Below are 113,708 nucleotides of genomic sequence, written 5' to 3' on the forward strand. Positions count from 1 at the left end.
GCGGCGCGTCGCGCCGCCGCCGCGGGGGCGACCAAGCGCACCTCCGCCCCGCAGCCCCGCCGTTTCACCGGCCGGGCGACCGCACTGTTCGCGGTGTTCGTCGCTCTCGCGCTCGCGTACACCTACCCGGTCCGGGTCTACCTCGGGCAGCAGGCGGACATCGCCCGGATGGAAGCGGAGCAGCAGGCCCAGCGGGAGCACATCGGTGAGCTGTCGGAAGAGGCGAAACTCTGGCAGGACCCGGCCTTCATCACCACGAAGGCCAAGGAGCGCTTCTACATGGTCCGGCCCGGCGAGCAGCTGTTGGTGATCCTCACCGACCCCGAGGGCGCCGCCCGGGACGCCGGCACCACCGCCCAGCCGGCACAGAAACCGGCTGAACCCTGGTACGACATGCTCTGGTCCAGTGTCCAGGCCGCCAACGAGGAAGGTCCCGCACGTTGACCGTCGTACCCCCCGAGCGGCCGGCGGCCGGTCTGGTCCCCCCACCTGCGCGCGAACCGGCCACCGAAGAGGACCTGGCCGCGGTCGGCGCCCAACTCGGCCGTACGCCGCGCGGCACCCGTGCGGTCGCGCACCGCTGCCCGTGCGGTCGCCCCGACGTGGTGGAGACGACCCCACGGCTCGCCGACGGCACCCCGTTCCCGACCCTGTTCTACCTGACCTGCCCGCGCGCGGTCGGCGCGTGCAGCCGGCTGGAGTCGGCCGGGGTGATGAAGGAGATGGCCGACCGGCTGGCCGAGGATCCGGAGCTGGCCGCGCAGTACCTGGCCGCGCACGAGGACTATCTGAGCCGCCGGGACGCGATCGGTGAGGTGCCGGAGATCGGCGGCATCTCCGCCGGTGGCATGCCGGGTCGGGTGAAGTGCCTGCACGTGCACCTCGGTCACGCCCTGGCCACCGGCCCCGGCGTCAACCCGTTCGGTGACGAGACGCTCGAACTGATCGAGCCCTGGTGGCTCGGGGGTTCGTGCGTGGACCTGCCTTGAGCACGGATCTTGTCGTCCGGCGGGCGCGGACCGCGGACGTACGCGGCATCCGCGAGCTGATCGACACGTACAGCCCCGGTGGGCGGTTGCTCAGCAAGGCCACGGTCACCCTGTACGAGCACGTCCAGGAGTTCTGGGTGGCGGTCCGACCCGCCGACGGTGCGGTCCTCGGGTGCGGGGCGCTGCACGTCATGTGGGAGGACCTGGCCGAGATCCGTACGGTGGCCGTCCACCCCGACTGTCGGGGGCGCAAGATCGGCCACCAGATCGTCGCGGAGCTGCTGGGGGCGGCACGGGAACTGGGCGTCACCCGGGTGTTCTGCCTGACCTTCGAGACCGGGTTCTTCGGCTCCTTCGGCTTTGTCGAGATCGACGGAGCGCCGGTCCCGCAGACCGTCTACGAGCAGTTGCTGCGCTCGTACGACGAGGGTGTGGCGGAGTTCCTCGGGCTGGAGCGGGTCAAACCGAACACCCTGGGCAACGTACGGATGCTGCTCCGCCTCTGACGTAGGGTGACTGCCGTGACGACCAGAGTGGCGGGGATCGACTGCGGCACCAACTCCATCCGGCTGCTCGTGGCCGACCTGCCGGATCCGGGGGCCGACCCGACCGCACCGCTGGTGGACGTGAGCCGCCGGATGGAGATCGTCCGGTTGGGTCAGGGCGTGGACCGGACCGGTCGGCTCGCCCCGGAGGCGATCGAACGTACCCGGGTGGCGCTGGCCGGCTACGCGGCCGAAATCGCCGACCTGGGCGCGACCCGGGTACGGATGTGCGCCACCTCCGCCTCCCGTGACGCCAGCAACGCCGACGAGTTCCGGGCGATGGTGCGCGACACTCTCGGCGTGGCGCCGGAGGTGGTCACCGGCGACGAGGAGGCCCGGCTCTCGTTCACCGGCGCCGTACGCGGACTTCCCACCGACGCCCGTTCCCCGTTCCTGGTGGTGGACATCGGTGGCGGCTCCACCGAGTTCGTCGTCGGCGATCGGGACGCGGGGGAGCGGGTCCTGGCGGCGATCTCGGTCGACATCGGCTGCGTCCGGATGACCGAGCGGCACCTGCACGACGACCCGCCGACGCCCGACCAGATCGCCGCGGCCGAGGCGGACATCGCCGCCGCGGTGGACCGGGCGTTGTCCGTGGTGCCCGGTCGGGAGGCCGCCACCCTGATCGGTCTGGCCGGTTCGGTGACCACGGTGGTGGCGATCGCGCTCGGACTCGACTCGTACCAGCCGGAGCGGGTCCATCACGCGCGGATCTCGTACGACGAGGTGGCGAAGGTGACCGCGGACCTGTTGTCCCGGTCGTCGGCCCAGCGGATGAAGTACCCGGTGATGCACCCCGGCCGGGCGGACGTGATCGGCGCGGGTGCGCTGGTCCTGCGGGTGATCATGGAGCGTGCCGGCATGCCCTCGGTCGTGGCCAGCGAGCACGACATCCTCGACGGCATCGCCTGGTCGCTCGCCGACGCGGGCTAACCAATCGACGTACGGTCTCAGCCTTCAGTCAGCTCTGGCCGATGCTTACGGATCCATGTCTCGACGTCGGTCTTCCGCCACACCTTGCCCATCTGGAGCACCTGAAAGGGCTCGGGGAAGTTGCGGTGTGAGGTGATGACGTGGACGCGCTGCTTGCTGATCCCGCCCAGCATGACGCGGATCTCATGCGCTCCCACCAACTCCATGTCACCGACGCTAGAACGTTGACCCGACTCCTTGAATCAGGTCAACGAACCGGGCACCATCGAACTCGGTATCGCGCAGAAATTGGGTGGCTCGGGGCGGAGGAGGCAGTCCGACCCCAGCCCGACGGGAAGGGGCCCCGGCTCATGAGCAACCTGGCGGCGTGCTGCTGGAACTCTCCCTCGGGGAGGATGTCGAGCGCTGGCCGATTGACCTCGCGCAGTCGCGTGCTCTCGTGCCCGTATTGTCGGGTTTGTTGAGTCAGGCGGACGCCACCTGGCTGCGGGCGGCCTGAACGCCGTTTCTTCGTACATCGTCTTTGATGTGCGCACATCAAAGACGATGTACGAGGATTTGCCGATACTGCTTCCAGCAGCGGTGACCGGAGACGTGTGTCGACCGGGGCGATCTCGGGAGCCGGGCCTGATCGCGGCGTTCACCGTTTACGCGACCACCACTCCTGGGCGCTCCAGTCCTGGCAGCGTCGTTCGGTCATCAAGCCAGGGTAAGAGCTGCGGTCGCGTTCGCGCGGTCCGAGGACCGGAACTACAACGCTCTTGACGGTATCTCGCAATGCACACTACTCTCCATCGCGTGGACACTACCCAGCTGCTCAAAGGCGTGCTGGATCTCGCGGTCCTGGCCGTCCTGAAGGAAGAGGACGGTTACGGCTACGACATCATGCGTCGTCTGCGTACCGCCGGTCTGGACGAGATCGGGGACGCGTCGGTCTACGGCACCCTGCGCCGGCTGTTCCAGGCCGGACTGCTGACCACCTACGTGGTGCCCAGCGAGTCGGGACCCCATCGCAAGTACTACGCCCTCAACGCGGCCGGCCGCGACCAGCTCGACCGGTCCGGCAAGGTGTGGCGGGCCTTCGCATCCACCATGGACCAGCTCCTCGACGAACGGGGGCGTACGGCATGACCGCGCGCAACGGGGAGGGCGCCACCCAGCGAAGCGAGGAAGGCATGACCGAGCAGGAGATCGCGGACTACGTGGAACGGGTCCGGCGGGCCCTGTCCGACCTGTCCCCGGAGGACCGGGACGAGTTGCTCGAAGACCTGCCCGAGCACCTCGCCGAGGTGGCCGCCGACGGCACCGGTGCGCTCGTCGACCGGCTCGGCACGTCCGAGGCGTACGCGGCCGAGTTGCGTGCTGCGGCCGGGCTGCGGGCGCCGGATCCGTCGCCGGACCTGGACAGACGGGTCGCCACCGCCGTCCACCAGCTCCGTGGCCGGCTGCGGGTGCTCGACGGCCGGGTCGGGCCCGTGATCGGGTACGCCAAAGCCAGCGAGTTCCTCCGCCTGCTCCGTCCCGCCTGGTGGGTGCTCCGCGGTTACCTGGTGGCGATGCTCGTCACGGTCATGCTCACCGGCGACAGCTTCGGGCTGCTGCCCCGGCTGGGCGGCAACACCCTCGCGGCCGTACTGCTGCTCGGTCTCTGCGTGGTCGGGTCGATCTGGCTCGGCCGGCGTGCCGCCCCGCGGCGGGGTTGGCGGCGGCACCTGATGCACCTCGGCACGGTGGCCCTGGTGCTGTTCGGTCTGATCGGTTTCGCCGACGTCGACCAGCGTGGACAGCAGACCAACTACTACGCACCGTCCTACAACGAGGACCCGTACTCCGGGGTACAGGACGTCTACGTCTACGACCGGCAGGGGCGGCTGGTCGAGGGCGTACGACTGTTCGACCAGGACGGTCGACCGATCCGGTTGGGACACCCGTGGTGCGACGACCTGGTGCAGTTCCCCGTCGAGCCGGGGGACGTCGTACGCGACCCGCTGCGCCAGCCGTACCCGTACTGCCCGGAGGGTGCCCCGTTCCGTTTCTCGACCGGACCGGTCCCGTCCCCCACCACCCCGGCACCAACCCCCACGGGTACGCCGACACCGTCCGAGGCCCCGACGCCGACCGGAACGGGCACGCCGACGCCGACCGGGAGTGCCCCACCCGTCGGCCCGAGCGCCACGACGGGCTGAGTGGGCACACCCGAACCTGCTGGTCCGGGTCCTGTCGACGGTGCGTCGGCAGGACCCGGACCGTTTTCCGGTCGCGCGGTCGGCAACATCGGGCTGAAAGGTGGAGGGAACCGGGCAGCGGGATGTCGGGGGCGCTGTATACCGTGTCCCCCGCACTTGATCATCGAGTGCGGATCGAGTTACCCCCATCTCGGAAGGAAAGTCAGTGACGGACCAGGCACCCCCGCCGCCCGCATCCCCGGCATCGCCCCCGCCGGGAGCGTCGGTGCCGCCGCCGGTCGACCCGGGCGCACCCGCGCCGTTCCCGGCCGCGGCCGGCGACCCGGGTGCGCCCGTGCCGGTTCCCGCGGAGCCGGTCAAGAAGAAGAGCCCGATCAAGAAGATCGTCAGCGTGCTGGCGGTCATCGTGATCGCGGTCGCGGTGAAGTTCGGTGCCGGCGCCCTGCTCGGCGGCGAGGACAAGGCGGCCGAGGCGAAGGTCGGCGACTGCCTCGCCTCGCTGCCCGAGGTGGCCGAGGGTGAGGAGAAGGAGGCCCCGAACGCCAAGGTGGTCGAGTGCACCTCGACCGAGGCCGCCTACAACGTCGTCGGCCGGGTCGAGAACCAGACCCAGGAGCAGGCGGCGAACACCACCGAGTGCGACCAGTACGCCGCCGAAGGCGAGGAGTACTCCATCTACTACGCCATCCCCACCGGTGGCACCGGGTACGTGCTCTGCCTCAAGCCGAAGAAGGCCTGAGCGGACGGACGGCGGGGTGTACGTCCACCAATACGGGAGGCGTACGCCACGCCGTCTTCCCCGGTGACGGTCGGGCATGGCAGGCTACCCGCACACAACTGAGCGATAACTGTGCGACCAGCCAATGATGACTGACCGACAGGAGGCCGGCTGATGGGCGAAAAGGTGAGCTACCGGAGTAACGGTGGCACCAGCGAGGGATACCTGGCCCTACCCACCAGCGGGGCGGCCGGGCCGGCTGTCATCGTGATCCAGGAGTGGTGGGGACTCGTCCCACACATCACCGCCGTTGCCGACCGGTTCGCCGAGGCCGGCTTCGTCGCGCTCGCGCCCGACCTCTACCACGGCGCCTCGACCAGCGAGCCGGACCAGGCCCAGCGGCTGCTGATGGGCCTGGCGATGGACCAGGCCGGCCGGGACATCGCCGGGGCCGCCGACTACCTCGCCGACCGACCCGAGGCGACCGGCCAGGTGGGCGCGGTCGGCTTCTGCGCGGGCGGCAGCCTCGCCCTGTGGTCCGCGACGCTCTCCCCGCGGATCGTCGCGACCGTCGGGTTCTACCCCGCGCTGCCCTGGGAGCGGATGCGCCCGGAATGGTCCGACTACACCGGCAAGGCGGCCGTCATCCACTGCTCCGAAGAGGACGGCACGTCGGCCGACGAAGGCGTACAGGCCGCCCAGCGGGCGATCAAGGCGGCCGGTGGCGAGTGCTCCCTGCACGACTACCCCGGCACCCGGCACGCGTTCTTCAACGACGACCGGCCCGAGGTCTTCGACCGGCAGGCGGCAGCCAGCGCCTGGGCCCGTACGCTCGAATTCTTCCGGAGCCGGCTTGGCTGAGACCCGTACCGCCGAACAGGTCCTCGCCCGCGCACAGCGGGCGGGCGACCTGCCCGACCTCGACGGCGCGGTCGCCGACTGTTTTGCCTGCTCCCGCCTGGTCGCCTGGCGGGAGGAGGTGGCCCTGGTCCGCCGGGCGGCGTTCCGGGACCAGGAGTACTGGGGCCGACCGGTGCCCGGCTTCGGTCCCGCCGACGCCCGGATCGCCATCCTCGGCCTCGCCCCGGCCGCACACGGCGGCAACCGCACCGGTCGGGTCTTCACCGGGGACCGGTCCGGGGACGTGCTCTTCGCCGCGATGCACCGGGCCGGGCTGGCCAACCAGCCGACCAGCGTCGCGGCCGACGACGGGCTGACCCTGCGGCACACCAGGATCTTCGCCGCGGTCCGGTGCGCACCCCCGGACAACAAGCCCACCCCGGTCGAACGGGACACCTGCGCGCCCTGGCTGCACCGGGAGGTGCAGTTGATCAGACCCACGCTGCGCGTCGTGGTCGCCCTGGGCGCCTTCGCCTGGGACGCGTGGTGGCCGGTGCTCCGCCAGGTGTACGGCGTTCGCCCGCCCAGTCCTCGTCCCCGCTTCGGCCATGGGGCACACTGGTCCGACGGAACCGCTCCGGACTTGCTTGGCTGCTACCACGTCAGCCAGCAAAACACCTTCACCGGACGGTTGACACCAGCGATGCTGGACGAGATATTCACCCGGGCCAAGGGTCTGGCCGGGTTGGACTGAGACATCGGCGACAGTTCGGGGGCGGTAAGCGGGATGGCCAGTTCCGCTCTGCGCAGATGGTGGCCGCTCGCGGCGGTGGCGCTGCTGCTCGCCCTCGCCGCGCTGTCGACCGCCCAGTCGTCGCTGCGGATCGACCGGCTGGAGCAGACCGAGCGGACCCCGCCGCCGCTGGAGGTCCTCCCGGAAACCCGACCCCCGACGACGCAACCCCCGCTGGAACTGGCCCCGGCCGCCCCGTTCACGGTGCCCGCCTGGCTGATCAACGGCGCGATCGGTCTGGCTGCCCTCGCACTGGTGGCGCTGCTCGTCGTGCTGGCGCGGCGACTGCTCCGGGACCTGGCCCGGCGGCGGCGCGCGAAGATGCCGGCCGCCGCCCAGGCCTCGGCCGAGCAGACCGCCGAGGCGGTGGTCGCCGCCCTCGACGCCGGACTGGTCGACCTCTCCGACTCCGACACCGACCCGCGTCGCGCGGTGATCGCCTGCTGGGTGCGGCTGGAGCAGGCGGCTGCCGCCGCCGGGATGCCCCGACGGGTCGGTGACACCCCGACCGACCTGGTGACCCGGCTGCTGCGCGACGGCACCGGCGTGGTCAGCGCCGAGGTGCTGGCCGCGTTCGCCCACGTCTACCGGGAGGCCAGGTACGCCACCCACAGCGTGGACGAACAGATGCGGGCACAGGCCCGGTCGGCGTTGCAGCGGCTGCGTACCGAACTGACCGTGGGGGTGACGTCGTGACCGAACGTACCGCCAGCATCGACGACCTGCTGGGCAGCGACGAGCTGATCCGGCTCCGGGAGGAACCGGAGGAGCCGCCCGGCCGGCGACGCCGGATCGGCCCGTGGATCTGGCCGGTGCTGATCGCGGCCGGGTTCACCGCCGTGACCGTGGTCGGACTCCGCATGTTCGCGCTCGGGATCTCCGTACCGGCGGTCTTCGCCGCCTGGCTGGCCCTGCTGCTGCTGCGTCAGGCCACCGCACGGGTGAAGGCGCCGGCCCACCGTACGGTCCAGCCGATGCGCTCGTCCGCCGCCGACGACGGCATGTACAACTTCGGTGCCCTCGACGGCCTGCGCGGCGTGGTCGACCGGTGGGAGAACAAGCTGGTCTGGTCCCACGCCGAGCCCGGCCGGTACGCCAAGGGCGTGCACCCGAGCCTCGGTGAACTGGTCGACGAGCGGCTGCGCCAGCGGCACGGAGTGACCCGGGCCAGCGACCCCGCGCGAGCCCGTGCCCTGCTCGGCGAGCAGGTGTGGAAGTTCCTCGACAGCCCCCCGAAGCGGACGCCTCCGCCGCGTGACCTCGCGGTGATCGTCGCTCAATTGGAGAAGCTATGAACGACGCGGACCAGGTCCAGACGACGCCCATCTTCGAGGTGGCCCGACTGGCCCGGGCGGTGCTGGACCAGGTCTGCACCGTGGTGGTCGGCAAGCGGGACTCGCTCGAACTCGTCCTGGCCGGCATCCTGGCCGGCGGCCACGTACTGCTGGAGGACCTGCCGGGGCTGGGCAAGACGCTGACCGCCCGGTCGTTCGCGCAGGCGCTCGGGCTGGACTTCCGCCGGTTGCAGTTCACCCCCGACCTGCTTCCCGCGGACGTCACCGGCTCGTTCCTCTACGACCAGCGCAGCGCCGACTTCACCTTCCGGGCCGGACCGATCTTCACCAACCTGCTGCTCGCCGACGAGATCAACCGGACCCCGCCGAAGACCCAGTCGGCGCTGCTGGAGGCGATGCAGGAGAAGCAGGTCTCGGTCGAGGGCGTCACGTACCGGCTCGACCCGCCGTTCCACGTGCTGGCCACCGCCAACCCGATCGAGTACGAGGGCACCTACCCGCTGCCGGAGGCGCAGCTCGACCGGTTCCTGCTGCGGGTCTCGTTCGGCTACCCGACCCGCGAGGAGGAGGGGGAGGTGCTCCGCCGCCGGATGTCCCGCCGCCAGGAGGAGGCGGAACTGGCCCCGGTGGTCAACGCCGCCCGACTGCGCGAGATGCAGGCCGCCCTGGAGGACGTGGTGGTCGAGGACTCCGTCGGCCGCTACATCGTCGAGCTCACCGCGGCGACCCGTGAGCACGCGTCGGTGCTGGTCGGGGCCTCGCCCCGAGGTTCGCTCGCGTTGCTGCTCCTGGCTCGGGCGAAGGCCGCCCTCGCCGGCCGCGACTACGTTGTCCCGGAGGACGTCAAGGAGGTGGCGGCGCCCGCGCTCGCGCACCGGATCACCCTGCGCCCGGAGATGTGGCTGCGCCGGGTCGACCCGTCCTTCGTCGTCCACGAGGTGCTCGACCGGACCCCGGCTCCGGCCAGCGGCGCGCTGCCCAGTTACGCCGCCGGAGCACGCGCGGTATGACCAGCAGCCCCGGGCCACTGCGGGCCGCCGTACCGCAGCCGCGTCGCCGCCCGGCGGTGGGCGCGCAGGAGCAGGCGGAGCGCGTGGAGCCCGTACCGCAGTGGTGGACGCCGACCCGGGCGCTCGGCCGGGCGGTGCTGCTCACCGGCGTACTTCTGCTCGCCGGGGTGCTCTTCGGCCGGGTCGACCTGGTCGTGCTGGCCGCGCCGTTCGCGCTCGGGACCGCGTACGCGCTGCGCCGCCGGCCCACCGAGGCGCCCCGGATCGCGATCTCGGCCGAGGACGGGGCACTGGTCGAGGGGAGCGACATCACCGGGGCGGTGACCATCGGCAACCCGGACCTCGCCGGTTACGACCTGGCCGTGGTCCGTACCCGGGTCTCGCCCTGGCTCAAGCTCACCGAGGTCGGCTTCGCCGGACCGGGCGGAGTCGACCGGCCGCTCGCCCTGGGCGTGTCACCCGGTGAGGCGGTCGACCTGGACCTGCGCGGGGAGGCCCTGCGCTGGGGTCGGCACCCGCTCGGCCCGGCCGGTGTCCGGGCGGTCGCCTGCGCCGGACTGCTGGCCAGCCGGCCGGTGCTGATCGACCCGGAGTCGGTCCGGATCTACCCGAAGACCGAGCCGTTCGATGCCGACGAGGCCATGCCCCGGGCCGCCGGCCTGGTTGGCGGGCACCGCTCCCGCCGGCCCGGCGAGGGCGGCGAGCTGGCCGGCGTACGGATCTTCGGCCCCGGTGACCGGTTGCGCCGGATCGACTGGCGGGTGTCCCTGCGGGCCCGGCAACTGCACGTGGCCGCCACCCTCTCCGACCGGGACGCCGAGGTGGTGCTCCTGCTCGACGTGCTCGCCGAGGTCGGCCAGTCCGGCGGCGTACGGGGCACCGCCTCGGTGCTGGACACCACCGTCCGGGCCGCCGCCGCCGTCGCCGAGCACTACCTGCACCGGGGGGACAGGGTCTCTCTGCTCGAGTACGGCCCCGCCGCCCGCCGGCTCCGTCCCGCCACCGGCCGGCGGCAGTACCTGATCGCGCTGGAGTGGCTGCTCGACGTCACCGCCGCGAACTCCGAGAACGAGCTGTACGAGCAGGTCTTCGGTCCGCAGTTGCTCTCCTCGAACGCGCTGGTGGTGGTGCTCACCCCGCTGGTCGACCCCCGCTCGGCGGCGATGCTGGCCCGGCTGGCCCGGTCCGGCCGGTTCGTGGTCGCGGTGGACACCCTGCCCGAGCTGACCACCCCGCCCCGGCGCGGGCAGTGGACCGAGGTGGCGCACCGGCTGTGGCGGCTGGACCGGGAGAACACCATCGGCCAGTTGCGCGAGCACGGCGTACCGGTGGTGGCGTGGGCCGGCGCGGGCAGCCTGGACCTGGTGCTGCGGGACGTGGCCCGCCTCGCCTCCGCTCCCAGGGCGGTCGGCCGATGACCGAGCCCGTACCCGGAAGGTGGATCCGTTGAACGCCATCTCGGAGCGGATCCGGTCCGTCTACACCATGATCGTCCGGGCCACCCTGGCCCCGCTGCTGCTGCGTTGCGCGATCTTCCTCAGCGGGCTGGCCGCGTTCGTGCTGGCGTACCCGGTGCCGATGCTGGGCGGTCCGGGCATCCTGCTGATCCTGATCGCGGCGCTGCTGCCGGCGGTCGCCCCGGGCCGGTCCTGGCCCACCCTGACCGCGCTCGCCACCGTTGCCGGCTGGGTGGCCCAGACGAGCTACTACGGCGAACCGGTCGCGCTGTGGCGGCTGCTCGGGCTGGCCACGTTCCTCTACCTGACGCACAGCCTCTGCGCCCTGGCCGCCCAACTGCCGTACGACGCGGCGGTGGCACCCGAGGTGTTCGCGAGCTGGGTGCTGAACGCATTGGCGGTGGTGCTCGCCACCGCCGTACTGGCGGTGCTGTTGATCGCGCTGGCCGAGCGGTGGGACCAGGGGAGCTTCGTGGTCGTCGCGATCGCCGGGATGGCCGTGGCGGTGCTGGCGTCCTTCCTGCTGAGTTGGCTGCTCCGGCGCCCCCGGCCGGAGTGACCCGGGTCGCATCCGGAGCGGGTGGCGCGACCCACCGTGGCGTTCTCCATCACAACAAGGGCATCTACCGCACACAAATTCTCAGACCGGGGAAAGATAGAAGGGTGAAACAACGGATCCTCGTAGTTGGCGCTGGGCACGTCGGGTTGTACGCGGCCCTGCGGTTGTCGAAGAAGCTCCGCTCGTGGGAGGCCGAGGTGATGGTGGTCGATCCCCAGCCACACATGACCTATCAGCCGTTCCTGCCCGAGGCGTCGGCGGGCAACATCTCCCCCCGACACGCGGTGGTGCCGCTGCGGCGCGCACTGAAGAACTGCACGATCGTCGCCGGTGAGGTGACCCGGATCGAGCACGCCCGCAAGACGGCGACCGTGCAGCCGATCATCGGACCGCCCCGGGAGATCCCGTACGACCACATCATCGTGGCGCCCGGGTCGGTGTCCCGGACCCTGCCGATTCCCGGCCTGCGCGAGCAGGGCATCGGGTTCAAGACCATCGGTGAGGCCATCTACCTGCGCAACCACGTCCTGGACCGGCTCGACGTGGCGGCTGCCACGACCGACCCGGAGACCCGGCGCAACGCGCTGACCTTCGTCTTCGTCGGCGGTGGTTACGCCGGGATCGAGGCGTTGGCCGAGATGGAGGACATGGCTCGGGACGCGCTGAAGTACTACCCGGAGATCTCGGCGGAGGAGATGCGCTGGGTGCTGGTCGAGGCGACCCTGCGGGTCCTGCCGGAGGTCGACCGGGACATGGGCGCGTACACCGTGCAGCAGTTGCTCAAGCGCAAGATGGACATCCGGCTGGACACCCGGTTGGAATCCTGCGTGGACGGCGTGGTCAAGCTCTCCGACGGGGACAGCTTCCGGGCCGACACCATCGTCTGGACCGCCGGGGTGAAGCCGTCGCCGGTGCTGGACCAGACCGACCTGCCGCGTGACGAGCGGCGCCGGGTCACCTGCCTGCCGACCCTCCAGGTGGTCGACGGTGACCGGGTGCTGGACGGGGCGTGGAGCGCCGGGGACTGCGCGGCGGTCCCGGACCTGACCGGCCCGCCCGGCACGTTCTGCTCGCCGAGCGCCCAGCACGCGGTCCGTCAGGCGGTCGTGATGGCGGACAACATCCGCGCGGTCCTCCGCAGCCGCCTGCCGAAGAACTACAAGCACAAGCACGCGGGCAGCGTGGCCAGCCTGGGCCTGCACAAGGGCGTCGCCCAGGTGTACGGGATCAAGCTGACCGGCCTGCCGGCCTGGGCCATGCACCGGGCGTACCACCTGGGGCGGATCCCGTCGCTGAACCGCAAGATCCGGGTGCTGGTCGACTGGCTGCTCGCCTTCTTCCTGCGCCGCGAGGTGGTCGCCCTGGGCCAGCTCCACGACCCCCGCGAGGAGTTCGTCGAGGCGACCCCCAGGATCACCCCCCGCGCCTGATCTGACAGGGAGGGCCCCGAGTCGTCGCCGCAGCGACAACTCGGGGCCCTTTCCGTCGGCGTCGTGGCCGGCTCCCGCTCTCAGCCGACCTTCCAGGTCCAGGCGTCGGCGATCCGGGTCCCCGGACCGAACAGATCCTCCAGCGCGGTCCGCAGGCTCTCCGGGTGCGGTGCGTCGCTGGCCAGGACCACGCAGGAGGCGTTCCAGAACTCCACGTCCTGTCGGGCCCGCTGGCGGTGCTCGTCGGTGATCTCGGGTACCACCCCGGTCTTGGCGACCTCGGCCAGCAGGGCGGAGGTCGCCTGCTTGTACGTGCCCATCGACGCCTTGCCCCGAGCCGAGTACGGCCCGATGAAGAAGCCCTCCGGCATCCCGAACTCGGCGTTGGCGGCGGCCCCCCAGCGCATCGCCCACGGCTCCTTCGGGGTGGGCAGCGGGACCGGCACCATCACCCCACCCGGCGGGACGCAGTCGCGCCAGTGCTCGCCGGTGATGAACGTCGGCAGCGCCGGCCGGGCGGCGGTCGGCAGCGGCGCGGGGAAGATCGGCAGCAGGGCGGCGACGACCACGGCCGGCACCAGGATCCGGGGCGGCCGCGTACCGGTGCGCAGCGCCCGGTCCAGGGCGAGCACCAGGACGGTGGCGACCAGGGGGATCAGCGCCAGGGCGAACCGCATCGGCAGCGCGCCGTCCACCACCGGCAGGCCGAGCAGCAACGAGTACGGTCCGGGCACGCTGGTCCGCTCGCCGTTGACCACCAGGTCGGGGCCGAGGGAAAGGGCCGCCATCAGTACGCCGGAGACGGTCACGGCGATCAGCAGCGGGCGTCGGGCCGGGTAGCGGAGCAGCCAGACCACCGCGGCGAGGGTGACGAGCAGCAGCGGCCAGCCGAGGAAGGTGTTGTACTCGGCCGGGCCGGTGGTCAGCCGGGCGGCCTCGTTGCTGCCGCCGATCGACAGCGGCGAGATCGCCACCCAGCTCGCCAGGTCGGCCGAGAAGTAGTAGGGGCTGAACATGCCGTTCGGCACGCTCTGTGGCCCGGCGAACTGGAACCAGAGCGGGTAGGCCAGCGCCAACCCGGCGAGCCCGACGGCGACCGCCAGACCGGTGGCGAAGCCGGGCAGCACCCGGCGCAGCAGTGCCCGGTCCGTGATTCCGTACGCGATGGTCATGATGATCAAGGTGAGTGCGGTGAGGAAGAGCACTTCCTCACCGACGAAGACCTGGGCGGTGACCGTCGCGGCCAGTCCTACCCCGGAGGTGACCACCCGTCGGCGGTCCGGTCCGGGGCGGTCCGGTCGGCCGTTCGGGTCGGCGGCGCGGACCAGCCGGACCACCAGCCAGACCATCACCGGCACCAGCCAGAGCGCGGTCATGTGCAGGTGGCTGTTGGTCTGCGAGATCATGCCGGGGGCGAAGCCGCAGAAGCCGCCACCGAGCGCGGCGGCCAGCCGGTGGGTGCCGAGGACCCGGCGGAAGAGCAGGTACCAGGCGACCGCGGTGATCCCCAGGTTGCCGGCGACCAGCAGGGCGAAGGTGGTGGCCACCCCGAACACGAGGGTGATCGGGGCGAACAACACACCCAGCGCGATGACCGTGGTGTTGGCCATCAGGTTCACCCCGTCGGGGGCGTTGAGCCGGTCGGTGAGCAGACCGAAGTCACCCAGCAGGGCGCGGGCGTCGGTGGCCAGGAACCACTCGTACAGCACCTGGTCCTCGGGGTTGAGCGCGAGCGTACGGGCACCCGGATCGGGCCACATGCCGTGCGTCAACCATCCGGCCAACAGCAGGAAGAGAAGGCAGATCCCCAGGTCAGGTGCGTACGGGCGGATGGCTTCGAGCCACCGGGCCCGGCGGGACCGGGGTACGCCGGATGTCGTGTCCGCTGTGTCCTCGCTAAGTTCGGTGTCCTGCGCTGCGGGGGCGGGGCTGGTCACGGCCTTGACCCTAGTGCCGATCGGTCGACGGGGTGCGCCCGGTGGGTCGGAACCCGCTACCGTGACAGGCGTGAGGGTGTATGAGCCCTCCCGAACCGCCCGCCCGGGTGGTGGAAAGGCAGACACGGCCGCCTTAAAAGCGGCTGCCGCAAGGCATGCGGGTTCGACCCCCGCCCCGGGCACCAGCGTTTGCCATACCATCTGGGTATCTGGATCCCACAAAGTTCGCCAGGACCCATTACCCTTGAGCGCGGCACGGTCTCACCGTGTATCGACCCCCTGAGGGAGGCCTGAAAGTGAAGACTTCCAACCCGGTGCTGGCCCGGCTCGGCCAGGCGGCCGAGCGCGAGCGGGCCGCCGGGTACGCCCCGGCCGGCCCGCACGGGCAGCCCGGCTACGGGCAGCCGTACCCGACCACGGCGGGAGCCTACCCGGCCGCACCCCCCACCGTGCAGCCGATGACCATCGACGACGTTGTCGTCAAGACCGTCACCCTGCTCGCCATCACGGGTGCCGCCGCCACCGCCGCGTGGGTGCTGGTGCCGGACGCGCTGATGGGCGTGGCCTGGATCGGTGCGCTGGTGGTCGGGCTGGTGCTCGGCCTCGTGATCAGCTTCTCGCGGATGGCGAACCCGGCACTCGTGGTCACGTACGCCGTGGTCGAGGGTGTCCTCGTCGGCGCCGTCAGCAAGGCGTACGAGTCGTTCTACGACGGCATCGTGCTCCAGGCGGTGGTCGCCACCTTCGGGGTGTTCTTCCTGATGGCGATCCTCTACCGGGCGAAGGCGATCCGGGCGACGCCGAAGTTCGTCCGGGGCGTCATCGCGGCGATGGTCGGACTGTTCGCGGTCATCCTGATCAACCTGGTGCTGTCGCTCTTCGGTTTCGACACCGGCCTGCGCAGCGGCGGACCGCTGGCGATCGGCTTCAGCCTGATCTGCATCGTGGTCGCCTCGCTCAGCTTCATCCTGAGCTTCCACGAGGTCGAAGAGGGCGTACGCCTGGGCCTGCCCCAGCGCTACTCCTGGACCGCCGCGTTCGGCATCCTGGTCAGCCTCATCTGGCTCTACTTCGAGGTCCTGCGCCTGATCAGCTACTTCCAGGGCGACGACTGACCCCGCCCCCAGCACCACGCCGGACGCCCGCCCCCTCCGGGGGCGGGCGTCCGCCGTCTCTGCCTCCCGCCCGCCTCAGGGCGTTGATCATGAAGTTAGCGCGCCTGTGGGCGTCGAAAACCGTCGCTAACTTCATGATCAACGAGGCTCGTCGGGTGGGCGGTGGGGTGCGGGGTGGGGTGGGTGGGGGGGGCTAGGTTTGGGGGATGAGTGGGGTGGGGGAGTTGGGGCAGGCGGTTGAGCTGTTGGTCGGGCAGGTGGCGCACTGGATGGCGCCACGGTGGGCGGCCACGGCCACCACGGGCAACGTGTCCCGGGCCGACCTGATGCACCGGCTGGTCCAGCAGGTCGCGAACCTGGCCGCCGATGCCGAGAGTGAGCCACGGCGCACCGTGCCCCGGCTCGACAACGATCTCGCCCTGCCCGACCAGCTCCGGGTGGTCGCCGCCGATCTGATCGCCGCCGACCCGCCGGAGCCGGTGCTGGCCGAAGCCGCCACCGAGGTCACCGCCACCCGCAGCGCCCTCTGACGGCAAGCACCTGCCGGCCCGACCGAGCCTGGCGAGCACCTGCCGGCCCCAACCGAGCCGGGCGATGACCTGCCGGCCGAGCCGGGCGAGCGCCTGCCGGCCGAGCCGAGCCGTGCGACGACCTGCTCGGCCCGGCCAGCCGAGACTTTCGGGGACCTGCTGGGTGCTCAGCTGAGGCGTTCGAGGACCAGGGCCATGCCCTGCCCGCCGCCGACGCACATGGTCTCCAGCCCGATGCTCTTGTCGTGCCACCGCAGCGAGTTGATCAGCGTCCCGGTGATCCGGGCGCCGGTCATACCGAACGGGTGTCCGACGGCGATCGCGCCGCCCATCACGTTGAGCTTCTCCAGCGGGATGTCCAACTCCCGGTAGGAGGGGATCACCTGGGCGGCGAACGCCTCGTTGATCTCCACCAGGTCGACGTCGTCGATGCTCATCCCGGCCCGCTTCAGCGCCTGCCGGGACGCCTCGACCGGGCCCAGCCCCATGATCTCGGGTGAGAGTCCGGTGACCCCGGTGGAGACGATCCGGGCCAGCGGGGTGATGCCGAGGTCGCGGGCGCGCTGTTCGCTCATCACGACCACCGCCGCCGCACCGTCGTTGAGCGGGCAGCAGTTGCCGGCGGTGATCCGGCCGTCGGGGCGGAACACCGGCTTGAGCCCGGCCACGCCGTCCATGGTCACCCCGGCGCGGGGGCCGTCGTCGGCGCTCACCACGTCGCCCGAGGGCAGGGTCACCGGGGTGATCTCCCGAGCCCAGAAGCCGGCCGCGATGGCCTGCTCGGCGAGGTTCTGGCTGCGTACGCCGAACTCGTCCATGTCCGCGCGGGTGACGTCGTACACCTGGGCCAGATTTTCGGCGGTCTGACCCATCGTCAGGTAGATGTCGGGCAGTTCCCCGTCGAGCCGGGGATCGGTCCAGGGCTCGGCCCCGGCCTGGGTACGGGCGGCCGACCGGGCCTGGGCCGCGGCGAACCGGGGATTCTGCCAGCCGCCACCGACCAGTGCCTGGGCCTCGGAGGGCAGTCCGTCGGAACTGCCCCGGGCGAACCGGGAGACGCACTCGACCCCGGCGGAGACGAAGACGTCCCCCTCGCCGGCGGCGATGGCGTGGAAGGCCATCCGGGTGGTCTGCAGCGACGAGGCGCAGTAGCGGGTCACGGTGGCGGCCGGCAGGGTGTCCAGGCCGAGCAGGGTGGCCACCACCCGGCCCATGTTGAAGCCCTGTTCACCGCCGGGCAGGCCACAGCCGAGGTAGAGGTCGTCGATCTGGGTGGGGTCGAGTTGGGGTACCTGGTCCAGCGCGGCCCGGACGATGGTGGCGGCGAGGTCGTCCGGCCGCAGGTCGCGCAGGGAGCCCTTGCCGGCTCGGCCGATCGGGGAGCGGGCGGTGGCGACGATGACGGCGGTGCGAGACGGATCGGTCGACATACCTCTAACTTAACCGGCCGGTAACTTACGGCGGAAGTCATCGAGGCTGTGATGATGCCGGCTGGAGCCGAGGGCGCCCCGTCAGTGCTGCCGGGTGACCGCCGCCGCCTCGGCCACGGCCGGCAGCAGGGCGTGGGCCCACACCCGGTACCCGTCCGCCGAGGGGTGGTAACCGTCGTGGCAGAGGGTCCCGGCGTCGGCCCGGAACACGGGACCGGTCTCGGCGGCCAGGTCGACGGCGACGCCGCCGGCCGCGAGCACGGCCCGCGCCTGAGCCCTGGCCGTACGCCGACCGAGCAGGCCGGTGACCTGGCGCAGCGGTTGCGCGATGGCGCGTACGGCACCGAGGTCGGGGCAGGTGCCGACGACCACCTCCACCCCGGCATTGCGCAGCCGGCGTACGGCGGCACCCAGGTAGGCGGCCGTCTCGCCCGGTCGGCGCAGTGCGGTCACGTCGTTGGCCCCGATCAGGATCACCGCCACGTCCGGGCGTTCCCCGAGCAGTGCCCGCGCCACCTGGGTGGCCAGGTCCGTGGCCCGGGAGCCGGACACCCCGACGCTGGACAGGTGCACCAGACGGTGGCCCTCGCCGGCCAGGTTCCCGCTGGTGGGGCCCGTACCGTCGGCCAGGAGCCGGGCGAGCTGACCGCCGACGGTGTCCTCGACCCGGTTCACCCCGACGCCGAGCGCCGACGAGTCGCCGAGCAGGACCAGCCGGAGTACGGGCGCACCGGTCCGACCGACCACGGAACGCAAGCCCAGTCCCAGTTCCGGCTGGGCATAGCGTCGGTTGCGGGCCAGCAGCACCTCACCGGCGAGCAGGGCGGCGCCGCCGACGGTGCCGGCGATCAGGGTCAGGGCGGCGCTCCGGCCGAGCTGGCCGGCGGTACCGCTCCGTTGGCGCCCGGTCCCGCTCGCTGTCATGCTCGTTCCTCCACTGTGGACGGCTCGACTCCGGTCGTGGTCGCCCCGGTCGAGCCTGCTTCATGGGCGGGCGCGGCCGGCTCCTCGCCGCGCTGGTGGCCGAACCAGGCCCGGCGTCGGCGCAACTGCGCCCAACGCCCCGCCGGACCGCGTTCGCGTCCGCCGACCTCGGTCCCGCTGACCTCCGTACCGGCGTTGCGGGCCGCCTCGTGCGCGGCGGCCGGCAGCGAGCGGACCCCCTCGCCCTCGGCGAGAGCCGGCCGACGCTCCTCGGCCGCGCCCAGCGCCACCAGGACCGTCGGCAGCAGTGCCGCAGCCGCGACCGCGTAACCCTCGGCGGACGGGTGGAAGTGGTCCCAGGCGAACATCCGGGTCGGTTCGGCCGCGAACCGGGGACCGAGCAGGTCACCCAGGGACACCGTCGCGCCACCGGCCTCGACCACGGCCACCGTCTGCGCGGCGGCGAGCTGGCGACTCCAGCGCCGGGCAAGCCACCGCAGCGGCGGCTTGATCGGCCGGATCGCACCCAGGTCCGGACAGGTGCCGACGACCACCTCGGCGCCCGCGCCGCGCAGGTCGCGGACCGCGTCGACCAGATAACGTACGGCGATCGACAGCGGCGTACGCGCGGTCACGTCGTTGCCGCCGACCAGGATCACCGCCAGGTCCGGCTCCAGTTCGAGGGCCGCCTCGACCTGCGGTGCCAACCCGGCCGAGCGGCTGCCCACCACGGCGAACCGGTGCAGTCGTACCGGCCGGCGCAGGCGGCGGGAGATACCGGTGGCGAGCAGGGCGCCGGGCGTCTCCCGGGGGCGGTGTACGCCGTACCCCGCCGCGGACGAATCGCCCAGGATGACCATGGTGAGGGGCTTGCCCGGGAACCTCGCCCCGTACACCCCGTCACCGCGCGGCGGCGGTGCCTGCGCGAGCGGGATGATCCGTCGGGCCTGCCGGGCCTGGCCGATCAGCACCGCCCAGGCGGCGGCCGTGGTCGCCGCCGTCACCCCGGCACCGAGGATCGTCAGCTTCGCGACCCGGCGCACGGTGTGCCACGGCGCCTGTTGCCGCGTCACCGAACCGGCCGTACTCATCAAGCGCCCCCCGCCTTCGCGGACATCCTGCGGCCTTCGAGGCTATCTCGGTGGGTCGTTTCGCGCTGTCAGTGTTTTGGCTCCTCCCGGGTCGGGATGCGGCGGGTGTCCCTTTCCTCGCGCTGCGGAGAAGTTGCCCCCATGTGCATCATGGGCGGAAGGAGGGTGCGGACATGGCGAAGACACTGAAGCGGACCGCGGCGTTTGCGGCGCTGGCCCGGGCGTTGACATCCGGGACGCGGGGCGGCCCGTCGCTGGGGGCCCGGCTGGGGGCGCTGCCCCGGATGATCCGCGCGACGGCCCGCGGCGAGTACGACGGCGGCCTGCGGTTGGCCCTGATGGCGGCGGCGACCGCGTACGTGGTCTCGCCGATCGACCTGGCACCCGAGCTGTTGCTGGCGGTTTTCGGACTGGCCGACGACGCACTCATGGTGACCTGGTTGGCCGGCAGCGTGCTCGCCGAGACCGAGCGCTTCCTGCTCTGGGAGGCCCGTCGGGACAGCGTGGTCCCCGGCCACGTGGTGCCGTGACCCCACGTAGGCTGATCTACGCAGCCATCGGGGCTGACCTGGCACAGCCACGGACCATCACCCGGCCACGAGCCGGACGGGCCACGCGGAAAGGCACATCGAGGTGCGCTACTACGACAATGTCGTCGACCTGATCGGGCACACACCCCTGGTGCGGTTGAACCAGGTCACCGCCGGTATCTCCGCGACGGTGCTCGCGAAGGTGGAGTACTTCAACCCCGGTGGCTCGGTGAAGGACCGGATCGCGCTGCGGATGGTCGAGGAGGCAGAGCGGGCCGGCCTACTCAAGCCCGGCGGCACCATCGTCGAGCCGACCAGCGGCAACACCGGTGTCGGGCTGGCCCTGGTCGCCCAGTTGCGGGGCTACAAGTGCGTGTTCGTCTGCCCGGACAAGGTCAGCGAGGACAAGCGCAACGTGCTGCGGGCGTACGGCGCCGAGGTGGTGGTCTGCCCGACCAGCGTCGCGCCCGAGGATCCCCGCTCGTACTACAACGTCTCCAACCGGCTCGCCGAGGAGATCCCGAACGCCTGGAAGCCCGACCAGTACTCCAACCCGGCGAATCCCCGGTCGCACTACGAGACGACCGGACCGGAGCTGTGGGAGCAGACCGAGGGGCGGATCACGCACTTCGTGGCCGGGGTCGGCACCGGCGGCACGATCTCCGGGATCGGCCGCTACCTCAAGGAGGTCTCCGGCGGCGCGGTGAAGATCATCGGCGCTGATCCGGAGGGTTCGGTCTACTCCGGCGGCACCGGCCGGCCGTACCTGGTCGAGGGGGTGGGGGAGGACTTCTGGCCGACCACCTACGACCGGACGGTCGCCGACGAGATCATCGAGGTGTCGGACAAGGCGTCGTTCGACCTCACCCGGCGGCTGGCCCGCGAGGAGGGTCTCCTGGTCGGCGGGTCCTGCGGCATGGCCGTGGTGGCGGCGCTGGAGGTGGCCCGCAAGGCCGGTCCGGACGACGTTGTCGTGGTGCTGCTGCCCGACGGCGGGCGCGGTTACCTGTCGAAGATCTTCAACGACGAGTGGATGGCCCGGTACGGGTTCCTGGAGACCGGCAACGCCGAGCCGACCGTGGCGGACGCCCTGGCCAGCAAGCCGGGCGGGGTGCCGGAGCTGATCCACGTGCACCCGACCGAGACGGTCCGGGACGCGATCGACTACATGCGCGAGTACGCCGTCTCCCAGCTCCCGGTACTCAAGGCCGAACCGCCGGTGGTCACCGGTGAGGTGGCCGGTTCGATCGCCGAGCGGGACCTGCTCGACGCGCTCTTCACCGGCCAGGCACACCTGCACGACACGATCGAGCGGCACATGGGGCCGCCGCTGCCGATGATCGGCGGTGGGCAGCCGGTGAGCGAGGCGGTCAACCTGCTGGAGAAGTCGGACGCCGCGCTCGTACTGGTCGACGGCAAGCCTCGGGGCGTACTGACCCGGCAGGACCTGCTCGCCCACCTCGGCGCCCGCTGAGCGTCGGTCAGCGGCTCAGCTCCGCCGGGACGGCGATCACGTCGACGAAGGCTCCCCGGCGGAGCAGAGTGACCGGCAGGCGGCTGCCGATCGCCGGCCCGAGCATCAGGCGTTGCAGCCCCTGCCCGCTCTGCACCGGCCGGCCTCCGGCCGAGATGAGCACGTCACCGAGGTAGATCCCGGCGCTGCCGGCGGGGCTGCCCGGCACCACCTCGACCACCCGCAGGCCCCGGCGCTGACCGGTGCGTTCGGCCACCGCCGGGGGCAGCGGGACCGGCACCCCGGCGACGCCGAGCCAGGCCCGGCGTACCCGCCCGGTGGAGACCAGGTCGCCGATGATCTGCCGGGTGGTGGAGTTGATCGGTACGGCCAGCCCGAGCCCGTAACCGGCCACGGCGGTGTTCACCCCGATCACCCGTCCGGCCGAGTCGGCCAGCGCCCCGCCCGAGTTGCCGGGGTTGAGGGCGGCGTCGGTCTGGATCACGTCCTCGATCAGCCGGACCAGCCGGCCGTCGCGGGCGGGCAGGGACCGGCCCAGGCCGGAGACCACCCCGGCGGTGACCGAGCCGGCCAGCCCCATCGGGTTGCCCACGGCCACCACGAGCTGGCCGATCCGGAGCTGGTCGGCGTCGCCGAGTTCGGCCGGCGGCACGCTGGTCGACCGGACCCGGAGTACGGCCAGGTCGGAGAGGGGGTCGGTGCCGACCACGTCGAACCGGGATTCGGCGCCGTCGGCGAAGGTGGCCGTACCGCCCTCGGCTCCGTCGACCACGTGGGCGCTGGTGAGCAGGAGACCGTCGGCGGTGAAGGTGACCGCGGAGCCCGCCCCGTTGCCCCGCGCGGAGCGCACCGCGAGTGCGGCGACGCTCGGCAGGACCCGGGAGGCGACCCCGGTGACCACCCGGGAGTACGCGTCCAGGGCATCGGCTTCGGTGGGAGGTGGCTGGATCTGTTCGCCGTCCATGTCGCGGACAACGTCCAGCGGTGCACTTCGATGCCCGACCGGGCTCCGCTGACAGCGAACACCGCGGGGGACGCGCGGGCGGTTAGGGCAGGTCCCGGACGTAGCGCAATTGCGGTACGAGGGCGGAGCCGACGTGTTCGGTCCGTTCGACCCCGTCGGCGGTCCACCCGCCGCGCCGGTAGAACTCCTGGGCGTGCTTGTTGCCGGCCAGCACCCAGAGGGCGGCCCGGTGCCAGCCGCGCCCGTGCAGGGTGCCCAGGGCGTCGACCATCAACGCCCGACCGAGGCCCCGGCCCTGCTGGTCCGGCTCCAGGTGGATGGCGCAGAGTTCGCCGTACCCGGTCGGGTCGAGTTCGTGCGGTCCGACGTAGTTGAAGCCGACCAGCCGGTCACCGGCGTCGACCACGGTCATCAGGTGGGTGTCCCGCTCCCACTTCCAGCGTTCGCTCCACCACTGGCCGAGCAGGTCTCCGGAGTCCGACGCGAGCGCCTCGGCGGGTACGAAGTCCCGGTAGGCGGCCTGCCGGGAGCGCGCGTGCAGCCCGCCCACGGCCATCAGGTCGTCGGCGGTGGCCGGGCGCAGGGTGACGGTCACCCGGCCGAGGATAGTCGGGGCACCCGTACCCGCCCGAGGTCCTCGGCCACCACCAGGTCGCCGGTGAAGTGTTCGCGTGCCTCGGCGGCGAACCGGGCCGGGTCGGGGTAGCGCTGGGAGAAGTGGGTCAGCACGAGTCGGCGTACGCCGGTTTCGGTGGCCACCCGCGCGGCCTGCGCCGCGGTCAGGTGGCCGGCCTCGGCGGCCAGCGCGGCGTCCTCGGTGAGGAAGGTCGACTCGATCACCAGCAGGTCGGCTCCGTCGGCGAGGTCGTACACGGCGTCGCAGAGCCCGGTGTCCATGACGAAGGCGAACCGCTGCCCCCGGCGCGGTTCGCTGACCGCGTCCAGGGGCACGCGGCGCCCGCCGGACTCGATCTCCCCGGCGCGGATCAGCTCGCCGATGGCCGGCCCGGAGATGCCGTACGCGGCCAGCCGTTCCGGCAGCATCCGGCGCCCGTCCGGCTCGACCAGCCGGTAGCCGTACGCCTCGACCGGGTGATCGAGTCGGCGGGCGGTGATCGTCGCGCCGCTGATCGGGATGGTCTGGCCGTCGGATTCGATGGGTTCCGGGCGGACGTCGGCGGTTTCGTGGAAGGCGCTGGCGTGCCGCAGCCGGTCGAAGTACTCGGTGCCGCCGGCCGGGAAGTGCACCGGGACCGGGTGCGGTACCCGGTCCAGGGAGAGGCGCTGGATCATCCCGGGCAGGCCGAGGCAGTGGTCGCCGTGGAAGTGGGTGATGCAGATCCGGGTCAGGTCGGTGGCCGAGACCCCGGCCCGCAGCATCTGCCGCTGGCTGCCCTCGCCGGGGTCGAAGACGATCATCTCGTCGTCCCAGCGCAGCAGGTAGCCGTTGTGGTTGCGCTGCCGGGTCGGTACCTGGCTGGCGGTGCCCAGGACGACCAGTTCACGGGTCATCTGGGGCCTCCGGGGTCGAAAAGGTGCGCCGGATATGGAACGACCCCCGGGGCTTCCGCGCGGTGCGCGGGCCGGCTGGACAAAGCCGGCACCCCGGGGGTCGGGTGGCTGTCTCGGATTCGCCGCACCGCTGCCACACGGTCTCGACGATGTTGCACTGTCAAGGACAGCGGCTAGCGGACAGCCACCTCACGAGTCCCGTTGCTACACAAAGCTTGGACCACCTCCTCTCACGTGTACGGCCACGTTAACCACCTTCGGGCCGGTCCGCCAATGGTTTTAGATCACTGATCAGACGCTTGCGCGGGCGACGCCGACCGGGCAGCTCATCGTTCGCGGCCGGGACCGCCGACTGCCCGCTCACCCGTCACCGGGTTGCGGGGCGCGGCCGAACCGTCGGACCTCCTGGGGCCAGCCGCACGCTTGCGCGAGCTTGCCGGCCCACATTCGGGCCGTTTCCTCGTCGGCCACGTCCACCACGGTCAGCCCGCCCAGCCACTCCTTGGTCTCGACGTACGGGCCGTCGGTGAACATCACCGTGCCGCTCGTGGCGTCGGCACTGGATACGGGGCCGTCCACTTCCAAGCCCCCGGCGAACAGGTACGCCCCGGCTGCCTTGATCTCGTCCACGACCGCCGCGGCGAGTGGGCCGCGCTCGCGAAACCACTCCTCGGTGTGGTCACCCACCCACTGCTGGTTGAAGTAGATGAGGTACTCGGCCATGTCTGCTCCCTCGACTCGGGCGGACCTTTGTCCGCCTCCATCCTCGCTACGAACGGCGCCGGGCGGATGCGACACGTCAGGCCGGAAATTCCCCCGTCGATGTTGGCAGGGGAGCGCTGGTGCGGACTAGTGGAGGTCGGACGGCACCCGGGCGACGCCGACCGGGCAGCTCATCCCGTTCGGGCCGTGGTTGCAGTACCCGTTCGGGTTCTTGGTCGGCGCCAGGTACTGCTGGTGATAGTCCTCGGCGTAGTAGTAGTCGCCCAGTTCCCCGATCTCGCTGGTGATCTCGGGCAGGCCCGCCTCGGCCACCACCGGGGCGAACGCCTCGCGGGACGCCTGCGCCACCCGCGACTGCTCGGGTGTGGTGGTGTAGATCGCCGAGCGGTACTGGGTGCCCACGTCGTTGCCCTGGCGCATGCCCTGGGTCGGGTCGTGGTTCTCCCAGAAGACCTTGAGCAGGTCCTCGTAGCTGATCTCGGTGGGGTCGTAGACCACCTGTACGGCCTCGGTGTGCCCGGTGAAGCCCGAGCAGACCTCCTCGTACGTGGGGTTCGGGGTCTGGCCGCCGGCGTAACCGACGGAGGTGGAGATCACCCCCGGAAGCGTCCAGAACAGTCGCTCGGCGCCCCAGAAACAGCCCATGCCGAAGACGGCCGTCTGGCTGCCCTCGGGCCAGGGACCCTGCAACGGCGTCCCGAGCACGACGTGCCGGTCGGCCGCCGAGATCGGGAAGTCGCGTCCGGGCAGCACCTGGTCGGGGCTGGGCAGGCTGGCCTTCATTCGCCGTAGGAACACGGTAGGTCTCCTCTCATACCTCTGCCCTGTGCAACCACGCGCCGGTCAAGATCCTTACCCGGCTCGTCCGGCACCCGGGGGTACCCGCCGACGGGCGGCTCAGGCGGTCGGTGGCGGGCGAGGAGGGCCGGTCAGGCGGGCGGGAGTGCGGCGGCGATCCGGGCCGCGTAGCCGGTCGCCGCGTCGGCGTCGTCGTACGTGGTCCGGGGCCAGAAGAAACCGCGCAGGCCGTCGCCCTTGGTCCGGGGGACCACGTGGGTGTGCAGGTGCGGGACGGACTGGGACACCCGGTTGTTCAGGGCGACGAAGGTGCCGCCCGAGCCGAGTCCGGTCTCGACGGCGACGGTGATCCGCTGTACCAGACCGAAGTATCCAGAAAGCGAAGAAACAGGCAAATCGGGCAAAACCTCATAATGCTCTCGGGGTACGACCAGTACATGACCCCGGAAAACCGGTCTGGTGTCCAGAAACGCCATCCCGGCCGGCTCGTCGGCGACGGTGAAGGCCGGCACGGAACCCGCGACAATGCCACAGAACACGCAAGGCTTCACCGGGGCAGACTAACGTCACCCCAATGAATTACGGCTTCGAGACGCTCGCCATCCACGCCGGTCAGGAACCTGATCCACGCACCGGCGCGGTAGTGCCACCCATATACGCAACCAGCACCTACGCCCAGGACGAGGTCGGGGCGCCGCGGCTCGGTTACGAGTACAGCCGGTCGGCCAACCCGACCCGTACGGCACTGCAGGAGTGCCTCGCCGCGATCGAGGGCGGCCAGGTCGGGCTCGCCTTCGCCAGCGGCCTCGCCGCCGAGGACACCCTCCTGCGTACGGTCTGCCGCCCCGGCGACCACGTGGTGATCCCGGACGACGCGTACGGCGGCACGTACCGGCTCTTCGCCAAGGTCCTGCACCGGTGGGGGCTGAACTGGACCGCCGCGAAGCTCTCCGACCCGGAAGCCGTACGGGCCGCGATCCGCCCCGGCCAGACCAAGGTCATCTGGGTGGAGACGCCGACCAACCCGCTGCTCAACATCGCCGACCTGCCGGCCCTCGCCTCGATCGCCCACGAGGCCCAGGCACTGCTCGCGGTCGACAACACGTTCGCCTCGCCCTACCTGCAACAGCCGCTGGTGCTCGGCGCCGACGTGGTGGTCCACTCCACCACCAAGTACCTCGGCGGCCACTCCGACGTGATCGGCGGGGCGCTGATCACCGCCGACCGCGGCCTGGGCGAGGAGCTGACGTACCACCAGAACGCGATGGGCGGCGTACCCGGCCCGTTCGACGCCTGGCTCACCCTGCGCGGGATCAAGACTCTCGGCGTACGGATGGACCGGCACTGCGACAACGCCGAGCGGATCGTCGACTACCTCTCCGCGCACCGGGCCGTGGCCGAGGTTCGCTACCCCGGCCTGCCCGACCACCCCGGGCACGAGACGGCGGCCAAGCAGATGCGCCGGTTCGGCGGCATGATCTCGTTCCGGGCGGCCGGCGGCGAGGCGCAGGCGGTCGACATCTGCAACCGGACCAAGCTCTTTGTGCTCGCCGAGTCCCTCGGCGGGGTGGAATCGCTGATCGAACACCCCGGCCGGATGACACATGCGAGTGCTGCCGGCTCGCCGCTTGAAGTTCCCGCCGATCTCGTGCGACTGTCTGTCGGCATCGAAACGGCTGACGACCTGCTCGCCGATTTGGAGCAGGCGCTCGGCTGACCTTTCGGGAGGGGTGGGGAGTGCAGGAGCTCATGCCGTCCTGGGTCGGCGCGACCGCGAAGCAGATCGCGCGGGCGGTCCGCCGTGGTGACGCGTCCGCCACCCAGGTGGTGGCGGACCACCTCGACCACATCGCCCGCAGCGACGGCGAACTCGCCGCGTTCCGGGTGGTACGGGGTGGCGAGGCGATCGTCGAGGCGGAGAAGGTCGACGAGCAGGACGACCTGGCCAACCTGCCGCTGGCCGGGGTGCCGATCGCGGTCAAGGAGAACACTCCGGTCGCCGGCCTGCCCACCTGGAACGGCTCCGCCGCGGCCCGTACCGCGATCGCCGAGGACGACCACGAGGTGGTCCGGCGGCTGCGTGGTGCGGGCGCGGTGATCGTCGGCGTGACCCGGATGCCGGAACTGGGCCTCTGGGCGTTGACCGACGACGAGGGCTCGGTCACCCGCAACCCGTGGCAGCTCGACCGCACCCCGGGCGGCTCGTCCGGTGGTGCGGCGGCTGCGGTCGCCTCCGGTCTGGTGCCGATCGCGCACGGCAACGACGGGCTCGGCTCGTTGCGCATCCCCGCCGCCTGCTGCGGGCTGGTCGGGCTCAAGCCCGGCTCCGGTGTGGTGCCCTGCCAACTCGGCGCGGACGACTGGTTCGGGCTCACCGAACACGGCATCCTCGCCACCACCGTCGCCGACGCGGCCGTCGGCTTCTCCGTACTCGCCGGCCGGCGACCGGACAAGCTGGTGCCGCCGCAGCGCCTGCGGGTGGCGGTCTCGCTGCGTTCACCGGTGGCCGGCGTACGCGCCGACGCGCCCAACACCGACGCGGTCGCCACCGGTGCCCGGCTGCTCGCCGCCGCCGGGCACGACACCGTCACCGTCGACCCGGTCTACCCGACCTCGCTCGGGTTGCGCGGGATCGCCACCTGGCTGGCCGCCGCCTCCCGTGACGTCGAGGAGGCCGGACTCGACCGGCGGACCCTGCAACCGCGCAGCCGGCGGCACACCGGACTGGGCGCCTGGGCGTACCGGCGGGGCTACGTCCGGGAGTCCGACCGGGCGGGGTGGCGGGAGCGGTCGATCGGGTTCTTCACCGACAACTCGGTCGACCTGCTGCTCACCCCGGCGCTGGCGGCGACCCCGCCGCGGGCGGAAGGCTGGGCCGGCCGGTCCTGGCGGGCGAACATGATGACCAACATCCGGTACGCCCCGTACGCCGCCCCGTGGAACATGGCCGGCCTGCCGTCGCTGGTGGTCCCGGTCGGCCTGCGCCCGGACGGGCTCCCGGTCGGGGTGCAACTCGTCGGCCCGCCCGGCTCGGAACTGCTGCTGCTCGGCGTGGCCGGCCAGTTCGAAATGGCCGCCCCCTGGCCCCGCCACGCCCCCAACTGGCCCCGAGTCCCACAACCCACCCCCTAACTCGACCCCCACCCCCACCCCCACCCCCACCCCCACCCCCACCCCCACCCAAGATCCGCGCTCATGTAGAGAAAGAGTGGTTGTCCGGCGGCGGATAGCCACTCTTTCTCTACATGAGTTCCCTAGCGCCGGGGGGGTGGTGGGGGGTGTGATGGCGGGCATCGGCGGGGCGCCCCGGGGGGCGGGGCCGGGACGGGGTGCGACGATCTGGACATGACGGACCTGGTCGGCCTCGCCGACGTGCACGCCGCGCGCGAACTGCTCGCCGGCATCACCCGTACCACCCCGCTGGAGCCATCCCGGCCGCTCAGCGCCGCGCTCGGCGGGACGGCCTGGCTCAAGTGCGAGCACCTCCAGCGGGCCGGGTCGTACAAGGTGCGCGGTGCGTACGTGCGGATCGCCCGGTTGTCCGAGCAGGAGCGGGCGCGCGGGGTGGTCGCGGCCAGCGCCGGCAACCACGCCCAGGGGGTGGCTCTCGCCGCCGGCCTGCTCGGCATCAACTCGACCGTCTTCATGCCCGTCGGCGCGCCGCTGCCCAAGGTGGCGGCGACCAAGGGGTACGGCGCCCGGATCGAACTGGTCGGTAACACCGTGGACGAGTCCCTCGTCGCGGCCCGCGACTTCGCCGACCGCACCGGAGCGGTGTTCATCCACCCGTTCGACCACCCCGACGTGATCGCCGGCCAGGGCACCGTCGCGCTGGAGATCCTGGAGCAGTGCCCGGACGTGAAGACGATCGTGGCCGGGGTGGGCGGCGGCGGGCTGGTCTCCGGGATCGCGGTCGCGGTGAAGGCGCTCCGTCCCGACGTACGCGTGATCGGGGTTCAGGCGGCCGGCGCGGCGGCCTTCCCGCCCTCGCTGCTCGCCGGCCGGCCGGTACGGCTGCCGGCGTTCGCCACCATCGCCGACGGAATCGCGGTGGGACGCCCCGGCGATCTCACCTTCGCGCACGTAAGCAAGCTGGTCGACGAGGTGGTGACGGTCTCCGAGGAGGACATCTCCCGGGCCCTGCTGATGCTGCTGGAACGGGGCAAGCAGGTGGTCGAGCCGGCCGGCGCGGCCGGGGTGGCGGCGCTGCTGGCCGGCGTGGTGGAGGTCGAGGCGCCGGTGGTGGCGGTGGTCTCCGGCGGCAACATCGACCCGCTGCTGCTGCTGCGGGTGATCGAGCACGGGCTCGCGGCGGCCGGGCGTTACCTGCGTCTGACGGTGCGCTGCAACGACCGGCCGGGTCAGCTCGCGCTGCTGCTCAGCCAGATCGCCGAGCACCGGGGCAACGTGGTCGACGTGGTGCACCAGCGACACAATCCGCACCTGCGCCTGGGCGAGGTCGAGGTGGCGCTCTCGGTGGAAACCAGGGGAGCGGAGCACTCCGACCGGCTGATCAGCGCGCTGCGGGCCAGCGGTTACCAGGTGGCCTTCGGTGAGGCGGCCGGCTAGGAACGCCGGTCCTAACCGACTCGGCCGTCACCGGCGCGGTGCCGTTCGACCGGGATCGGGGTGGTCCCGACCCCGGTCGAATCGTGATCGAGAGGTCGACCGGTCAGCCGGCGAACGGCTCGAAGGCGACCACGGTGACCTTGATGTCCGCACCGCTCGGCGCGGTGTACGTGACCGTCTGGCCGGCACGGGTCCCGAGGATGGCCTTGCCGAGCGCGGACTCGGGGCTGTAGACCGTCAGGTCGGTGGTGGCCGCGATCTCTCGGGAGCCGAGCAGGAAGGTCTCCTTGTCCTCCTCGTCGTCGTCGAAGTGGATCGTGACGACGGTGCCCGGGGCGACCGAGTCGGCGTTCGGCGCCTCACCCACGGAGGCGGTACGCAGCAGTTCCTGGAGGTAGCGGATGCGATGCTCCTGCTTGCCCTGCTCCTCGCGGGCGGCGTGGTATCCGCCGTTCTCCCGCAGATCGCCTTCTTCGCGCCGGGCATTGATCTCCGCGGCGATCACCGGCCGGCCGGCGATCAACTCGTTGAGCTCGGCCTGCAGGCGGTCGTGCGCGTCCTGGGACAGCCAGGTGGCGGGCGCCTCGCGGTCGGTCGTGGACACAGACGATCTCCTTGGGTAAACGGACTGCTGCGGACAGGAACGAAGTACCAAGTTACCAGTGCGATACACACCGGACGGGTGATGATTTATTGCCGAACTGAACCGAACGGCCCCGATCGGCTCACAGACGGTGTTCGAGGGCCTCGGCTGGCGGCGGTTCGGAGCTGGTCCGACCCGGCTCAGTCGGCCGCCCGGCAGCGCAGTACCTCGCCGAGCAGGGCCTTGCCCGTGGTGGTGAGCTGGTGCTCGACCACCGGCTGCCGCTCACCGGCCGGGGCGTCGACCCGTACCTCTTCGCGGGCGACCTCGGCCCCGTCCCGGGAGCGGGCGCGTACCGCGCAGATCGCCGAGCCACCGGCCGGCACGGTCACCCGGAAGACCAGCCGCAACTGGCTGTCGGTAATGTCGGTGTAGGTGATCACCTGGGCGTCGTAGGTGGGGTCGCCGTACTGTCGGTAGAGCCGGGCGGAAGCCAGGCCGAGGACGGCCACCAGGGCGACCACCAGCAGTGCGCGCAGCCAGGGGCGGCGGCGTCGGGGCGCGCGTCGGTGTCCGTACCGGTCAGCGGGGAAGACCGGCGCGTCGGAAGAACGAGTGGCGTTCGTCTCGGTCACCGGGCACATCTCCTGCGGGGCGTTGTCGGTGGCATCGGCCAGAATGGCAGAGTCCATCTTCGCAAACGGTTACCGAACGATACCGGCAGGTCAGCCGGTCGAGCCGCGGGGGCTCGGCGGCAGCACGGACGAGGAGCATTTCGTTGGCAGAGCAACTGCGTCTCATGGCCGTACACGCGCATCCCGACGACGAGTCGAGCAAGGGCGCGGCGACCATGGCGAAGTACGTCGCCGAGGGCGTGAGCGTGCTCGTCGCGACCTGCACCGGCGGTGAGCGGGGCAGCGTACTGAACCCGAAGCTGGACCGGCCGGACGTCTGGGCGAACATCGGCGAGATCCGTCGGGCGGAGATGGACGCGGCCCGGGGCATCCTCGGTGTCGAGCAGGCCTGGCTGGGCTTCGTCGACTCGGGGCTGCCCGAGGGCGACCCGCTGCCGCCGCTGCCCGAGGGGTGCTTCGCGCTGCAGGACGTCGCCGTCGCGACCGGTTCGCTGGTCCGGCTGATGCGGGAGTTCCGTCCGCACGTGGTGACCACCTACCCGGAGGACGGCGGTTACCCGCACCCCGACCACATCATGTGCCACAAGATCAGCGTCGCGGCCTTCGACGCCGCCGGTGACCCCGAACAGTTCCCGGAGCTGGGGCCGGCGTGGCAGCCGCTGAAGCTCTACTACGACATCGGCTTCTCCAAGGCGCGCTTCATGGCCCTGCACGAGGCGGTGCTCGCGGCCGGGCGGGAGTCGCCGTACGAGGAGTGGCTCAAGAACTGGGAGGACCGCCCGGACAAGGGGCCGCGGGTCACCACCCGGGTGGAGTGCGCGGAGTACTTCCCCGTACGCGACGACGCGCTGCGGGCGCACGCCACCCAGATCGACCCGGACGGCTTCTTCTTCCAGGTGCCGATGGAGATCCAGCAGCGCGCCTGGCCGACCGAGGACTTCCAGTTGGTCAAGTCGTTGGTGGAGAGTCCGCTGCCGGAATCCGACCTGTTCGCCGGCGTACGTGAGACCGCCCGTGCCCGTTGACCTCGCCGGGGCGTACTGTTATGGCAGCTCGCCTATCGAAGGATCCCAGTCATGCTGACCGCTGTTGACGTGCTTGCCGCGAACAACTTCGGGGACACCCGAACCGGTGGCCTGGCCGGCCCGATGGGCCTGTTCCTGATCGTGGTGCTGGCCATCGCCACGGTTCTGTTGATCCGCAACATGAACGCGCGACTGCGTCGGCTGCCGGACCGGTTCCCGGACCAGCGCACCGACGAACCGGGCGGCCGGGTCGATTCGTCCGTTCCGGGACCGGTCGAGGCGGACTTGGCAGAGGAATCTGATGGAAGCGCTCCCAGGGCCTCCCACCTGCGCAGTAACGGGCACACGACGACATGATCGCGGCTAAACCGGCCAGGCGCCCCCTGTTGCGCCAAACCGGTTTGGCTTAGCCTTCCGCCGGGGACCAAAAGTCCCCGCACCGTGCGCGGGAGGGGGCGCCGATGAGAGTCAGACCCGACGCCCGAGGCGGTGCGCGGCCCGAGCAGGCGCCGCGTCGTTGGACGGCGGGCGGAGGCGGCCCGTGACATCCGGCCGGCCGGCCGCCTCACGGACGGCGGCCCTGGTCGGCATCTCGGGCACCCCCCGGCGGATGCTCATCCTCACCGCAGCCGTGCTCGCCGCAGCCCTCGCCGCCGCCGTGGTCGGTCTCGCCGTGCCGGCGGACCTGCCGCCGGACGACCCGCTCGGCTCCGTCCATCCGCTCGCCCGGCTGGCGATCGTGGCCGGCGTGTTCGCACTCGCCCAGTTGGCCCGGCTCCGGTTCCGGGTCGCCTCCGGCACCGTCAACGTCACCTGGGGCGAGGCCGCGCTCGTCATCGGCCTCTACCTGGCGCCCGCCGGCTGGCTGCCGGTCACCGCCCTGGTCGGCGCCGGACTCGGCTGGGGACTGCTGTCGATCTTCCCCGATCGGCGGTCGTTCGTCGAGGTCGTGCACATCGCCGCCTCCCTGACCGCCGCCGTCGCGCTGGCCACCGCCGTCGCCACCGCCCTCGGCGAACCGCTCGGTGCCCCGCTGACGCCCGCGCTGACTGTCGCGCTCGTCCTCGGTTCGCTGACCTACCTGCTCGCCACCGGCTGGCTCGCCTCGCTCACCATGTCGCTGCGCCACGGGCTGCCGATGGGACCGCTGCTGCTGCGCGCACTCCGGGGCAAGCTGCCGATGTTCGTCGGCAACGTACTGGTCGGCCTGGCCGTGATCACCATCCTCGAACACAGTCTCCGCTGGCTGCTGCTCCTACCACCGCTGTGGTGGCTGTTGCAGCAGACGTACAGCCAGCGGCTGCGTACCGACGACGAGCGGCGTACGTGGCGGGCCTTCGCCGAGGCCACCGGGGCGCTGAACCAGCTCGACGAGCGCGGGGTGGCGACCGCCGGGGTGCACGGCGCGCTCGCCGTGTTCGGCGCGGACCGGGTCGACCTCCACGTCGCCCGCAGCGGTAACCGGTGGCGCCGCTACCGGGGCGGTGGCGGCGAGCCGGTCTCGGACCAGGATCTGACGGCGCCACCCGAGCCGGAGACCGACCCCCACCTGCTGTCCCGGACGCTCGAGGTCGGGGCCAGGCCGGTCGGCGAACTCCGGGTACGGTTCCCCCGCTCGGTCCGGCCCGGCGAGCGCGAGCGGGATGTCCTGTCCGCGTTCGCCGACGCCCTGGCCGCCGCGCTGCACGACGCCGCCACCCACCAGGAACTGCGGATCATGGCCGCCCAGTCGTCGTACGAGGCGGTGCACGACCCACTGACCAAACTGGTCAACCGCGCGGCGATGCTGAGCAAGGGCGACCTCGCGCTGCACCGGCTCGGACACGACCACCCGGTGGCCCTGCTCCTGCTCGACATCAACAACTTCAAAGAGGTCAACGACACCCTCGGGCACGCCGCCGGGGACGAGTTGCTCCAGGTGACCGCCCGCCGGTTGCAGGAACTGCGCCGCGACGGTGAGGTGCTCGGCCGGCTCGGTGGTGACGAGTTCGCCCTGCTGGTCACCTCCCTCCCGGCGACCCCGCTGCCGACGCCCGCCGTGCCGGCGCTGCAACTGCCGGTCGCCACGGAACTCAGCGTCTTCGGCGAATGGCCCGCCTCGCTGCCGTACCCGCTGCGCCGGGCCCGGGAGATCGTGGAGGAGCTGGCCGCCCCGACCGAGGTGGCCGGCGTACGGATGTCGGTCGAGGCGTCGGTCGGTGTGGTGGTGGCCGGTGCCGGCACCGCCGACATGACCGAACTGCTGCGCCGGGCCGACATCGCGATGTACCAGGCCAAGGCGGGCGGCGGCAGTGTCGCCAGCTACGACAGCAGCCAGGACGCGGCCAGCACCGACCAGCTCGCGCTCCTCGCCGAGCTGCGTGAGGCGCTCGCCGCCGACGACCAGCTCATGCTCGCCCTCCAGCCCGCGGTCGACCTCGCCACCGGGGCGCCGACCGGGGTGGAGGCGCTGATCCGGTGGCGGCACCCGCGCCGGGGCCGGCTCGGTCCGGTCGACTTCGTCCGGACCATCGAGGGCAGCGAACTGCTCGGCCCGTTCACCCGGTACGTGGTCGACAAGGCCCTCGCGGTGGCCGCCGACTGGGCCCGGCACGGACTCGACGTACCCATCTCGATCAACCTCTCCGCGCGCAGCCTGCTCGACCCCCGGCTCCCCGCGGAGGTGGCCGAATCCCTGCGCCGCCACCAGGTCCCGGCCCACCGGCTGGTCCTGGAGATCACCGAGACGGTGGTGATGAGCGAGCTGGGCGTGATCGACGAGGTCCTCTCCGAGCTGCGGGCGATGGGGATCCAGCTCGCCGTGGACGACTTCGGCACCGGCTTCTCGTCGCTCACCTTCCTGACCCGGATCCCGGTCGACGAACTCAAGGTCGACCGGTCCTTCGTGATGGCGATGGCCGACTCGCCGGAGGCCGCCGCGATCGTCCGGTCGACCGTCGGGCTGGGCCGTGAACTCGGCCTGCGGGTGGTCGCCGAAGGCGTGGAGACGGCCGACCAGCGGGCCGCCCTGGCCGAGCTGGGCTGCACCGCCGCGCAGGGTTACCACTTCTTCCGCCCGATGGGGTCCGACAAGATCGTCACGGTGTTGCAGACCCAGCTCGACAACTCCCAGCAGGCCCGGATCTTCCCCCTGCACGCCGACGGCGCCTCCTAGAGCCGGGGGACACCCGCCCGCCGCCGGCCGCCGGTGGATATGGTCGTCGGGTGAATCGACTGGCGAGCGCGACCAGCCCGTACCTGCTCCAGCACGCGGAGAACCCGGTCGACTGGTGGCCGTGGTCCGACGAGGCGTTCGCCGAGGCGAAACGGCGCGACGTACCCGTGCTGATCTCGGTGGGGTACGCGGCCTGCCACTGGTGTCACGTGATGGCGCACGAGTCGTTCGAGGACCCGGCGGTCGGGAAGCTGCTCAACGACAACTTCGTGTCGATCAAAGTGGACCGGGAGGAACGGCCGGACGTCGACGCGGTCTACATGACCGCCACCCAGGCGATGACCGGGCAGGGCGGCTGGCCGATGACCGTACTCGCCGCGCCGGACGGGACGCCGTTCTTCTGCGGCACGTACTTCCCCCGGGTCAACTTCGTCCGGCTCCTGGAGTCGGTCACCACCGCGTGGCGGGACCAGCGCGAGGCGGTGTTGCAGCAGGGCGCCGCCGTGGTCGAGGCGATCGGCGGCGCGCAGGCCGTCGGCGGCCCGACCGCCCCGCTCACCGCCGAACTGCTCGACGCCGCCGCGCAACAGCTCGGCCGGGAGTACGACTCCGTCAACGGCGGGTTCGGTGGCTCCCCGAAGTTCCCGCCGCACATGAACCTGCTGTTCCAGCTCCGGCACTACCAGCGCACCGGTTCGGAGCGGACCCTGGAGATCGTCCGGCACACCGCCGAGGCGATGGCCCGGGGCGGCATCTACGACCAGCTCGCCGGTGGTTTCGCCCGCTACTCGGTCGACGCCCACTGGACCGTGCCGCACTTCGAGAAGATGCTCTACGACAACGCCCTGCTGCTCCGGGTCTACACCCAGCTCTGGCGGCTCACCGGGGACCGGCTGGCGCAGCGGGTGGCGGGGGAGACCGCGGCCTTCCTGCTGGACGGTCTCGGCACCGAGGCCGGCGGGCTGGCCTCCGCCCTGGACGCGGACACCGACGGGGTCGAGGGCGCCACGTACGCCTGGACCCCGACCCAACTCGTCGAAGCCCTCGGCACCGACGACGGCCGCTTCGCCGCCGACCTGTTCACGGTCACCGACGAGGGAACCTTCGCCCATAATCCGGCCTCCGCGCCGTTGGACGGCGCTCCGGACCGGATGAAGGGCGTCGAACACGGCACCAGCGTGCTGGAACTCGGCCGCGACATCGACGACGTCGACCCCGAGGTGGCGGACCGCTGGCAGCGCGTACGCACCGAGCTGCGGGCCGTACGCGACCTGCGTCCCCAACCGGCCCGGGACGACAAAGTGGTGGCGGCCTGGAACGGGCTGGCCGTCACCGCCCTGGTCGAGTACGCGACCCTGACCGGCGACCCGGCGACCGCCACGGCGGCGGTGGACATCGCCGAGGTGCTGGCCGGGCGGCACATCGTCGACGGGCGGCTGCGCCGGGTCTCCCGGGACGGGAAGGTCGGTGAGCCGGCCGGGGTGCTGGAGGACTACGGAGCGGTGGCGGAGGCGTTCTGCGCGGTGCACCAGCTCACCGGCGAGGGCCGCTGGCTGACCCTGGCCGGAGAACTGCTGGACGTCGCTCTGGCCCACTTCTCCACCGGTCAGGGCGGCTTCTACGACACCGCCGACGACGCCGAGAAGCTGATCGCCCGCCCGGCCGACCCGACCGACAACGCCACCCCGTCCGGCCTGTCGGCGGTGGTGGCGGGGCTGGTGGCCTACTCGGCGTTGACCGGTGAGCCGCGCTACCGGGAGGTGGCCGAAACGGCGCTGGCGACGGTGGCACCGATCGTGGCCCGGCACGCCCGGTTCACCGGGTACGCCGCCGCCAGCGGTGAGGCGCTGCTCTCCGGCCCGTACGAGGTGGCGATCGTCACCACCGACCCGGCGGGTGACCCGCTGGTGGCGGCCGCCCGTCGGCACGCACCGCCGGGGGCGGTGATGGTCGCGGGGGCCCCGGACCAGGCGGGGGTGCCGCTGCTGGCGGACCGGCCGATGCTGGACGGCGGCTCCACCGCGTACGTCTGCCGCGGTTTTGTCTGCGATCGCCCGGTCCGTACCGTCGAGGACCTTGTCGCCCAGCTTTCCCGGCGGTGACCGACGTGCGCCGCCGCACCCGGACGCCGGGTGCGGCGGTCGGTGGCGGAACCGCCCGCTAGGCTTGCCGGCGTTATGGATTCCCGAACCGGTCTGCCCGTTGTCGGCATGGTGGGGGGCGGCCAGCTCGCCCGGATGACCCACCAGGCCGCGATCGCCCTCGGCCAGTCACTGCGTGTACTCGCGCAAGCCCCGGAGGACGGGGCCGCGCTGGTCGCCGCCGACGTCCGGTACGGCGACCACACCGACCTCTCCGCGCTGCGGATCTTCGCCAAGGGCTGTGACGTGGTCACCTTCGACCACGAGCACGTGCCCAGCGAACACATCCGCGCCCTCGCCGCCGAGGATGTGAAGCTCTACCCGTCGGCCGACGCCCTGCTCTACGCGCAGGACAAGCACGCGATGCGGGAACGGCTCGGCGCGCTCGGTGCGCCCGTACCGCGCTGGCGGCCGGTGAATGAGCCCGCGGACCTGACCGCGTTCGGTGACGAGGTCGGCTGGCCGGTGGTGCTGAAGGCCGCTCGGGGCGGCTACGACGGCCGTGGGGTCTGGGTCGTGGCGAACGGCACCGACGGGGCCGCCCAGGTGACGGAGCTGCTCGACGGCGGCACCCCGCTGATCGTGGAAGAGCGGGTGGCGTTGCGCCGGGAGCTGGCCGTACAGGTGGCGCGCTCGCCGTTCGGGCAGGTCGCGGCGTACCCGGTGGTGGAGACCGTGCAGCGGGACGGGATCTGCGTCGAGGTGCTCGCCCCGGCACCGGACCTGCCGGAGCCGCTGGCCCTGGCCGCCCAGCAGTTGGCGATCGACATCGCCACCACGCTCGACGTGGTCGGCCTGCTCGCGGTGGAACTCTTCGAGGTCGCCGGTCCGGACGGGGGTCCGGCACTGGTGGTCAACGAGTTGGCCATGCGACCGCACAACTCCGGGCACTGGACCATCGAGGGGGCTCGGACCTCGCAGTTCGAGCAGCACCTGCGGGCGGTCCTGGACTACCCGATGGGCGACACCGCGCTGACCGCGCCGGTGGTGGTGATGGCCAACGTGCTCGGCGGGGCCGAGGGCGGGATCTCGATCGACGAGCGGCTGCACCACCTCTTCGCCACCGACCCCGGCGCCAAGGTGCACCTCTACGGCAAGCAGGTCCGTCCCGGCCGGAAGATCGGCCACGTCACGGTGCTCGGTGACGATCTCGAACAGGTACGCGCCCGCGCGGCGCGCGCCGCACAGTGGCTCCAGGAGGGGCGATGACGGCTGCGCAGGCAGCGACCCGGGTTGGCCTGATCATGGGCAGTGACTCGGACTGGCCCACCATGAAGGCCGCCGCCGACGTCCTGGACGACTTCGGGATCGGCTACGAGGTACGGATCGTCTCGGCGCACCGTACGCCGGTCAAGATGATCGAGTACGGCCAGCAGGCCGCCGGCCGTGGCCTCAAGGTGATCATCGCGGGCGCGGGTGGGGCGGCGGCCCTGCCGGGCATGGTCGCCTCGGTGACCCCGCTGCCGGTGATCGGTGTCCCGGTGCCGCTCAAGCACCTGGACGGCGTCGACTCGCTCTACTCGATCGTGCAGATGCCGGCCGGCATCCCGGTCGCCACCGTCTCGATCGGCAACGCCCGCAACGCCGGGCTGCTCGCCGTACGCATCCTCGCCACCGCCGACGACGCGTTGCAGGCCCGGGTCGTCGCCTTCCAGGAGTCGCTGGAGGCCCTGGTAGAGCAGAAGGAAAAGGCCCTCCAGGCCAACCTCGCCGGCTGACATCGCCCTTTCCGGGGCATCCGCCCAGGAGCCGGAGTCCCAGAGCGACGGCTAGACGGATCGACGGCACAACCCCCTCTGCCGCCACTCCTCCCACCCCACCCCACCCCCCTCCTCCCTCCCTCCCCCGCGCACGAACCCCTCTTCGTCGATCTAGGGCAAATACGTGCTAGTGGATCTCCGATCACCACCATTTGCCCTAGATCGACGGTGAGAGGGGGAGGGGGAGGGGGTTAGCGCATGCCGCGCAGGGCGCCGCGGAGGCGCTCCTGGGCTTGCGTACGCCGTTCGTTGCTGGCCCCGAGCACCAGTAGGACGATGCCGACCGGGATCAGCACCAGCCACGGCCCGAAGACGGTCAGCAGGTGCAGGGTGGCGATGACCGTCACCGCCGCACCGATGATCACCGGAGCCTGCTGGCGCCGCCACGAGCCGAAGATCAGCACCGCCACCCCGCCGAGCAGGAGCAGGATCTGGCGCAGGTCGCCGCCCTCGCTGCCGAGCACGATCACCAGCGTGGGCAGGAACGCGGCGACCAGCGCCGGCCCGTACGCGACCCAACTGCTCAGGTCCGGGCGGTGGCGCAGCTCCAGGATCCCGACCAGCAGCGCGAGCGCCGCGAACGGCAACGTGTACGCCTCCGGCAGGGCCACGTCGGCGACGCTCATCAGCAGCCACCAGGCGCTGATCTCGCAGGCCACCGCGGCCCAGAACAGGATCCGCCGGGCGATCACCCGCCGCCCCGGACGGGTGGCCGCCACCCCGAGTACGGCACCCCAGGCGGCGAGCAGGGCGGCGATGTGCCGGGGCGAGTCGAAGGCCAGCGCCCCGGCGATGAGGGCGGCACCGTACCCGGTCCACTCGACGGTGGCCGCCTCGCGCAGCGACTCGGGCTGGCGCAGCCGGGGCAGGGTCGCGGCGAGCAGCAGCAGCGCCGCACCGACCGCCAGTACGCCGAACGCGGACCAGACCGGGTCCAGCCCGGCGACCAGCCCGACGGTGAAGACGAAGAGCTGGGCCATCACCGAGGCGAACAGCCAGCCGAGGATCCTGGCGGCCTGGGTCCGGCCGGCGAACGCGGCGATCCCGCCGACGACAACCGCGGCGCCCAGCGTGAACAGGGTCAGCTCCCGGGTGGCCAGGGCACCGGCCAGCCCGGCACCACCGGCCGCCAGCCCGATGGCGAAGACCAGGATCCGGGCGAGCCGAAGCGACCGGGCCCGTTCCACGTCCGGCGGCGGCGGGGTGAGCGCCAGCCCGAGCATCGCGATGGTGAAGACGGCGAGCGCGGCCATGGTGCTGTTCGGCCAGCCCAGCCCGACCGAGATCGGCGCGATCAGCACGGTGATCGCGGCCCCGGGCAGGACCACCGGGATGGCCCGGGCGGGTCGTCCACCGGTGAATCCGGTGGCGGCCAGAGCCGCCGCCACGGTCAGCAGCAGCGCCGCGAGGACGTGGGTGGGGTCGACCGCGCTGCCGGTCGGGTTCGCCAGCGTCTCGGGCGCACCGTCCCAGATCCCGTAGAGCACCTGGTACGGCTCCACCAGCGCGGCGACCAGGACCGGTCCCAGGGTCGCCACGGCAACCAGGGTCGGCAGTACGGCGGCGGCCATCGCACCCACCGCCGGGCTGATCGCCCAGCGCCCGCGCGGTTGGTCCGGCATCCGGCGTACGGTGCCGCCGAGCATCACCGACCAGCGCCGGATCGGCCGGATCCCGGAACCGGGCGGTGGAGTGGCCGACCGGGCCAGTTCGGCGAGTACGCCCAGCAGCGCGGCGGCGGCGGCGTAGACGCCGGTGGGCAGGTCGGTGGGGATCGAGGCGCAGGCGGTGATGGTCGCCCCGCCGACCACACCGAGGGTCGCGTACGGCAGGTAGCGCGGCACCCAGCGGCGGGCGAGGGTGAGCAGGGCGACGCCCAGGCTCGACGCGGCCAGGGCGCTGGTCAGCACGATCTCGGCCGGGGAGCCGAGGGCGGCGGCCAGGGCGGCGAACGCCCCGGGCAGGGCTAGCAGCGCGCCACCGGTTGCGGCGCCGCCGATCTGACCGAGGTGCGGCGGCAGGTCGTCGACGGGTTCGGGACGTCGGTCGGGGTCCCGGTCGGTGTCGTCGTACCCGAGGTCGTCGTCCGGTTCGCCGGTCTCCGTACGGGCGGTGTCGGGTGCGGCGGCGTAACTGCCGAGCACCCGGGCGAGCACCGCCACCACGAGCCCGACCAGGGCGACCACCCCGAGTGCGGCTGCCGTGGTCCAGGGCCGGACCAGGCTGGCTCCGACCGCGTGCAGGGCCACCACGGCGGCGACGGTGGCCCGGGTCAGGCCGGCGCGGGGGTCGGCGGCAGCGGCGGCGGCCATCCCGTACGCGATCGCCACCGCCCCGCCGACGACGATCGGGGACCACCAGGGCAGGTCGAGGGCGGCCGGGGTGCCGATGGTGGCGAGCCCGACGCAGACACCGGCGACGTCGTACTTCCACGGGCGCGGCAGCGCGGCGGCGGCTGCGGCGGCGAGCAGGACCAGGGCGATCGGTGCCTGCCAGGCGCTGTCGCCGGTGCTCCCCATCGGCCACGCGTCGAGGTCGGCGGCCCAGATCCGGCCGGGGGTGGCCAGCACCCGCAGTCCACCGCTGAGCGCGGTGTAGCCGGCGATCAGGGCGATCACGCCACCGCTGAGTGCGATGCCGAGGATCGGGCCACGACGCCAGTCCTCCGGCAGGGCGCGTACGCCGACCGCGACGACCAGGACGAGCCCGGCGGCGGCGGCCAGTTCGGCGCCGGGGGCGAGGATGCCGGCGATCCGGGCCAGCGCGCCGACCAGGCCGGCGGTCGCGGCGGCGGCGGCGAAGTCGGAGCCGTCGAGGAGCCGGTCGGCGCGCCGCCCGGAGTCGATCGACGGGGCGAGGAAGAGCAGGACGGCGGCGACCATGAGCAGGGCGCCGACCCAGGCGTCGGCGACCGTGGCTCCGGGTGCGCCGAACGCGGCGGCGGTGACGGCGAGCGCGCCGAACCCGGTGCCGAGGGTCAGCGGGAGGCTGATGTGACGTTGCGAGACCTGGGCGATGGCCGCGTACCCGAGGGTCGCGCAGACGGCCAGGTAGCTGGCCGCGAGCACCGGCTCGGTGGCGTCGCGCAGGGACATCGCGGTCGGCGTCGGGTCGACCGGTACGGTCGCGGCGACAAACGCGGCGACCGCGCCGGGCAGGGCGAACGCGGCTCCACCGGCGGCCCAGGAGGTCACCAGGTGGGCCGATTCGCCGAGGGAGACGGCGGGCAGGCGCGGCGCCAGGCTGATCAGCAGCCCGGCCACGGCCAGGGTGAACAGCACCGCCGCGGTGAGGCTGGGCCGGGCCGCCGCCGCTCCGGCTCCGGCCAGCCCGAGCACCGCCGCCGCGCAGGTGTGCGCGAGCGCGGCCCGGCGGGTGTCGGCGGTGAGGCCGACGACGCCGATCCCGATGGCGACGAGGACCGGTGGCCACGGCGCGGCCATCCAGGGGAGCCCGAGCGAGGCGGGGGCGGCCAGTGCGGTCAGCGCGGCGCCGGTGACGGCAAACTCGCGGCGTACCTCGGCCGGGAGGGCGAGCACGGCGGCGATGGTGAGCAGGAAGGCGGTCGCGGCGAGTTGCCAGGCGGCCGGGCCGACGGTGTCCGCGAGGGTCGTCGCGTAGTCGTCGAGGTCGGCCCGCCAGACCGGCAGGGCGGCCTGGATCGGGGCCAGTGCCGCGCGCAGCGCGCCACCGGCGACGACCACACCGATGACCACCAGCGCGACCGCCGAGGCGAGCTGTGGCCCGCGTCGGGCCGCCGCCGGTACGGCGCGTACCCCGAGGCCGGTGAGGGCGACAACGACGGCGATGAGGAGCAGGGCCCGGCCGGGTAGCGCGACGGCGGCGATCCGACCGGCCGCGCCGATCACCGCGAGGGTCAGGATGCCGGCGGCGAGCGCGGGCAGCGGTGCCCGGCCGATCATGAGGGCGCCGGCCAGGCCGATCGCGGCGGCCAGCACCAGCACCACACCGGCGCGGAAGGCTCCCGGTACGGTCTCGGTGCCGACCAGGGCGATCACCGCGTAGAGCAGGGCGGCGCCGACGGCCACCCCGTGCAGCGCCCAGGTCAGTTCGCGCAGCCACGGGGTGTTCGGTACGGCGGTGGCGGTCCAGGCTGCGGCGGTACGGGCGGGCTGCGGCGGGTCCGGTTGCTGCGGCTCGCGGGTTGTACGGCCGGTCCGTCCGTCCCGTTGCGAGCCGGGCACGATGAGTACGGCGTCCGCCTCTTCCGGCGCCGACTCCGGCCGCCCCAGCCCGCCGTCGCCGTCCTCGTCACCGGCACGCCGCTGCTGGCCCGCCCGCCGCTGCGGGTCACCGGTGCTCGGGGCGTCCTCGTCGGGCGCGACACCGGTCCGGGACGACCCGGGCCGGCGCTGTGCCGGGGGCGGTGGTGCCACCAGCCGGCCGTCGCGGGTGAACGCCCGGGCCAGGATCAGGTCGATCGCGGCAACCGCGGCCAGCACCAGCGCCCACCCGGTCGCCCCGTTGATCCACTCGTACGCGAGCAGGGGCAGTACGGGCTGTCCGGCGATCACGGTGGCGTACCGGCCGACGTGCAGGCCGGTCAGGCTGCCGTACACCCAGCCGACCCCGGCGGTGACCAGGCAGGTCAGGCCGGCGAACACACTCCCGGAGAGGCCACTGGTCCAGACCGCGTCGATGGCCCAGACGGCGTACCCGTTGAGCGGCACCAGGAGCAGGCCGACGGCGGCGATCGTCTCGGCCGTGGCGGTGAGCCCGCGCCGGGCCACCACCGGCGGTGCGATCAGCATCAGCGCGGTGGCGGTGAGCAGGATCGCCACCCGGCTGAAGTCGTTCTGGGAGCTGATCGCGACCGCGGCGAAGGCGACGGCGGCGACGCCGAGCAGCAGCGCGCCGAGGCCGAGCAGGATGTTCTGCACCTCGCGCGAGGAGGCTTCCGGTTGGTTGCCCGGCGGCGGTTCGACGCCGGGGCGGCCTCCGGGCCGGCGGACGCCGGTCGGCGCGGTACGCCGGGGTGGGGGTGGCGGCGGTGGTGGGGGTGGCGGCGGTGGCGCCTCGCCGCCGGTGGGGGTGGAGCGGGGGACCCGGGGCGGTGGTGGCAGGCCCGGTTCGGCGGTCGGGGGTCGTCGCCCGGCGCGGCGGCGCAGCACCCGCCGGGGCTTGGTCGCCTGTTTGAGTCGTTCGTCGTTGGCGTGGGTGAGGATGTCCCGCTGGAACAGTGCCGCCTGCATCTTCGCGGCGAGTTGGCGCTGTTCGCTGGCGATGGCCGCGTCCCGCATCTTGATCTCGGCGATGGAGCGTTCGATCCGCGCCAGGTCGTCCGCCCACTGGCCCTGCTCAGCCCCGCAGTGCGGGCAGCGGGGGGCGGCTTCGATCTCCCGGCCGCACGAAGAGCACCGGTACGTACTCATGCAACCTCCCGAGGCGGCGGCCAGCAATGTGGACTCACCTGGAAGCATGCCGAAAGCAGGCAACGGTTGAACAGACCCTCGCCGGTGGGAGATCGGAAAAAGCCGGTCACGGATCCGATTGGATCCGTGACCGGCCGAGTACGTTCACGTCCGGGAGTGGTGACTCCGGGTCATGGGCGACCCATGCCCCGGTATTCCCAGCCGGCCTGGGTCCACAGTCCGGAGTCGAGGCAGTTGCGGCCGTCGACCACCCGGCGACCGGCGGCGAGTTCACCGAGGGCGACCGGGTCGGCGTTGCGGAAGTCGGCCCACTCGGTGAGCACGCAGACCAGGTCGGCGCCGGTGACGGCGTCGTTCATGCTGGCCTCGTAGTTCAGGTCGGGCTGGGCCCGGCGGGCGTTCTCCATCCCCTCGGGGTCGAAGATCCGCACGTCGGCGCCGGCCTTGGCGAGCAGTGCCGCGACAGCCAGTGACGGCGCGTCGCGTACGTCGTCGGAGTTGGGCTTGAAGGTGGCGCCGAGCACCGCGATCCGGGTGCCGGACAGGTCGGGACCGGCCGGGCCGTAGCGGCGGCCGAGCAACTCGGCGGCCAACTGCAACACCCGGGTACGCCGCCGCAGGTTGATCAGGTCGACCTCGTGCAGGAACCGGAGCGCCTCGCCGGCACCCAGCTCCTGGGCACGGGCCTGGAACGCCCGGATGTCCTTGGGCAGGCAGCCGCCGCCGAAGCCGACGCCGGCCTGGAGGAACCGGTTGCCGATGCGCGGGTCGTAGCCGATCGCGCGGGCGAGCTGGGTGACGTCGCCGCCGGCGACCTCGCAGACCTCGGCCATCGCGTTGATGAACGAGATCTTGGTGGCGAGGAAGGCGTTGGCCGCGACCTTGACCAGTTCGGCGGTGGCGAAGTCGGTGACCACCAGCGGAACCTCGCGGTCCTCGGTGGCGGCCAGGTCGAAGACGCCCTTGTGGGCGGCGTAGAGCATGCCGTTGGCCCACTCGCTCTTGACCCCGACGACGATCCGGTTGGGGCGGAGCACGTCCTCGACGGCGAAGCCCTCCTGGAGGAACTCGGGGCTCCAGGCGACCTCGACACCCAGGTCGGCCGGGATGTGCTTGCCGACCAGTTGCTCGATCCACTCGGCGGTGCCGACCGGAACTGTCGACTTGCCGACGATCAGGGCCTTGCGGGTCAGGTGCTGGGCGAGCCCGGTGACGGAGGTTTCGACGTACGACAGGTCGGCGCCCATGCCGTCGGCCCGTTGCGGGGTGCCGACACAGATGAAGTGGACGTCGCCGAAGTCCGCGGTCTCCTGGTAGGAGGTGCTGAACCGGAGCCGGCCGGCGGCAAGGTTGCGCCGCAGCAGCTCGTCCAGGCCGGGCTCGTGGAACGGCACCTCGCCGCCGGAGAGCTTGGCGATCTTTTCCGCGTCGACGTCGAACCCGATCACGTCGTAGCCGAGTTCGGCGAAGCAGATGGCGTACGTCGCACCCAGGTAGCCGGTGCCGAGGAAGGTCAGCCGCGGCCGCGCCGCGCCGGATGGAGGGCTCACCGCGACGATTGCCGGCTTGGGTTGTGTGCTCGGGTACGGGATTGTCACGCCTTTTCTCTCCGCTCGCACTGGGCGGCGCTTCCTTGCGTCGCGGTGGGCAGGGCGGCGTCACCACGACGCCAATTGGGACAAATCAGTTGGTAGTGCTTTTTTTAGTTCGCTACTGCGAGGGGTCGGCTCGAACGCCGACTGCGCAGGCAACGACAGAGGCAGAGCTTACGCGGCCCGGTCGGGCCACCGCCCGTTCGGTCGGCATCTTCACAATCCCGCGCGACGTGCATCCGGATGTGCGTACGTCGCGCGTTGCCGCCGTTCGCCCGATCCCACCTCGCCCAAATTGATCTTGCCCCCTCTATGTAAGGCACCTAGGCTCCGATCCACCTGACGCCCGCTTCGCAGAAGGGGACAAAAGTACTACATGAGAATATCCCGCGCTAACTACCTGCCGGCCCGTCGCCGGCTGGCCGCCGGAGCGGCGATCGCCCTGGCGACCTCGCTGCTACCCCTGCTCAACGTTACCGCCGCACACGCGACCACCCCGTCGCCTGCGTGTGTCCCCGACCCCACCGCCCACCTGGACTCGGTGCCCAGCCCGGAGGCCGCCCTCGGCTTTCCGCTCGGCACCGGCCAGGAGCGCGTGGTCACCAGCGACGAGATCCGCTCCTACCTCGGAGCCGTCGACGCGGCCTCCGACCGGGTCGTCTCCGGCACCATGGCGACCAGCGTGACCGGCCAGGCGCTGCCGTACGCGATCGTGTCGAACTCGGCGAACGTCAAGCCCGCCGCGCTGGACGCGATCACCGAGCGGATCAAGGACCTGCGCGACCCGCGCAAGACCAGCCCGGCCACGGCCGCCGGTACCGCCCTGCGCGGCCCGGCGATCGTCTGGGTCACCGGCAACGTGCACGGTGGCGAGAAGAGCGGCGCCGACGCGGCGCTGAAGACCCTGTACGAGTTGGCCGCCGGCCTCTCCTGCGACGTGGAGAAGCGCAACCAGGAACTGGTCACGGTGATCGTGCCGACCCAGAACCCGGACGGGCGCGACGCCAACCGGCGGCAGAACGAGTTCGGGTTCGACCTGAACCGGGACTGGTTCTCCCGTACCCAGCCGGAGACCGACGCGAAGCTGGAGATGCTGCGGGAGTACCCGCCGCAGGTCTACATCGACGCGCACGAGATGGGCGGCCGGGAGTACTTCTTCCCGCCGAACGCCGACCCGATCCACCACGAGATCTCCAGCGAGGTCGTCGACTGGATCAACCGGATCGGTGAGGCGAACAAGGCGGGCTTCGGTTACAACGGGGCCTGCACCGCCACGGTCACCACCGAGTGCTACTTCAACTACGACACCTATGACCTCTTCTTCATGGGGTACGGCGACACCGTACCGGCGACCGGCTTCGGTGCCGCCGGGATGACGTTCGAGAAGGGCAGCAGCTCGGCCGTACAGGACCGGGTGCAGCAGCAGTTCAACACGCAGTGGGCGACGCTCGGCTGGGCCGCGGCGAACAAGCGAGAGGTGCTGAACGGCTACTACAAGATCTGGCAGGACGCCCTCGCCGAGGGTGTCGCCGGAACGCTCTCCCCGAACGAGGTGGTCCAGCCCACCAACGAGGTCCAGTTCCCGGTGCCGGACGTCAACATCAAGTCGTACTTCCTGCTCCCGGACCGGCAGCTCGCCGACGTCCGGGCGCTGGTCGAGCGGCTGCGCAAGATGGATGTCGAGGTCTACGAGCTCAAGGAGCCGGTGACCGTACCGACGGCGAAGGTCTTCGGCGGGCGTACGGCGACCGACGTGGTCGTACCCGCGGGCGCGTACTGGATCAAGATGGACCAGCCGCAGAAGCACTGGATCCAGGCGACCCTGGGCGAGGACCCGTACACGCCGTTCCCGTACTTCTACGACGTGTCGTCGTGGAGCAACCCGCTGCTGATGGGGATCAACACGATCTACACCGGCGACGTGGTCAACCCCCGGGCCAACCGGGTCAAGGAGAACCGCGGCGGCACCACCTCCTTCGTGGGGGACGGCGGTTCGTACCAGTGGAAGCTCGACTCGGCCGCGGCGGCCAAGTTCACCTTCGCGCTGCTCGACAAGGGCGTACCGCTGGTCCGTGACCTGAACACCAACCTGGTCGGCATGCGGTCCGCCCGGCTCACGCCGAAGCTGGACCAGCTCGCCGCCTCGTACGGCGTGACCCTGCACCCGAACCGCCAGCCGGCCACGGGCGTCAAGCTCACCCAGCCCGACGTCGGCCTGTACGCCGGCACCGGGATCAGCACCACCTCCGGCTCGTACGGCGAGGCCCGGTTCGTGCTCGGCGACCAGTGGGGTCTCGACCTCACCACGGTCACCACCGCCGACATCAACGACAACACGACCCGGTTCACCGACCGGAGCACCCTGCTGGTGCCGGACGGCAGCAACGCCACCGGCGGGCTCACCGCCACCGGCCAGGCCAACCTGCGGGCCTGGATCTCGGCCGGCGGCACCTACATCGGGCTGCGCAACGAGGGCACCCGGATGGCTCGTGCGGCCGGGCTCACCTCGACCACCGAGGTGACCAAGCCGGCGGGTTACACCATGGTCGGCTCCCACCTGCGGGTGGACGTGGACCACGACAGCCCGGTGGCGCTGGGTCGGCCGGCGGAGGACTTCGAGTTCAACAACGGCGACTCGGTCCTGCGGCCGAGCACGACCGGTGTGAACGTCCTCACGTACCCGTCGGACGACCGGTTCTGGCACAACGGCTACACGGTCGGCGAGGACCTGCTCAAGGGCACGGTCGCGCTGGTCGACGAGCCGACCGGGGACGGGCACGCGGTGCTCTTCGCCTTCAACCCGCTGTTCCGGGCGTACAACGAGAGCGGCCTGCACCTGGTCGCGAACGCGCTGCTCTACCCGTCCGGCGACGAGCCGAAGACGCTGCGCCGGATGACCGACGCGGTGTCGCCGGAGCGGGCCGCGGCTGCCGCCGCACCCGCCCCGGAGAACCTGGGTGGCCAGTGGCGGCCGATCACCATCGAGGTGGCCGCCGCCGACCAGGCCCGGACCGAGGCCGTGATCGCGAAGTACACCGGTGACGCCCGCACGTCGGTCGCCAACGGTTCGAGCTTCCTGGTCATCCCGAACCCGGACGGACTCCAGTCCGACGAGCACCCGTACCTGGGTGACCTGGTCCGGGAGCTGCGTACGGCCGGAATTCCGGTGCGTTCGCTGGTCGGTTGACCGGGTCGGGTGATCCGGTCGGCTGACCTCCCGGCCGACCTGCGAGACCCCGGCTGAACACTGGTGGACCCCGGTTGACCGGGGTCCACCGGGGGGCGGGGCTAGTGAACTTTGTTACCGTTCAGTAGCCCCGCCCCACCTCGGCGCGGTACAACTGGGTCCACGAAGTTGTGTTCCCCAGGGGAGGGCCGCGATGAGCAGCGAAGCATTCGACGTCTACCAACTGCCCGAGGAGCACGGGGCGATCCGGGAGGCGGTCCGGGACGTCTGTGACGCCAAGGTCGCGCCGCACGCCGCCGAGGCCGACGAGACCGGCGAGTTCCCCAAGGCGTCGTACGAGGCCCTGCGCGCCGCCGACTTCCACGCCCCGCACATCCCCGCCGAGTACGGCGGCGCCGGTGCGGACGCCCTGGCCACCGCGATCGTGATCGAGGAAGTGGCCCGTGCCTGCGCCTCGTCCTCCCTGATCCCCGCCGTGAACAAGCTGGGCACCATGCCGCTGCTGCTGGCCGGGTCGGAGGAGCTGAAGCAGCGCTACCTGCCGCCGGTGGCCCGGGGCGAGGCGATGTTCTCGTACTGCCTCTCCGAGCCGGAGGCGGGCAGCGACGCGGCCTCGATGACGACCCGCGCGGTGCTCGACGGCGACCACTACGTGCTCAACGGTGTGAAGCGGTGGATCACCAACGCCGGCATCTCGGAGTACTACACCGTCTTCGCGGTGACCGACCCGTCCGCCCGTTCGCGCGGCATCTCCGCCTTCGTGGTGGAGAAGTCCGACGCCGGGGTCAGCTTCGGCGCCCCCGAGAAGAAGCTCGGCATCAAGGGCTCGCCGACTCGTGAGGTCTACCTCGACAACGTACGGATTCCCGCCGACCGGATGATCGGCGAACCCGGCACCGGCTTCGCCACCGCGATGCGGACCCTGGACCACACCCGCGTCACCATCGCCGCGCAGGCGCTCGGCATCGCCCAGGGCGCGCTCGACTACGCCCTCGGGTACGTCAAGGAGCGCAAGCAGTTCGGCAAGCCGGTGGCGGACTTCCAGGGCATCCAGTTCATGCTCGCGGACATGGGCATGAAGCTGGCCGCCGCCCGTGAACTGACGTACGCGGCGGCGGGGAAGTCGGAGCGCGGCGACGCCGACCTGACCTATTTCGGCGCGGCGGCGAAGTGCTTCGCCTCGGACGCCGCCATGGAGATCACCACCGACGCGGTCCAGTTGCTCGGCGGCTACGGCTACACCCGCGACTACCCGCTGGAGCGGATGATGCGGGACGCCAAGATCACCCAAATATACGAAGGTACGAATCAAGTGCAGCGGATCGTCATGGCGAGGCAACTACTCAACGGCGTCGCGTGAGCTGTTTTCCCAGCCCAGAGTCATGGTGGCGGCCGAGTTCGGCTCGGAAATGGCCTTTTTGGGTGGTACCGGCTGCTGGACCATCGAGCCCGGACCACGGTGAAAACGGGCGGCACGTGTGTCACAGGGTCGGGATCAGGCCACCGTCGATCAGGATGTCGGCACCGGTGATGTTCGTGGCACGGCCGGAGGCCAGCAGCAGGACCACGTCCGCGACCTCGTCCGGCCGGGTGAAACGCCCGGTCGCGGATCCGCTGACCGCACCCTTGGCGACGTCTTCCGGGGCCAGGTTGCCCGCCGTGCCGACGGTTTCGGCCACCCCGCCAGCGCCCAGCCACAGATCGGTCTCGACCGGCCCGGGGCTGACGGTGTTGACCCGTACGCCCTGCGGACCGACCTCTTTCGACAGCGCCTTGCAGAAGTTGGCCAACGCCGCCTTGCTGGCGCTGTAGTCGATGACGAGCGGGTCGGGAAGCGACGAGTTGACCGAACTGACCGTGACGATCGAACCGCCCTGCGGCAGCATGTGCGGCAGGGCGGCACGGGTGACCCGTACGGCGGACAGGAAGTTGATGTTCAACGTCTCCAACCAGTCCGCGTCCGAGACCGACAGGAACCCGCCGGTGCGGGGGCGCACCCCGCCGACGTTGTTGACGAGGATGTCCAGCCGGCCACCGAGCAGGGCGGTTCCGGCCTCGACGAAGGCGGCCGGGCCGTCCGGGGTACTCAGGTCGGCGGTGACCGGGTGGACGTGGCCGGTCAGGGCGACGGCGGCCAGTTCGGGCGTGCTGGTCCGGGCCCCCGCGACGACGCTCACGCCTTCGTCTACGAGGGCCCGGACGATTGCCAGTCCGATGCCGCGGCTGGCGCCGGTGACCAGGGCAGTCTTGCCCGAAAGATGAAGATCCATTGGTTGCTCCGGGGACGAGGGGCTGGCGATCGGCAGTTACCCGAGGAAGGTGAGCAGGCGCTGGGTCATCTTCGGCGACCGGCTGTCGGCGGTGCCCCGGTCGCGGGGGGCGGCCACCGAGGGGGCCGCGAACGCCGCGACGGCGAAGAGGAGGGTGGCCGCACCGAGCGACACCCTGGCCCGTACGCGTGGACTCAGCTTCCCAGGTTCTGATCCTTCAGCCAGGTCAGGGCGGTGTCGGCGACTTCCCGCCAGCCGGAGTCGATGGTCAGCGAGTGGGCCTTGTCCGGAAAGTCGATGATGTCGGTGACCGCGTGCGAGTGGCGGTACTGCTTGAGCGTCGCCCGTACCACGGTCTCGGGCACGGTGTGGTCCTTGCCGCCCGCGATCAGCAGCAGCGGCCCGCGTGACTCGTTCGCGGTGTCCACCTTCGCCGGCGAGTGCGGGTTGAAGTTGGCGGCGGCGGCCTCGAAGAGCGGCTTGCCGGGCGCGGGAATGGACCAGCGGTCGTACAGCTCCCGGGACTCCTGCTCGGAGACGGCGTTACCGAAGGCATAGCGGAACTGCTCGGGGGTCAGCGAAACCGACCTGCTCTTGTTCGCCGGATTGCCGAGCACGGGGAACCCGGACCGCAGCGCCGACAGCGGTAGGGGCAGCACGCCCTTGATCTGGGCGGCGTCGATGGCCACCGCCGCAACGCCGAGGTCGAGGCCGAGCAGCTTCTGGGCGATCATCCCGCCGAAGGAGTGCCCGATCAGGATCGGGGCCGAAGGCAGCCGCTCGATGATGCCGGCAAAATGTGCCACCACGTCGTCGATGCCGTGGCCGGCGATCGCGTCGGGATTCGCCCGCGACGCCGCGACCGTGTCGCCGTCGCCGGGCCAGCCCGGAGCCTGTGGTGCGTAGCCGGCGTCCTGGAAATGTTGCACCCACGGATCCCAGGAGGAGGCGTGCAGCCAGAGGCCATGGATGAAGAGCACGGGCTTTCTCACGGATGTCTCCACTCGTCAGCGTCCGGGCGCCGAACGCACCACAGACGTCGCTCACGACCGTAGGACGGCGGAGGGCCCGCCATCTTCGGTCGTGGGCGTGAGTCATCCGCGCCCGGTCACCGGCATCAGGAGCACCGGCTAGCGTCGACTGACTGAACCTGGCCCCACCCGAGCCGGGTCGGGGATGCCCAGCGCGGCACCCAGTTGACTGCGGGAGACGATTCCGAGCTTGGGGAACATTCGGTACAGGTGCGAGCTGACCGTGCGGTGAGACAGGAACAGGCGCTGGCCTATCTCGCGGTTCGACAGGCCCTGCGCCGCCAGTTCGGCGATCTGGGCCTCCTGTGGCGAGAGCAACTCGCGCGGGCTCGACGTCGGCTGCCACCCGCGTTCGCCCGTCGCACGCAGCTCCTGATCGGCCCGCTGCGCCCAGGTGCGAGCACCTATGGCGTCGAAGGTGCTCCGCGCCGCCCGCAGTGGTTCCCGGGAGTCGACGGCGCGTCGTTGCCGACGCAGCCAGGAGCCGTAGGCCAGTTCGGCCCGGGCCCGGTGCCAAGGCAACTGGCGACCCGCACCGTCCATGGCGGCCCGGAAGAGCGACTCGGCCGACGCCGGGTCTGCCAGCACCGCTCTCGCGTACTCCAGGGCGATGGTCGATCCCGTCGAGGGCGAAGCACCGGCGAGATCTTCCATCGAGGTCAACACGGATCTCGCCTCGGCGTGACGGCCGGTGCGGACGGCGGCGTCGGCGAGGTAGCTGAGAGCCCACACCTGCTGTACCCGTTGAAATGCGGGGTCGCCCGGTGTGTACACGCGGCGAAGCTCGCCGTACGCCTGATCGTGACGGTTCGCGCCCAGCTCGGCGATGCCACGAGCGAGCTGTACGCCGGCGAGCAGGGACGATGCCGCATTCGGGGTCCGCAACGCCACCTGCTCGGCTTCCGAGAGCAGATCATGCCGGGTGTCCCAGCCCTTCGCCACCGCGTCGATCAGTGCCACGGCGATGCGTGCGGTGGCGGCCCAGAGGGACTGGCCGGTCTCGTCGGCGAGGCGCATGGCCTCGTCGGCCGAGTTCGCCACGTCGAAGATGCCCAGGTAGATCTCGGCCCACCCACGTATCGCCAGAGCCTCGGCGAGCAGGCTCATCCGGCCCTGCGCGCGTAGCTCCTGGACCGGCGTGGACAGGAAGGTGATGGCAGAGCGGAAATCGCCCGTGCAGAACGCGGCGATGCCCAGCAGGCCCGCTGAGTCCGGTCGCCCACCGGCGTCCGCGGGCCACCGGGCGAGCTGCTCGATGACCATCGGCCCCTGCTCGTGGGACTCGGAGAGCGCGTAGATGGCCAGCAGTCGAGGGTCGTGGGCCGGCACGCTCACCCGCTGGGCCGCCACGACGATCTCGTGCCGCACCGTCTCACCGGGGTCGCGCCACCACACCCGGCGGGCCGCGCCGACCAGCAACTGCATCGCGAGGTCGACGTCCTGGGCGTCCGTGGCGTGCTGTGCCATGCCGAGCAGGTGACGTACCTCCGCGGGTTCACCCGTCGAGCCGTCGTGGAACACGCCTTCCAGCCAGGTCAGCCTGGACCGGTCACGGTCCCGCAGTGTCATTCCCGAGACCTGCGCCTTGATCTGCTCGACCTGGCTGAACCGGCCGAGTTGGTAACCGAGTTCCGCGGCGCTGAGCAGGCGGGCGGCTCTGGACTGCGGGTCCGGACTCAGCGCGGCGGCCCGCTCCAGCCATGCGGCGGCGGAGGCGACCGCACCGCGGCGTTGGGCGTGGTCGGCCGCCTGTTCCAGTTCGGCCGCGACCTGCTCGTCGCGTCCCGACAGGGAGGAGGCTCGGTGCCACACCGCGCGGTCCGGACGGGATGCCAGGACGCGCGCGAGCGCCGCGTGCGCCTGCTGGCGTGTGGCCGGCGGCATCGCCTGCCGAAGGGCCGAGCCGACCAGCGGGTGGGCGATGCGGTACCGCTCGCCGACCACGGTCAGGAGCCCGTGCTCGAACGCCGGCTGGGCGGTGGCGCGGTCGAGGGGGGAGCCGTGGAGGATCTGGGCGGCCGCGAGGACGTCGTTGATGTCGTCTCCGTCGTCGACCGCGGCGACGGTCAGGACCGCGCGTACGGCTGGGGCGAGGTGCTCGGCCCGCGCGGCGAACGTCCGTTCCAGCCGCGTGGTCATCGGCAGGTCCTCGTCGAACTCGGTCGACGCGGACCGCCCCGAGTCCAACGCGGCGGCGAACTCGAGTAGGGCGAGCGGATTGCCGCGGGCCTGCGACAGCACGCGCTCACGCAGCGCCGAAGACAGGTGTGGTGCCCGTGCGTCCAGCAACGCGGCCGACGCGGTCTCGTCGATGCCGCCCAGCTCCATCCATTCGACCGCGTACGCGTCGTTGAACGGCAGCGCCTCCGGGCGGGACGTGCAGAGGACGATGATCCGCTCATTGGCGATCCGGCGGGTGACGAAGGCGAAGGCGTCCGTCGACGGCTGGTCCATCCAGTGAAGATCGTCGAGACACACGAGAACGGGCGTCTGCCCCGCCGAGTCGACGAGCAGCTCCAAGACCGCCAGGAATGTGAAGAATGGGTTTGCTTCGTCCGAATCGCTCATGGCGAAGCAGGCGAGGAGCGCGTCGCGTTGCAGGGGCGGCAACCGGTCGACGCGGGGCAACAGGGGCCGGAGCAGTTGGTGAAGGCTGGCGAAAGGGAGGTGCGTCTCGGACTGACTGCCCTGCGCACTGAGCACGGTGATCCCGAGCGACCGCGCGTGCTCCACGACCTGTGCCTGCAGCGCGCTCTTGCCCACCCCCGGCTCTCCGAGCAACCCGACCGCGCGACCCCGGTGACCGATGCCGTCGAGATGCCGGAACAGGGATCGCAACTCGTCGTCGCGCCCGACGAGGCGCTGACCGGTGGTGATGCTCACGGGGTCGAGCATCCAACTGCCGGCGCCCCCGTGTCCAACGGGGGCGCGCAGCCAGGGTGAATGATCTTCGGGTCGGGGCTACGGCAAGGCGGATATCCACCTGATGTCCGGATCCGCTGCGATCGTCGTCACGCAACAACCCCACCGGCGTCGAGCACGAAGATCACCCGGATCCGGGAGGGTACGAACCAGGTGCAGCGGATCGTCATGGCCAGGCAGTTGCTGGGCGGCGTCGCCCAGGCTGCTACCCCGGCCGTGGCGCTCGCTTCGCCGGGTCGGCGAAGAGGGCGACGGTCCGGTCCCGGTCCTCCCGAACACGCGTCGAGGTGGACGGTCCTCCAGGCACGGGCGGGTAACCTCGGTCACTTGCCGGCACGGGCGGGGGTAGACGGACAGTGGAGATCCTGAGAGCGGATCGAGCGGATCGAGCGGTCGTCGGACAGGACGCTTCTCGATGAGTGACCCCGTAACCACCTGGCTGCCCGTACCGATCCGATCCGGTCGCGTGGTCGTCCGACCGCCGGGGGGCGGTGACGAGGGCGCGATCGTGGAACTCCTCACCGACCCCGAGGTTCGACGCTTCGTCGGGGGACCCGTGGAACCGGAGGTCGCGCGGGCACGTGCCGGCGAGATCGTGTCCGGGTCGACCTGGGGGCGGTTCGTGATCGTCGAACTGGCGACCGGGGTGGTCGTGGGCAGCGGCGACATCAGCCGCAAGCGTGGCCCGTGGGAGATCTCTTACCAACTGCGGCCCGGGTCATGGGGCCGGGGGCTGGCGTCGGAGGCCATCTCCGCCCTGGTCGACTGGTTCTTCGGGAACACGGACGAGGATCTGCTGATCGCGGTGACCCAGGAGGCCAACGCTCGCTCCGGGCGACTCCTGGAGCGCAACGGGGCAACCCTCGCGACCCGGTTCGAGCAGTATGGGGCCCTTCAGCGTCAGTACGAGTTCCGCCGCACCGGGCAGGTCGGGCCGGAGGGTCGCCGCCTCCGGGTGTGACGTCCGACCCGTCACCTCCTCCGGTGTGACGCCCACGCCCACGCCATGGCTGCCGCTCTGGCGCCCGCGCCATCGCTACCGCCCTGCTCGCATGTCTGCCGGACCTTGGGGAAAGACCCACCCGACCTCTGGCCAGACGCGTACTCGTATCTCATTTGTCCGGCTTCATCCCGTCAGGTGAGCCGGGTGATCACGTCCACCAGCCTTACCGGGAGTGGAGATCTTGATGAGTACCCACCTGATCAACCATCTGCGTACATTCGGCGGAGTTCCGAACGAGGACGGCCTGCCGTACCCGGAACAGGTCGAGGCCGCGCAGCCGTACGGGCACGGCAGGTCGCTTTGGGAGATCACCAACCGGGCGCCCGGCCGATGAGCGGGCGCGCGGCGGAACCGGCTCCGGGGCGGACCACGGCCGATATCCTGCTCGACCTGCTCGACCGGGCCGCGTCCGCGCACGCCGAGTACGAGGCGAAGGAACTCGGCGGGGTCCGTGACGAGCAGTGGGCGAAGTGGTACGCCGAGCACATGTCCCGGGCACTGGCCGAGAACGGGTACCGGCTGGTCGGCCCAACCACCTGATCGGGTCCGACCACTGGTCGCCGACCGTTGGGCGCCGACCTTCGAGCGCCGGTCGTCCCCGGCCCGACGCCGCTCACCCGCCGGCCGTGACCCCGACCCCGAGCCGGAGTGGTGACTCGGCGTCGGTGTGCGAGAGGCTTCTCCTGCGGTGGCGGTGCACCGGCGCGGTGGCGGTGCACCGGCAGCGGTTGCCGGAGAGCCGGTCGAGCGACGAGAGAAGTAGGGGTCGATGGAGACAGTCGAATATGACGTCGTCGTGCTGGGTGCGGGCGCCGTCGGCGAGAACGTGGCCGACCGTGCCGTACGGGGAGGTCTGAGCGCCGTACTCGTCGAGCACGAACTCGTCGGGGGCGAGTGCTCGTACTGGGCGTGCATGCCCTCCAAGGCGTTGCTGCGTCCCGCGCAGGCGCTGCGTGCGGCCCGACAGGTCGCCGGTGCCGCGCAGGCCGTGTCCGGTGAACTCGACGTCGCGGCCGTGCTCGCCCGGCGCGACTCGTTCACCAGCAACTGGTCGGACGAGGGCCAGGTGGAGTGGGTCGAGGGCGCGGGCATCTCGCTGGTACGCGGCCACGGGCGCATCACGGGTCCGAAGCAGGTCACGGTCATCGCTCCCGACGGCGGCGTGACGGTGCTCACCGCCCGCCACGCGGTGGTGGTCAGCACCGGGTCCGACCCGATGATCCCCGACATCGAGGGGCTGGCCGGAGCCGACCCCTGGACGAGCCGGGAGGCGACGAGCGCCAAGACGGTTCCGGCGAGTCTCGCGATCATCGGTGGTGGTGTTGTCGGCGTCGAGATGGCGACCGCCTACGCGGGCTTCGGCGCCGAGGTCACCCTGATCTCCCGCAGCGGTCTGCTGGAGGGCATGGAGCCGTTCGTGGGCGAGGCCGTCACGAAGGCGCTCCGGGACCAGGGCGTCACCGTGCTGCTCGACACCGCGACCACCCGGGTCACCCGCGACGGGGACGGGGTGACCGTGGAAACCGGGGGCGGGACCACGGTCACCGCCCGGGAGGTGCTGGTCGCGACCGGCCGGACACCGCGTACCCGGGACATCGGTCTGGACACCGTCGGTCTCACCCCCGGCGACTGGATCGAGACCGACGACACGATGCTCGTGCCCGGCTTCGACTGGCTCTACGCCGTCGGCGACGTCAATCGCCGGGCGCTCCTCACCCACCAGGGCAAGTACCAGGCGCGGGCGGCGGGCGACGTGATCTCGGCGCGGGCGACCGGTGCGTCCGTCTCGGACCGGCCGTGGGGTGTCCACGTGGCGACCGCCGACCATGCGGCGGTACCGCAGGTGACCTTCAGCGACCCGGAGGTGGCGGCGGTCGGTCTGACGGCCGAGGCCGCACGCCGGGCCGGTTACGACATCCGCGTGGTCGACTACGACATCGGCCGGGTCGCGGGCGCCAGCGTGCGCGCCGACGGTTATGCGGGCACCGCCAGGATGGTGGTCGACGCGAAGCGCGAGGTGGTGCTCGGGGTGACGTTCGTCGGTCCCGACGTGAGCGACCTGCTGCACGCGGCGACGATCGCCATCGTCGCCGAGGTGCCGCTCGACCGGCTCTGGCACGCCGTACCCGCGTACCCGACGGTCAGCGAGATCTGGCTGCGCCTGCTCGAAACGTACGGACGTCCACAGTCCGGACCACCGGCACCGCAGGTTGGCCCCGAGGTCTAGACGGGATGCCCGCACCACCGATTCCTCGACGATCTTGCACTTGTGGCGCCCGGATCAGGGCACTCATCCTGATTTGTGTCCCACCACAAGTGCAAGATCGTCGCGCTGCCCGGTCTGCGGTGTACGAGAGTGGTTCGATTTGCGGGTGCTGGGGTCCGAAGGGGAGCGGGGGGATCGACGGTCAGTGGACCGGGACCGCAGGGAGGGGCTCGGCGTCGGTCGCCGGGTCGCGGTTCACCCCGCCGACGGTACGGGCGACGAGCAGGACGACCAGGGCGGCGACGGTGATCGCGGCGCCGGCCCAGATGGGTGAGGTGTAACCGAGGCCGGCGGAGATGGTCAGCCCGCCGATCCAGGCGCCGAACGCGTTGCCGAGGTTGAAGGCGGCGATGTTGGCGCTGGACGCGAGCGTCGGGGCCTGCTCGGCGTAGCTCATCACCCGGGTCTGCAGTCCCGGCACGGTGGCGAAACCGAACGCGCCCATCAGCAGCAGTGCCGCGTACGTGGCGGGCTGGCTGCGTGCGGTCAGCGCGAACAGGACCAGCACCACGGTCAGGCCGGCGAGCACGGTGATCAGGGTCCGGTCCACGGACCGGTCGGCGAACCTGCCGCCGACGATGTTGCCGACGAAGAGTCCACCGCCGAACAGGATGAGCAGCCACGGCACCGCCGAGGCGGGGAAGCCGCTGACCCCGGTCAGGGTGTAGGCGATGTACGTGAACGCGCCGAACATCCCGCCGAAGCCGAGGACCGTCACCAGCAGCGAGAGCCAGACCTGGCGGGATCGGAAGGCTCGCAGCTCGTACGCCAGTCGGCCCGCGCCCGCCGATCCGCGCGGTACGCGTACCAGGGCGGCGATGCCGGCGAAGGCGACGATGCCGACGAGTGTGATGGCCCAGAAGGTGGAACGCCACCCGAGTTGCTGGCCGAGCAGGGTGCCCAGCGGCACACCGAGTACGTTCGCGGCGGTCAGCCCGGTGAACATGATCGCGATGGCGCCGGCCTTCCGGTTCGGCGGGACCATGTCGGCGGCGACAACCGAGCCGATGCCGAAGAACGCGCCGTGGCACAGGGCGGCGACGATCCGCCCGGTGAGCATCAGCCCGTAGTCGGGCGCGACCGCCGACAGCAGGTTGCCGGCGATGAAGAGGGTCAGCAGGGCGAGCAGGACGGCCTTGCGGGGCAGCCGGGTGGTGGCCGCGGTGAGCGCCAGTGCGCCGACCACGACACCGAGCGCGTACCCGGTGATCAGCCAGCCGGCGGCGGCCTCGGAGACGTCGAAGGTCGCGGCGACCTCGGGTAGCAGGCCCGCGATCACGAACTCGGTCAGCCCGATGCCGAAGCCACCGAGCGCGAGGGCGATGAGTCCGAGCGGCATGAATATCTCCGTCTGTACGTTGGCGGGTACGACGCGTACGCTTGCACCGATAGTTGCAAGCGCTGGGCTTTACAGTTGTACACACCATTAGAGCGCGTACGCAACTATCTTGGCCCGGGAGGTTCGGATGGGGATCGGCGACGACGCCGTCGAGGTACGCGCCCAGGGATGGCGGACCCTCGCGGCCCTGCACGGCCTGATCGAGACGACGCTGGAGCGGGCGCTCACCCGTGCGGTCGAACTCTCCGTGGTCGAGTACACCGTCCTGGACGCCCTGGCCCGCCAGGACGGCTGGCACATGCGGATGCAGCAACTCGCCCGAGCCGCCGCGCTCAGTCCGAGCGCGACCACCCGGCTGGTCAACCGGCTGGAGGAACGGGGACTGCTGACCCGCATCCTCTGCGTGGACGACCGGCGGGGGATCTACACCGAGCTGACCCCGTCCGGCCACGACTTCCTGGACCGGGCCCGTCCCGTACACGACGCGGCCCTCGAACAGGCGCTGCGTGACGCCGAGGCGGTGCCCGAACTCCGTGATCTCGCCGGTGCCCTGCAGGAGGGCGTACCCGCCCGAAGCCGGTAGGCGGCGTACCGGGCGGTGCCGCCCGGACGGCGCCACAAGCGGCACGGGCCATGACTTTGCCCCAATGAGGATTTACCAGACGGGTATCGGGTAGTTCCGGTCATGGCGGGTGCCCAGGACCGGCTGACCGGCTCGACGGTCGGTCGTGGCCTCGCGCGGCTCGGCGGCCTGGTGAGCCGGATCGGGGACCGGTCCGGGGCGACGGTGCGGGAGCGGGCCCACGACGTACGGGGAAACCTCCTGCTCGCCCTGCAGGTGGGGGTCGCCGCGGGTGCGGCCTGGGCGATCATGCACGACGTTTTCGGTGCCCCGGCACCGATCTTCGCCCCGGTCGCGGCGGTCGGCACCCTCGCCGCCTCGCTCGGGCACCGGACCCGACGTACCGTCGAGCTGGTCATCGGAGTCGCGGTCGGTATCGGCGTGGGAGACCTGCTGATCCGCGCGATCGGCAGCGGACCCGTCCAACTCGGCCTGATCGTCACGCTGGCGATCCTGGTCACCGTCAGCCTCGGCGGCGGTGTCGCGGCGCTGACCCAGGCCGCGGCCACCGCCGTACTGCTGGTGGCGTTCGATCCGAAGATGACCTCCCCGGCGTTTCCCCGGATCATGGAGGCGCTGATCGGGGGCGGTGTCGGACTGGTGGTGGCGTCGCTGGTACTGCCGCTCAATCCGGGCCGGGCGGTGGATCGGGCGACCCGACCGGTGCTGGAGTCCCTCGCCGACGACCTGTCCATGACCGCCGCCGCGCTGGCGGAACGGAACGTGGACCGGGCCAGGGAGGCGCTGGACCGGCTGCGCCGGATCGTCGAGCGGATGGAGGGCTGGGACGAGGCGGTGGACAGCGGACGGGAGTCGACGATCCTGTCCCCGGCGTACTGGAACCGGCGTCGGGCGATCAGCCGGTACGCCGCGAGCCTGGAGTACGTCAACCAGGCCGTACACAACAGCGGCACCCTGGTACGCCGTGCGGTCACCGCGATCGAGGACGGGGAACCGATGCCCGCCCCGTTGGCCTCGGCGGTGGGTCGGTTGGGTGACGCGGTCCGGCTGCTCTACGAGGAACTCGGTGCGCGGGCAACTCCCGACCGCACCCGTGCCTGCGTGCTGGCTGCCGTGGCCGACGCCGGCCGGGCGTACGGCGAGGGGGTCGGTTTCTCCGGCAGCGTGGTGGTCGCCCAGGTCCGGACCACCGCGAGTGATCTTCTCCGGGCCACCGGCCTGGAGCGGACCGAGGCCATCCACCTGGTCCGGCAGGCGGTGAACGCGTGGCAGCACCCTGAGCAGGCCGAGTCGCCCGCGGTGCCCCGGCGGCAGTCGGCGCACTGACGGGCGAGCACATCGGAAGGCGGGCGCACCGGGACGCGAAAACGAAACCGGGACGCGAGAACGAAAGCGTGGCTGTCCGACGAGGGACAGCCACGCTTTCGCGAGCGGGAGTGGAGTTGGGAGAGGGTAGTTACTTCGGGGGAGTCTCGGTCTTCCCTGCGCTTCGGGGCGGGGCCGACCAGGGGCTCTCGCTGTCGGCACGGCGGGGCAGCGGGGTCGGTGCCACGGGAGCCGGTGTCGGTGTCGGTGCGGGTGGATCCGGGTAGCCCAGGGTCGGCGGTGCGGTGTCCCGCTCCACCAGGTCCGGCTGCAACGCCGACCAGTCGGTACGGGTGAACGTCTCGGTGCTGTCGGGCTCCTCGACGGTCGCCGTGGCCGTCTCCGGTACGGGTGCCGGTGCCGGCCACCGCCGCCAGCGCTGACCGCTGAACACCGCCATCAGCAGCAGCGCGCCGAGGAAGAAGAGGGTGCCGTTCTCCACGGGGTGGAGCAGCGGCAGCGGATCACCGAAGACCTTCCAGTTCGTCGGCACCGTGTCGCGTACCCGGAAGGGGTCGACGAACAGCCCGACGTACGGGGTGATCAGGGCCAGCCCGGCGATCAGCGGGCCGAGCGGTGACACGCGCAGCGTGCCGAGCAGACCGAGCAGGATCCCGGCGACCGCGAGGTAGACCGAGGGCTCGATCAGGTTGGCCGTGTTGTACTTGCCGATTTCCAGCCAACGGGTGACTGTGCGGGTCGACCCGTCCTGACCGAGAGTAATCAGGACCCAGGTCAACGGTGCCGCCACCACTCCGGCGAGCAAGCTCCAGAGATGTCGCATCCGCGCACCGTACCGGTTCCGGTCGGGGCGAGCCGAGTACGCCCGGCTGCCGGGAAAGGACGACCCGGTCCCGTGATGACGGGGTCGCGCTGCGTGTCCGGTTCTGCCCTTGTCTGATGGTGATCATCCAATCGTGCCCCGACATGGGCACCTCGGCCGAGTTCCGGAACCGGCGAGGCATTGACTCCTCTCGTCATGAGAGCGAAAGTGTCGAATAAGAGAGCGCTCTCACACATGTTCGACACCTTCGCGTAACCAGACCGAAGCACTGGTCCGGTTTCGCCTGCGCCAAGGAGGAACGATGGATGGGGCCGTGTTGCTGCCCGACGTCCAGCGCCGCCGGATGAACCGGTGGCGTCCGATCGTCGTGCTGAGCGCTCTTGTCGCGCTGCTCAGCGCGTACGTGGCAATTTCCGCCGACCGGGCCGGGGCGGCCGAACCGCTGCTGTCCCAGGGCCGCCCGTCGACCGCTTCCTCGGTCGAGTCGGCGGCCACGCCGGCCTCGGCGGCCGTCGACGGGAACGCCGGCACCCGCTGGTCCAGCGCGTACAGCGACCCGCAGTGGCTCCAGGTCGACCTCGGCGCGAGCGTCGCGATCAACCGGGTGAACCTGGTCTGGGAGGGCGCCTACGCCCGCGCCTTCCAGATCCAGGTGTCGACCAACGGCACCACCTGGACCTCGGTCTACTCGACCACGACCGGCACCGGCGGAACCCAGTCGTTGACCGTCACCGGCACCGGCCGCTACGTCCGGATGCTCGGCACCCAGCGGGGCACCGCGTACGGCTACTCGCTCTGGGAGTTCCAGGTCTTCGGTCCGGACGTACCCAGTGCCTGTGGCACCACCAACGCGGCCCTGAACCGGCCGACCACCGCCTCCTCGGCCGAGGCCGCCGGCACTCCCGCCAGCGGTGCGACCGACGGCAGCGCGGCCACCCGCTGGGGCAGCCTGTTCACCGACCCGCAGTGGCTCCAGGTCGACCTCGGTTCGACCCAGTCGATCTGCGGCGTGACCCTGAACTGGGAGGCGGCCTACGCGACCGCGTACCAGATCCAGGTCTCGGCCGGCGCGACCGGACCGTGGACCACCATCTACTCCACCACCACCAGCACCGGTGGGGTGCAGACCATCACCGCCGCCGGCAGCGGACGTTACATCCGGGTGTACGGCACCGCACGCGCCACCGCGTACGGCTACTCGCTCTGGGAGTTCCAGGTGCGTACCGGCACCGGCACTCCGCCGACGACCCCGCCGACCACGCCCCCGACCACCCCACCCACCACACCTCCGACGACCCCGCCGCCGACCACGACCCCGCCGACCACTCCGCCGCCCGGCGGGACCCGGCTGCTGTCGTACAACAAGCCGGCGGTCGCCTCCACCGACCAGAGCGACGCGAACTGCTACCAGTGCACTCCGGCCAGGGCGTTCGACAACGACCCGGCCAGCCGCTGGGCGACCAGTTCCACCACGGGCTGGGTCGACCCCGGTTGGATCTACGTCGACCTCGGTGCCACCGCCACCATCTCGCAGGTGGTGCTCCAGTGGGACCCGGCCTTCGGTCGGGCGTACCAGATCCAGGTCTCGCCGAACGCGACCACCTGGACCACGATCTACTCCACCACCACCGGAGCGGGCTTCAAGGAGACCCTCAACGTCTCCGGCTCCGGTCGCTACGTCCGGATGTACGGCACCGCCCGGGGCACCCCGTACGGCTACTCGCTCTGGGAGTTCCAGGTCTACGGCACCGGTGGCGCCCCGATCACGCCCCCGGCCCAGCCGGCCGACCCGACCTTCCCGGCCACCCGGCTGATCTGGAATGACGAGTTCAACGGTGCCGCCGGCAGCAAGCCCGATCCGGCGAAGTGGACCATCGACCCGGGCACCGGGCAGAACAACGAGATCCAGTACTACACGAACAACAACAACGCGAACATGGACGGCGCCGGTTCACTGGTCATCGAGGCCCGACGGGAGACCGCCGGTGGCCGCGACTACACCTCGCACCGGATGAACACCGGCGGCAAGTTCACCACCCAGTACGGCCGGGTCGAGGCCCGGGTCAAGGTGCCGAAGGGCAACGGGTTGTGGCCGGCGTTCTGGATGATGGGCGCCGACTTCCTCACCGGCCGCCCCTGGCCGTACAACGGTGAGATCGACATCATGGAGGTCCTCGGCCGCAACACGTTCGAGGGCTACTCCACCCTGCACGCACCGGCCTACAACGGCGGTGGCGGGTACGGCCAGAAGTACCCGGCGCCCGGTGGCGCGGACCTGTCCCTGGACTACCACGTCTGGGCCGTCGAATGGGACAGCCGGGGCATGACCTTCAAGCTCGACGGCACCACGGTCTTCTACGCCAGCAAGGCCACCGTCGAGGCGACCCGTGGCCCCTGGGTCTTCGACCACCCGTTCTACATCATCCTCAACCTGGCGGTCGGCGGCGACTTCCCCGGACCGGTGGACGGCACCACCCCGTTCCCGTCCCGGATGCTCGTCGACTACGTACGCGTCTACCAGTAACTCCGGGTAGCGATCAGCCGGCGGGTGGCTGGCCAGCGGAGACGCAGGTCATCCACCCGCCGGTGCGCGTACCGGGCGGTGGGTCGGGGCCGTACCGTTCGGGGCATGACCGAGCAGACTCCGGCCCCGCTGTCGGGCAAGCCGACCTCGTACTCGCGGGTGACGCTGAGCCGCATCATGACCGCGGTCGACGTCAACCTGTACGGCACCGTGCACGGCGGGGTGCTGATGAAGTTCGTCGACGACGTGGCCGGTGCGTCGGGTGCCCGGCACAGCGGCGGTACGGCGGTCACCGCCGCGATCGACGAGATCGTCTTCTCCGAGCCGGTCCGGGTCGGCGACCTGGTGCACGCGCACGCGCAGGTCAACTGGACCGGGAGCACCTCGATGGAGGTCGGGGTGAAGGTGGTCGCCGAGCGCTGGGACAGCGCCGAGGACCAGCCGTTGCGGGTGGTCACCGCGTACCTGGTCTTTGTCGCCGTGGACGTGGCCGGCAATCCGCGCGAGGTGCGCCCGGTGCTGCCGGAGACGCTGGACGACGAGCGGCGGTGGCGGGAGGCGGAGATCCGCCGTGCACACCGGCTGGCCAAGCGGAACGCGATCCAGGCGAACCGGGCGGCGGCCGAGTAAGGGTCGGGCAGGATTCGGCCCTGGCCGAATGAAGCGGGGCCGGGGGTCTGGCGGGCTACCGGAAAAGTTGTTGCCCCGTAAGCTTTGCGACGCCGATTCGTCGGCGCGCCGTACCCTCTCGGCACCCCTTACCCCCTCGGCCCCGCCCCCCTGGAGCCCGTCACATGCGCCCCCGCGTGATCATGCTGTTCGCCGCCGTGATGATCCTTCTCGGCGGCGGCCTGCTGGTGCCCGCCGCGTACGGCAAGCTCACCGGGCCCGATCCGGCCGGGCCGGACCCGGTCGCGACCACCGCGGCGGCGCGGGCCGCCCTCGTCCCGCCGCCACCGCCGACCCTGGCCCCGGCGCCGGTCGCGGTGCCGGCGGACGGCTTCGTCGCCTGGGCGCTGCTCGACCGCAGGAGCGCGCAGATCACCGGCTCGCCCAACAGTGCCGAGTCGACCAACTCCACCGAGTCGATGATCAAGGTGTGGATCGTCTCGGACTTCCTGCGGCGGACGGCGGAGGCGGGCAGGACCCCCTCGGCGGACCGCCTGAAACAGGGCAGCGCCGCGCTCCGGTACAGCGATGACGACGCCGCCGGAGCGCTCTACTCCGCCGGTGGCGGTACGGCCGTGACCAAACGGATGATGAGCATGTGCAAGCTCACCAACACCCGGCTCGGCACCGTGCCCGGATACGTCGGCTGGTGGAGTTTCACCGAGATGACCGCGCAGGACGCGGTACGGCTGGGCGAGTGCGTCCGGAACGGCACCGCCGCCGGTCCAAAATGGACGGACTGGGTGCTGGACGAGATGCGCAACGTCTGGGGCACGGCGGCAAAGAAGGACCAGGAACGGACCAGGGGCGGAGGCCGCTGGGGCATCATCGACGGCCTGCCGAAGGAACTGCTACAGAGCGATCCGGTCAGCATCAAGAACGGCTGGACCTCACTCGTCTACGACGGGAACTGGCACGTCAACTGCCTCGCCATCAGTAACAACTGGGTGCTGGCGGTGCAGCAGCGCTATCCCGACAAGCGTGGTCTGGAATATGGTGCCCGGGTCTGCGCGAACATCGCCGCCCAACTGGTCACCCCGGGGGTCGGCGCCGCGCTGCGGATCCCCCGACCCCTGACCGGGAGCTGACACGTTGGAAAGCACCACCACCGCCCGCTCCCACCGTCCGGGCCGGCGGTCGCCCTGGTGGTTGGCCGCCGTCGCGGGCGTACTGGTCCTCCTGGTGCTGGTCGGGATCCGGGTCCTGCCGGGCGGGTCCACGGACACCGAGGCGGTCGCCCAGTGGGACGAGCCGGCCGCCCCGATCGGTGCCGGCGGCGCCCCGTCGGCAGGTGGCACGTCCATCCCGACCGGGTCGCCGTCCCCCGTGCCGTCCGGGTCGCCGTCCGCCTCCCCGACGAAGTCGCCCGTAAAGTCGCCGTCCGGTTCACCCACCGGCAAGGTCACCCCGCCGCTGTCCCCGCTCGGCGTACGACCGACGACGGTCAAGCTCGACCTTCAGGGCTGGTGGGCCTGGAGCATCGTCAACCGGCGTACGGGCGCGGTCTCCGGCTCCGCCAACATGGGCGAGACGAGCACCACCGCATCGTTGATCAAGGCTTGGCTCACCGCCGACTACCTGCGTCGGGCGGCAGCCGACGGGGTGACCCCGACCGAGGCGAAGCTCGCCGACCTGACCAAGATCATCCGTGACAGCGACAACACCCGTACCGACACGCTCTTCACCGAGGTCGGTCGGACCGAGTCGATCAACCGGCTGGTCGGCATCTGCAAGCTCACCGACAGCGGCCCGGCCGCGGACGGCGGCTGGAGCCGTACCGCCCTGTCGCCCCGGGACACCGCCCGGCTCGGCGTCTGCATCGCCGACGGGCGGGCGGCCGGCGACACGTGGACCACCTGGCTGCTCAACGAGATGCGCCTGGTACGCGGAGTCGGCGACTTCGGCATCCGGCACGCCTTCCCGGCGGCGCAGCGGAAGACGATCGCGATCAAGAACGGCTGGGTCGAACGGACCAAGGAGCAGGAGTACCACGTCAACTGCCTGGCCATCTCCGGCGACTGGACGATGGGCGTGATGACCCGCTACCCGGTCGCCCTCGGCTGGGACTACGGCATGGACAACTGCCGGAAGATCGCCGAACAGCTCCGGGCACCGGCCTGACCGGTCAGCCCTCCCGGAGACTCACATCGGGCGTGGCCAACCTGCCGTGGTGGGCGCGTACCGCGTCGGAGATCACGATGCCGAGTAGGACGACACACGTGGTGGTCGTGACCAGGACCGGCGGCAGGAACACCATCGTCGGGGCGACCAGCACCAGGACCAGCAGCCAGCCCAGCCGGGCCCGCGAGACGGTCCGGAACACCTCGTACTCGAAGGCGCTCCGGCCGATCAGGAACAGTGCCGGCCCGCCGAAGATGACACAGATCAGCCCGGCCTGGGTGGAGCCGCCCGGCCGGTCGATGACCAGGTCGAACCCGGCCGCGCTGGAGACGACACCGAGCACCATGAGTAGGTGCGTGTAGGGCGCCCACCGGGTGATCCGGCCGGGTCTCACCTCCAGGGCGACCTGGAGGAAGGCGCCGGCCCGGAAGACGTAGATCTGCCAGAACATCAGGGTGGTGACGAAGGCCAGGACGAAGGCGGCGACCCGCATCACGGTGAACTCGCTGCCGCTGATCCGCAGGGTCGGGACCAGCAGCAGGTCGCCGAGCGCGAGGATGAGGAACTGCTGGTACCGCTCGCCGAGGTGGCCGCTGGCCTTGTCGTACTGCTTCAGCGGCACCCGGCCGATCAAGGGCGTGGGATACCGTAGCGCCGCCGAGACGTAGTCGATCGTGATCGCGAGCGCCCAGAGGCCGAACCGGTCCCAGCCCTCGACGAAGATGCCACCGACCCACAGCGCCCCGGAGATCACGAACCAGAACAGGAACCGTGCCGCCCGGGTCCGTGCGGTGGTGCTGCGCAGAACGCTCACCAGCACGATTCCGCGACCGACGTGCATGGCCACGTACGCGGCCGCGAACAGCCAGCCCAGGTTCGAGAACGCGCGCGGCATGGTGGCCGCGAGCAGGATGCTGCCGAGCAGCTTCCCGGCGATCATCGCCTGGATCGGCAGTCGCTCCGGGTTGTAGAAGTCGGTCAGCAGCGCGGTGATCGACCAGGTCCACCAGATGGCCATCACGAGGACGAGCAACCGCACGGCCTCGGTCAGGGTCACCTCCTCCGCCAGCCGCATCGAGGAGAGGGTGAGCGCGGCCACGTACGCCACGTCGAAGAGCAACTCGAGCAGGGTGGCTCGTTCCGGCGCGTCGGAGCTGCGGATCAGCCCGGTCCTGCCCTCGTCCGTCATCGATCATCCGCCCCGGTCCGCGCTGCGCCCATGCCGGGCCGAACGGTTCAGGTTGACGAAGGAGTCGGCCACATCTGCCCAAGTTAAGCAAGCGGGGGGACCGGGCGGGCGCGTACCGGGAAATCGCGCGACGGGTCGGGACGGCACGCGGCAGCGGCCGACCACCGTGCGGTAGCACCGCCGGTAATACCGTTTGGGGTAGGCTCGGCCACGTGACCTCGAAGCGCAGCATCAGCGTCCCGGACGACGTCGCCCAGTGGCTTGACGACCAGCCCAACGCGTCCGCCGCGATCACCTCAGCCCTGCGCGCCCAGATGGCCGGCGGCCGGGTCGACGAGGTGATGCGCCGCGCCGGGATCGAGGTCACCGAGGAGGGCAAGGCCCGTTGGCGTGACCGGCTGGCCGAGCCGATGCCGGCCGACGTGCTCGACGCCGGACGCCGGTTGCTCGGCGGCGCCGCGTGAGCCAGGAGATCGCCGTCGTTCTCGACGACAGTGCGCTGCGGGCGTACGTCGCCGGTCAGGTGGCCGTCGGTGAGCTGATCGCCGAGATCGCCGACGAGGACCGTCAGGTCGGTGTCCCGGCCGCGTGTCTAACCTCCGCGTACGCGGCCACCACCGACGAGGTCGGCACCGCGCTGCTGGCTCTGCTGATGACCACCCCGGCCGTGCGACTCCTGCCGCTCGGCGTCGACCCCGGAGGCGACGATGTCCGCCAGACCGGGGCGTTTGCCCGTGCGGCCGGTGATGACCTCGCTGCCGGCCACGCCATCCGATCCGCCCTGGCCCACCAGGCCCACTACGTCACCGCCAAGCCCGGCGCAGCCGCCGCCGTCCTCCCGGACGGGTGGGCGGTCGTCGACCTCAGCGAGGCGTAGTCCCGATGACGAAGGGCCGACGCCGTTGCCGGCGTCGGCCCTGGATCCTCGGGGACGATGTCAGGGTTGCTGGACCAGGCGGAACGACTGGGCGGCGGAGCCGTTGCAGGCGTACTGCACGAGTTGGACGCTGTTGGCGGTCGAGGCGCCGGGCACGTCCAGGCACTTGCCGCTGAGGCGGTTGACCAGTCGGTAGGTGCCGCCGGTCTCGGCGACCGGTTGCCACTGCTGGTTGTTGCCGCCGGTGTACGTCCAGAGCTGGATCGGTGCGTTGTCGGCGGTGGACACGTTCGTCACGTCGATCGACCGGGCGCTGTTGGCACGGTTGTTGACGCGTACGAAGGCGCCACTCGTCGGCTGGAACTGGAACTGCTGGGCGTTGCTGTTGTTGCAGGTGTACTGCTGGATCGCGGTGCCGTTGGCGGTGCCGGCGGCACGGCTGTCGACGCACTTTCCGTTACCCGCGTTCACCACCGTGTACCAGGCGGTCGGGGAGATCGGAGTGGTCGGCGGGGGAGTGGTGCCGCCGCCACCGCCGAGCCAGAGCAGCCCGTCGATGAGGAACCGGTTCTGCACCTCACTGGCGAAGGTGGACGAGAGCGGGGTGTTGTTCTCGTAGTTCATCGCGTTGTGGCCGAAGTTCGCGTACAGCATCTTGTAGTTGACGTTTCGCCAGATGATCGGGTAGTAACCGCTGCGCCAGGTCTGGTTCGGGTCCGTGCCGAGCGGGAAGCTGCTCTGGTCGACCGAGGCGAGAATGTCGATGTTCGGGTTGTTCCGCAGGTCGTTGTTCCAGCTGTACCACTCACTGACCGACGAGGTGAAGGTCTGCGGCAACCGTACGGTCGACGGGTGCGTCTGGTCCTCGACCCGCAGTACGGCAGTGGTCGGTCCCCAGGTGTTGTTGCGGAACGCGCCGGTGCCGAGGAACTGGTTGTGGTACCAGTCCCAGCCGCCCGGATTCGTGTTGAACGCGGACACGTGGAAGCCGAGCCACGCCCCGCCGTTCTGCATGTACTGCTGGAACGCCGGCCGTTGTGCCGCCGGCGGCAGGTCGTCCAGAAAGAGCACCACCTGGTACTGGGCCAGGTTGGCCGTGTTGAGCCGGCTCCAGTCGGTTGTCGCGGTGTAGGTGAAGTTGTTCTGCGCCGCGATCTGCGGGAACCATTGGTTGGCTTCCCGGACGAAACTGATGTGCGCCGCGTCCCAGGTGCCGTTGTAGAAGGCAATGACGTTGAATGCGGGTGCGGCGGCAGCCGCTTTCGCATTTCCGATTGCCGGGCTGGACGATACGCAGATCAGCGCCAGGAAAAGCGCGAGGAGCTGAACCAGCCTCTTTCTGGAGACTGGCGTACGGGTACCGATATCCATGATGGGTCCTCTCGGACCACACGTGGCTGGTCGGGGTCGACCAGGGCGATGCCACGAGCGATCGACCATACGCTATGGCTAGCTCGAATCACATGTCAATATCCGACTTAAGAGAAGCAATCGGTCACCCTCGCCCACGCCTTTCTCGTCGATCTAGGGCAAATACGTGTTGCTAGAGATCAATAAGCCTGTATTTGCCCTAGATCGCGGGTGGGGGGTGGGGTGGGTGGGGTGGGTGGGGGGCACATGGGGTGGGGTGAAGCATGTGGGGTGGGCACGTCTCGGGTGGGGCGGGGCGTGCGGAGAATGGGCCCCTGGGGTACGGCAGGATGGCGGCTGGGTCACACCACGGTGTTGTGGCAGGCCCGGGGAGGGGAGGACCATGGGTGACGTGCTCTGGGAGCCGCCGGTCGATGTCCGCGAGACCACGCGGATCGGTGACTACCTGCGCTGGTTGCGGGAGCACCGCGGCCTCGGCTTCGCCGACTACCCGGCACTCTGGCAGTGGTCGGTCACCGACCTCGACGCCTTCTGGCGGTCGATCTGGGACTACTTCCAGGTCATCGCGCACACCCCGCCGACCGCGACGCTCAGCGGCGACCGGATGCCCGGCGTCGAGTGGTTCCCGGGCGCCACGCTCAACTACGCCGAACACGTGCTGCGCATGCCGGGCCTGGCCGACGACTCTCCCGTGGTCATCGCGCACAGCCAGACCCGCGCGCCGGTCACCCTCACCGCCAGGCAACTGCGTGAGGACGTACGCCGGGTGCGTGCCGGACTGCGCCGGCTCGGCGTGGGCCGGGGGGACAGGGTCGCCGCGTACGCGCCGAACATCCCCGAGACGTTCGTGCTGATGCTCGCCACCACCAGCCTCGGGGCGATCTTCTCCTCCTGCGCGCCGGAGTTCGGCACCCGCAGCGTCACCGACCGGTGGCAGCAGATCGAGCCGAAGGTCCTGGTGGCCGTCGACGGCTACCGCTACGGGGACAAGCCGGTCGACCGGCGGGGCGAGGTGGCCGCGATCCGGGCCGCGCTGCCGTCGCTCGTACACACGGTGGTCCTGGACTATCTGCACCCGGACGCCGCGCCGCCGGACGGCACCCTGGCCTGGGCGGACCTCGCGGCCCCCACGGACGAGCCGCTGGCCTTCGACCCGGTGCCGTTCGACCACCCGCTCTACGTGCTCTACTCCTCCGGCACGACCGGGCTGCCCAAGCCGATCGTGCACGGGCACGGCGGCATCCTGCTCGAACACCTCAAGATGCTCGCCCTGCACCACGACCTCGGTCCGGCCGACCGGTTCTTCTGGTTCACCACCACCGGCTGGATGATGTGGAACTTCCTGGTCTCCGGGCCGGCGGTCGGCGCGGCGATCGTGCTCTACGACGGCAACCCCGCCGTACGGGCCGAGCCCGGCCGCCCCGCCGAGCCGGACCTCGGTGCGCTCTGGCGGCTGGCCGAGGAGACCGGTACCACCTACTTCGGCACCTCCGCCCCGTTCCTGCTGGCCAACCGCAAGGCCGGCGTACGCCCCAGGGAGATCGCGGACCTCAGCCGGCTGCGCGGTCTCGGCTCGACCGGCGCACCCCTGCCCGCCGAGGGCTTCACCTGGGTGTACGACGAGGTCAGCACCACCCTCCAGCTCCAGTCGCTGTCCGGTGGCACCGACGTCTGCACCGGCTTCGTCGGCGGAGTCCCGCTCCTGCCGGTGTACGCCGGTGAGATCGCCTGCCGTGCGCTCGGGGCCAGGGTGGAGGCCCGCTCGGCGGACGGACGGCCGGTCGTCGGTGAACTCGGCGAACTGGTGATCACCGCACCGATGCCGAGCATGCCGGTCGGCTTCTGGAACGACCCGGACGGCCGCCGCTACCGGGAGGCGTACTTCGACCACTATCCGGGGGTCTGGCGGCACGGGGACTGGATCACGATCAACGAGCGCGGCGGTTGTGTGATCACGGGCCGGTCCGACGCCACCCTCAACCGGGGCGGCGTACGCCTCGGCACGGCCGAGTTCTACTCGGTGGTCGAGGGGCTCGACGAGGTCACCGATTCGGTGGTGGTGCACCTGGAGGACAACGAGGGCGGTGCCGGCGAGCTGCTGCTGTTCGTCGTGCTCGCGGAGGGGTTGGAGCTCGACGATCCGATGAAGGCGAAGATCGCACGCGAGCTGCGTACCGCGCTCTCGCCCCGGCACGTACCGGACGAGATCCACCAGGTCCGCGCGGTCCCCCGGACGCTGTCCGCGAAGAAGCTCGAGGTTCCGGTCAAGAAGATCCTCACCGGTACGCCGGTAGCCGCCGCAGCGGCCACCGGGGCGCTGGTGAATCCGGAGTCGCTGATCGCCTTCGAACTCTTCGCCAAGGAGCGGGCGCGGGGCTGAGCCGAGGGGCGGGCGCGGGGCTGACCGGTAGGTCGGTGATGTTCGTCGGGCGGTCGGTGCACTCCGTCCGCCCGACCGACAACGTGAGGGTGGTGCCGGGGCGTTTCACCTTTCGTGGGCGCCTACCTGCAACTGACCATCACCGACACCGTCCATCCGAGCACCGGTGGCGGCGGGGCACTCAGCCCGCTGGCCCGGATGGTGCGTACCGCCTGGTGCCACCTGCCGGCGGACTGGGTGGTCGACGGGGCGCTCGTCTCCGGGCGTCGGGCGGTCCTGGTCGACGGCCTGGTGGGTACGCGGACCCCGTACCGGGGGCGGTCCGTGGTGCTGCGGGTCCAGGCCACGGTGCTCACCCCGGCCCAGGCACGATCCCGACCCTGGCTGGGTGACGTCGCCGGCTTCTACCGGTGCGGTCCGGACGGCGTGCTGCGTGAAGTCTTCCCGTCCGAGCTGTGAACACCCGGTGCCGGCTCAGGACAGGTCAAGGGTGACCCGTTCGGAGGTCAGCCGGTCGGCCAGCCGGGCCCGGTCGAGGTGCCCGCAGAGGACCACGCTGGCCCCGGCGACGAGGGGCGCGAGCAGCCAGTCCACCGGATCCGGGTGGGTGGTCGCGTCGATCAGCACCCGGGCACCGGGGGTGATCCCGAGCGTTGCCGCGGACCGGGCCGCGAGCCCGGTCAGCCCGGCGTCCTGCGGGCCACCGCCCGGTTCCGGGGTGAAGTGGTCGCCGTGGCCGCGTACCTCCACCACGTAGTCGGCGAAGCCCGGCGGGACCGTACGCAGCGGTGCGGCCATCGGGGCGAGCGCCAGCGCGTACCGGTCACCGGCCGGCCAGGCCGAGGCGGTGTCGATCCGGTCGGCCGCCACGAAGAGGACGTCGACCGGACGCGGCGGCTCCGGGCTGTCCGCCGAGGCATCGGTGGACGTCGCTCCGCCGGCCGGTACGGACACCCCGCTCCCGTGCACCGCCAACCCCGCTGACCAGCAGCCGAGCAGGACGGACGCGGTCTGCCAGTGCGGCGGCAGCAGCACGCCGGCCCGGTCTCCGGGGGCCAGTCCGGCCGAGTCGACCAGCAGGTTCGCGGTCTTGGCGACCCAGTTGGCGAGCGTCGCCCCGGACAGCTCCGTACGGTCGCCGGTGGCGTCGTCGTACCAGGTCAGCAGGGGTCTGGTCGGGTCGGCGGCGACCGCTGCGGCGAGCACGCGCGCGATGGTGTCGGCCGTCGTGGTTTTGTCCGTCATCGCCACTGAGGATAGCCTTCGCGGCTGGGTCCGGGTCCGGTCGCCGGTATCGGTTCAGTCGCCGGAAAGACAACGGGCTGTCGGGTCGCAGTCGACGCCGGGACAGCGGGGCGGCGTAGGCTTGGCAAGAGTGTTGTTCCCCACAACCCGCAGTTTGAGGAGTCGCCAAGTGACCCCCGGTCGCCCGCCCCGCGTGCTCATCGACGCCACCAGCGTCCCCGCCGACCGTGGCGGCGTCGGTCGATACGTCGATGGCCTGCTCGGCGCGCTGGGCAGAATGTGCGCATCGGGTGGGGTCGATCTGGTCGTGGTCGGACTCCGGACCGACGCGGAGCGTTACGCGCGGATGCTGCCGGCGGTCGAGGTGATCTCCGCACCGGCCGCCGTCGCCCACCGACCGGCCCGGCTGGCCTGGGAGCAGACCGGGTTGCCGCTGCTCGCCCAGCAGGTCGGCGCGCAGGTCCTGCACTCGCCGTTCTACACCTGCCCGCTGCGGGCAGGTTGTCCGGTCACGGTGACCGTGCACGACGCGACCTTCTTCACCGAGCCGGAGCACTACGACAAGTCCCGGCGGACCTTCTTCCGCAGTGCGATCAAGACCTCGCTGCGCCGGGCCGACCGGGTGATCGTGCCGAGCAAGGCCACCCGGGACGAGCTGATCCGGCTGCTCGACGCCGACCCGACCAAGATCGACGTCGCCTATCACGGGGTCGACCAGAGCGCCTTCCACGCACCCAGCGAGGAGGAGAAGGCCCGGGTACGCGCCCGGCTCGGCCTCGGCGGGCACAACTACGTGGCGTTCCTCGGGGCCAAGGAGCCGCGCAAGAACGTACCGAACCTGATCCGTGGCTGGGTGCTCGCCGTACAGGACCGGGACGATCCGCCGGCCCTCGTCATCGCCGGTGGGCAGGGGCACGACGACGACATCGACCAGGCCGTCGCGGACGTACCCGCGCACCTGCGGCTGCTCCGCCCCGGCTATCTGCGCTACGCCGACCTGCCCGGCTTCCTCGGCGGTGCGTTGGTCGCCGCCTACCCGTCGTACGGGGAGGGCTTCGGCCTGCCGATCCTGGAGGCGATGGCCTGCGCCGCCCCGGTGCTCACCACCCCGAGGCTCTCGCTCCCCGAGGTCGGCGGCGACGCCGTCGCCTACACCAGCGAGGACCCGCAGCAGATCGCCACCGACCTGGCCGCCCTGCTCGACGACGAATCGCGCCGGCTGACCCTGGCCAAGGCGGGCCTGGACCGGGCGAAGGAGTTCACCTGGGAGTCCAGCGCCGAGGTGCACCTTGCGGCCTGGAGCCGGATCAGCGGATGAACCGGAATTCCGCGCTCAGAGCAAGCATGCATATGAGGGGCGAAACGTCCGGCATGATGTGTTGATGTTTTTCGCCGTCATCCCAGCGGGCGGCAGCGGCACCCGCCTCTGGCCGCTGTCCCGCGCCGGACACCCGAAGTTCCTCCATCCGCTCACGGGCACCGACGCGTCACTGCTCCAGGCGACGGTCGACCGGATCGGCCCGCTCACCACCCCGGACCGGACGATGGTGGTCACCGGCGTCGCGCACGTCACCGCCGTCGCCCGCCAACTCGCCGGGCTGCCGGAGGAGAACATCCTGGTCGAGCCCTCGCCACGGGACTCGTGCGCGGCGATCGCCCTGGCCGCGGCGGTGATCGCCCTGCGGGAGCCGACGGCGGTGATGGGCTCGTTCGCGGCGGACCACCTGATCGGCGACCCGGCGCGCTGGGTGGAGACGGTCCGGCTGGCAATCACCGGCGCCGAACAGGGCTTGCTGATGACGGTCGGCATCACCCCCACCCGCCCCGAGACCGGTTACGGCTACCTCCAGTGCGGCCCCCTGATCGAGGGCGGCCCGCTGCGCATGGTGGAGGAGTTCAAGGAGAAGCCGGCCGCCGACGTCGCCGAGGCGTACGTCCGGTCCGGGCGCTATCTCTGGAACGCCAGCATGTTCGTCTGGCAGGTCGACGTCTTCCTCACCGAACTGGCCCGCCAACAGCCGGAACTGCACGCCGGGGTGACCACCATCGCGCAGGCCTGGCACACCCCGGAACGGGAGGACGTGCTCGGCACGGTCTGGCCCACGCTGACCAAGATCTCGGTCGACTACGCGGTGATGGAGGGTGCCGCCGCGGCGGGCCGGGTGGCGACCGTCCCCGGCGACTTCGGCTGGAACGACATCGGCGACTTCCACACCCTCGGCGACGTACTGCCGGCGGACGCGGCGGGCAACGTGGTCCTCGGCGGCGAGGAGACGGAGAAGCCGGGTGTGCTGCTCTGGGACAGCACCAACATGGTCGTGGTGCCGCACTCGGGCCGGCTGGTTGCCGCGCTCGGCCTGCGGGACCTGATCGTGGTGGACACCCCGGACGCGTTGATGATCTGCCCCCGTGACCGGGCCCAGGACGTGAAGAAGCTGGTCGACGAGTTGAAGCAGCGGGGCGAGGAAGGCTACATCTGAGCCGGCGGCGTTGGCGCCGGTCCGTACCCTGATCGACATGACCGGCGCCGTGCACACCGTGGACCTGGCCCTCGGCGGTAACGAGGCAAGCGACCTGCTCCCCGTACGCGCACCGGCGGTGCTCGCCGCGTACGGCGCCCGGCAGGCGTTCTGGACGGTGCTGGACGAGGCACCGGTCGAGCGGAGCATCGGCCTGCTGGTCCAGGGCAACGGCGGCGGGTGGGGCGCGTACCCGCTCGCCGCGGACGCCGGGCTGGAGCAGGGCCGGACCGAGGACGCCGAGGCGCTGGCCCGGTTCGGCGAGTGGATCTACGTGTTCGGCTCGCACTTCGGATCGAAGGCCGGTCCGCTGCGTCCCCGGCGGGCGTTCGTGGCCCGGTTCCGGGAGACGGACGCCGCCACCGGGCTGGCCCGCCTCCAGGTGGTACGCAACCAGTTCCGCCTGCACCGCGCGGTCAACGACGTGCTGGCCGGCGCCGACATCACCGTCCTCCCGCCGGGCGACCGGGTCCGGCACCGGTTCATCGCCGAGACGGTGGCCCGGGGCAGTGCCAGGGCGAAGACCTGGGTGAGCCGACTGGCCCCGGACGACCATCCGCTGAACGTCGAGGGGGCGGCGTTCACCCCGGGCGGATCCCTGCTGCTCGGGCTCCGGTTCCCGGTCACCGACCGGGGTGAACCGATCCTGGTCGAGGTGACCGGAATGGCCGACATGTTCGAGTCGGCTGCCTGGCCACGGGTGGTCCGGGCGTACGCGTTGACCGGGGTTACCCCACCGGGTGCCCTGACCGGATTCCGCGCCCTGTCGGCCGACGCCGACGGGTCGTACTCGGCGGTGATCGGATCGATCGACGCGCTCGGGAAGGGCTCGGTGCTGCTCGACGACCACCCGGCCGGGGGTGACGTGACGTCGCGGCACGTACGTTTCCGACTGCCGGCCGACGCCGACGTGCTGCCCCCGTCGATCGGGCCGGGGCGGTGGGAGGTGCCGGGAGAACTGGTGGCCGATCTCGCGCCGCTGCGCAATGTGGAGGGACTGGCCGAGGTGGCCGGTGGGCACCTCTACGTCACCGACGAGGACCAGCGGATCGGGCTCTGGTCCAGCGCTGGAACGGAGTGGGACGTCCGGGCGACACCTTCGCGGATCAACGGCCGCGAAACCTCGTGGTGACCTGCCCGGACGTCCGTACCTCCCCTTACCCCCGGCAAGACTTGCGTTGCGCTGGGCAATAGCGAGCATGCCGGGACAGCACCGGGGGCGTCGAGGTCTTTCAGTTCAGGCTGAAAGATGCAGGTGGATCGTGGCGGGTACGATCTGACAGGTGTCGGAATGCCCCCTGGCCGCCACCACCGGGAGCCGCCTGGATGCTGAAAATCTTCTTCTCCAGTGAGGACATCGCCCGGACCCGGGTGGCCTCGGCGGCCGACCCGGTCTGGGAGCTGATCCTGAGCCTGCACCTGTTGCAGGGGCGCACCCACGACCCGGTGATGTCCGGCTGGCGGCGGGACGTGTACCGGGGCCTTCGTCGGGAGAACCAGGCCGGTCAGCAGCGTCTGCTCTTCGCGCTCAACCCGCCACGCGGATACTTTCCCGACTTCCTCACCCCCTACCAGGGTTCCCGGGGGCTCGATGCGGGCCTGGACGCGATCCGGTCCACACCGGCCCGCCTGCTGCACCGCGACCTGTCCGTGCTCGCCACCGAGAACGCGCTGCCCAGCACGGCCGGCGCCCTGGCGCGGGGCGAGCCGGAGGTGCTGCGGCAGCTCACCGACTCGATGCGGCAGTACCAGTCGGTGGCGCTCGGACCGTACTGGGACCGGGTCGAGGCGGCGGTGGAGGCGGACCGGATCCGTCGGGCCAGGGCACTGCTCGACGGAGGCGCCGAAGGGCTGTTGGCGAGCCTGCGTCCGGCGGTCCGCTACTCGGCCGGGGTGCTGGAGGTGCTCGACTACCCGTACAGCCGGGAACTGCACCTCGGTGACCGTGGGCTGACGCTCATCCCGTCGTTCTTCTGCTCACGTACGCCGGTGGCCCTGTTCGACCCGGACCTGCCGCCGGTCCTGGTCTACCCGGTCGACCGGCTCGGCGGGCTCACCCCCGCCCCCGGGGAGGGCGCCGGTACGGCACCCGCCATCGGCCAGGGCGGCGGCCGGGAGGCCCTGGCCGCGCTGCTCGGCCGGACCCGCGCCAACGTCCTCGAGGTGGTGGACGAGGGTTGTTCCACCGGCGAGGTGGCTCGCCGGCTGCACATCTCTGCCGCAGCGGCGAGCCAGCACGCCACCGTCCTGCGCAACGCCGGGCTGCTGGTCAGCCAGCGCGACCGCAACACGGTACGGCACACGCTCACCCCGCTCGGCCGGGCCATGCTGCACCAGTGAAACCGAGCCATGCCGGGTCGGTGAACCGAGCCATGCCGGGTCGGTGAGCCCTGCCATGCCGCACCTCGTGAACCGTCCGGCTCGCACCTCGTGAACCGTCCGGCTCGCTCGCCGGCGGTTGGCGGTTCAGAGGGTGAGAGCGGCGGACGCGGTGCTGCCGGCGGGTGGCGCGGTGACCGACGACGCGACGCCCTCGGCGGCCAGGGCGGCGCGCAGCCGGTGCAGGTCGGCGCCGAACCGGACCAGCGTGTCGGCGGTCGCGGTGACTTGCTCCGGTGCGGTGCAGAGCACCATCGAGATGGCGGTCACCGGCCGGTCCGGGTCGCGTACCTCCTCGTGGGTGACCGGGGTGAAGACGGTGCCGGGCGCCACCGCGTCGGCCACGGCGGCGATCGCCCGCCGCACCGCGACCGGGTCGACCCCGGTGCCGTCCGAGCCGGCCGTCGGGGTGGCCGTCTCGGGCAGGGTGGCCGCCGCCCGGAGCCCGCTGGCCCGCGCCTCGGCGGTGCCGAGCGAGAACAGGTCGAGTTCGGCGTCGCGAACCAGGACCGAGGCGCCCGCTCCGTCGGCAGGCTCGGTGGCGTTGAGGTAACCGCGTACCACCGCCACCGGGACCTGGTCCCGCTTGCCCTTGACCAGCTCACCCGCGCCGGCCAGCTCGTCGACCACGGCCATCTGGGTGATGCTCAGCTCGTTGCCGTACGGGTCGACCTCGCCCCGGTGGTCCCGGATCGCGCTCAGGCCGGCGACGCCGAGCGCCACGTCGGTGAGACCGTTGCGCCACGGCCGACCCATGGTGTCCGAGATGATCACGGCCACGTCGGCGCCGTGCCGCTCGCGCAGCGCCGCCCGCAGCCCCCGGGCGGAGGCGTCCGGGTCCTTCGGCAGCAGCACCAGCCGGGACGGGTCCACATTGGATGCGTCGATGCCGGCCGAGGCCATCACGAAACCGTGGTGGGTCTGCACGATCCGGACCGGCCCACGCCGGGCCACCGGCCGGGCGGTCTCCGCGACCAGGATCTCCTCCCGCGCCGCGTCCCGCTCCGGCCCCTCGGCCGCCGGTACGTCGACCAGCCGCCCCTCCGCCTTCGAGACGATCTTGCTGGTGACGATCAGTACGTCCCCGTCGCGCAGCCACGGCGCCGCCGTCGTGATCATCGCCGCCAGGTCGTCGCCCTCGGCCACGTCACCGATGCCGAGCACCGGCAGGATCTCCAGTTTCACGCCAGCTCCAGCGCGGCCCGGACCATCGCCACGGTCGCGGTCTCGTCGGTCATCCAGAGCGGGGCGGCCCGGACGGTCAGATCCGGCACCGACGTCTGCGCGTCCGTGGTGTCCACCAACCAGCCGTCGAGGATCCCACCGGCCGCGCGGGCGCCGTACAGGGCACCCACCCCGGCGGCGGAGACCGGCACCCCGAGCACCGACAGGCACCGGTCGGCCATGCCGCGCACCGGGGCGTCGCCGATGATCGGTGACACCCCGACCACCGGGGCCCGGTTGGCGGTCAGCGCCTCGCGCAGCCCCGGCACCGCCAGGATCGGGGCGATGCTCACCACCGGGTTGCTCGGCGCCACCAGCACCACGTCCGCCCCGGCGAGCGCGTCGAGCACCCCGGCCGCCGGTTTCGCCGCCTCGGCACCGACGAACACGAACCGGTGGGTCGGGATGGCGCCCCGGTGGCGTACCCACCACTCCTGGAAGTGGATCGCCCGCTGTCCGCCACCGTCGCCCGCACCGTCCGCCGGGGCGTCGACCACCACATGCGTCTCCAGGCGGTCGTCGGTCGCCGGCAGCAGCCGTACGCCGGGCTGCCAGCGGGCGCAGAGCGCTTCCGTCACCGCCGAGAGCGGGTAACCGGCGTTGAGCATGTTCGTCCGTACGAGGTGGGTGGCGATGTCCTTGTCGCCCAGCCCGAACCAGCTCGGCTCCGCGCCGTACCCGGCGAGTTCTTCCTTGATCGTCCAGGTTTCGCCGACCCGTCCCCAGCCGCGCTCCGGGTCGGCGCCGCCACCCAGGGTGTACATGACGCTGTCCAGGTCGGGGCAGATCCGCAGCCCGTGCATGATCACGTCGTCGCCGACGTTGACCACGGCGGTCACCTCGTCGCCCGTCACGGCGGCGTACGCCCGTACGCCGGCCAGGAAGCGGGCTCCGCCGATGCCGCCGGTGAGTACCACGATGTGCATACGACCATCCTCCCGCACCCCGCGTGTCGAGCCGTTATGCGGGTTGGCGACTAGGCTCACCTGCGGCACCCGTCCGCAAACCGCCCCAGGGGGAGCTTTGACCAGTCAGCCTGGACCCGCGCCGACCGACTCGGCGCAGGTCCGACAGATAACACAACCACTGCGGGAGCCGGCGGCGCTGGTGCTGGTGGGTGCCAACGCACTGCTGCTCTTCGTCGCCGTGATCAACATGCTGATCCCGCGCGGGGAGGGTGACGAGTTCACCAACCGGGCAGGCGACAGCTTCGGCAACTTCATCGGGGTCACCACGATCCTGCTGCCGCTGCTCGCCGTCCTGCTCGCCACGCACCTCCAGCCGGTCGTCGCCCAGGCCAAGCTGATCACGCAGGTCGCCCTGGTCGAGTACGCCGTCTCCGCGCTCTTCGGCGCCCTCGCCGTACTCGCCTGGCTGGTCGGTGTGCTGGCCGACGGGGAGTTCCGGCAGGCGTTCACCGGGCTGCTGACCCAGATCGCCTACCTGGCCATCTTCGCGGTCGCGGCGTTCCTGGTCTTCAAGGTCTGGCGGACCTTCTACTACGTCCCCAAGCCGAAGCCCCAGCCGGGCTACTACGGCCAGCCGGGTTACCCCCAGCAGGGCTACCCGCAGGGTTACCCCCAGCAGGGCTACCCGCAGCAGCCGGGACAGCCGGGGCAGCCGGGCTACCCGCAGGGTTACCCCCAGCAGCCGCAGCCGGGTTACCCGCAGGGCTATCCGCAGCAGGCGTATCCGCAGCCGGGTTACGGCCAGCCGACCGGGGGCTTCGGCGTACCCGCGCCGGCTTCCGCGCCGCCGGTCTCGGCACCGCCGGCGGCTCCGACCTCCGGTGCCCAGGCACCGGTCGTACCGGCCCAGGCGCCGGGTCCGGTCGCGTCGCCGTTCGCCGCCCCGACCTCCACGCCGCCGGCCTCGGGTGAGCCCACCCAGGTGATCCAGCGGTCTCCGGAGGGCGACGAGAACAGCGAGCGGACCCAGTTGATCAACCCGGCGAGCCAGCAACCGAGCGCGGGCGGCCAGCCGCCGGCCTCCCGGATCGACGGCGACGAGCCGACCGAGCCGTACCAGCGCTGACGGTCGACCGGAGCGGGCGCCCGACGGTGGGCGTCCGCTCCGGCCGATGCGCCCGACGCACGATGTGAACGGCACACGATGCGAACGGCACGCGATGTGACCGGGACGCTGATGTGACCGGCACCATGCGATCACGTCGGAGGTAGCGCCTAGGCTGCACTGGTGGCTGATCGCATCGACTCCGGTCCGACCGTGGCTCCGACCGAGGCGAGCCTGCGTCGGGCGTTGAAGCGCGCCGCCGACGGCCGGGCGGTGGACACCGACGAGGCCGTCGCGCTGCTGAGCGCACGCGGTGAACCGCTGGACGGCCTGCTCGCGATCGCCGGTGCGATCCGGGACGCGGGCCTGCGCGACGCCGGCCGTCCCGGCGTGGTCACGTACTCCAAAAAGGTTTTCATCCCGCTGACCCGGCTCTGCCGGGACCGGTGCCACTACTGCACCTTCGCCACGGTGCCGCACCGGCTGCCCGCCGCCTACCTGGACCGCGACGAGGTGCTGGCGATCGCCCGCGAGGGCGCCGCGCAGGGCTGCAAGGAAGCGCTGTTCACCCTCGGTGACCGCCCGGAGGAACGCTGGCCGGCGGCCCGGCAGTGGCTCGACGAGCGCGGTTACGACTCCACACTGGACTACGTACGCGCCTGCGCGGTGGCGGTGCTGGAGGAAACCGGACTGCTGCCGCACCTCAACCCCGGTGTGCTCTCCTGGGCCGAGTTGCAGCGGCTCAAGCCGGTGGCCCCGAGCATGGGCATGATGCTGGAGACGACCGCTACCCGGCTCTGGTCCGAGCCCGGCGGTCCGCACTACGGCTCCCCGGACAAGGAACCCGCCGTACGGCTGCGCGTGCTCGACGACGCCGGCCGGGTCGGGGTCCCGTTCACCACCGGGCTGCTGATCGGCATCGGGGAGACCCTGGCCGAGCGGGTGGACGCGCTGTTCGCGATCCGCCGCACCCACCGGGAGTACGGCCACATCCAGGAAGTCATCGTGCAGAACTTCCGCGCCAAGCCGGACACGGCGATGCGCGGCATGCCCGACGCCGAGCTGCACGACCTGGCCGCGACGGTGGCGGTGGCCCGGGTCCTGCTCGGCCCCGGCGCCCGGATCCAGGCGCCGCCGAACCTGATCGCCGGTGAGTTCGACCTGCTGCTGCGGGCCGGGATCGACGACTGGGGCGGCGTGTCACCGGTGACCCCGGACCACGTCAACCCGGAGCGCCCCTGGCCGCAGATCGAGGAGCTGGCCAGCCGTACCGCCGCCGCCGGGTTCACCCTGCGGGAACGGCTCACCATCTACCCGGAGTACGTCCGTCGCGGCGACCCGTGGCTCGACCCGAGGATCGGGCCGCACGTCGGTGCGCTCTCCGACCCGGCGACCGGGCTCGCGGTCGAGTCGGCGCTGCCGGTCGGTCGGCCGTGGCAGGAGCCGGAGGACGCGTACGTGCCCGGCGGGCGGACCGACCTGCACACCACCATCGACACCACCGGGCGAACCGACGACCGGCGCGGCGACTTCGACAGCGTCTACGGCGACTGGGCGCAGCTCGCGGCCCACGTCGACGAGGGCGCGGCGGCGTTGCGGGCCGGTGGCGGTGCGGCCGAGCGGCTCCCCGCCGACCTGCTGGCCGGGCTGCGGCTGGCATCGGAGAATCCGGCTGCCCTGCTGGAGCCACGGCACGAGGCGGCCACGATGGCGCTCTTCGCCGCCGACGGCACCGCCTTGGACGAGCTGTGCCGGGTGGCCGACGACGTACGGCGTTCGGCTGTCGGTGACGACATCACGTACGTGGTCAACCGCAACATCAACTTCAGCAACGTCTGTTATGTCGGGTGCCGGTTCTGCGCCTTCGCCCAGCGGGAACGGGACGCCGACGCGTTCCGGCTCTCCGTCGAGCAGGTCGCCGACCGGGCCGAGGAAGCCTGGCAGGCCGGTGCCACCGAGGTCTGCATGCAGGGCGGGATCGACCCGAAGCTCCCGGTGACCGTGTACGCCGACATCGTCCGGGCGGTGAAGGCGCGGGTGCCGGGGATGCACGTGCACGCGTACTCGCCGATGGAGATCGTCACCGCGGCGGCCAAGGCGGGCGTCTCCGTACGGGACTGGCTGACCCAGTTGCGCGACGCCGGGCTCGACACCATTCCGGGGACCGCCGCCGAGATCCTCGACGACGACGTGCGCTGGGTCCTGACCAAGGGCAAACTGCCCGCCGCGACCTGGGTCGAGGTGGTCAGCACCGCGCACGAGCTGGGCATCCGCTCCAGCTCAACGATGATGTACGGCCACGTCGACCACCCCGGGCAGTGGCTCGGGCACTTCCGGGTGCTGGCCGGGGTGCAGGACCGTACCGGTGGCTTCACCGAATTCGTGGCGCTCCCGTTCGTGCACACCAACGCCCCGATCTACCTGGCCGGCATCGCCCGCCCCGGACCCACCTGGCGGGAGAACCGGGTCGTCCACGCCATGGCCCGGCTGCTGCTGCACGGGCGGATCGACAACATCCAGTGCTCCTGGGTGAAGCTCGGCGACGAGGGCACGGTGGAGATGCTCCGGGGTGGGTGCAACGACCTCGGCGGCACCCTGATGGAGGAGACCATCTCCCGGATGGCCGGCTCCGACAACGGCTCGGCCCGTACGGTGGCGCAGTTGGAGGCCATCGCGGCGGCGGCCGGACGGCCCGCGCGGCGGCGCACCACGGCCTACGGGCACACCGGCTGACTCCCGACCGGGTGACCCGTCGTCCCGTCCCGACCACCGGGCGGAGTCGACCGGATCCAGGGTTGGATATCCGACAGTTCACGGGCGACACGCCGATCGATTGCTTGGCGTGTCCCGTCGCGCCACGCCGGATTTCGGCGGCAACTCGCCGATGAGGCGTTACTCCTGCCGGGTCTCAATCGGTAGGGCAGGCGGCGACACCGGATGGGTCAGCAGGTCGTTCGAGGCGTACCGGAAGGGTGACCCCATTTATCAGGTTCGGCTTGACGACGCACGCATTACACCCGTGTAATTTCAGTGGGGTCGTTCGAACGGAGCGCATCAAACTGCCACCGTACGGACAAAAACACGCCTTCCGCGTGGGGGGTTGCGCCGGCCACGTTGCCGGCGCGCGATAAGGAGGCATCTGATGGACGGCCGACTCGAGGTGGCCGACCTGCTCGGGAATGCGCCGGAGTGGCAGGAGCGGGCGCTCTGCTCGCAGACTGACCCGGAGGCGTTCTTTCCCGAGAAGGGCGGCTCGACCCGTGAGGCAAAGCGGATCTGCTCGCGCTGCGACGTGAAGGCCGAATGCCTGGAATACGCGCTCGGGCACGACGAACGGTTCGGTATCTGGGGTGGGCTCTCCGAGCGGGAGCGCCGCAAGCTCAAGCGTCGGGTGGCCTGACGTACGCCGGCCGGGCGGTGGGGGCCGCCCGGCTCAGGCGAGTTCGTCCGGATCGACGCCGAGCAGGTTCGCGACCTGTTCGATGATCACGTCATGGACGAGGTCGGCCAGGTCTTCCCGGTCCATGGCCCGGAACTCCAGCGGTCGGCGGTACAGCACGATCCGGGGCGGCACCTCCTGCCGACCCGGTCGGCCCGGCAGCAGCCGGGCCAGCGGCACCTCGCCGTCCTCCAGGACGTCGGAGTCGTAGACGTTCAGATCCGGGGGTACGTCCTCGACGGCGAACTCGACACCCGCCAGTTCCTTGGCGAACCGCCGTTCCAGGGTTTCCACGGTGTCCAACACAAGATCATCGAAGATTTCGGCCTTGGTACGCGCCAGCGGCACCGTCGCCGGCACCAGCCGACCGCGCAGGCCTCGGCCGTGGCGGTCCCGGCGGGTACGCCGCCCGGGCCCCGGCCGGCGGTGGTCCGGACTGGTCATGTGCACAGGGTAGACCCAGGTTGGGCAGATCCCGGATCGCGGACCACCCCGTGTCGGGACCGGGATCTTCGGCGCGTCCGGCCGTTGCCCGAATTGTGGCCAGGACGGTCGGCGTGTCGTACCGGCAAGCGGTGTGTTGGAGGCGGTAAGAGAGATACCGTGCCGCCGTGAGGTCACCACGGCGTTGTTCGCGCAACGGCTGCCCCCGACAGGCCGTCGCCACGCTGACCTATGTCTACAACGAGTCGACCGCCGTGGTGGGTCCGCTGGCCGCCTTTGCCGAGCCGCACACGTACGACCTCTGTGAGCAGCACGCCCGCAGCCTGACCGCCCCGCGCGGCTGGGAGGTGGTCCGGCACGAGGGCGAGTTCGAGCCCCCGCCCCCGACCACCGACGACCTGGTCGCGCTCGCCGAGGCGGTACGCGAGGCGGCCCGCCCGGTGCAGCGCCAGGACGACATCGACATCGACCTGCCGCCGGGTCAGCAGACCGGCCGGCGCGGTCACCTCCGGGTCATCCCGCCCACCCACTGACCCGCCCCGTTCCCCGCGCCTGCCGCGTTCCCGGCCTGCGCCGTTTCCTGCACCTGCCCCGTTCCTGGCCCGCGCCTACCTGTCGACCGCGTCGGCGACGGTGGTGAGTCGAAGGCCTGCGTTGACGCCGAGCCAGCGCAGCGGCTCGGGTTCCCAGCGGCGGGAGCGGTGTCCCACCCACGGCAGCGCGGTCAGGTCGCTGCTCACCCCGAGGATCAGGTCGGCGAGCGTACGCCCGGCGAGGTTGGTGGTCGCCACCCCGTCGCCGACGTAGCCGCCCGCCCAGCCGAGCCCGGTCGAGCGGTCCAGCCCGACGGAGGTGGACCAGTCCCGGGGAACCCCGAGCGGGCCACCCCAGCGGTGACTGATCGCCACCTCCGCCCCGAGTACGGGGAAGAGGGTCGACAGGCACTCACGGAGGGCGTCGAAGATCCTCGGCTCGTGGTCGTACTCGGGGCGGATCCGGGAGCGGAAGTGGTACGGCGCCCCCCGACCGCCGAAGGCGAGCCGATCGTCGGCGGTCCGCTGCCCATAGATGATCATGCGGCGGAAGTCGGAGAACGTCTCCCGCTCGGCCAGCCCGATCCGCTCCCACACCGGCGCCGGCAGCGGCTCGGTGGCCACCATCAGCGAGTAGAGCGGGGCCAGTGTGCGCCGATGACCGGGCAGGCCGGCGGTGTATCCCTCGGTGGCTCGGATCACGATCGGGGCCCGGACCGTTCCGGCGGGGGTTCGCACCCTGCCCGGCCCGAGCGCGGTGACCGGGGTCCGCTCGTGGACCCGTACGCCGTGTCGCCGGACCACCCGGACCAGGCCACGGGCCAGCTTGGCCGGGTGGATCGCGGCGCAGTGCGGGGTGAAGGTGCCACCGAGCACGCCCTCGGCGTTGCACCGGCGGGCCGCCTCGGCCGGTCCGAGCAGGGCGAGGTGGGACTCGTCGAAGCCGTACTCACGGGCCTCGTCGACCTCGGCGCGGGCGCGGGCGAGTTGGGCCGCGCTCCGGGCCAGGGTGACCGTCCCGCCCCGGTGCCAGTCGCAGTCGATGTCCTCCGCGGCGGTCACCCGGCCGACCTCGTCCACCGTCGTCTGCATCGCCCGCTGCATGGCGATCGCCGCGTCCCGCCCGTGCCGCCGGGCGAGCTTGGGCATGGTGGTGGCGAACAGCGCCGAGCACCAGCCGCCGTTTCGCCCGGAGGCGCCGTAGCCGGCAATCTCCTTTTCCAGTACGGCGATCCGCAGCGACGGGTCGGCGATCGCGAGGTAGTACGCCGTCCAGAGCCCGGTGTAACCGGCACCGACGATGGCGACGTCGACGTCCCGGTCACCGGGCAGCGGATCCTGCGGCGCCAGGTCGTCTTCTACTGTGGACATCCAGTAGGAGATGTCCCGGTAGCTCACACCAACCGCCACGCCTCGGTCAGCACGGTGCGCAGGATCTGCTCGATCTCGTCGAACTGTCGCTGGTCGGCGATGAGCGGCGGGGCGAGCTGCACCACCGGGTCGCCCCGGTCGTCGGCCCGGCAGTAGAGCCCCGCCTCGAACAGGGCGGTGGACAGGAAACCGCGCAGCAGCCGCTCGGACTCCGCCTCGTCGAAGGTTTCCCTGGTCGTCTTGTCCTTGACCAGCTCGATGCCGTAGAAGTAGCCGTCGCCCCGGATGTCGCCGACGATCGGCAGGTCGTGCAGACGTTCCAGAGTGGACCGGAAGCTGTTCTCGTTGGCCCGTACGTGGCCGATCAGGTCCTCGCGGGCGAACACGTCGAGGTTGGCCAGGGCGACCGCACAGGAGACCGGGTGCCCGCCGAAGGTGATGCCGTGGGCGAACATCTCGGTGTTGGCGAGGAACGGCTCGATCAGCCGATCGCTGGCGATCATCGCGCCGAGCGGGGCGTACCCGGAGGTGATGCCCTTCGCGGTGGTGATGATGTCGGGCTGGTAGCCGTACCGCTGGGCGCCGAAGTACTCACCGAGCCGGCCCCAGGAGCAGATCACCTCGTCGGAGACGAGCAGTACGTCGTACTGGTCGCAGATTTCGCGTACCCGATCGAAGTAACCCGGCGGCGGCGGAAAGCAGCCGCCGGAGTTCTGTACCGGTTCCAGGAACACGGCGGCGACGGTGTCGGGCCCCTCCCGTTCGATTGCCCGCCCGATCTCGTCGGCGGCCCACCGGCCGAACGCCTCCGGGTCGTCGCCGTGCTCCGGCGCCCGGTAGAAGTTCGTGTTCGGCACTTTGATCGCACCCGGCACCAGCGGCTCGAAGTCGGTCTTGATGCCCGGCAGCCCGGTGATCGACAGCGCACCCATCGAGGTCCCGTGGTACGCGATGTACCGGCTGATCACCTTGTACTTGGTCGGCTTGCCGGTCCGCTTGAAGTACGCGCGGGCCAGCTTCCACGCCGACTCCACGGCCTCCGAGCCACCGGTGGTGAAGAAAACCCGGTTCAGATCGCCCGGAGTCAGCGAGGCGATCCGCTCCGCCAACTCGATCGCGGTCGGATGCGCGTACGACCAGAGCGGGAAGTACGCCAACTCGGCGGCCTGCTTGGCTGCGGCTTCGGCCAACTCGGTACGCCCATGGCCGGCGTTGACCACGAAGAGCCCGGCCAACCCGTCGAGGTAGCGGCGCCCCTGGCTGTCCCAGACGTACGCACCCTCGCCCCGGACGATGGTCGGCACCTCCGCGTCGCGGTACCCGGACATCCGGGTGAAGTGCATCCAGAGGTGGTCGGTGGCGTTGGCCATGGCTGCCTGCCCCTGTTCCGTGATCGGGCCGGATCCCGGCCGCTGTGACCACGGTTATCGCACAGGCTGCCGCCGTGACGCAAGGGTTAACGCCACTCATTCGCGCTCACGGCGACGGTTTCTGTGTGTTGTGCTGATGTCTGCAACGAAATCCGTAGGTGCTGGGGGGTGGGTGCCCGCGCGATGCTCAACGTCGGCCGGGTGCTGCCGCCGGAGACGGTGGAGCAGATCGTGGCGAGCGGCCTCAAACGGCAGTGGATCCTCTCGCGCGACCAGCCCCCGCAGTTCCATGCGGTGATCGACGAGGTGGTGCTCCGCCGCCTGCTCCGGGACCGCGACGTTATGCGGGGCAGCTCGAACACCTGGTGAAGGTCGCCGAGCTTCCGTCTGTCCAGTTCCGGGTCATCCCCGCCGATGCGCCGTGGCACACCGACCTGGCCGGTCCGTTCGTCTCGCCCAACTCAGGGACGGCAAAGCGTTGGGACAGCCTGACCGGTGAGGCGCTGTCCCGCCGCCAGACGATCGAGCTGATCAGGGATGTGGCGCAGACATGGACCGACGTGCGCTGGCGCACCTCCACCCGCAGCACCAACAACGGCGGGGACTGCGTCGAAGTGGCGGACAACCTGCCCGGACGGGTCCTGGTCCGGACACCAAGAACCGCGACGGCGGCACCCTCAGTTTCGCCCCCGCCGCCGACACCTCGCGCGGGGCGTTGCCGCGCGTGCCGTGCCGCGCCGTGGCGTTGCCGTACCGGGGGCGTCGCCCTGCGGGGTACTGCCGTGACGACCCGTCACGATGCGGGGACGACCTCCTCGCCGGACCACATAACGCGGAAACTTCTTACATCAAAAACGATGTACGTACACCATCTCTGATGTACGAACTGAACGCGCTACCACTGCCAGCCTGCACCCCACCGCCCCACCCAGCCTCCGCCGCCCCACCCCGCCCCGCCCCGCGAAGTTGACCATGAAGTTAGCGACCTGAAATCAGCCTCATCCGGTCACTAACTTCATGATCAACGGGGTGACCCGGGGCGGGGTGGGGCGGGGGTGGTGGTTAGGGGGTGCCCCAGGAGTAGGTTTGTTTGCGGAGTTTTAGGTAGACAAAAGCCTCTGTGGAGACGACGCCGGGGACGGCGCGTAGGCGTTGCAGGATCTCCAGGAGGTGGTCGTCGTTGCGGCAGACGACCTCGGTGAGCAGGTCGAACGAGCCGGCGGTGATCACGACGTAGTCGACCTCGTCCAGTTCGGCGAGGCGGTCCGCCACCTGTTCCAGGTCGCCGTCGGTCTTCAGGCCGATCATCGCCTGGCGGGGGAAGCCGAGCTGGAGCGGATCGGTCACCGCGACGATCTGCATCACCCCGGCGTCGAGCAGCCGCTGCACCCGCTGGCGTACGGCCGCCTCGGAGAGGCCGACCGCCCGACCGATGGTCGCGTACGCCCGGCGCCCGTCCTCCTGCAACTGTTCGATGATCTGTTTCGCGACATCGTCGAGCAGGGCGTGATTCGCGCCCTCGCGTACGGTGACTCGTCGTGCGCGGCGATCGTCGGTGGGCCCGTTGGCCATCTTTCCCCCAGTCGCTGACCAGGCATTGGATGCCTGTTGTGTTACCGCGGTGAGTCTGGCGCATTTCGTTGCGAACAGCTACTTCCGCGACGGAATCCCTTGTAACAAGCGGTGCTGCATGCCAGGATCGTCGTCACATTGAATCAGTCGCGATGACATCCGGCCGGCGGGCGCCACCCCCCATGTTCCGCACCGCTGGCTCGACCCCCGAGGAGCCGTCATATGCGTAACCGTTTCCGCCCCCCGCCGCCCGGTGCCTCCCGTCAGACCCCGCCGCCCGGTGCCTCCCGTCAGACCCCGCCGCCCGGTGCCTTCCGTTCGACCCTGCTGCCCGGTGTATCCCGCCGCACTCTGCTGCACGGCGCCGCCGGTTCGGCGGCACTGCTCGCCGCCGGCGGGGCGCTCAGCGCCTGCGGCACCAAGGGTGCGCAGCAGACCGAGGCCGGCTGTGTCAGCGAGGACCTCTCCGGCACCGAGAAGACGCTCGCCTTCTCCAACTGGCCGCAGTATCTCGACGTTGACGAGGCCGACGAGTCGAAGCGGCCCACCCTCGACGCCTTCCAGACAAAGTCCGGCATCCAGGTTACGTACACCGAGGACATCAACGACAACAACGAGTTCTTCGGCAAGGTGCAGAACCAGCTTGCCGCCTGTCAGTCGACCGGACGCGACATCATCGTGCTCACCGACTGGATGGCCGCCCGGGTGATCCGGCTCGGCTGGGTGCAGAAGCTCGACAAGGCGAAACTCCCCAACGTGGAGAAGAACCTGCTCGCCTCGCTGCGCGGTCGCTCCTTCGACCCGAACAACGAGTACGCCCTGCCGTGGCAGTCCGGCCTGTCCGGGCTCGCCTACAACGGCAGTGTCACCAAGGAGATCCGTACAGTCGACGAACTGCTGACCCGCCCCGACCTCAAGGGCAAGGTGACCGCGTTGAGCGAGATGCGCGACACCATGGGTCTGCTGTTGCAGTCCAACGGGCACGACCCGGCGAAGTTCACCGACGCCCAGTTCGACGACGCGCTGGCAAAGTTGCAGAAGGCCGTGGACAGCGGGCAGATCCGCCGGTTCACCGGCAACGACTACGCGCCCGACCTGGCCAAGGGCGACGTGGCGGCGTGTATCGGCTGGTCCGGCGACGTCATCCAACTTTCCGCCGAGAACGACAAGATCCAGTTCGTGGCGCCGGACTCCGGGGTGATGCTCTTCTCTGACAACATGGAGGTGCCGAACAAGGCGACCCACAAGGGCAACGCCGAGGCACTCATCGACTACTACTACGACCCGGCCGTGGCCGCCCAGGTCGCCGCGTACGTCAACTACATCTGCCCGGTCGAGGGCGCGCAGGCGGAGATGGAGAAGATCGACCCGGAGCTGGCCGCCAACCCGCTGATCTTCCCGGATGCCGCGCTGCTGGCCAAGGCGAAGGTCTTCATGGCCCTGACCGACGCCCAGGAACGCGCGTACGAGGGCAAGTTCCAGCAGGTCATCGGTGCGTAGCCGGCGATGACCAAAGAAACCAAAGAGCAGGTTGCGGGCGACCTGCGGCTGGCCAACGTGACCAAGCGGTACGGCATCTTCACCGCGGTCGACGACCTCAGCCTGACCGTCCCGCAGGGGTCGTTCTTCGCACTGCTCGGGGCCTCCGGGTGCGGCAAGACCACCACCCTGCGCATGGTCGCCGGGCTGACCGAGCCGACCAGCGGGCAGGTGCTCCTCGGTGAGCAGGACATCAGCCGGCTGCGGCCGTACAGGCGGCCGGTGAACACGGTTTTCCAGAGCTACGCCCTCTTCCCGCACCTGGACATCTTCGAAAACGTCGCGTTCGGGCTGCGCCGCCGTAAGGTCCGCGAGGTGACCGAACAGGTGCACCGGATGCTGGCGCTGGTGCAGCTCGACGGTTACGCCAAGCGGCACCCGGCGCAGCTTTCCGGCGGCCAGCAGCAGCGGGTCGCGCTGGCCCGGGCGTTGATCAACCGGCCGCAGGTGCTGCTACTCGACGAACCGCTCGGCGCCCTGGACCTCAAGCTGCGCCGGCAGATGCAACTCGAACTCAAACGGATCCAGACCGAGGTCGGCATCACCTTCGTACACGTCACCCACGACCAGGAGGAGGCCATGACGATGGCCGACACGGTCGCGGTGATGAACGCCGGGAAGATCGAACAACTGGGTACCCCGGCCGATCTCTACGAGTTCCCGGCCACCGCGTTCGTCGCCAACTTCCTCGGCCAGTCCAATCTGCTGGCCGGGGACGCCGCCGGGCGCGCCGGGGACGAGGTTCCGGTCGAGGCGTACGGCTCGCGTTTCTCGGTGCCCGCCGCCCGGTCCCGGGTCGACCGGGGACCGGTCTACCTCGGCGTACGCCCGGAGAAGCTGCACCTGGCCGGTGCGGAGGATCCGGTCCCCGCCGGACACCAGCAGATCACCGGCGTGGTCAGTGATGCCGCCTACCTCGGGGTGAGCACCCAGTATCAGGTCCGGACCGGGTGGGGGACCGAACTGTCGGTCTTCGTGGCGAACAGCGGCGCCACCAGCGTGCTGCCGGTCGGCTCGGACGTGGTGGCGCACTGGCGCGGTGAACACGCCTTTTTGCTGCCCCGGGAGCCGGGCGCGGCCGACCAGACCGCACCGATCCTCGACACCCCCGCCGAGCTTCCGTCATGAGGAAGAAGGCGCTGCCGTACCTGCTGTTGTTGCCGGGCGGACTGTGGCTGCTGCTCTTCTTTGTCGTACCCGTGGTGCAACTCGCCGCCGCGAGCCTCTACGACCCGGGCGGCTCGCTCGCCACCGGGTACGCGATGACCTGGGCGTTCGGCAACTACGGTGACGTCCTGGCCGCATACTGGCCGCAGTTCGGCCGCTCCTTTCTGTACGCCGGCATCGCCACCGTGCTCGCCATTCTGCTCGGCTACCCCCTGGCGTACGCGATCGCGCAGCGCGCCGGGCGGTGGCGCAACCTGCTGCTGGTCTGCGTCATCGCCCCGATGTTCACCAGTTTCCTGGTCCGCACCCTGGCCTGGAAGACGATCCTGTCCGACAACGGTGTCCTGGTCGGGCTGCTGCGGGACCTGCACCTGCTCGGCGCCGACGGTCGGCTGCTGGCCACCCCGTTCGCGGTGGTGCTCGGGCTGACGTACAACTTCCTGCCGTTCCTGGTCCTCCCGCTCTACGCCAGCCTCGAACGGCTCGACGGTCGGCTCCTGGAAGCGGCGAAGGACCTTTACGCCGGTCCCGTACGCACCTTCCGTACGGTCGTCCTGCCGCTGTCCATGCCCGGACTGGTCGCCGGCACCCTGCTCTTTTTCATCCCGGCCAGCGGCGACTACATCAACGCCGAACTCCTCGGTACGCCGAACGAGTACATGATCGGCAACGTGATCGACTCCGCGTTCCTGGTCCGGCTCGACTACCCCCAGGGCGCGGCGCTCTCCTTCCTGCTGATGGCGGCGATCCTGGCCATCGTCTTCCTCTACCTGCGCCGCTCCGGCACCGAGGAGGTCATTTAGGTGAGCGCGAGGAGTGCAGCGAAGCGGAGCCCCGCAGTCGCGAACGAAAGGCGATCTGAGGTGAGCGCGAGGAGTGCAGCGAAGCGGAGCCCCGCAGTCGCGAACGAAAGGCGGTCGGTCATGGGTCATCGGATCGGGCGCTGGGTCGCGGACCACTGGGTGATGGTGGTGGCGCTGGTCGTCCTCGGTTACCTGTTCCTGCCGATCGCTGTCGTCGGGGCGCTGTCGTTCAACCGCCCGTCGAGCCGGGTGTCGTACGACTTCAACGAGTTCACCCTCGACAACTGGACCAACCCGTGCGGCCCGGCCGACCTCTGCTCGGCGGTCGCCCGGAGCGCCCAGATCGGGTTCCTCGCCACCGTCGTCGCCACCGTGCTCGGCACGCTGATGGCGTTCGCCCTGGTCCGGCACCGGTTCCGGGGCCGGGGCGTGGTGAACCTGCTGGTCTTCCTGCCGATGGCCAGCCCCGAACTGGTCATGGGGACCTCGCTCCTGGCCCTGTTCGTGGCCGGCGGGGTGCCGCTCGGCTTCTGGACCGTACTGATCGCACACGTCATGTTCTGCGTCTCGTTCGTGGTCGTCACGGTCAAGGCCCGGCTCGCCGGGATGGACAGCCGGCTGGAGGAGGCGGCGATGGACCTCTACGCCAACGAGTGGCAGACGTTCCGCCGGATCACCCTGCCACTGGTGTTGCCCGGCATCGTCGCCGCCGCCCTGCTGGCGTTCTCGCTCTCGTTCGACGACTTCATCATTACGAACTTCAACTCCGGCACCACCGTCACCTTCCCCATGTACGTCTGGGGAGCCGCCCAGCGTGGTATCCCGCCGCAGGTCAACGTGATCGGCACGGCCATGTTCGCGATCGCCGTACTGCTGGTGCTCGGTGGCTCGGTCGGGCGGCGACTACGGGTACGGCGCTGATATCCGTACCCGGAAGGGGTTTTCCATGCGTTTCCTCCTCCTCGGCGCCGGCGGGGTCGGCTCCGCCGCTGCCGCGATCGCCGACCGCCGCGACTTCTTCGACCTCTGCGTGGTCGCCGACTACGACCCGGCCAGGGCCGAGCGCGCGGTCGCCGGGCGGCCCCGGTTCGTCGCCGCGACCGTCGACGCCTCTTCGGCCGACGCGGTCGCCGCGCTCTGCCGCGAACACGGGATCACCCACGTCCTCAACGCGGTCGACCCGCGCTTCGTCATGCCGATCTTCGAAGGGGCGCTCGCGGCCGGTGCCGACTACCTCGACATGGCGATGTCGCTGTCCACCCCGCACCCCGACAGTCCCTACCAGCAGTGCGGGGTCAAACTCGGTGACGACCAGTTCGCGATGGCGGAGAAATGGTCGGAGGCGGGCCGGCTGGCCCTGCTCGGCATCGGCGTCGAACCGGGTCTGTCCGACATCTTCGCCCGCTACGCGGCCGACGAACTCTTCTCCGACATCGACGAGATCGGCGTACGCGACGGCGCGAACCTGACCGTCGACGGTTACGACTTCGCCCCGTCGTTCTCCATCTGGACCACCATCGAGGAGTGCCTCAACCCGCCGGTGATCTGGGAGGCCGACCGGGGCTGGTACACGACCGAACCGTTCGCCGAACCGGAGATGTTCGACTTCCCCGAGGGGATCGGCCTGGTCGAGTGTGTGCACGTGGAGCACGAGGAGGTGCTGCTCGTCCCGCGCTGGGTGCCGGCCCGCAAGGTCACCTTCAAGTACGGGCTCGGCGCCGAGTTCATCGACGTGCTGCGTACGCTGCACAAACTCGGGCTGGACTCGACCCGCCCGGTCCGGGTCGGTGGTGTGTCCGTCTCGCCTAGGGACGTGGTCGCCGCCTGCCTGCCAGACCCGGCGAGTCTCGGTGACCGGATGCGCGGCAAGACCTGCGCCGGCACCTGGGTCACCGGCACCGGTAAGGACGGCAAACCCCGCCGCACCTACCTCTACCACGTGGTCGACAACGAATGGTCGATGGCCGAGTACGGCCACCAGGCCGTCGTCTGGCAGACCGCGATCAACCCGGTGATCGCCCTCGAACTGCTCGCCACCGGAGTGTGGGGCGGAGTCGGCGTACTCGGCCCCGAGGCGTTACCACCCAAGCCGTTCCTGGATCTGCTCACCGCGTACGGGTCACCGTGGGGGATCGAGGACCGGTGAGCCACCGCGGGCCGGGTGGGGTTCGGGCCCGCCGTGCCAGCCTTCCTCGGCGATCTTGCAGTTGTGGTGGCTGACAAAGGCCCCGAATCCGGCATCCTGGGCGCCACAACTGCAAGATCGCCAGGCGAGAGGGAGGGAGGCGAGGGAGGGGCGGGGGGGTGTAGCGGGTGGGTGGTTGATCAGGGGGTTTTCCACAGGTGGGGTGGTTGTCCACAGGGGAGCGGGTGGGGGTGGTGGGGGCGGGGGTGGGTGGTCAGTGTTGGGTGGGTGGAGATCGAGGGGACGTTTCGCTATCCGGAGTTGCGTACGGCTGGCATGTCACGGGCGGCGGTCCGTCATCGGGTCGCGCGCGGTGATCTGCGACGGGTGACCCGGGGTATCTACGTCCCGAACCCGAGCCGGCTGGACCTGTTGCGGGCGACGTTCCGGCGGCTTCCGGCCGGGGCGGTGCTCGGCTACCAGTCGGCTGCCGCGTTACACGGATTCGGGACGTCGCCTCCGGAGATGATCCACGTGATAGTGCCGACGGGCGTCGCGGTGCCCAGGATTCGGGGCGTTGTCACGCACGAGGCGGTGCTGCCGGTGATCGGCCCGGTTGAACTTGCCGGTGTGCCCTGCGTACCGGCTGCCCGGTGCGCGATCGACCTGGCGCGGCAGTTGCGCCGGATGGATGCCCTGCCGCTGCTCGATGCCGTACTCCGGTCCGGTGCCTGCCGTACCGACGATTTGTGGGCGGAGGTCGGTCGGCATGCCGGACTGCGGGGAGTCTGTCAGGTGCGGAACCTGGTGCCGATCGCTGACCCTCGTGCCGAATGCAGGCAGGAAAGCCAACTCCGTCTGGTGCTGATCGACGCGGGCCTGCCGGTGCCGGAGCCGCAGATCTGGGCGTGCGACCGGTACGGCTCGCGGGTCTACCGGCTCGACCTGGGATACCGGGAGCGTCGGATTGGCTTGGAGTACGACGGTGCATCCCACCTCGACCCCGAGCGGCTCCGTTACGACCGCGCCCGGATGAACTGGCTCGCCACCAACGGTTGGAAAATGCGCTACTTCACCGCCCGCGACCTCTACAGCAGCCCCGCCCACATAGCTGCCACAGTCCGCGCCATCCTCCTCCCCTAAACCCGCCCGCCCGCCCCCGCCCGGCCCGCCCGGCCCGGCCCCGTCGATCTTGCAGTTGTGGCGCCTGATCCATTTCCTTTGCGGCTTATGTCTACGACCACAACTGCAAGATCGACGCGAGGAGCGAGGCGGGGAGGGAGCGGGGCGGGGAGGGAGCGGGGCGGGGAGGGAGCGGGGGGTGGGGTGGGGTTCAGGTGGTGGTGAAGGCGGTTTCTAGGAGGGTCAGGGCGTGGGTGAGGGTGGGGGTGTCGATGACGAGCGGGGGGAGGAAGCGGAGGACGTTGCCGTAGGTGCCGCAGGTGAGGGTGAGTAGGCCCAGGCGGTGGCAGGCGGCGGAGATGGCGGCGGTGGTGGTGGGGTCGGGGGTGAGGGTGCCCGGCAGGACCAGCTCCACGGCGAGCATCGCGCCTCGGCCGCGTACCTCGGCGATCCTGGGGTCCTGGGCGGCCAGGGTCTGTAGGCGGGGGAGCATGGTCGCCTCGATGTGGCGGGCGGCGGCGGGGAGGTCCAGTTCGTGCATGGTCTCGATGGCGGCCAGTGCGGCGGCGCAGGCGATCGGGTTGCCGCCGTAGGTGCCGCCGAGTCCGCCGACGTGTACGGCGTCCATCAGCTCGGCCCGGCCGGTGACGGCGGCGAGCGGGAGTCCACCGGCGATCCCCTTCGCGAGGGTGATCAGGTCCGGCTCGACGCCCTCGTGGTCGAGGGCGAACCAGTCGCCGGTACGGCAGAAGCCGGTCTGGATCTCGTCGGCGACGAAGACGACCCCGGCCGCCGTCGCCCACTCCCGCAACGCGGGCAGGAAACCCGGAGCCGGTACGACAAAACCGCCCTCGCCCTGGATCGGTTCGATCAGCAGGGCGGCGACGTTCTCCGTCCCGACCTGCTTCTCGATCAGCTCGATCGCGTTGGCCGCCGCAACCGCACCGGTCAACCCGCCGTCGCGCAGCGGGTACGACATCGGCACCCGGTAGATCTCCCCGGCGAACGGCCCGAAGCGGTGCTTGTACGGCATGTTCTTCGCCGTCAACGCCATCGTCAGGTTGGTCCGCCCGTGGTACGCGTGGTCGAAGACCACCACCGCCGCTCGGCCGGTGACGTGGCGGGCGATCTTGACGGCGTTCTCCACCGCCTCGGCACCGGAGTTGAACAGCGCCGAACGCTTCTCGTACGTGCCGGGGGTGAGGGTGTTGAGCTGTTCGCAGACGGCCACGTACGACTCGTACGGCGCGACCATGAAGCAGGTGTGGGTGAACCGTTCGGCCTGCTCCCGGATGGCGGCGACGACCCGGGGGGCGGAGTTGCCGACGTTGGTGACCGCGATGCCGGCCGCGAAGTCGATCCACTCCCGGCCGTCGACGTCGACGATGGTGCCGCCGCTGGCGTGGTCCACGTAGGACGGGATGACACTGCCGACGCCACGGGCGACCGCACCGGTCCGCCGCTTGTGCAGGTCCTCGGAGCTGGCCGGCGACGCGGGCCGGGGGGCGCTGGTCATCGGCTCAGCTCTCGATGTTGTGCATGACGTGCTTGATCCGGGTGTAGTCCTCCAGGCCGTAGATGGAGAGGTCCTTGCCGTGGCCGGAGTGCTTGAACCCGCCGTGTGGCATCTCGGAGACGAACGGGATGTGGGTGTTCACCCAGACGCAGCCGAAGTCGAGCCGGCGGGTCATCCGCATCGCCCGGCCGTGGTCCTTCGTCCAGACCGAGGCGGAGAGGCCGTACTCGACGCCGTTGGCCCACCGGACCGCCTCGTCCTCGTCGGTGAACCGCTGCACGGTGATGACCGGTCCGAACACCTCGTCCTGGATGATCTCGTCGGACTGCCGGACGCCGGAGACGACGGTGGGGGCGTAGAAGTAGCCGCGTTCGCCGACCCGGTTGCCGCCGGACCGCAGCTCCGCGTGGTCGGGCAGCCGGTCCAGGAAGCCGCTGACCCTGGCGAGCTGGTTGGCGTTGTTGAGCGGGCCGTAGAGCACGTCGGGGTCGTCCGGTGCACCGGTCCTGGTGTTGCGCGCCTGTTCGGTCAGGGCGGCGACGAAGTCGTCGTACACGCCGGGACCGGCGAGTACGCGGGTCGCGGCGGTGCAGTCCTGGCCGGCGTTGAAGTACCCGCCGACCGCGATCGCCTCGGCCGCCGCACCGATGTCGGCGTCGTCGAAGACCACCACCGGCGCCTTGCCGCCCAACTCCAGGTGGGTCCGCTTCAGGTCGGACGCTGCGGAGGCCGCCACCTCGATGCCGGCACGGGTGGAGCCGGTGATCGACACCATTCTCGGGGTGGGGTGGGAGACCAGGCTGCGGCCGGTGTCCCGGTCACCGCAGACCACGTTGAAGACCCCCGGTGGGAAGAACTCGGCGGCGATCTCGGCGAGCAGCAGGGTGGAGACCGGGGTGGTGTCGGACGGTTTGAGCACCACCGTGTTACCGGCGGCGAGCGCGGGGGCGATCTTCCAGACCGCCATCATCAGCGGGTAGTTCCAGGGGGTGACCTGGGCGCAGACGCCGATCGGCTCGCGCCGTACGTAGGACGTGTGCCCGGCCATGTACTCCCCGGCGGAGCGTCCCTCCAGCATCCGCGCCGCCCCGGCGAAGAACCGGAACTCGTCCACCGACGGCGGCAGCTCCTCGTCGGCGGTGAGCTGGCGGGGCTTGCCGGTGTTGCGTACCTCGGCGTCGACCAGCTCGGCTGCCCGTGACTCCACCGCGTCGGCCAGCTTCAGCAGGGCCCGCTGCCGGTCGGCCGGGGTGACGTCCCGCCAGCTCTCGAAGGCGGTCGCGGCGGCGGTCATCGCCGCGTCGACGTCCGCCGCACCGGAGACCGGCGACTGGGCGAACACCTCACCCGTGCACGGGTCGATCAGGTCGACGCCGTGGCCGTCGATCGGATCGACGTACTCGCCGTTGACGAAGTTGCGCAGTACTTGCTTGTCGGTCATGTCGGGTCTCCCGGGGGTAGCCTGCGCGCTGTCGTGGAGGAGGCGGTGTCGCGGAGGTAATCGCAACCTGCCTGCCATCCTGGCTACTGAATTCGCGGCAGACAAGGGCTTGAGCGACTGTTTTAGTGCAAGCGTGTGGTCGTTTACGCTGCACTGCATGAAGGCAACCCCGTTCTACGTTGCCGGTACGCCGGCCAGTGGCGACGACGTCGTGGTCGTCTCGCACCCGTACGACGGGCGGGAGGTCGGGCGTACCAGTCATGCCACCGCGGACCAGGTCGAGCGGGCGGTGGCCGCCGCCCACGACGTCGCCGCGACGGCGGCGGCGCTGCCGGCGCACGTCCGGGCCGCCGCGCTGGACCACGTCTCGCGTCGCCTCGCCGAGCGGGCGGAGGAGTTCGCCCGGCTGATCACCGCCGAGAGTGGCAAGCCGGTGAAGTGGGCCAGGATCGAGGTGACCCGGGCCGTCTCCACCTTCCGGTGGGCCGCCGAGGAGGCCCGGCGGTTCTCCGGCGAACTGCAACGACTGGACACCGACCCGGCCGCCACCGGGCGGATCGCCCTGGTACGCCGGGTGCCGCGCGGCCCCGTCCTGGGCATCACGCCGTTCAACTTCCCGCTGAACCTGGTCGCGCACAAGGTCGCCCCGGCGCTCGCCGTCGGTGCACCGATCGTGGTGAAGCCGGCACCGGCGACCCCGTTGACCGCCCTGCTCCTGGGGGAACTGCTGGCCGAGGTGACCGAGCCGCACGGGGGGCTGCCGGCGGGGCTGTTCTCGGTGCTGCCGCTGCCCAACGACCGGGCCGCCGAGCTGACCGGCGACCCGCGCCTGCCGGTGGTGTCGTTCACCGGCTCCGGGCCGGTCGGCGCGGCGATCCGGCGGGCCGTACCGGACAAGCACGTCACCCTGGAGCTGGGCGGGAACGCCGCCGCGGTGATCTGCGGTGACTGGGCGAGCGACGCCGACCTCGACTGGGCGGCGCAGCGGATCGCCACCTTCGCCAACTACCAGGCCGGGCAGAGCTGCATCGCGGTGCAGCGGGTGTTCGTGCACGAGGGGCTCTACGACGGTTTCCTGTCCCGGCTGGTCGGCGCGGTGAAGGCGCTGCGGGTCGGTGACCCGGCCGACGATGCCACGGACGTGGGGCCGCTGATCAGCGAGACGGCCGCGGTCCGGGTCGAGGACTGGGTGAACGAGGCGGTGGCGGCCGGCGGGGCGTCCGCGCTCGGCGGCCCGCGTTCGGGCAGCTCGTACCCGCCCACGGTGCTGACCGGGGTGCCGGGTGCGGCCAAGGTGTGGACGGAGGAGGTGTTCGGGCCGGTCCTGGTGGTCGCCCCGGTCGCCGACGACCGGGCCGCGTTCGCCGAGGTCAACGATTCGGCGTACGGGCTTCAGGCGGGGGTCTTCACGCACAGTCTCCAGACCGCGTTCACCGCCCACCGCACCCTCCAGGTCGGCGGGGTGATCGTCGGCGACGTGCCGTCGTACCGGGCCGACCAGATGCCGTACGGCGGGGTGAAGGGCAGCGGTGTCGGGCGCGAGGGCGTACGCAGTGCGATGGACGACTACACCGAACCCCGGGTCATGGTCCTCACCGGCGTCGACCTGTAGCCGGGCAGGGCCGGGGCTACCAGGTGCCGTCGTCGTGGACCCGGGCGGGTGCGCGACCGAGGAGGAGGGTGGTCAGGGCGGTGTCGATGTCGGGGCCGAGGAACCACTCGCCGGCCTCGTCGAGTGCGAAGATCCGACCCAGCTCGTCGACGGCGAGGATGCTGTCGCCGCCCTCGGTGCCGATCGGGAAGAGCCGTACGCCGAGCACGGCGCCGAGTCCGGCCAGGCTGTCGGCGCTGTACGCGGCCCCGGCCGGGTTGATCTCGAAGCGCCGGATCCACACCTGTTCGCCCGGCCCGCGCCGCCCGCAGACCACGCCGGGAAACGCGGTCAGGGTCCGCTCGGCGGCCTCGAACCCCTGGTGCCGGTGGTGCACGCCCGGCACCCCGCACACCTTCGTGATCGCCTCGCCGGCCAGCAGGCTGTCCCCGAAACCCGGCCGCCAGCCCCCCTCGACCAGCGCGTACGCGACCTCGGCCGGAAACCGGTCCGGGTCGGGAACCGGCTGCGGTGCCGGTCGCCACTCCTCGGCGAAGGCGAGATGTGCCCACGGCAGCAGTCCGAAGTGGACCAGTGCGGGTACGCACGAGTCGCAGGGGCGCTCGGCGGGGCCGCCGAACGGGTCGCCCGGCTCCCGGACCCGGAACACCTCCAGGTGAGCGCTGGCGAACAGTTCCCGCGCCGACTCCTGGGTCAGTTCGGGCTGCCCGAGGGTGGCCAGCCTGCGGTCGTACTCGTGCAGCACGTCGGAGACGACCACGAGTTCGGCGTGCCGTTCGGCGCCGCGTACGAGATGTCCGGTCGGCAGGCGGTCGAGGTAGCCCCGGATCAGCCGGTGGTGCTGTAAACGGAGGTCGCCCTTTGCCGAGTGGCCGACGTGCAGGTCGTGCTGGACGGTCAGGTGGGCGGTCGCACCGGGGGTCGGCAGCCGCCGCGTGGACCGGCTCAACTCCACCGCTGGGTCCACCGTCCGGGTCAGCCGGCTGCGCCCCAACCGGTCGGTGCGGTACATGTCGCACACGACCTCCGGCGGCAGCCCCGGCCAGGTCGACACCTCACCGGTCTCCTTGTCGATGATGGTGGTCCCACCGGCTCCGGAAACGGCGGACGGATTGACCAGGATCACCCAGCCGACGTCGAACTCGTCCAGCGTCGGGGTGCAGGGATGGCCGAGCCGCAGTGCCTCCCGCTGCGCCCATCTGTCGGCGATTCCTTCGGCTTCCTGGCGGCTGATCATGTGCAAGTCCCCCGATCCTGCTCAGCCGGACATCGTCCGCGAAGTTACCGGACCACGCGGTTTCGCGTCAGCCCGTACGGGTTGCGATACCGACAGTAAATGTGCGCCGGTCCACAGTGGGGCAGTGCGGAGCGGGCGGCGGTCGAAGGTTGGACGGTGCGGACCGCAGGTCGGGAGACGGGACCGGGCCTTGCGGCCGGCTACAACAAGATGTACGGCCTATTCCGGCAGTCCGGGCACGAGATCGGATGAGCTTCGGCGACGGATGACCGAGGGCCCGTGTGTCTGAGTGGGCGGCATCATCATCCGTGACCACCGAGCCTTGACGATGGGGGAGCCATGGGTGAGGGAGACCAAGTAGTCAAGGCCCTGCTGACAGCGTTGGCGGCGTTGGAGGATTTTGTCGAAGGGCGACATGATTCGCATGGAGCGTTGAGTGCGATCGAGGGCGTTGCCTACGAGCTTGGCGAGATGACTCCCGTCGAGCACCAGGGTTTCCTTGATGCTCTGGCGCGGGTCGCGGCGGAAGAGGAACCCGCGCGAGCAGCCTGGATCCAGGGCATCCCGGGAGCGCTGGGCCTGGCAGCGCGGTCGTAGTCAGGCGAGCGTTTGGTTACAGCTCTAGAGAAGATAGATGCGTTCTACCGAGCCGTCGGGTTGCACAACCAGCAGCCCGCGCCCGTCGCTTCGATGGAGCAGCTCATCGAGGACAAGGAGCAAAGGCAGGGCGCGGTTGATCGCTTCGGTCTTGCTCTCACGCGCCCGGCCGCACACGCTTTCCATGGCGTCCACGGCGCGGGGCGTGAGGTTCACTGTCACCTTGGTCAGGCGGTGCCCGTCGTCTAGGTCTGACATTCCGCCTGCTCAGCGTACGGGTCGTAAGGCTCCACAAGCTCAGTCAACGTCAGTAGCGCTTCTACGGTCATATTTTTCTTCCAGGCGACCTCGGCCAGGCGATGCATCTCACCGTAGAACTCGGGTTCCTTGGTCAATTGGTGGGGCGCGCTCACGACCTCACCCTTCTGGGCGCTCGGCGAGGAATGGTGACCTGGGCGGGCTTCAAGCCGTCGCGCAGGGCGAGAACCGCCCGGCGTCTCCTCGCGAGTCCTTGCTGGTTGATCTCGTAGCCGTACAGCCAGATCCACCCGAGGCGGGCTTGTGTTGGCAGTACCTTGATGACGCGGAGCAGGATCTGCTTCTCGCCGGCATACCGCCAGTTGGCTTCCCCGCCAACCAAAAGGACGTCGCCGGGCTTCGGGTCAACGCCGGGCATTTGGCGCGTGGTGGTGACGGCCAACGATCGCGGTGGTCGTGGAACCGCACTGCGGGCACCACCGGCTCTTCACCTTGAAGGCGAACAGGCCGGCGAAGAAGCCGAGCAACGTGCAGCCAACGACTGCGAAGAACAGGTTCAGGAGCATGACGACCTCCTTCTGACGGGGAGGCCCGGCGCCCACTAGTTGCCGCTAGACGACGACCGGGCCTCCCACCTGGGGTGGCCGGCACCGCGTGTGCGAAGGGTTGAACACGCGGCGCCAGCCGATGCCACCGCGCAGTTGGTCGGTGACATGCTGTGCTCATCGTGCTACCGCCTATGGGATAATGCAAGGTATGCATAGTCCTAGTCGTCACTTGCTCGTCCTGCCTTGTGGCCGCATCTGCTGGGCAGGGAGACTCTGACCAGAACGGAGAGCGAAGGGATCATGGACTTGTCTGCTCGACGGCAGCCACCCACCGTGCGCCTACGCCGGCTCGCGAGTGAGCTGCGCGGACTGCGTACAAAGTCAGGCATGACCCGCGAGGAGGTCAGCGAGCAGACCGGGATCAACTCGGCAACGCTCTACCGGATCGAAACGGCCAGGGTGCGACCGCAACGCCGGACCCTGGTCGCGCTCCTCGATAAATACGGCGTAACGGACGAAGATCGCCGAGACGAGCTGATCGATCTGTCCAAGCAGGCCACACAGCTCGGCTGGCTGCAGGCTTACGAGTCAGAGCTGCCCGAGGAGTACACCGCCTACATCTCCTTCGAGAACGAAGCGCTCGGCGTTCGCAACTACGAAAGCCTGTTCGTGCCAGGGTTGCTCCAGGTGGAGAGCTACGCCCGTGCTGTCATCGCGGGCGCGGTGCCGATCGCTGACGAGGACTACGTCGAGCGCCGCGTAGAGGCACGCCTCAACCGGCAGGCGTCGCTGCGCAAGACGGACCCACTCAAGCTGTGGGCGATCGTTGACGAGGCAGTGCTGCACCGACTCGTCGGCGGCCCCAAGGTCATGGCCGAGCAGTTGGATGCACTCGCCACCGCAAAGCAGCCACATGTCGTTGTCCAGGTCGTGCCGTTCGGGGTAGGAGCACATCCCGGCATGCCGGGCTCCTTTGCGATCATGGATTTTCCGGACCCTGCCGACCCCGACCTGGTCTACATCGACAGCATGGCGGGCGACCTCTTCCTGGAGCGTGAGCCGGACATCAAGCGCTTCGCCGTCATCTTCGAACACCTGCGCGCCGCAGCCCTGAACCCCGTGGATTCCGCTCGACTGATCCGCGAGGTAGCCAGCAAGATGAAGTAGGCAGGGAGGAACCGATATGGCGAGCACGCAGACAGAAGCGGCTTGGAGGAAGTCGAGCCGGTCATCATCCAACGGCCAGTGCACCGAAGTACGCGACCGCGGCAAGGTCATCGACGTTCGTGACTCAAAGGACGTCGCAGGCCCCATGCTCACCTTCCAACCCGACGCCTGGAGCAGGTTCGTGGATGAGGTGAAGAGCGGAAGGGTCGCAGGTTAGGGCGCGACAGGTTCGTCAGCGACTCCCCATTGGATCGATGGGGAGTCGCATATTACTGCAAGCGGGACCGCAAAGTTCATCGCCCCGTACGGGTGGATGTTGGTGACGCAAGGCGGTGTCGATCGTTGTGGGAGTTATGCCGGGCCCGGAGCAGTCGTACGCCGAGCGCTGTCCCGATCGGCCCACCCACTCCCTGACGAGTCGCGCAGGGCAGGCTTCGTGAGTACGTCCTCCGCGCGGGGCCGGCTCGGGGACCACACGAGTACGCCCCGGGTCACCGTCCTGGAACTCCTCTTCGACGTGGTGTTCGTGTTCGCCCTGACCCGGGTCGCCCAACGGGTGACCGACGATCTCACCATCGCCCGTCGGATGCTGTTCTCCGAAGCCGGCCAGACCCTGTTGCTGCTGCTCGCACTCTGGATGGTCTGGTACCTCAACGCCTGGATGACCAGCAGGTTCGACCCGCAGCGGGCCGACATCCAACTCGTGGTCGTGGTGACGATGTTCGGCAGCCTGCTGATCGCGGTCTGTCTGCCCCAGGCGTTCGGCGACCGTGGCCTGATCTTTGCCTGCACCTACGTCACGATCCAGGTCGGTCGGCCGCTGTACCTGGTCTGGGCGCTGCGCGGGCATGACCGGCAGGGGACCTCGATCCGGGTGCTGGTCTGGGCGCTGGTCGCGGGCGTGCTCTGGCTGTCCGGCGGAATCAGCGGCGGGGAAGGGCGGGCGACCTTCTGGATCGTGGCGGTGCTGCTGGAACTGGTCGGTCCGGCGCTGCGGTGGCCGACGCCGCGACTCGGCCGACCCCGGGAGCCGGAGTGGACCCTGGCCGAGGACCACCTCGCCGAACGTTACGTACAGTTCCTGCTGATCGCGCTCGGAGAATCGGTCATCGCCACCGGAATCGAAATCAGCGTACGTCCATTCGAAACCGAGCGGATGATTGTCTTCGTCGCCTCTTTCCTGACCACGGTGCTGTTCTGGAGAATCTTCTTCTACCATGCCGGACTCGCCCTCGCGCAGGCCCTGCACCGGGCGCCCAGTGCGATCCAGCTCAGCCAGTCGGCGAGCTACACCCTGCTGGTGATGGTGGCCGGAATCCTCGTCGCCGGGGTCGGTTTCCGGCTGATCATCGACGACCCCGAACCGCCGGTCGATCCGGCATGGGTGGTCGCCATCATGGGTGGGCCGGCCCTTTTCCTGGCCGGTCGGGTCCGCTTCGAACACCAGTTGTTCGGTCGGGTACGTCCGTCGATGTGGGTCGGGCTGATCGTGATGGTCGCCGCCGCGCCGGGAATGGTCTTCCTGCCGCCACTGGTCGCCCCGCTCGGTGCCACCCTCGTGCTGGCCGGGCTGGTGGCGTACGAGACTCTCTCCGGGCGGCGTGAGCCCGCCTCGAACCCACCGCTGTGACTCGGGTGGTCGGGACAACCGGACGGGGGAGGGGTGCGGGCGGATGTCGGATGGGGACTGGCCGGAGACGGTTGCCGAGGCGGAGGCCGTACAGGATCGGTTGCGGCCGTTGGTCGACCTGGTCGGGCCGGGACCGGAGCAGCCGCGTACGGTCGCCGGCCTGGACGTCGCGTACGCCGAGGACGGTGACCGGCTCGCGGCGGCGGTGACGGTGTTGGACGCGCGGACGCTGGCCGTCGTGGAGACGGCGGTGACCGTCGGTCGGGCGGCCTTTCCGTATGTTCCCGGCCTGTTCGCGTTCCGCGAGCTGCCGGCGTTGCTGGACGCGCTCGCGAGCCTTACCGCCACGCCTGACCTGCTGGTCTGCGACGGGCACGGGCTGGCCCATCCACGGCGGTTCGGGCTGGCCTGCCACCTGGGCGTGCTCACCGGGCTCCCGGCGATCGGGGTGGGCAAGACCCCGCTGGTCGGGTCCTGGGATCCGCCCGGCGACGAGCGGGGTGCCTGGTCGGAGCTGCGCGACGGCGGGGAGGTGGTCGGCCGGGTGCTGCGTACCCGGGACGGGGTCAAGCCGGTGTTCGTGTCGGTCGGACACCGGATGGATCTGGCGAACGCGTGTGCCCGTGTGTTGGCGCTGACTCCGCGTTACCGGCTGCCGGAGACCACCCGCCAGGCGGATCGGTTGTGTCGGGTGGCGTTGGGTCGGTCGCGGGGGACGGACCTGGACTGATGGTGGCCGGGGAGCGGAATCCGGTGCCACCGGGGCTCTCGCGACGCACGGTGATGTCGATCGAGGGGGCCAGGAAAGACAACGATCTGTTGCTGACAAAGCACGTGCTGTGCGGGAGACTGCCTCGGGGAATCGGACAGGGAGGCACCGAATGGTCGTCGGATCACCACCCACCGTGCGACGCCGGCAACTCGGCCGCGAGCTGCGCAAACTGCGCGAGGCCGCGGGCTTCAAGGCGGAGCAGGTCGCCCTGGAGGTGCGTTGCTCACCCTCGCGGGTGAGCCGGATCGAGACGGCCCGGGTACGGATCACACCCGGCACGGTGCACGAGCTGCTCGACGTCTACCGGGTCGAGGGAGCCGAGCGGCAGCGTCTGGTCGCGCTCGCCCGCCAGGCCCAGGAGGCGGGCTGGTGGCAGGCCCACAGCGACGCCCTGACCTGGGAGTACTCGACCCTCATCGCGTTGGAGCACGACGCCACCGAGCTGCGTACGTTCGAGTCGTCGGTGCTGCCGGGGCTGCTTCAGACCGAGGAGTACGCCCGTACCGTGCTGCGCAAGACGTTGCTGGAACAGGCCGACGCCGCGACCGAGGAGAAACTCGTGGTCCGGTTGGCCCGGCAGCGGATCCTCACCCGAGCCCAGGATCCGGTCCGGCTCCGGGCGATCCTGGACGAGGCGGTGCTGCGCCGGCAGGTGGGTGGACCGGACGTGATGGGCCCGCAGTTGCGGCACCTGGTGGAGATGGCCGGGCGGCCCAACGTGCAGCTCCAGGTGCTCCCGTTCGACCGGGGCGCGTACGCCTGCAACACCGGCCCTTTCCTCCTGCTCGGCTTCTCCCCGGCCGACGGGGAGGAGGTCGTCGGGGAACCGGCCGACGGTGACGTGGTCTATGTGGAGAACGAGGCGGGTGACATCTACGTGGAGAAGGAGCCCGGGGTGGCCCGTTACCGGATGGTCTTCGACAATCTCCAGGCCGACGCCCTGACCTGCGAAGAGTCGCTGGCATGGCTGGCTCGGCTGGCCGCCGAACTCCCGTGACCCACACGTGCGGTGACGGCACGGTGGCGTGCGCCCCGGGAGTGCGGGTGGCGGCACGCGGTAGCCTGTCGGCCGTACCCCAACCGGAACCGGCGAGGTGATCATGTTGGTACGGCGCGGAGCGGCTCGGTTCGCGACGGTCGGCACGCTGCTGGCCGGCCTGGTGATGGTCGGCGCGGCACCGGCGTTCGCCGACGACGAGGACTCGGTCCGGCTCGGCTCGTCCAGCAGTTTCACCGCCGGTGGTTCGGCGGGCTCGATCACGGTCGCCGTCACCAAGCGGTCCAAGGGCTGTGTCTCGGCCCGGACCGCGTTGATGTTCCAGTTGCCGGGGCTGTCCGCGGGTGACGTGACCCTGCTGGTCGCCCAGAACGGCCGCTGGCAGGAGGTGCCGGTGTCCGGCAACGACCTGGTCCGCAGTGGCCGGGTGGCGCCGGAGAAGCCCGAGCTGTGTGAGCGCAAGAGTGTCTCGGTCCGTTACCGGCTGGCCTTCGCAGCCGGTGTGCCGGCCGGTCGGCTGAACATCGTCGCCGAGGCGTACGCGGGCGGGGGTCCGCTGATCGCGCGGGCGACCGAGGCCCGGAAGGTGAACGGGGCCAAGGGCACTCCCACCCCGACCAAGCGGAGCTCGAAGTCGCCCAGCCCGAGCCCGACGCCGGAGGAGACGACCTTCGGGTCGGACCCGGAGGAGACCGAGGTGGCTGCGATCGTACCGACCGGTCAGCCGGGTCTGGGTGCCGGTGCCGGCGACAGCGGTGGTGGCGGGGTCGGCTCGATGGTGATGGTGGTCGGGGTCGGGATGGTGGGGATCGGTATCGCCCTGCTGGTGCTCCTGCTCCGCCGGGCCAGGGGTGGCCGGGACGAGCCGGGTGCCGGTGGCGTACCGGGTGCCGGGCCGCGTCCGCCGTTTCCGCCGCCGGCCGGCGCGGGTGGCGACGCGACCGTGGTCATGCCCCGGATCCGCCCCTGAGCCCGATTTCCGGCGACCGCGCCCGAGTTCCCGACGCCAGATCCTGAGCTTCACCCCCGCGCCCGACCACGCTGAGCCTTGCCCGCAACCGGCCTTGCACCCGGCTCGGGGCGTTGGCTCCGATACGCTCAGGCCGTTGGCGGCGCATGACTGAGGAGCGAGACCGTTGTCTGATTTGTCCCAAATCGTCAAGGCGTACGACGTCCGCGGTACCGTCCCCGAACAGTGGGACGAGCGGGTCGCCGAGGCATTGGGCGCGGCCTTCGCACAGGTGGTGCGCGCGGACCCGGACGACGAACCGGCCGGCGACCGCAACGCCGTCGTGATCGCCCACGACATGCGGGAGACCGGACCCGGTCTCGCCGCCGCATTCGCCGCCGGAGTCCGATCCGAGGGGATGTCGGTCATCGACACCGGCCTCGGCTCCACCGACCTGCTCTACTACGCCTCCGGCAGCCTCGACCTGCCCGGTGCCATGTTCACCGCCAGCCACAACCCGGCCCAGTACAACGGGATCAAGATGTGCCGGGCCGGTGCCCGGCCGATCGGTCAGGACAGCGGCCTGGCCGAGATCCGCGAGCGGGCCCAGGCGATGCTGGACAAGGCCGACGCGCACCCGGCCGGCGAGCCCCGGGAACCGGTGCAACCGCGCGACCTGCTCCCCGAGTACGCCGCCCACCTGCGCAAACTGGTCGACCTGAGCGGCATCCGCCCGCTCAAGGTGGTGGTCGACGCCGGCAACGGCATGGGCGGCTACACCGTCCCGGTGGTGCTCGGCGACGCCGTCCTGCCGGCCCTGCCGCTGATCATCGTGCCGCTCTACTTCGAGCTGGACGGCTCCTTCCCCAACCACGATGCCAATCCGCTCGACCCGGCGAACCTGGTCGACCTCCAGGCGGCGGTCCTGGAACACGGCGCAGACCTGGGCCTGGCCTTCGACGGCGACGCGGACCGGTGCTTCGTGATCGACGAGCGCGGCCAGCCGGTCTCGCCGTCCGCGATCACCGCCCTGGTGGCCGTACGCGAGTTGGCCAAGCACCCCGGCTCCACGGTCATCCACAACCTGATCACCTCCAGTGCGGTCCCGGAGATCATCCAGGAGCACGGCGGGAAGCCGCTGTGCAGCCGGGTGGGGCACTCGTTCATCAAGGCCGACATGGCCCGTACGAATGCGGTTTTCGGCGGTGAACACTCGGCGCACTACTACTTCCGTGACTTCTGGTTCGCCGACACCGGCATGCTCGCCGCGATGCACCTGCTCGCCGCGCTCGGTGAGCAGGACCGCCCGCTGTCGGAGTTCGCCGCCGAGTACGAGCGGTACGTCTGCTCCGGCGAGATCAACTCCACGGTCGCCGACCAGGCGGCGAAGCTGGCCGAGGTCAAGCAGGTCTACCAGGGTGCCGAGACCGAGGAGCTGGACGGGTTGACCGTCCGCTTCCCGGACGGGGCCTGGATCAACCTGCGCCCCTCCAACACCGAACCGTTGCTGCGGCTGAACGTGGAGGGGCCGACCAAGGACCGGATGACCTCGCTCCGCGACGAGGTGCTCGACCTGGTACGCCGATAAGATCCCGTGCGCCGG

At 71.0% G+C, this 113,708-nt stretch carries 104 protein-coding genes, 1 tRNA gene and 3 pseudogenes; 71 read left to right on the top strand and 37 right to left on the bottom strand.

Going from position 1 to position 113,708, the window contains the following annotated elements; genetic code table 11:
• The 4 genes from ACWEFB_RS02225 to ACWEFB_RS02240 all read left to right on the top strand — a co-directional run.
• On the top strand, positions 1–444 hold a 444-nt coding region (locus ACWEFB_RS02225), incomplete at its 5' end, for an FtsB family cell division protein (RefSeq protein WP_452281417.1).
• Positions 441–989, top strand: coding sequence for a DUF501 domain-containing protein (locus ACWEFB_RS02230; RefSeq protein WP_452281419.1), 549 nt, complete (start codon positions 441–443; stop codon positions 987–989). The genes ACWEFB_RS02225 and ACWEFB_RS02230, both read left to right, overlap by 4 nt.
• The gene (locus ACWEFB_RS02235; RefSeq protein ID WP_326560952.1) at positions 986–1,495 is read left to right on the top strand and encodes an amino-acid N-acetyltransferase; all 510 of its coding nucleotides are present in this window, start codon (positions 986–988) and stop codon (positions 1,493–1,495) included. The genes ACWEFB_RS02230 and ACWEFB_RS02235 overlap by 4 nt, the downstream gene beginning before the upstream one ends.
• Positions 1,496–1,522: 27 nt before the next feature.
• Positions 1,523–2,467 carry a Ppx/GppA phosphatase family protein gene (locus ACWEFB_RS02240; protein ID WP_452282098.1) on the top strand — a complete coding sequence of 315 codons (945 nt, stop codon included), beginning with the start codon at positions 1,523–1,525 and terminating at the stop codon, positions 2,465–2,467.
• A 17-nt stretch (positions 2,468–2,484) separates the two neighbouring features.
• Here the strand turns inward: ACWEFB_RS02240 and ACWEFB_RS02245 are convergent, their stop codons facing one another.
• Positions 2,485–2,673, bottom strand: coding sequence for a hypothetical protein (locus tag ACWEFB_RS02245; RefSeq protein WP_452281421.1), 189 nt, complete (start codon positions 2,671–2,673; stop codon positions 2,485–2,487).
• A 161-nt stretch (positions 2,674–2,834) separates the two neighbouring features.
• Here ACWEFB_RS02245 and ACWEFB_RS02250 point away from each other — a divergent pair, with 161 nt between their 5' ends.
• The 12 genes from ACWEFB_RS02250 to ACWEFB_RS02305 all read left to right on the top strand — a co-directional run bounded on the left by ACWEFB_RS02250 (position 2,835) and on the right by ACWEFB_RS02305 (position 12,755).
• Positions 2,835–2,966: a hypothetical protein gene (locus tag ACWEFB_RS02250; RefSeq protein ID WP_452281423.1), complete on the top strand. Its 132-nt coding sequence runs from the start codon at positions 2,835–2,837 to the stop codon at positions 2,964–2,966.
• Positions 2,967–3,265: 299 nt separating this feature from the next.
• Complete coding sequence (locus ACWEFB_RS02255) at positions 3,266–3,598, top strand: PadR family transcriptional regulator (protein WP_326560950.1); 333 nt, start codon at positions 3,266–3,268, stop codon at positions 3,596–3,598.
• Positions 3,595–4,653, top strand: a complete 1,059-nt coding sequence (locus ACWEFB_RS02260; RefSeq protein WP_452281426.1) for an HAAS signaling domain-containing protein — start codon at positions 3,595–3,597, stop codon at positions 4,651–4,653. The genes ACWEFB_RS02255 and ACWEFB_RS02260 overlap by 4 nt, the downstream gene beginning before the upstream one ends.
• A gap of 205 nt (positions 4,654–4,858) precedes the next feature.
• Positions 4,859–5,392, top strand: a complete 534-nt coding sequence (locus ACWEFB_RS02265; RefSeq protein ID WP_452281428.1) for an LppU/SCO3897 family protein — start codon at positions 4,859–4,861, stop codon at positions 5,390–5,392.
• Positions 5,393–5,545: 153 nt separating this feature from the next.
• Positions 5,546–6,232, top strand: a complete 687-nt coding sequence (locus tag ACWEFB_RS02270; RefSeq protein WP_326560947.1) for a dienelactone hydrolase family protein — start codon at positions 5,546–5,548, stop codon at positions 6,230–6,232.
• Positions 6,225–6,965: a uracil-DNA glycosylase gene (locus ACWEFB_RS02275; RefSeq protein WP_452281430.1), complete on the top strand. Its 741-nt coding sequence runs from the start codon at positions 6,225–6,227 to the stop codon at positions 6,963–6,965. The genes ACWEFB_RS02270 and ACWEFB_RS02275 overlap by 8 nt, the downstream gene beginning before the upstream one ends.
• Positions 6,966–6,998: 33 nt before the next feature.
• A complete protein-coding gene (locus tag ACWEFB_RS02280; RefSeq protein WP_452281432.1) occupies positions 6,999–7,700 on the top strand; it encodes a DUF4129 domain-containing protein in 702 nt (233 codons plus the stop codon).
• Positions 7,697–8,299: a hypothetical protein gene (locus ACWEFB_RS02285; protein ID WP_452281434.1), complete on the top strand. Its 603-nt coding sequence runs from the start codon at positions 7,697–7,699 to the stop codon at positions 8,297–8,299. Before ACWEFB_RS02280 ends, ACWEFB_RS02285 begins: the two co-directional genes overlap by 4 nt.
• Positions 8,296–9,309: an AAA family ATPase gene (locus tag ACWEFB_RS02290; protein WP_326560943.1), complete on the top strand. Its 1,014-nt coding sequence runs from the start codon at positions 8,296–8,298 to the stop codon at positions 9,307–9,309. Before ACWEFB_RS02285 ends, ACWEFB_RS02290 begins: the two co-directional genes overlap by 4 nt.
• On the top strand, positions 9,306–10,727 hold the full coding sequence (locus tag ACWEFB_RS02295; RefSeq protein WP_452281436.1) for a DUF58 domain-containing protein: 1,422 nt from the start codon (positions 9,306–9,308) through the stop codon (positions 10,725–10,727). Before ACWEFB_RS02290 ends, ACWEFB_RS02295 begins: the two co-directional genes overlap by 4 nt.
• A gap of 28 nt (positions 10,728–10,755) precedes the next feature.
• A complete protein-coding gene (locus ACWEFB_RS02300) occupies positions 10,756–11,325 on the top strand; it encodes a hypothetical protein (protein WP_452281438.1) in 570 nt (189 codons plus the stop codon).
• 104 nt (positions 11,326–11,429) lie between these two features.
• The gene (locus ACWEFB_RS02305) at positions 11,430–12,755 is read left to right on the top strand and encodes an NAD(P)/FAD-dependent oxidoreductase (RefSeq protein ID WP_326560941.1); all 1,326 of its coding nucleotides are present in this window, start codon (positions 11,430–11,432) and stop codon (positions 12,753–12,755) included.
• Positions 12,756–12,835: 80 nt separating this feature from the next.
• Here the strand turns inward: ACWEFB_RS02305 and ACWEFB_RS02310 are convergent, their stop codons facing one another.
• Positions 12,836–14,692, bottom strand: coding sequence for a hypothetical protein (locus ACWEFB_RS02310; protein ID WP_452281440.1), 1,857 nt, complete (start codon positions 14,690–14,692; stop codon positions 12,836–12,838).
• A gap of 101 nt (positions 14,693–14,793) precedes the next feature.
• Here ACWEFB_RS02310 and ACWEFB_RS02315 point away from each other — a divergent pair.
• From ACWEFB_RS02315 to ACWEFB_RS02325, 3 genes are all read left to right on the top strand, one after another.
• Positions 14,794–14,877: transfer RNA gene (locus tag ACWEFB_RS02315), tRNA-Leu, on the top strand.
• A 111-nt stretch (positions 14,878–14,988) separates the two neighbouring features.
• The gene (locus ACWEFB_RS02320; RefSeq protein ID WP_326560939.1) at positions 14,989–15,807 is read left to right on the top strand and encodes a Bax inhibitor-1/YccA family protein; all 819 of its coding nucleotides are present in this window, start codon (positions 14,989–14,991) and stop codon (positions 15,805–15,807) included.
• A gap of 206 nt (positions 15,808–16,013) precedes the next feature.
• Entirely contained in the window at positions 16,014–16,337 is a 324-nt protein-coding gene (locus tag ACWEFB_RS02325) for a hypothetical protein (protein WP_452281443.1), read from the top strand.
• A gap of 167 nt (positions 16,338–16,504) precedes the next feature.
• On the opposite strand, the gene ACWEFB_RS02330 is transcribed toward ACWEFB_RS02325, so the two are convergent.
• The 3 genes from ACWEFB_RS02330 to ACWEFB_RS02340 all read right to left on the bottom strand — a co-directional run bounded on the left by ACWEFB_RS02330 (position 16,505) and on the right by ACWEFB_RS02340 (position 19,782).
• The gene (locus ACWEFB_RS02330) at positions 16,505–17,767 is read right to left on the bottom strand and encodes an acetyl-CoA C-acetyltransferase (protein WP_452281445.1); all 1,263 of its coding nucleotides are present in this window, start codon (positions 17,765–17,767) and stop codon (positions 16,505–16,507) included.
• 81 nt (positions 17,768–17,848) lie between these two features.
• Positions 17,849–18,691 (bottom strand): SGNH/GDSL hydrolase family protein, encoded by an 843-nt coding sequence (locus ACWEFB_RS02335; protein WP_452281447.1) that lies wholly within the window; start codon positions 18,689–18,691, stop codon positions 17,849–17,851.
• On the bottom strand, positions 18,688–19,782 hold the full coding sequence (locus tag ACWEFB_RS02340) for an SGNH/GDSL hydrolase family protein (RefSeq protein ID WP_452281449.1): 1,095 nt from the start codon (positions 19,780–19,782) through the stop codon (positions 18,688–18,690). Before ACWEFB_RS02340 ends, ACWEFB_RS02335 begins: the two co-directional genes overlap by 4 nt.
• A gap of 173 nt (positions 19,783–19,955) precedes the next feature.
• On the opposite strand from ACWEFB_RS02340, the gene ACWEFB_RS02345 reads away from it, so the two are divergent.
• Complete coding sequence (locus ACWEFB_RS02345) at positions 19,956–20,312, top strand: YkvA family protein (protein WP_452281451.1); 357 nt, start codon at positions 19,956–19,958, stop codon at positions 20,310–20,312.
• A gap of 103 nt (positions 20,313–20,415) precedes the next feature.
• Positions 20,416–21,786: a cystathionine beta-synthase gene (locus ACWEFB_RS02350; protein WP_452281453.1), complete on the top strand. Its 1,371-nt coding sequence runs from the start codon at positions 20,416–20,418 to the stop codon at positions 21,784–21,786.
• A gap of 7 nt (positions 21,787–21,793) precedes the next feature.
• Here ACWEFB_RS02350 and ACWEFB_RS02355 read toward each other — a convergent pair whose 3' ends face one another.
• The 6 genes from ACWEFB_RS02355 to ACWEFB_RS02380 form a co-directional block, all read right to left on the bottom strand.
• Entirely contained in the window at positions 21,794–22,750 is a 957-nt protein-coding gene (locus ACWEFB_RS02355; protein ID WP_326560932.1) for a S1C family serine protease, read from the bottom strand.
• A gap of 82 nt (positions 22,751–22,832) precedes the next feature.
• Positions 22,833–23,345 (bottom strand): N-acetyltransferase family protein, encoded by a 513-nt coding sequence (locus ACWEFB_RS02360; protein WP_452281455.1) that lies wholly within the window; start codon positions 23,343–23,345, stop codon positions 22,833–22,835.
• The gene (locus ACWEFB_RS02365) at positions 23,342–24,262 is read right to left on the bottom strand and encodes a ribonuclease Z (RefSeq protein ID WP_452281457.1); all 921 of its coding nucleotides are present in this window, start codon (positions 24,260–24,262) and stop codon (positions 23,342–23,344) included. Before ACWEFB_RS02365 ends, ACWEFB_RS02360 begins: the two co-directional genes overlap by 4 nt.
• Before the next feature lie 360 nt (positions 24,263–24,622).
• Positions 24,623–24,985 carry a YciI family protein gene (locus ACWEFB_RS02370; protein WP_326560929.1) on the bottom strand — a complete coding sequence of 121 codons (363 nt, stop codon included), beginning with the start codon at positions 24,983–24,985 and terminating at the stop codon, positions 24,623–24,625.
• 126 nt (positions 24,986–25,111) lie between these two features.
• Positions 25,112–25,783, bottom strand: coding sequence for a peptide-methionine (S)-S-oxide reductase MsrA (gene msrA / locus ACWEFB_RS02375; protein ID WP_452281459.1), 672 nt, complete (start codon positions 25,781–25,783; stop codon positions 25,112–25,114).
• Positions 25,784–25,914: 131 nt separating this feature from the next.
• Positions 25,915–26,334, bottom strand: coding sequence for an HIT family protein (locus ACWEFB_RS02380; protein ID WP_452281461.1), 420 nt, complete (start codon positions 26,332–26,334; stop codon positions 25,915–25,917).
• A 23-nt stretch (positions 26,335–26,357) separates the two neighbouring features.
• Between ACWEFB_RS02380 and ACWEFB_RS02385 the strand changes: the two genes are divergently transcribed.
• The 3 genes from ACWEFB_RS02385 (at position 26,358) to ilvA (ending at position 30,352) form a co-directional block, all read left to right on the top strand.
• Positions 26,358–27,500, top strand: coding sequence for a cystathionine gamma-synthase (locus tag ACWEFB_RS02385; RefSeq protein ID WP_452281463.1), 1,143 nt, complete (start codon positions 26,358–26,360; stop codon positions 27,498–27,500).
• 32 nt (positions 27,501–27,532) lie between these two features.
• Complete coding sequence (locus tag ACWEFB_RS02390; protein ID WP_452282101.1) at positions 27,533–28,915, top strand: amidase; 1,383 nt, start codon at positions 27,533–27,535, stop codon at positions 28,913–28,915.
• Positions 28,916–29,128: 213 nt separating this feature from the next.
• The gene (gene ilvA / locus ACWEFB_RS02395; RefSeq protein WP_326560925.1) at positions 29,129–30,352 is read left to right on the top strand and encodes a threonine ammonia-lyase; all 1,224 of its coding nucleotides are present in this window, start codon (positions 29,129–29,131) and stop codon (positions 30,350–30,352) included.
• 103 nt (positions 30,353–30,455) lie between these two features.
• Here ilvA and greA read toward each other — a convergent pair whose 3' ends face one another.
• Positions 30,456–30,956 (bottom strand): transcription elongation factor GreA, encoded by a 501-nt coding sequence (gene greA / locus ACWEFB_RS02400; protein WP_326560924.1) that lies wholly within the window; start codon positions 30,954–30,956, stop codon positions 30,456–30,458.
• 179 nt (positions 30,957–31,135) lie between these two features.
• Positions 31,136–31,570, bottom strand: a complete 435-nt coding sequence (locus ACWEFB_RS02405) for a DUF4307 domain-containing protein (RefSeq protein ID WP_452282102.1) — start codon at positions 31,568–31,570, stop codon at positions 31,136–31,138.
• Between the two features lie 143 nt (positions 31,571–31,713).
• On the opposite strand from ACWEFB_RS02405, the gene mca reads away from it, so the two are divergent.
• The 6 genes from mca to purE all read left to right on the top strand — a co-directional run bounded on the left by mca (position 31,714) and on the right by purE (position 39,608).
• Positions 31,714–32,595 (top strand): mycothiol conjugate amidase Mca, encoded by an 882-nt coding sequence (mca, locus tag ACWEFB_RS02410; protein WP_452281466.1) that lies wholly within the window; start codon positions 31,714–31,716, stop codon positions 32,593–32,595.
• A gap of 51 nt (positions 32,596–32,646) precedes the next feature.
• Positions 32,647–32,952: a hypothetical protein gene (locus ACWEFB_RS02415; protein ID WP_452281468.1), complete on the top strand. Its 306-nt coding sequence runs from the start codon at positions 32,647–32,649 to the stop codon at positions 32,950–32,952.
• 253 nt (positions 32,953–33,205) lie between these two features.
• Positions 33,206–35,749 (top strand): putative bifunctional diguanylate cyclase/phosphodiesterase, encoded by a 2,544-nt coding sequence (locus tag ACWEFB_RS02420; protein WP_452282104.1) that lies wholly within the window; start codon positions 33,206–33,208, stop codon positions 35,747–35,749.
• 50 nt (positions 35,750–35,799) lie between these two features.
• On the top strand, positions 35,800–37,851 hold the full coding sequence (locus ACWEFB_RS02425; protein ID WP_452281470.1) for a thioredoxin domain-containing protein: 2,052 nt from the start codon (positions 35,800–35,802) through the stop codon (positions 37,849–37,851).
• Between the two features lie 75 nt (positions 37,852–37,926).
• The gene (locus tag ACWEFB_RS02430; RefSeq protein ID WP_452281472.1) at positions 37,927–39,099 is read left to right on the top strand and encodes a 5-(carboxyamino)imidazole ribonucleotide synthase; all 1,173 of its coding nucleotides are present in this window, start codon (positions 37,927–37,929) and stop codon (positions 39,097–39,099) included.
• Complete coding sequence (gene purE, locus ACWEFB_RS02435; protein ID WP_452281474.1) at positions 39,096–39,608, top strand: 5-(carboxyamino)imidazole ribonucleotide mutase; 513 nt, start codon at positions 39,096–39,098, stop codon at positions 39,606–39,608. The genes ACWEFB_RS02430 and purE overlap by 4 nt, the downstream gene beginning before the upstream one ends.
• Positions 39,609–39,841: 233 nt before the next feature.
• Here the strand turns inward: purE and ACWEFB_RS02440 are convergent, their stop codons facing one another.
• Positions 39,842–45,043 (bottom strand): SCO7613 C-terminal domain-containing membrane protein, encoded by a 5,202-nt coding sequence (locus tag ACWEFB_RS02440; RefSeq protein WP_452281476.1) that lies wholly within the window; start codon positions 45,041–45,043, stop codon positions 39,842–39,844.
• A gap of 170 nt (positions 45,044–45,213) precedes the next feature.
• Positions 45,214–46,641: a UDP-glucose dehydrogenase family protein gene (locus tag ACWEFB_RS02445; protein WP_452281478.1), complete on the bottom strand. Its 1,428-nt coding sequence runs from the start codon at positions 46,639–46,641 to the stop codon at positions 45,214–45,216.
• 370 nt (positions 46,642–47,011) lie between these two features.
• Between ACWEFB_RS02445 and ACWEFB_RS02450 the strand changes: the two genes are divergently transcribed.
• A complete protein-coding gene (locus ACWEFB_RS02450; protein ID WP_452281480.1) occupies positions 47,012–49,822 on the top strand; it encodes a M14 family zinc carboxypeptidase in 2,811 nt (936 codons plus the stop codon).
• A 193-nt stretch (positions 49,823–50,015) separates the two neighbouring features.
• Complete coding sequence (locus ACWEFB_RS02455) at positions 50,016–51,182, top strand: acyl-CoA dehydrogenase family protein (RefSeq protein ID WP_452281482.1); 1,167 nt, start codon at positions 50,016–50,018, stop codon at positions 51,180–51,182.
• A 121-nt stretch (positions 51,183–51,303) separates the two neighbouring features.
• On the opposite strand, the gene ACWEFB_RS02460 is transcribed toward ACWEFB_RS02455, so the two are convergent.
• The 4 genes from ACWEFB_RS02460 to ACWEFB_RS02475 form a co-directional block, all read right to left on the bottom strand.
• Entirely contained in the window at positions 51,304–52,092 is a 789-nt protein-coding gene (locus ACWEFB_RS02460; protein ID WP_452281484.1) for an oxidoreductase, read from the bottom strand.
• A gap of 36 nt (positions 52,093–52,128) precedes the next feature.
• Positions 52,129–52,266 (bottom strand): hypothetical protein, encoded by a 138-nt coding sequence (locus tag ACWEFB_RS02465; RefSeq protein WP_452281486.1) that lies wholly within the window; start codon positions 52,264–52,266, stop codon positions 52,129–52,131.
• Positions 52,267–52,286: 20 nt separating this feature from the next.
• Entirely contained in the window at positions 52,287–53,084 is a 798-nt protein-coding gene (locus ACWEFB_RS02470; protein WP_452281488.1) for an alpha/beta hydrolase, read from the bottom strand.
• A gap of 138 nt (positions 53,085–53,222) precedes the next feature.
• On the bottom strand, positions 53,223–56,006 hold the full coding sequence (locus tag ACWEFB_RS02475; RefSeq protein ID WP_452281490.1) for an ATP-binding protein: 2,784 nt from the start codon (positions 56,004–56,006) through the stop codon (positions 53,223–53,225).
• A gap of 454 nt (positions 56,007–56,460) precedes the next feature.
• Here ACWEFB_RS02475 and ACWEFB_RS02480 point away from each other — a divergent pair, with 454 nt between their 5' ends.
• The 4 genes from ACWEFB_RS02480 to ACWEFB_RS02495 all read left to right on the top strand — a co-directional run bounded on the left by ACWEFB_RS02480 (position 56,461) and on the right by ACWEFB_RS02495 (position 59,275).
• Positions 56,461–57,006, top strand: a complete 546-nt coding sequence (locus ACWEFB_RS02480; protein ID WP_452281492.1) for a GNAT family N-acetyltransferase — start codon at positions 56,461–56,463, stop codon at positions 57,004–57,006.
• Positions 57,007–57,232: 226 nt separating this feature from the next.
• Positions 57,233–57,382, top strand: coding sequence for a hypothetical protein (locus ACWEFB_RS02485; protein ID WP_452281494.1), 150 nt, complete (start codon positions 57,233–57,235; stop codon positions 57,380–57,382).
• Entirely contained in the window at positions 57,379–57,588 is a 210-nt protein-coding gene (locus tag ACWEFB_RS02490) for a hypothetical protein (protein WP_452281496.1), read from the top strand. Before ACWEFB_RS02485 ends, ACWEFB_RS02490 begins: the two co-directional genes overlap by 4 nt.
• A gap of 229 nt (positions 57,589–57,817) precedes the next feature.
• Complete coding sequence (locus tag ACWEFB_RS02495; protein WP_452281498.1) at positions 57,818–59,275, top strand: dihydrolipoyl dehydrogenase family protein; 1,458 nt, start codon at positions 57,818–57,820, stop codon at positions 59,273–59,275.
• A gap of 181 nt (positions 59,276–59,456) precedes the next feature.
• On the opposite strand, the gene ACWEFB_RS02500 is transcribed toward ACWEFB_RS02495, so the two are convergent.
• Positions 59,457–60,653, bottom strand: coding sequence for an MFS transporter (locus ACWEFB_RS02500; protein ID WP_452281500.1), 1,197 nt, complete (start codon positions 60,651–60,653; stop codon positions 59,457–59,459).
• A gap of 127 nt (positions 60,654–60,780) precedes the next feature.
• Between ACWEFB_RS02500 and ACWEFB_RS02505 the strand changes: the two genes are divergently transcribed.
• Together ACWEFB_RS02505 and ACWEFB_RS02510 are read left to right on the top strand one after the other, a co-directional pair.
• Positions 60,781–61,236 carry a MarR family winged helix-turn-helix transcriptional regulator gene (locus tag ACWEFB_RS02505; protein WP_452281502.1) on the top strand — a complete coding sequence of 152 codons (456 nt, stop codon included), beginning with the start codon at positions 60,781–60,783 and terminating at the stop codon, positions 61,234–61,236.
• Between the two features lie 102 nt (positions 61,237–61,338).
• On the top strand, positions 61,339–62,562 hold the full coding sequence (locus ACWEFB_RS02510; RefSeq protein ID WP_452281504.1) for an FUSC family protein: 1,224 nt from the start codon (positions 61,339–61,341) through the stop codon (positions 62,560–62,562).
• Between the two features lie 130 nt (positions 62,563–62,692).
• Here the strand turns inward: ACWEFB_RS02510 and ACWEFB_RS02515 are convergent, their stop codons facing one another.
• Positions 62,693–63,385: a hypothetical protein gene (locus ACWEFB_RS02515; protein ID WP_326560899.1), complete on the bottom strand. Its 693-nt coding sequence runs from the start codon at positions 63,383–63,385 to the stop codon at positions 62,693–62,695.
• A 301-nt stretch (positions 63,386–63,686) separates the two neighbouring features.
• On the opposite strand from ACWEFB_RS02515, the gene ACWEFB_RS02520 reads away from it, so the two are divergent.
• From ACWEFB_RS02520 to ACWEFB_RS02535, 4 genes are all read left to right on the top strand, one after another.
• Positions 63,687–65,909 carry a discoidin domain-containing protein gene (locus ACWEFB_RS02520; RefSeq protein WP_452281507.1) on the top strand — a complete coding sequence of 741 codons (2,223 nt, stop codon included), beginning with the start codon at positions 63,687–63,689 and terminating at the stop codon, positions 65,907–65,909.
• A gap of 105 nt (positions 65,910–66,014) precedes the next feature.
• On the top strand, positions 66,015–66,539 hold the full coding sequence (locus ACWEFB_RS02525; RefSeq protein ID WP_326560897.1) for an acyl-CoA thioesterase: 525 nt from the start codon (positions 66,015–66,017) through the stop codon (positions 66,537–66,539).
• 164 nt (positions 66,540–66,703) lie between these two features.
• A complete protein-coding gene (locus ACWEFB_RS02530; RefSeq protein WP_452281509.1) occupies positions 66,704–67,666 on the top strand; it encodes a hypothetical protein in 963 nt (320 codons plus the stop codon).
• A 4-nt stretch (positions 67,667–67,670) separates the two neighbouring features.
• On the top strand, positions 67,671–68,699 hold the full coding sequence (locus ACWEFB_RS02535) for a hypothetical protein (RefSeq protein WP_452281511.1): 1,029 nt from the start codon (positions 67,671–67,673) through the stop codon (positions 68,697–68,699).
• Positions 68,700–68,703: 4 nt separating this feature from the next.
• On the opposite strand, the gene ACWEFB_RS02540 is transcribed toward ACWEFB_RS02535, so the two are convergent.
• Positions 68,704–69,888 carry a low temperature requirement protein A gene (locus ACWEFB_RS02540; protein ID WP_452281513.1) on the bottom strand — a complete coding sequence of 395 codons (1,185 nt, stop codon included), beginning with the start codon at positions 69,886–69,888 and terminating at the stop codon, positions 68,704–68,706.
• Between the two features lie 212 nt (positions 69,889–70,100).
• Between ACWEFB_RS02540 and ACWEFB_RS02545 the strand changes: the two genes are divergently transcribed.
• Positions 70,101–70,352, top strand: a complete 252-nt coding sequence (locus tag ACWEFB_RS02545; RefSeq protein WP_326560894.1) for a hypothetical protein — start codon at positions 70,101–70,103, stop codon at positions 70,350–70,352.
• Positions 70,349–70,765, top strand: a complete 417-nt coding sequence (locus ACWEFB_RS02550) for a hypothetical protein (protein ID WP_452281515.1) — start codon at positions 70,349–70,351, stop codon at positions 70,763–70,765. Before ACWEFB_RS02545 ends, ACWEFB_RS02550 begins: the two co-directional genes overlap by 4 nt.
• 60 nt (positions 70,766–70,825) lie before the next feature.
• On the opposite strand, the gene ACWEFB_RS02555 is transcribed toward ACWEFB_RS02550, so the two are convergent.
• Positions 70,826–72,136 (bottom strand): ThuA domain-containing protein, encoded by a 1,311-nt coding sequence (locus ACWEFB_RS02555; protein ID WP_452281517.1) that lies wholly within the window; start codon positions 72,134–72,136, stop codon positions 70,826–70,828.
• A gap of 382 nt (positions 72,137–72,518) precedes the next feature.
• Between ACWEFB_RS02555 and ACWEFB_RS02560 the strand changes: the two genes are divergently transcribed.
• Both ACWEFB_RS02560 and ACWEFB_RS02565 read left to right on the top strand, forming a co-directional pair.
• Entirely contained in the window at positions 72,519–74,516 is a 1,998-nt protein-coding gene (locus tag ACWEFB_RS02560) for an acetoacetate--CoA ligase (protein ID WP_452281519.1), read from the top strand.
• A 114-nt stretch (positions 74,517–74,630) separates the two neighbouring features.
• Positions 74,631–74,975, top strand: coding sequence for a hypothetical protein (locus ACWEFB_RS02565; protein WP_452281521.1), 345 nt, complete (start codon positions 74,631–74,633; stop codon positions 74,973–74,975).
• A gap of 15 nt (positions 74,976–74,990) precedes the next feature.
• On the opposite strand, the gene ACWEFB_RS02570 is transcribed toward ACWEFB_RS02565, so the two are convergent.
• On the bottom strand, positions 74,991–75,761 hold the full coding sequence (locus ACWEFB_RS02570) for a TIGR03089 family protein (RefSeq protein ID WP_452281523.1): 771 nt from the start codon (positions 75,759–75,761) through the stop codon (positions 74,991–74,993).
• 169 nt (positions 75,762–75,930) lie between these two features.
• Between ACWEFB_RS02570 and ACWEFB_RS02575 the strand changes: the two genes are divergently transcribed.
• The 4 genes and pseudogenes from ACWEFB_RS02575 (at position 75,931) to ACWEFB_RS02590 (ending at position 80,620) form a co-directional block, all read left to right on the top strand.
• Positions 75,931–77,079, top strand: coding sequence for a glycosyltransferase family 4 protein (locus tag ACWEFB_RS02575; RefSeq protein ID WP_326560888.1), 1,149 nt, complete (start codon positions 75,931–75,933; stop codon positions 77,077–77,079).
• Between the two features lie 64 nt (positions 77,080–77,143).
• Entirely contained in the window at positions 77,144–78,241 is a 1,098-nt protein-coding gene (locus ACWEFB_RS02580) for a mannose-1-phosphate guanylyltransferase (RefSeq protein ID WP_452281525.1), read from the top strand.
• Positions 78,242–78,278: 37 nt separating this feature from the next.
• Positions 78,279–79,340 (top strand): annotated as a pseudogene (locus ACWEFB_RS02585) (hypothetical protein); the annotation flags it as partial.
• 266 nt (positions 79,341–79,606) lie between these two features.
• Positions 79,607–80,620, top strand: coding sequence for a transcriptional regulator (locus ACWEFB_RS02590; protein WP_452281527.1), 1,014 nt, complete (start codon positions 79,607–79,609; stop codon positions 80,618–80,620).
• Between the two features lie 126 nt (positions 80,621–80,746).
• Here ACWEFB_RS02590 and ACWEFB_RS02595 read toward each other — a convergent pair whose 3' ends face one another.
• Together ACWEFB_RS02595 and cofD are read right to left on the bottom strand one after the other, a co-directional pair.
• A complete protein-coding gene (locus ACWEFB_RS02595) occupies positions 80,747–81,844 on the bottom strand; it encodes a coenzyme F420-0:L-glutamate ligase (protein ID WP_452281529.1) in 1,098 nt (365 codons plus the stop codon).
• Positions 81,841–82,809: a 2-phospho-L-lactate transferase gene (gene cofD / locus ACWEFB_RS02600; protein WP_452281531.1), complete on the bottom strand. Its 969-nt coding sequence runs from the start codon at positions 82,807–82,809 to the stop codon at positions 81,841–81,843. The genes ACWEFB_RS02595 and cofD overlap by 4 nt, the downstream gene beginning before the upstream one ends.
• Positions 82,810–82,906: 97 nt before the next feature.
• On the opposite strand from cofD, the gene ACWEFB_RS02605 reads away from it, so the two are divergent.
• From ACWEFB_RS02605 to ACWEFB_RS02615, 3 genes are all read left to right on the top strand, one after another.
• Positions 82,907–83,917 carry a hypothetical protein gene (locus ACWEFB_RS02605; RefSeq protein WP_452281533.1) on the top strand — a complete coding sequence of 337 codons (1,011 nt, stop codon included), beginning with the start codon at positions 82,907–82,909 and terminating at the stop codon, positions 83,915–83,917.
• 162 nt (positions 83,918–84,079) lie between these two features.
• Positions 84,080–86,629 (top strand): bifunctional FO biosynthesis protein CofGH, encoded by a 2,550-nt coding sequence (locus ACWEFB_RS02610; RefSeq protein ID WP_452281535.1) that lies wholly within the window; start codon positions 84,080–84,082, stop codon positions 86,627–86,629.
• A gap of 409 nt (positions 86,630–87,038) precedes the next feature.
• On the top strand, positions 87,039–87,296 hold the full coding sequence (locus ACWEFB_RS02615; RefSeq protein ID WP_091555113.1) for a WhiB family transcriptional regulator: 258 nt from the start codon (positions 87,039–87,041) through the stop codon (positions 87,294–87,296).
• Between the two features lie 33 nt (positions 87,297–87,329).
• Here the strand turns inward: ACWEFB_RS02615 and ACWEFB_RS02620 are convergent, their stop codons facing one another.
• Positions 87,330–87,779 (bottom strand): metallopeptidase family protein, encoded by a 450-nt coding sequence (locus ACWEFB_RS02620; RefSeq protein WP_326560882.1) that lies wholly within the window; start codon positions 87,777–87,779, stop codon positions 87,330–87,332.
• A gap of 167 nt (positions 87,780–87,946) precedes the next feature.
• On the opposite strand from ACWEFB_RS02620, the gene ACWEFB_RS02625 reads away from it, so the two are divergent.
• Positions 87,947–88,312, top strand: a complete 366-nt coding sequence (locus ACWEFB_RS02625) for a DUF3499 domain-containing protein (RefSeq protein ID WP_326560881.1) — start codon at positions 87,947–87,949, stop codon at positions 88,310–88,312.
• 75 nt (positions 88,313–88,387) lie between these two features.
• Here the strand turns inward: ACWEFB_RS02625 and ACWEFB_RS02630 are convergent, their stop codons facing one another.
• The gene (locus tag ACWEFB_RS02630; RefSeq protein WP_452281538.1) at positions 88,388–89,683 is read right to left on the bottom strand and encodes an NAD(P)/FAD-dependent oxidoreductase; all 1,296 of its coding nucleotides are present in this window, start codon (positions 89,681–89,683) and stop codon (positions 88,388–88,390) included.
• A gap of 23 nt (positions 89,684–89,706) precedes the next feature.
• On the bottom strand, positions 89,707–91,053 hold the full coding sequence (locus tag ACWEFB_RS02635) for an aspartate aminotransferase family protein (RefSeq protein WP_452281540.1): 1,347 nt from the start codon (positions 91,051–91,053) through the stop codon (positions 89,707–89,709).
• A 183-nt stretch (positions 91,054–91,236) separates the two neighbouring features.
• On the opposite strand from ACWEFB_RS02635, the pseudogene ACWEFB_RS02640 reads away from it, so the two are divergent.
• Both ACWEFB_RS02640 and ACWEFB_RS02645 read left to right on the top strand, forming a co-directional pair.
• Positions 91,237–91,445 (top strand): annotated as a pseudogene (locus tag ACWEFB_RS02640) (Scr1 family TA system antitoxin-like transcriptional regulator); the annotation flags it as partial.
• Between the two features lie 147 nt (positions 91,446–91,592).
• Positions 91,593–91,750: pseudogene (locus ACWEFB_RS02645) on the top strand (DUF397 domain-containing protein); the annotation flags it as partial.
• Between the two features lie 365 nt (positions 91,751–92,115).
• On the opposite strand, the gene ACWEFB_RS02650 reads toward ACWEFB_RS02645, so the two are convergent.
• A complete protein-coding gene (locus ACWEFB_RS02650) occupies positions 92,116–92,625 on the bottom strand; it encodes an Lrp/AsnC family transcriptional regulator (protein ID WP_326560876.1) in 510 nt (169 codons plus the stop codon).
• 222 nt (positions 92,626–92,847) lie between these two features.
• On the opposite strand from ACWEFB_RS02650, the gene ACWEFB_RS02655 reads away from it, so the two are divergent.
• The 6 genes from ACWEFB_RS02655 (at position 92,848) to ACWEFB_RS02680 (ending at position 99,402) form a co-directional block, all read left to right on the top strand.
• Positions 92,848–94,125: an extracellular solute-binding protein gene (locus ACWEFB_RS02655; protein ID WP_452281542.1), complete on the top strand. Its 1,278-nt coding sequence runs from the start codon at positions 92,848–92,850 to the stop codon at positions 94,123–94,125.
• Positions 94,126–94,131: 6 nt separating this feature from the next.
• A complete protein-coding gene (locus ACWEFB_RS02660) occupies positions 94,132–95,292 on the top strand; it encodes an ABC transporter ATP-binding protein (RefSeq protein WP_452281544.1) in 1,161 nt (386 codons plus the stop codon).
• A complete protein-coding gene (locus ACWEFB_RS02665) occupies positions 95,289–96,134 on the top strand; it encodes an ABC transporter permease (protein WP_452281546.1) in 846 nt (281 codons plus the stop codon). The genes ACWEFB_RS02660 and ACWEFB_RS02665 overlap by 4 nt, the downstream gene beginning before the upstream one ends.
• Positions 96,135–96,254: 120 nt before the next feature.
• Positions 96,255–97,055: an ABC transporter permease gene (locus ACWEFB_RS02670; RefSeq protein WP_452281548.1), complete on the top strand. Its 801-nt coding sequence runs from the start codon at positions 96,255–96,257 to the stop codon at positions 97,053–97,055.
• Positions 97,056–97,080: 25 nt separating this feature from the next.
• Entirely contained in the window at positions 97,081–98,280 is a 1,200-nt protein-coding gene (locus ACWEFB_RS02675) for a saccharopine dehydrogenase family protein (protein ID WP_452281550.1), read from the top strand.
• A gap of 267 nt (positions 98,281–98,547) precedes the next feature.
• Entirely contained in the window at positions 98,548–99,402 is an 855-nt protein-coding gene (locus tag ACWEFB_RS02680) for a type IV toxin-antitoxin system AbiEi family antitoxin domain-containing protein (protein WP_452281552.1), read from the top strand.
• A 190-nt stretch (positions 99,403–99,592) separates the two neighbouring features.
• On the opposite strand, the gene gabT is transcribed toward ACWEFB_RS02680, so the two are convergent.
• Both gabT and ACWEFB_RS02690 read right to left on the bottom strand, forming a co-directional pair.
• The gene (gene gabT / locus ACWEFB_RS02685; protein WP_452281554.1) at positions 99,593–100,897 is read right to left on the bottom strand and encodes a 4-aminobutyrate--2-oxoglutarate transaminase; all 1,305 of its coding nucleotides are present in this window, start codon (positions 100,895–100,897) and stop codon (positions 99,593–99,595) included.
• A gap of 4 nt (positions 100,898–100,901) precedes the next feature.
• Positions 100,902–102,338 carry a gamma-aminobutyraldehyde dehydrogenase gene (locus ACWEFB_RS02690; RefSeq protein ID WP_452281556.1) on the bottom strand — a complete coding sequence of 479 codons (1,437 nt, stop codon included), beginning with the start codon at positions 102,336–102,338 and terminating at the stop codon, positions 100,902–100,904.
• Between the two features lie 157 nt (positions 102,339–102,495).
• On the opposite strand from ACWEFB_RS02690, the gene ACWEFB_RS02695 reads away from it, so the two are divergent.
• Positions 102,496–103,950, top strand: coding sequence for an aldehyde dehydrogenase family protein (locus ACWEFB_RS02695; protein ID WP_452281558.1), 1,455 nt, complete (start codon positions 102,496–102,498; stop codon positions 103,948–103,950).
• Between the two features lie 16 nt (positions 103,951–103,966).
• Here the strand turns inward: ACWEFB_RS02695 and ACWEFB_RS02700 are convergent, their stop codons facing one another.
• Positions 103,967–105,187 (bottom strand): SUKH-3 domain-containing protein, encoded by a 1,221-nt coding sequence (locus tag ACWEFB_RS02700; RefSeq protein ID WP_452281560.1) that lies wholly within the window; start codon positions 105,185–105,187, stop codon positions 103,967–103,969.
• 339 nt (positions 105,188–105,526) lie between these two features.
• Between ACWEFB_RS02700 and ACWEFB_RS02705 the strand changes: the two genes are divergently transcribed.
• Positions 105,527–105,784, top strand: coding sequence for a hypothetical protein (locus ACWEFB_RS02705; protein WP_452281562.1), 258 nt, complete (start codon positions 105,527–105,529; stop codon positions 105,782–105,784).
• A gap of 24 nt (positions 105,785–105,808) precedes the next feature.
• Here ACWEFB_RS02705 and ACWEFB_RS02710 read toward each other — a convergent pair whose 3' ends face one another.
• From ACWEFB_RS02710 to ACWEFB_RS02725, 4 genes are read right to left on the bottom strand one after another with little or no spacing between them, the layout of a single operon-like run.
• Positions 105,809–106,042 (bottom strand): hypothetical protein, encoded by a 234-nt coding sequence (locus tag ACWEFB_RS02710; RefSeq protein WP_452281564.1) that lies wholly within the window; start codon positions 106,040–106,042, stop codon positions 105,809–105,811.
• A complete protein-coding gene (locus ACWEFB_RS02715) occupies positions 106,030–106,197 on the bottom strand; it encodes a hypothetical protein (protein ID WP_452281566.1) in 168 nt (55 codons plus the stop codon). Before ACWEFB_RS02715 ends, ACWEFB_RS02710 begins: the two co-directional genes overlap by 13 nt.
• Positions 106,194–106,460 carry a hypothetical protein gene (locus tag ACWEFB_RS02720; RefSeq protein WP_452281568.1) on the bottom strand — a complete coding sequence of 89 codons (267 nt, stop codon included), beginning with the start codon at positions 106,458–106,460 and terminating at the stop codon, positions 106,194–106,196. The genes ACWEFB_RS02715 and ACWEFB_RS02720 overlap by 4 nt, the downstream gene beginning before the upstream one ends.
• Positions 106,447–106,608 carry a hypothetical protein gene (locus ACWEFB_RS02725; protein ID WP_452281570.1) on the bottom strand — a complete coding sequence of 54 codons (162 nt, stop codon included), beginning with the start codon at positions 106,606–106,608 and terminating at the stop codon, positions 106,447–106,449. The genes ACWEFB_RS02720 and ACWEFB_RS02725 overlap by 14 nt, the downstream gene beginning before the upstream one ends.
• Positions 106,609–106,977: 369 nt before the next feature.
• Here ACWEFB_RS02725 and ACWEFB_RS02730 point away from each other — a divergent pair, with 369 nt between their 5' ends.
• The 7 genes from ACWEFB_RS02730 to ACWEFB_RS02760 all read left to right on the top strand — a co-directional run bounded on the left by ACWEFB_RS02730 (position 106,978) and on the right by ACWEFB_RS02760 (position 113,693).
• A complete protein-coding gene (locus ACWEFB_RS02730) occupies positions 106,978–107,757 on the top strand; it encodes a helix-turn-helix domain-containing protein (RefSeq protein ID WP_452281572.1) in 780 nt (259 codons plus the stop codon).
• Positions 107,758–107,773: 16 nt separating this feature from the next.
• Complete coding sequence (locus ACWEFB_RS02735) at positions 107,774–107,974, top strand: DUF397 domain-containing protein (RefSeq protein WP_452281574.1); 201 nt, start codon at positions 107,774–107,776, stop codon at positions 107,972–107,974.
• A 219-nt stretch (positions 107,975–108,193) separates the two neighbouring features.
• Positions 108,194–109,387: a low temperature requirement protein A gene (locus tag ACWEFB_RS02740; RefSeq protein WP_452281576.1), complete on the top strand. Its 1,194-nt coding sequence runs from the start codon at positions 108,194–108,196 to the stop codon at positions 109,385–109,387.
• 43 nt (positions 109,388–109,430) lie between these two features.
• Entirely contained in the window at positions 109,431–110,117 is a 687-nt protein-coding gene (nfi, locus tag ACWEFB_RS02745; RefSeq protein WP_452281578.1) for a deoxyribonuclease V, read from the top strand.
• A 151-nt stretch (positions 110,118–110,268) separates the two neighbouring features.
• Complete coding sequence (locus ACWEFB_RS02750) at positions 110,269–111,156, top strand: helix-turn-helix domain-containing protein (protein WP_452281580.1); 888 nt, start codon at positions 110,269–110,271, stop codon at positions 111,154–111,156.
• Positions 111,157–111,259: 103 nt separating this feature from the next.
• A complete protein-coding gene (locus tag ACWEFB_RS02755; protein ID WP_452281582.1) occupies positions 111,260–112,126 on the top strand; it encodes a hypothetical protein in 867 nt (288 codons plus the stop codon).
• A gap of 166 nt (positions 112,127–112,292) precedes the next feature.
• On the top strand, positions 112,293–113,693 hold the full coding sequence (locus ACWEFB_RS02760) for a phosphomannomutase/phosphoglucomutase (protein WP_452281584.1): 1,401 nt from the start codon (positions 112,293–112,295) through the stop codon (positions 113,691–113,693).
• The last annotated feature ends 15 nt before the right edge of the window (positions 113,694–113,708 follow it).

This window comes from Micromonospora sp. NPDC004704 (assembly GCF_053601675.1).

Bases quoted from the DNA above. Each gene is read 5' to 3' on its own strand.
- ACWEFB_RS02245 (WP_452281421.1), bottom strand. From the start codon at position 2,673: ATGGAGTTGGTGGGAGCGCATGAGATCCGCGTCATGCTGGGCGGGATC.
- ACWEFB_RS02260 (WP_452281426.1), top strand. From the start codon at position 3,595: ATGACCGCGCGCAACGGGGAGGGCGCCACCCAGCGAAGCGAGGAAGGC.
- ACWEFB_RS02270 (WP_326560947.1), top strand. From the start codon at position 5,546: ATGGGCGAAAAGGTGAGCTACCGGAGTAACGGTGGCACCAGCGAGGGA.
- ACWEFB_RS02280 (WP_452281432.1), top strand. From the start codon at position 6,999: ATGGCCAGTTCCGCTCTGCGCAGATGGTGGCCGCTCGCGGCGGTGGCG.
- ACWEFB_RS02290 (WP_326560943.1), top strand. From the start codon at position 8,296: ATGAACGACGCGGACCAGGTCCAGACGACGCCCATCTTCGAGGTGGCC.
- ACWEFB_RS02295 (WP_452281436.1), top strand. From the start codon at position 9,306: ATGACCAGCAGCCCCGGGCCACTGCGGGCCGCCGTACCGCAGCCGCGT.
- ACWEFB_RS02325 (WP_452281443.1), top strand. From the start codon at position 16,014: ATGAGTGGGGTGGGGGAGTTGGGGCAGGCGGTTGAGCTGTTGGTCGGG.
- ACWEFB_RS02330 (WP_452281445.1), bottom strand. From the start codon at position 17,767: ATGTCGACCGATCCGTCTCGCACCGCCGTCATCGTCGCCACCGCCCGC.
- ACWEFB_RS02335 (WP_452281447.1), bottom strand. From the start codon at position 18,691: ATGACAGCGAGCGGGACCGGGCGCCAACGGAGCGGTACCGCCGGCCAG.
- ACWEFB_RS02340 (WP_452281449.1), bottom strand. From the start codon at position 19,782: ATGAGTACGGCCGGTTCGGTGACGCGGCAACAGGCGCCGTGGCACACC.
- ACWEFB_RS02345 (WP_452281451.1), top strand. From the start codon at position 19,956: ATGGCGAAGACACTGAAGCGGACCGCGGCGTTTGCGGCGCTGGCCCGG.
- ACWEFB_RS02355 (WP_326560932.1), bottom strand. From the start codon at position 22,750: ATGGACGGCGAACAGATCCAGCCACCTCCCACCGAAGCCGATGCCCTG.
- ACWEFB_RS02365 (WP_452281457.1), bottom strand. From the start codon at position 24,262: ATGACCCGTGAACTGGTCGTCCTGGGCACCGCCAGCCAGGTACCGACC.
- ACWEFB_RS02370 (WP_326560929.1), bottom strand. From the start codon at position 24,985: ATGGCCGAGTACCTCATCTACTTCAACCAGCAGTGGGTGGGTGACCAC.
- ACWEFB_RS02385 (WP_452281463.1), top strand. From the start codon at position 26,358: ATGAATTACGGCTTCGAGACGCTCGCCATCCACGCCGGTCAGGAACCT.
- ACWEFB_RS02390 (WP_452282101.1), top strand. From the start codon at position 27,533: ATGCCGTCCTGGGTCGGCGCGACCGCGAAGCAGATCGCGCGGGCGGTC.
- ilvA (WP_326560925.1), top strand. From the start codon at position 29,129: ATGACGGACCTGGTCGGCCTCGCCGACGTGCACGCCGCGCGCGAACTG.
- ACWEFB_RS02415 (WP_452281468.1), top strand. From the start codon at position 32,647: ATGCTGACCGCTGTTGACGTGCTTGCCGCGAACAACTTCGGGGACACC.
- ACWEFB_RS02420 (WP_452282104.1), top strand. From the start codon at position 33,206: ATGCTCATCCTCACCGCAGCCGTGCTCGCCGCAGCCCTCGCCGCCGCC.
- ACWEFB_RS02430 (WP_452281472.1), top strand. From the start codon at position 37,927: ATGGATTCCCGAACCGGTCTGCCCGTTGTCGGCATGGTGGGGGGCGGC.
- purE (WP_452281474.1), top strand. From the start codon at position 39,096: ATGACGGCTGCGCAGGCAGCGACCCGGGTTGGCCTGATCATGGGCAGT.
- ACWEFB_RS02440 (WP_452281476.1), bottom strand. From the start codon at position 45,043: ATGAGTACGTACCGGTGCTCTTCGTGCGGCCGGGAGATCGAAGCCGCC.
- ACWEFB_RS02450 (WP_452281480.1), top strand. From the start codon at position 47,012: ATGAGAATATCCCGCGCTAACTACCTGCCGGCCCGTCGCCGGCTGGCC.
- ACWEFB_RS02455 (WP_452281482.1), top strand. From the start codon at position 50,016: ATGAGCAGCGAAGCATTCGACGTCTACCAACTGCCCGAGGAGCACGGG.
- ACWEFB_RS02460 (WP_452281484.1), bottom strand. From the start codon at position 52,092: ATGGATCTTCATCTTTCGGGCAAGACTGCCCTGGTCACCGGCGCCAGC.
- ACWEFB_RS02480 (WP_452281492.1), top strand. From the start codon at position 56,461: ATGAGTGACCCCGTAACCACCTGGCTGCCCGTACCGATCCGATCCGGT.
- ACWEFB_RS02485 (WP_452281494.1), top strand. From the start codon at position 57,233: ATGAGTACCCACCTGATCAACCATCTGCGTACATTCGGCGGAGTTCCG.
- ACWEFB_RS02490 (WP_452281496.1), top strand. From the start codon at position 57,379: ATGAGCGGGCGCGCGGCGGAACCGGCTCCGGGGCGGACCACGGCCGAT.
- ACWEFB_RS02495 (WP_452281498.1), top strand. From the start codon at position 57,818: ATGGAGACAGTCGAATATGACGTCGTCGTGCTGGGTGCGGGCGCCGTC.
- ACWEFB_RS02500 (WP_452281500.1), bottom strand. From the start codon at position 60,653: ATGCCGCTCGGACTCATCGCCCTCGCGCTCGGTGGCTTCGGCATCGGG.
- ACWEFB_RS02505 (WP_452281502.1), top strand. From the start codon at position 60,781: ATGGGGATCGGCGACGACGCCGTCGAGGTACGCGCCCAGGGATGGCGG.
- ACWEFB_RS02510 (WP_452281504.1), top strand. From the start codon at position 61,339: ATGGCGGGTGCCCAGGACCGGCTGACCGGCTCGACGGTCGGTCGTGGC.
- ACWEFB_RS02515 (WP_326560899.1), bottom strand. From the start codon at position 63,385: ATGCGACATCTCTGGAGCTTGCTCGCCGGAGTGGTGGCGGCACCGTTG.
- ACWEFB_RS02520 (WP_452281507.1), top strand. From the start codon at position 63,687: ATGGATGGGGCCGTGTTGCTGCCCGACGTCCAGCGCCGCCGGATGAAC.
- ACWEFB_RS02525 (WP_326560897.1), top strand. From the start codon at position 66,015: ATGACCGAGCAGACTCCGGCCCCGCTGTCGGGCAAGCCGACCTCGTAC.
- ACWEFB_RS02530 (WP_452281509.1), top strand. From the start codon at position 66,704: ATGCGCCCCCGCGTGATCATGCTGTTCGCCGCCGTGATGATCCTTCTC.
- ACWEFB_RS02540 (WP_452281513.1), bottom strand. From the start codon at position 69,888: ATGACGGACGAGGGCAGGACCGGGCTGATCCGCAGCTCCGACGCGCCG.
- ACWEFB_RS02555 (WP_452281517.1), bottom strand. From the start codon at position 72,136: ATGGATATCGGTACCCGTACGCCAGTCTCCAGAAAGAGGCTGGTTCAG.
- ACWEFB_RS02560 (WP_452281519.1), top strand. From the start codon at position 72,519: ATGGGTGACGTGCTCTGGGAGCCGCCGGTCGATGTCCGCGAGACCACG.
- ACWEFB_RS02570 (WP_452281523.1), bottom strand. From the start codon at position 75,761: ATGACGGACAAAACCACGACGGCCGACACCATCGCGCGCGTGCTCGCC.
- ACWEFB_RS02580 (WP_452281525.1), top strand. From the start codon at position 77,144: ATGTTTTTCGCCGTCATCCCAGCGGGCGGCAGCGGCACCCGCCTCTGG.
- ACWEFB_RS02590 (WP_452281527.1), top strand. From the start codon at position 79,607: ATGCTGAAAATCTTCTTCTCCAGTGAGGACATCGCCCGGACCCGGGTG.
- cofD (WP_452281531.1), bottom strand. From the start codon at position 82,809: ATGCACATCGTGGTACTCACCGGCGGCATCGGCGGAGCCCGCTTCCTG.
- ACWEFB_RS02615 (WP_091555113.1), top strand. From the start codon at position 87,039: ATGGACGGCCGACTCGAGGTGGCCGACCTGCTCGGGAATGCGCCGGAG.
- ACWEFB_RS02620 (WP_326560882.1), bottom strand. From the start codon at position 87,779: ATGACCAGTCCGGACCACCGCCGGCCGGGGCCCGGGCGGCGTACCCGC.
- ACWEFB_RS02630 (WP_452281538.1), bottom strand. From the start codon at position 89,683: ATGTCCACAGTAGAAGACGACCTGGCGCCGCAGGATCCGCTGCCCGGT.
- ACWEFB_RS02635 (WP_452281540.1), bottom strand. From the start codon at position 91,053: ATGGCCAACGCCACCGACCACCTCTGGATGCACTTCACCCGGATGTCC.
- ACWEFB_RS02650 (WP_326560876.1), bottom strand. From the start codon at position 92,625: ATGGCCAACGGGCCCACCGACGATCGCCGCGCACGACGAGTCACCGTA.
- ACWEFB_RS02655 (WP_452281542.1), top strand. From the start codon at position 92,848: ATGCGTAACCGTTTCCGCCCCCCGCCGCCCGGTGCCTCCCGTCAGACC.
- ACWEFB_RS02660 (WP_452281544.1), top strand. From the start codon at position 94,132: ATGACCAAAGAAACCAAAGAGCAGGTTGCGGGCGACCTGCGGCTGGCC.
- ACWEFB_RS02665 (WP_452281546.1), top strand. From the start codon at position 95,289: ATGAGGAAGAAGGCGCTGCCGTACCTGCTGTTGTTGCCGGGCGGACTG.
- ACWEFB_RS02670 (WP_452281548.1), top strand. From the start codon at position 96,255: ATGGGTCATCGGATCGGGCGCTGGGTCGCGGACCACTGGGTGATGGTG.
- ACWEFB_RS02675 (WP_452281550.1), top strand. From the start codon at position 97,081: ATGCGTTTCCTCCTCCTCGGCGCCGGCGGGGTCGGCTCCGCCGCTGCC.
- gabT (WP_452281554.1), bottom strand. From the start codon at position 100,897: ATGACCAGCGCCCCCCGGCCCGCGTCGCCGGCCAGCTCCGAGGACCTG.
- ACWEFB_RS02690 (WP_452281556.1), bottom strand. From the start codon at position 102,338: ATGACCGACAAGCAAGTACTGCGCAACTTCGTCAACGGCGAGTACGTC.
- ACWEFB_RS02695 (WP_452281558.1), top strand. From the start codon at position 102,496: ATGAAGGCAACCCCGTTCTACGTTGCCGGTACGCCGGCCAGTGGCGAC.
- ACWEFB_RS02700 (WP_452281560.1), bottom strand. From the start codon at position 105,187: ATGATCAGCCGCCAGGAAGCCGAAGGAATCGCCGACAGATGGGCGCAG.
- ACWEFB_RS02705 (WP_452281562.1), top strand. From the start codon at position 105,527: ATGGGTGAGGGAGACCAAGTAGTCAAGGCCCTGCTGACAGCGTTGGCG.
- ACWEFB_RS02710 (WP_452281564.1), bottom strand. From the start codon at position 106,042: ATGTCAGACCTAGACGACGGGCACCGCCTGACCAAGGTGACAGTGAAC.
- ACWEFB_RS02720 (WP_452281568.1), bottom strand. From the start codon at position 106,460: ATGCCCGGCGTTGACCCGAAGCCCGGCGACGTCCTTTTGGTTGGCGGG.
- ACWEFB_RS02725 (WP_452281570.1), bottom strand. From the start codon at position 106,608: ATGCTCCTGAACCTGTTCTTCGCAGTCGTTGGCTGCACGTTGCTCGGC.
- ACWEFB_RS02730 (WP_452281572.1), top strand. From the start codon at position 106,978: ATGACCCGCGAGGAGGTCAGCGAGCAGACCGGGATCAACTCGGCAACG.
- ACWEFB_RS02735 (WP_452281574.1), top strand. From the start codon at position 107,774: ATGGCGAGCACGCAGACAGAAGCGGCTTGGAGGAAGTCGAGCCGGTCA.
- nfi (WP_452281578.1), top strand. From the start codon at position 109,431: ATGTCGGATGGGGACTGGCCGGAGACGGTTGCCGAGGCGGAGGCCGTA.
- ACWEFB_RS02750 (WP_452281580.1), top strand. From the start codon at position 110,269: ATGGTCGTCGGATCACCACCCACCGTGCGACGCCGGCAACTCGGCCGC.
- ACWEFB_RS02755 (WP_452281582.1), top strand. From the start codon at position 111,260: ATGTTGGTACGGCGCGGAGCGGCTCGGTTCGCGACGGTCGGCACGCTG.